Here is a 113,665-nt window from a genome sequence, read left to right on the forward strand (position 1 = left end):
CGTCCGCTCCCGCTGCCAACATTCAAGAGTCGCGGTGTCTAACGTCCTTTTGAGCAGGTTTGCGGCTTGCATGGACACAACCGCTACAACCTGCTCACTTCTTAAACTGCGCTAACTAGACAGTGCCGTTTTAGAAATTATTATATTTGTTTAAGAACGGTATATATTTGTTAAGCTCGGTCTGATGGAAGTTTCTGTGGATGAAACAACGAGAGCAACAGGGGTCGTTTGAGTCAGTTCTAGAGGGACAGCGAACGGTAGTAGTAAAGTCCGAGAAGCTAGCTTCGGGCTTGAGCCTAGGCGTCTCCCGCTCCGCACAGCACCGCGACCGGGGGCCACACCCTCCCCAACCGATTGCGCTTCTCGGCCTACGGCCTGCGATGCTCGTCCCTCGCACGCCGATGGCGCGGCACGGAGGCCGCGCCAGCGCGCGCCGAGTGGAAAGTCGGACCGACCTCTCCCCGACACGACTTTCGAACTCCGGAATCCTTTTCACTCGGCCATCCCCACAAATCTGGTATGTTTACCGGAATCGTTGAGGAGGCGGGGAGAGTCAGCGACGTGACCGTGACCGAGGAGGGCCGTCGCCTCCGCATCGAGGGCGAGGACGCCGCGCAGGACCTCGAACGCGGCCAGAGCGTCAGCGTCAGCGGGGTCTGCCTGACCGTCGAGGAACACGGCCCGGGATGGTTCGAGGTGTTCCTCGCCAGCGAGACCGTCGCAAAGACCTATCTCGGCGAAGTCGAGGCTGGCGACCCAGTCAACCTCGAACGCGCAATGGCCGCCGACGGGCGCTTCGACGGCCACGTCGTGCAGGGCCACGTGGACACGACCGCCGAGGTCACGGACATCCGGCAGGTCGGCGAGGACTGGGAGTACGAGTTCGCCATCCCCGAGGGCTTCGGCAAGTACGTCGTGGACAAGGGGTCGGTCGCCGTGGACGGCATCAGCCTCACGGTCGCCGAGCGCGGCGAGGAGAGCTTCTCCGTGGCGATTATTCCGGAGACCCGCGAGGTGACCAACCTCTCGGAGAAGGAAGTCGGCGACCCGGTCCACTTGGAGGTGGACGTGATTGCGAAGTACGCCGAGAGCCTGCTGGAGGACGCCGGATTCGAGATGGGCGGCGAGGAAGTCGCGGACGAGAAGATTGCGGAGACGCTGGAGCAGTAAGCGGCGCTGTTTTTCATCGTTCACTTTGGAAGATGGACGACCAGAGGAAAGTTAGCTACTACCGAAGCCGAGGAGTTCCCGCACAGCACCGTCAGAGCGTCGCTCTGACGAGCCGTGACTCGCTTCGCTCGTCACGACACCGCCCCGCGACCGCGGGCCTCACACCTCCCCAACCTCTTCCCTCGCTCCTTTCAGTCGCTCAGTCATCCCTCGCGCGCCGATGGCGGACCACAGGGGTCCGCCAGCGCGCGCCGGAAGTCGTCAATACGCGCCGAAGTTCGGAGGTAAAGAAACCGCAACCAGACCGACCCTTGAGATATCATCCCTTGATTCCGACGCGCGTCTGACGTAGCTTTTTCACTATCCGGCGTTCACGAAGGACCGAATGCGAGTCGCCGGACTCCTGCTCGGACTGGTCGTCGCCGGGGCGGTGGCAGTCGGAGCCTCGACGCTCACCCCCGGCGCGGAACCGACGCTGGTGACGGCCGCCGCGGGCCTGCTCGGCGTCGGAATCGCGGGACTAATCGCGCTCGGCATCGACCGCGCGGTCGAGCGCCGCCTCTCCTCGCCCTTCGACTGTGACCCCGGGAACGCCGCCGACCGCGACTGCTTCGCAAACGCCGACCGACTCGCGGTCGGGGCGGGGTCGGCCGCGGTGTTCGTCCGGGTCGGGTTGGTCCATCTGGTCGCCGACCCCCTCCGAATCGACGGCGCAGTCCTAATCGCGCTCGCGGTGGCGACCATCGGCGTCGTGGTAGGCTACCGGACCGCAGACGGACTCCTCGACGGCCTGCGCGACGGGGTGCTGGCCTGCGGCCTCGGCGGCGCGCTCTGCGTCTCGCTGGCGGCCTACGACGCGAGAAAGGTTGTGGATGTCGCCGCCTTCGACGCCGTCGTCGCGGGGAGCGGCGTCGTCCTCCCGGTCTCGTTCGGCGCGTTCGGCGGCGTCTCGGGCGCGGTCGGGTGGTGGCTGGCCGACTGGCTCTCGGGTGCCGACCCCCTCGCGTGAGGACGAGACTCCTCGCTACTCGATTCGGTCCGAATCGCTCGACTCGTCCCCGTCCCCGGGTCGCTCGTCGTTCTCGCTGTGTTCTGGTCGTTCGCCGAGGTCGGCACCGCCGTCGCTCTCTGGTTCGGGTTCCATCTCGACGCCCTCGAAGGTGACGCTCTGGCCCATGTCCACCTGCCGGTAGGCCTTCCGGTAGCGCGAAATCTTCCGGTAGAGGATGTATCCGAAGAAGCTGTCGTAGACCACGACGAAGGCGATGAACGCCACGCCGGGCGCGACTGCGACGCCAGCGAGTTCCAGAATCGGGTTGAGGTAGGTCACCAGCGTGTTGTAGGTCGCGTGGATGAACGCCGCGATGAGGAGGCCCTTGACCACTATCGGCCCGGCGTTCTCCCGGTTGAACTTCGCCAATCCGAGGTAGTAGCCCGCGAACGCCGAGTAGATGACGTGGCCCGGCCCGGCCAGCAGGCGCACCGCGGCGGTCTGGCCCGCGGTGGCGATGGCCTCGGCCCCCAGCGGCGTCGCGGCGCTCAGCCCCTGCGTGATGTAGATGGCGTTCTCGATGGTAGCGAAGCCCAGACCGGCGACCGCGCCGTACACCGCGCCGTCGATGACCGCGTCGAAGCGCGCGTCGCGGAAGGCCCAGAGCCGGACCGCGAGCCACTTCACGACCTCCTCGACCGGCGCGACCACGAGGTAGAAAAACAGCGTCATCCCGACGATAGGGACCAGCGTGACCACGGGTTGCAGGAGCGTGTTGACGATGGCCGCGAAACTCGCCAGCACGACGCTCAGCAGGAAGGTCAGCGCCAGCAACCAGACCGGTTCGGAGGTCGTCACGTCGGCGTACCAGATGTAGACCGCCAGCGCGAACGCTGGCACCACCGACAGCAGGACGAACGCCCCGATGACCGGGTTCCGGAACGAGGTGATGGCGACGCCGAACAGGAGGAGTTCGACCAAGACGATGACCAGCACGAACAGCGCGACGACGTAGGGCGCGAGCGCACTCAGGAAGCCGTAGATTCCGGTCGAGAGTTTGTCGAGTAAGCTCCGAGGCTCCCACGTGGCGATGTCGTAGAGGTCCGCCGAGTCGGTCGCACCGTCGGCGACGGGGTCGCGTTCACCTTCCATCGCCGTGGACTACGGATTCCAAGACCAATTATCTGGCTCACGAACTTCCTTTCATACCTTAATTGTGATTATACACCATTAACACTCTCAGGGGTAACCTTATCAAGGAGAATCGGCCACAGCGTGGATAACGATGACGTACCGAAGCGCGAGTCGCGGTATCATGTACACCGCCCCGCCGAAAGCAGACGAGAATAGCCGAACAGACGATGCAGCGGAAGAAACAGCCGAGGAGATAGCGGCCGAAGTCGAGGAGCGCGCGCCGGAACTGGCCTCCTCGCCCGGCGCGAGCGACGCCAACTGGACCGGCTCGGTCCCGGCCGACGACTGACGTCCGAGCGGTCACCGACCCGTAGATTCCTGCCCGCCGGTCACGCCGACCGCGCGCCGCCCGACCCCCATTTTCCGACCGAATCGCTACACCGAAGGGTCCGCCTCACGAGCCTTCGGACATGAACGTCGAGCGAGTCGCAGACAACTCCCCTTGCTTCGAGCAACCATGAACAGGGTCCGGATTCGCGGCATCTACACGACCGCCCTGACCGAGCGCCTCCGCGAGGAGTTCGAAGTCGTGCAGGCCTCGCCCCCGATTCGGCGGCGCTTCGACGCCGAGTTCCCGGCCGAGGAGTACGACGCCAGCGTCGAGACCACCGACGACAGACAGGGTGCGGGCGTCGTCGGGGACCCCGAGGCGGTCGAAGCGATTGGGAAGAATCTCGCCGACCTCGGTATCGACACGTTCTGTTGGACCGACCCGACACCGCGAGGAGCCGTCTTCGACGGCGTCGTCACCGAGACTCTCGGCGGCGGCGCAGTCGTGGACTTGGGCGACCGGGAGGGATACCTCTCGTTCGGAAAGGTGGACCGGCGAATCCACGAGGGCGACGAGGTCCGCGTGCAGGTCCACGACGCCGCAGCCCCGTGGGCCGACAGGCGGCCCACCCTCGGCACCGAGATTCAGGCCTTCGGCGGGGTGGCGAGCCTCTCGAAGGGCATCGACCGCGTGGTGGCCTCCGGCGACGAGGCGACCAAGACCGAACTCGCCCGGACCACCGAGATGCTCCCGACCGAGGTGCCCGACGACTGGGGCGTCCGGTGGGAGTACGCCGCCGCCGACGCCGGGATGGACGCGATGGACGACGCGCTCTCGCGGGCCGTCGAGCAGGCCGAGGCAATCGACGCGGGCCTCGCAGACGCGCCGGACTCGCCCGAAGAGGGCAACCAGCGCCTGCCCCGGCGACTCGTCGCGCCCGAGGAGACGGCGTGGTGCTGGTTCGGCCGGGAGTCCAGATTCGCCTTGGACGCCGACCGCCGAGGCGTGACCACGACGATGCCGGGCCACCACCGAGTCAAAGCGGCCCACAAGTCCGCGAGCGGCGCGGTCGATTTCGTGGAGGACCTCCGGGCGGGCGAGTCACACTCTGGAACCGACGAGTTTCCCACGGGCGCGACGCTCCGGCAGTTCGGCCCCTCGGAGGGCGACCGCCTCGAAATCCGCCACGGAAAGCCCGACGGCCGGTGCTTCTCGCTCGGCCGAGGAGAGGTCTCGACGTGTCTCCCTGACGAGGGCAAGGTCACGGTCCGCCGCCAGATGTCGGGCCGGGGAACCTACGACGCCCTCGGGACAGACCGCGAGTCGGGCGACGTGGCCGTCACCAAGTTCCGCGAGGGCCGGTGGTGGTACCCGACAGTCTACAAGAGCGAGGACGGTCGGAGCAAGGGCACCTACGTCAACGTCTGCACGCCGGTCGAGTTGTTCCCCGACTCGGCGCGGTACGTGGACCTCCACGTGGACGTGGTGAAGACTCCCGACGGCGAGGTCCGACGCGTGGACGACGACGAACTCGACGCCGCCGTCGAGGCGGGGAACATCTCGGAGCCACTCGCCGAGAAAGCCCGGAGCGTGGCGAGTAGCGTCGAACGCGCGCTGAAGTAAGCGGGAATAGCGGGAAATGCGGGAAAATCGGGGGCGGTTCAGCGCGTCAGTTTCTCGCGGCTAATCTGTACGCCGGTCGGCGTGACCAGAATCTGGTCGTCGCCCTTCTGGACGATGTCGCCGTCCACTTCGCGGGCGACCTGCTGGAGTTCGTTGGTGATGCGCTCGACCGTGGTGTCCTCGGTCCGCAGGCGGGTGATGTCGGCCACCACGAGGTCACCGTCGTAGATGGCGTCTTTGATGGCGATTACGTCCTGTTGGCCCTGAATCTCGGCGATGTGGACCTGCATCGCGGCGTCGCTCGACGCCGTGTCGAAGTCGTCGAGGTTGAGTTCGACGTAGTCCTCGGCGGTGTTCGCGTCCCGGTCGCCGAGGATTTTGCTCATGAAGCCCATAGAGACATGGGCCGAGCGAAACGGTATAGTTCTTACGTCAGACGGGTATTCCCCGCGTTCGGCCAAAAGATTCATAATATTCACAAAAATGTTTAAGTCGTACCAGTATAGTTCATAATTTGTGGTTAATAATAAAAATAAGCTGTCGAGGCGGAATGTATTGAAGATTGCCGGAAGCACCGTGGCCGCGGCCGGTGTGACCGGACTCGCGGGCGCGACTGGACAGGTCGAAGTCAACGTCGGCTTCGCCTCCGAGCGCGGTCGCCAGAAGACCCTCGACGCGGCCGACGAGACGGTTCGGGACTTCGATTCGCTCGACATCGTGACGGCGAAGATGCCTGCGAAAGCGGCTCAGGGACTCCAGAACAACCCGAACATCCGCTACGTCGAACAGAACGGGACGGTTCACGCGCACGCTCAGACCCTGCCGTGGGGCATCGACCGCGTGGACGCCGACGTCGCACACAGCAACGGTGACACCGGCAGCGGTGCCGACATCGCCATCCTCGACACGGGTATCGACTCCGACCACCCCGACCTCGAAGCCAACCTCGGCGAGGGCAAGGACTTCAGCGGGAAGGGCACGTGGGAGGACGGCGACGGTCACGGGACCCACTGCGCTGGGATTGCGAACGCGGTCAACAACTCCGAGGGCGTCGTCGGCGTCTCGACCGAGGCCACCCTCCACGCCGGCAAGGTGCTGGGCGACGACGGTAGCGGTTCGTTCTCGGACGTTGCGGCCGGTATCGAGTGGGCCGCCGACCAAGGCTACGACGTCGCCAGTCTCAGCCTCGGCGCGAGTTCGGGGACGACCACGCTAAAAGACGCCGTGGACTACGCCTACAACAACGGCGTCCTCGTGGTCTCGTCGGCGGGCAACTCCGGTCCGTGTACCGACTGCGTGGGCTATCCGGCGGCCTACAGCAACGCGATGGCCATCTCCTCGACCGACGAGGACGACTCGCTGTCGAGTTTCTCCTCGACCGGGTCCGAAATCGAACTCGCCGCGCCCGGCGGCAGCATCTACTCGACGTACACGGGCGGCGGCTACGACACCCTCTCGGGGACCTCGATGTCGTGTCCCCACGTCTCCGGTGCCGGTGCCCAACTGATGGCGACCGGCATGTCCAACACCGAGGCCCGGAGCGCGCTCAAGAACAACGCCGAGGACATCGGTCTCGGCTCCAACGAGCAGGGTGCGGGCCTCCTCGACGTGGAAGCCGCGCTCGGCGGCGGCGATGGCGGCGACACGAGCGTCACGGTCTCGACCGGAAGCGCCTCGAACGTCGGCACCTCGTCGGCAACGCTGAGCGGCGACCTGACCGACCTCGGCGGCGCGTCCTCGGCGGACGTGTACTTCGAGTACGGCGAGAGCGGCACGACGCTCGACAGCACGACCGGCACGCAGACGCTCTCCTCGACCGGAACGTTCAGCGCGGACGTGTCCAACCTCAGTAGCGGTACGGACTACGACTTCCGCGCGGTCGCCAGCGCCAGCGACGGCGACACCGACACCGGAAGCTCGGTCACGTTCACCACGAGCAGTTCCAGCGGCAGTAGCAGTCCGGCCATCGACACCTTTTCGGTCACGAACAACAGCAACGGCGGCTGGGCGCGCTTCGACGTGAACTGGAGCGTCTCGGACGCCGACGGCGACCTCGCTTCAGTTGACCTCACGCTCTCGAAGTCCTCGACCGTCGACTCGTACAGTACGTCGGTCAGCGGCTCCAGCGCCTCGGGGTCGGCCCGATTGCAGGACAAGAAGGGCAGTGGTTCTTACGACATCACGCTCACCGTTACTGACGCGGCGGGCAACACAACCAGCCAGACCAAGACCGTCTCGGCCTGATTCGGCGGTCCCGCTCCGCGCCCGAATCCCCGAGCCGATTCAGATTTCTTTTCGAAACGACGAGCGTCGTGACGAGTCCACGTGTTCTGTCGGCGACGACCAGAAGGACCTATATACGCCGTTAGCAATTTTTATATTTCTAAAAGATATAGTTTTATTTCTTTAACCACTACGGACGAGTCCGACCGACACGGGCTTGCCGTCGCAACATCTCGGAATTCGTCGGGGCGGAAGCGGTTCTACCCCACACCATCTATACGGCAAAAATAGATTAATTTTATAATTAGAAAACAAAATATTAAGTATCTGCGATTGTATGTAATTTATGGATGTCAAAAGATACCAACGGTGTTTCGAGGCGTAACGTACTGAAAATGGCCGGCGGGTCGGTCGTGGCGACCGGACTGGCCGGTCTGGCGGGCGCGAAGGGAACGGTCGAAATCAACGTCGGATACCGCGGCAACGCCGCGCGACAGGCGGCGCGCAACGCCGCGAGCGACGTGGTTCGGGACTTCGACTCGCTCGACATCGTGACCATCCGGGCGTCCGCGAACGCCGCTCGCGGTCTCGCCAAGCGCAAGAACGTCCGCTACGTCGAGGAGAACGGAACGGTCCACGCCCACGCTCAGACCCTGCCGTGGGGTATCGACCGCGTGGACGCCGACGTGGCCCACAGCGACGGCGAGACCGGCAACGGTGCCGACATCGCCATCCTCGACACGGGAATCGACTCCGACCACCCCGACCTCGAAGCCAACCTCGGAGCAGGCAAGGACTTCAGCGGGAAGGGCACGTGGGAGGACGGGGACGGTCACGGGACCCACTGTGCTGGCATCGCGGACGCCGTCAACAACTCCGAGGGCGTCGTCGGCGTCTCGACCGAAGCCACCCTCCACGCCGGAAAAGTGCTGGGCGACGACGGAAGCGGGTCGTGGTCCGACGTGGCCGCAGGGCTCGAATGGGCCGCCGACCAAGGCTACGACGTCGCCAGCCTCAGCCTCGGCGCGAGTTCGGGCAACTCGACGTTGAAGGACGCGGTGGACTACGCCTACAACAACGGCGTCCTCGTGGTCTCGTCGGCGGGCAACTCCGGTCCGTGTTCGGACTGTGTCGGCTACCCCGCCGCCTACGACAACGCGATGGCCATCTCCTCGACCGACGAGGACGACTCGCTGTCGAGTTTCTCCTCGACCGGGTCCGAAATCGAACTCGCCGCGCCCGGCGGTGACGTGTACTCGACGTACAAGGGCGGCGGCTACGACACCCTCTCGGGCACGTCGATGTCCTGCCCGCACGTCTCCGGCGCGGGTGCCCAACTCATGGCCAACGGTGCGTCCAACACCGAAGCCCGCAGCACGCTCAAAGACACCGCCGAGGACATTGGTCTCGGCAGCAACGAGCAGGGCGCAGGTCTGCTCGACGTGGAAGCCGCAATCAACGGCGACGACGGCGGCGACGGCGGCGACGGCGGCGACTGCCTCGACGCGACCCAGTGGCCCGACGGGACCGGCTCCAGCGGTGCCGAGAACATCGACACGGTCACCTTCACCGGCCAGTTCTCGGAGAGTTCGGCCGACAACGCCTACGAGGACTTCACCTGCTCGGGTCCCGTCACGGTCAGCGCGGGCGGGTCGTTCGACGTCGAACTCGACTTCTCGGACGGTGGCTACGACGGCCACTACGCCAACGTCTACGTGGACTGGGACCAGAACAAAGACTGGTCCACCGCGACCGAGACCCAAATCTTCTCGGACGTGACCGACGACACTTCGACGTACACCGCGACGGTGGACGTGCCCAGCGACGCGCCGACGGGCCAGACGCTCGTCCGCGTCCGCCTCAGCTGGAACAGCTTCGAGGAGCCGGGCGTCACGGGCGACTACGGCGAGGTCAACGACTTCACCGTCGAAGTCCAGTAGCGCCTCGAACCGCGACGAATTTCCGCGAAACCGACTTTTTTGGCCGGGCGGGTCCTCGATTGGGGCATGACCTTCAGCATCTGCGTCCGCGAGAGCTACGAAGACGACGAGGGCACCACCCAGACCCGGTTCGGCGTGGCGGTCACGACCCGCCTGCCCGCGGTCGGGACGCTCTGTCCCTTCGCCAGCGAGAACGGTGCGGTGGCGACTCAGAGTCTGGTCAACGTCGAACTCGGCCGGAAGGGCGTCGAGTATCTGGACGACGGGCTGGCGGTCGAGGACGCCCTGCAGGCCCTGCTCAACGCCGACGAGGGCGCGCCCCAGCGCCAACTCCACGGCGTCGATGAAGACGGGACGTTCGTCTTCTCCGGCGAGGAGTGCAAGGACTGGTACGGCCACATCGAGGGCGATAGCTACACCGTCGCCGGGAACCTGCTGACCGGCGAGTCCGTCGTCGAGGCCGTGGCTGACGAATACGAAGAAAGCCGAGACGAAGACCGACCCCTCGCCGAGCGACTCGTGGACGCCCTCGAAGCGGGCCACGCCGAGGGCGGCGACAAGCGCGAGGAGTTGCACGTCCAGAGCGCGGCCCTCCTCGTGGAATCGACCGAGGACCGCGAGATGGAACCCTACTACGACGACCTCCGGGTGGACGCGACCGAGACGCCCGTCGAGGACCTGCGCGAGACCTACGAACTGGCCACGGAGGGCTTCGAGATGGCGGTCGAACGCTACGAGGAAGCCTACGAGGAGGACGAACTGGAGGGAGTCGAGGGCGAGGACAACGACGAGTCGTCGGCGGACGGCGAAGCGACCGACGAATAGGGCCGTGTCCGAGTTCGGTTCCGAACGAACGCGCCTCGCCCGACTCGCGGGCCTCGCGGGCCTCGCTGGCGGTCTGGCATGGGTGGGACTGGTCGTCGCCTCGTTCGCGGTGGGACAGGGCCAAACCCTGCTCGGCTACGGGACGCTCGACGTTCTCACGCCAGCGATTCTCGCGCTCGCAGTCGTCGGTCTCGCGGGCTACTACGCCCGGACCCAGACCGAGTGGGGCCGGGTCACGACCGCGGGGTTCGTCGCGTTCTTCGCCGGTCTGCTCGGCGCGCTCGCCGGGTCCGCGGCCTACGTCGCTGGCGGCCTCCTGACGGGGTGGACGCTCTCGGTCTGGTCGTACCTCCTCGCGCTGGTCGGCGCAGTCGGCTTCGGCGCGGGCCTGCTCTGGGACGAGGTCCCGCCGCGCTCGGGTGCCCTCCTGCTGGCGATTTCGCTCCCGGCGGGACTGGGCGTCTCGCTGACGCTGGCGGTCGGCGGCGTGGTCCCCGACGAGGCCGTGGTTCCGGTCGGTCCGGGGGTGTTGCTGGGGGCGGGGATTGCTGTTCTGGGGTGGTGGGTGTGGCGCGAGAAGTAGCACCGCGAGCGAACGAACGTGAGCGACCGCTGGAAAGTCCTCGCTAGACGTTGAACTCGTACAGTTCGTCGCCGACGTGGTGGACCGAGGAGACCACTTTCCCCTCGCTCCCGACCATGTCCGACCCCTCGGTCTGGGCGCGGCCGATGGCCAGCACCTTGCCGTGGGACTCCTCGGCGATAGCCACGAGGTCGCCCGCCGAGATGTCCTCGTCGGCCTCGGTGATGCCGGGGCGCATCACGTCCGCGCCGTCGCTGACGAACGAGACCGCGCCAGCGTCCACCGTGACGACCCGCGTCTGTGGCGGGTACTCGTTCGCGCCGCGGACCGTCAGGAACGGCTCGTCCTCGTAGTAGAGGACGGCGGGTTCCCCGTCCACGAGGACGAGGTCGAACTCCGAGTCCTCCAGTTCGACCAGTTCGTAGGTGTCGGCGTCCAGCTCGACGCCGAGTCCGTCGGCCAGTGCCTCCTCGATTTCTCGCACCTCGTCGCTCCGCAGGTGGTGACGAGATTTGACTTCCATACCCACACGTCTGTCGCTTCGGGGCTTAATACTCTCGCCTTCGAGGCGCCCGCGTTCGCCGCGACCCGGATTTCAGATAAAGGTAAAAGCCCGCCGGTCATACTCCCACGTATGAAGGCAAAGCGGGAGTATCGGGACCGCGAGGAGGTCGAGGTCGCGGTACTCGACGCCCTCGTCGACCGGAACGACGACGGGATGACCGTGTTCGAAATCCGCTCACGAGTCGAGGCCGACATCGACGAGTTGGAGACCGCGCTCGCCAACCTCAAGGAGGACGGCCTCATCGACGCCAGCGAGGGCGACCACCGGACGCTCATCACCCCCGACGAGAAGGTGATTCCCGACCCCGACGAGGAGGTCGAGGAGCCCTCGTTCGTGGACAAAATCATCGAGCGCCTGCCGCTTTAGTGAAATTTTTCGGAGAAGACGGGTGTATTCTCGGGAGGTGTGACGTTTGGCGAGTTTCTGGCGACAGGAGAACAGTCGGCGAGGAGTTGCTTCAGGCTTGAGCCAAGGAGTCACCGCGACCGCCCCGCACCGCCCCGCAACAGCCTCACACCTCCCCAGCCTCGTCGGCCGCTCGAGGCGGCCTCCTCCCTCGCGCGAATTGGCGTGCGCAGAACCGCGCACGCCGACAGACAAACCGCGTCTGTCGAGCCTGCGCTCGCTTCGCTCGCGCAGACGCCAGCGCGCGCCGGGAGAGAAATTTCGCCAAGCGCCTGCCGACTGTACAGAACTTGAACGCGCCAGAGGACAGACCCCCTTGCTTCCGATTCCGACCTTTTAATCCCGTCCCGGCCCGAATCCGGGGTAATGACAGTTATCGAGGACCAGCAGGACGACCTCGGGGCGGAATGGACCGACGTCGGCGGACGGGACATTCCCGCGGACTACGGCCGACCGGCGCGCGCTCACGGCGCGGTCCGGCGGGTCGTCGGCGTCACCGAGATGCCCTACGGCGTGGTCGTCCTCCGAGGAGACGACCGAGTCGAGTACGTGGACAACGTGGTCTCGAACGACGTGCCCGCGGAAGACGGCGAGGGGTGCTACGCCCTCCTGCTCGACCCGCAGGGCGGAATCGAGTTGGACCTGTACGTCTACAACGCGGGCGAGCAGTTGCTCCTGTTCGTCCCGCCGGGGAGGGCCGCCGACTTGGCCGACGAGTGGCGCGACAAGGTCTTTCTGCAGGACGTGGACATCTCGGTCGCCTCCGACGACTTCGCGGTGTTCGGCGTCCACGGCCCGAAGGCGACCGAGAAAATCGCCAGCGTCCTCAACGGCGCGAGCGCGCCGGACGGCCACCTCTCGTTCGTCCGCGGGCGGATGGCCGAGGTCGGCGTCACCGTGATTCGGACCGACGCGCCGACCGGCGAGGAGGGCTACGAGGTCGTCTGCACCACCGACACGACCGTCAACGAGACCGGTATCGAGCAGGAGAACGCCGAACTCGTCTTCGACACCCTGTTGAATCAGGGCCTGAACGCCGCGCCATTCGGTCGGCGGACGTGGGAGTCGCTGACCCTCGAAGCGGGGACGCCCCTGTTCGACACCGAGTTAGAGGGCCGGATTCCGAACGTCGTCGGTCTGCGCAACGCGGTGGACTTCGACAAGGGCTGTTTCGTCGGCCAAGAGGTCGTCTCCCGGGTGGAGAACCGCGGGCAACCGAGCCAGCGACTCGTGGGGCTTCGTCCCGAGGAGGTCCCGGACTCGGGCGCGGCGGTCTTCCGCGGCGACGAGTCGGTGGGCGAGGTGACTCGGGCCGTCGAGAGTCCCGACCGGGAGGAACCCATTGCGTTCGCCGCGGTGGACTTCGACGTGGGGCCGGAGAACGCGGGCGAAGGAGGAGAAGGCGAGGACCCCGAGTTGACCGTCCGCGTCGGCGGCGAGGAGGTCCCTGCCGAAATCGGGAGCCTGCCGTTCGTGGAGGGGAGCGACCGCTCGGCCCGGATTCCGGAGTACTAAGTGAAGCAAATTTTATCCGGAGCGAAAGGAAGGGAACGCTATGGACGAACTGTCCCCGTCCCGAAGACGACTCCTCGCCGGTGGAGCGACTGTGGTGACTGCGCTGGCTGGCTGTTCTGCGCTCCCCTCCCGCGACGAATCCGGTTCGGAGTCCGACTCGAAGTCACCTCTCGACCGAATTGTCGTTCGGAGCGACACCGGGAACAGCGAACCACTACGGCTGACGCTGGTTTACGGGCCGCCAGAGGCGAATACCGAGCGCCCGGTCTGGAAGACCGTCGAAGCACCCGCCGATGGCGAGCCAAAGACGATAGGTCGAAACCTAGAGACGGGAGACGGCGTCTACAGTCTAACCGCGGCCTCGAAGCGCCACACCAATCACGAAGTAGTATCGTTCAATTCGACCGCACAGCGTGGAACTGACGCCTACCAGTTCGAGGTCGTCGTGAAACAGCGGGGTGACGTTTGGGTCAATCTCGACGAGGCCGGAGAACCCATCTCGATTCCGGGATACGACAGCTAGCGGTTCGACGCTCGGCTCAGTTCCCCTCGATAGCGTCCACGACCATCGCGGCCGCGACGACCGCTTCCTTCGGGATACCGGTGTCGTCGTCGATGGTCACGTCGTACTTGTCCTTGAGCGAGAACCGGCCGTCGATGGTGCCGACGTGCCCGCCGTCGCCGTCGGTGATTTCGTACTCGTGGGGAATCAGGCTGAAGAGTCCGTGGAGGTGCCGCAGGAGCGAGACGGCCTTGCTCTTCGAGGAGATTTCGGCGATTCGGTTCCCGGTGTCGGGATTCCGGAGCGTCCACTTGTCCACCAGTAGGGTGAACTTGTTGTCCAGCACGACGACCGTCTCGCCGGTCCGGTCGTCTACGAGTGCGTAGTCGCCCGCGAAGTCGAAGACGTTGGCGGCCTCGACGGTGAAGGCGGAGTCGCCGTCGGCGTCCACGAAGGGGAACTCCTCTTTGAGTTTGAACATCTTCTGCTTGCCCCGGAGGACGAGGTCGCCGTCGCCGTCGTAGGCCTTGTACTTGTTGCGAATCGGCGACTGGACGACTGTGTACTCGTCGTCGGTCAAATCGAGGGCGGCGATGTCGGCCATATGCGGAGTGTTGCGCGCTCTGATTGAAATACCTTCGTGGCGAATCGGCGGTCCAAAGACGTTGATTTCCCGAAAGTGGGTAAGATTTATTGCTCTACTAACCGCCATTCGGAATACGTCATGTTGGAGACGAAGAGGGCCGAGTACGAAGTGACTCGTCAGCAGAACAACTATCTGTGGCTCGAAGTTCTGCGGGGAGATGACCAAGGAATCCGAGTCTCGGTGCCAATCGAAGACGAGAGCTACGACGAACAGATTCGGGAGTCGGTCGAGCGTCTTAGCGAAGGAGAACGCATCGAAGCAGTCCTCGTGAGCGAAGACGAAACGACACCAGACTGGAAGTTCGAGGAAGTACACGCTATCGAGGACGAGCAGAATCGGTCGCCCGTTCGAGCGAACGTCTAGTCGAGTCAGTCCGACTCTTCGTCTCCACTCGTTGTTGCGTCGTCGTTCCACTCGTGAGCGACGGTCAGTTTCACGTCGTCCGGTAGCTGTATCTTGGTTCCGTTGCCGGTGATGGCGACGACGTAGTCCGAGAACAGGTACTCGACGTAATCCTCCTCGAACGACTCCGTGAGGACCCAGAACGCCCAGACGATTACGATGGCGACCGAGACGAGGTGCCAAATCGGGGTCCAGTACTCGAAGAAGGCCGGGCGAGCGTAAACGACGCCAGCGTAAAGTGTCTCGCCTTCGGTGAACAGCGAATCCGCGACCCACGAGACAACGAGCGCGACGAGGAGGTACCACGTAGCAATCCACATTCCGCGGTTGAAGTTTCGGAGGGCTTGAAATCGAACCGCCCGGGACGGAGAACCGACGTCGTCGATTTTGCTCGACATGAGGTGGTAGAGAACGTCGATTCGGTCCGTGTTCGGTGGAATGTCGTAGGTTTCGGTCAGGTGGTCCCAGATTTTGTTCGTTAGAACGACGTCGTCCAACATCGTGCCTTGCTCGGACCGGTACGGCGAGATGACCGGGTCAAGGTAAGCGTGTGTAATCCCCCAGAACAGCGACTTGACCCGCGATTGAATATCGCCGTCGCTACTGCCGTCCGAGTCGTCGCCGTCGGACTTCGTCAAATTCCGAAGTCGTTCGGCACCCTGCATCGTCCGTCTGAAACTACTGCGTTCGCCGGTCGCAAACGACGCGTGGTGCTGGACGAATGTCCCGAGAGAGAACGCGATGACAGCGAAGAGCGAGTATCCCCCGAGGTCCGATGGTAGCGGTGGTGACGGAAGGAACCCGACGAACGTGAGCAGTACGACGAGCCCCGGAATCAGATTCCCGAGGAGATCGAACGTCGTGAGGCCCTGAAAGTATCTCCCGACCGGCATGGATAAAATCCACCGTTTCGACTATTTATTGTTGTCGTTCGAGAGCCGAAGATACGACCAACCGAAACCGTGAGTCGGTCACGAGACAGTTGTCGTCCGCTGTGGTGAAATCAATCGGTCGCTTCACGTCACCGCTCCTGAAAGTAACTATGGGATTTCTAAGCAAATGATATTATATATTAAACCAACCTCAAGCATACTCTCTCGACACCACGACCACTACGGCCTTCGTGAATCCCAGCACTATCGGCCCGACGAAGATGCCCGTGAAACCGAACACCACCAACCCGCCGAAGATGCCGACCACCAGCAGGCCCGGGTTCAGGTTGGCGCTCCGCCCGCCGATGACCGGCCGGAGGTAGTTGTCGGTGAGGTTGACCACGCCGAACCCGTAGAGGAGCAGGCCGCCGCCGCCGAGGAGGTCCCCGCCAGCCAGCAGGATGAGCGCGGCGGGAATCCAGATGAACATCGACCCGACGAACGGGAGCAAGCCGAGGACGACCGCCACGACCGTCCAGAAGAGCGCGTTCGAGAAGCCCAGCACCGCGAGCGCGAGGCCGGTCAGCACCGCCTGCACGACCGCGATGAGGCCCTGCGTGACCAGCACCGCGAAGGTGAGCCGGTTCAGTTCCGCCAGTAGTTCCCCCTGCACGTCCGCAGCGAGGGGCGTGACCTCGCGGAACCACCCGACGGCCTCCTCGCCGTCGACCAGCAGGTAGTAGAGCAGGAATCCCAGAATCGTGAACCCGAGCGCGACGTTCGAGACGCCGCCCAGAAAGCCCGTCATCTCCTGGAGCGCCGTGCCAGCGCCGGAGCGAATCGCCGAGAGCAGGTCCGCGCCGAGGTCGGTTTCGAGGAATCGCTGGAACACCGCGAGGTCGATGTCGCCCGACTGGATTCGCTCGGCGACCGAGAGCGCCTGACCGAGGACGGTCTGAAGCAGGAGGACGAGCGGAAGCACGAACAGCACCGTCGCGGATACCATCAGCGCGACCGCGGACTTCCGGGGGCCGACGCGGGGCGCGAACCGGCGCTGGAGAGGGTAGAGCGCGTAGGCCAGTAGCACCGCGAGCGCGACGTAGGTGAAGAAGGGCCATATCACCAGCCACGAGACGTAGACCGACACCGCGAGCAGGAGGAGGGCGAACGCCTTCTCGCCGTTCATCGACAACGAATACGGCGATGACGGTGAAAAAGCCACCCGGGAAGGCGGTCGTTAGCGTCTACTTAACTCGCCCTACTCGGTCAGTTACGCCTCGAACGCCTCGGTGATTTGCTCGGAGACCGACTCGGGGGCGAACACCGTGACCACGTCGCCAGCCTCGATGACGGTGTCGCCCTTCGGGGTGAGGACCGAGTCACCGCGCTCGATGCTGATGACCAGCGAGTCGTCGTCGATGAGACCCGACTCGTTGGCCGATTCGAGCGTCGTGCCGGTGATGGCGGCGTCCTCGGGGACCGTGAACTCGATGACCTCGGCACCGCCGGTCAGGCTCTGAACGTCCGCCAGCGACTGGCGAGCGCCGTCGTCGTCCGGGCCGAAGGGGAGGTAGGGTTGGAACTGCTCGTCTTGCACGATGTCCTCGCGTTCGAGGTCGAGACCGAGGTTCGAGAGTTCCCGCGCGATGCGAGTGATGTCGTCGGTGCCGGTCCCGACCGCGGTGACGACGAGGTTCTCGCGCCCGGCCATGAGTTTCCGGACGTGGACGACGCCCGAGACCTGAAGCGCCTCGCGGGCGAGGCGAGGCCGGTCCTCGACCGGGACCGTGCAGGTGAACTGGTTGATGATTCGGCTGTCAGTCCGCTCGTAGTCGATGTCGGCGTGATAGCCCTGAATGATGCCCGCGTCCTCCATCTGGCGGATGCGGTGGCGAATCGTGGCGGGTGTCACGTCCACCTCCTCGGCGATGGTCGGGGCGGTCGTGTTCCGCGCGTCGGCGGCCAAGTGATAGAGAATACGTTTGTCGATCTCGTCGATGCGATAATCCATGGCCGGGTGTACTTCCGGAATCGCAAAAAGCCCCTTCTTTCCGAGTCGCTTCGAGTAGTTCGGCCAGAAGTGAGCGAAAGTTGCTATGATTTTTGGAAACAAAATTGGAGAAGCTTAAATTTCGTATACAGAAATAAAAGGCGCGGGATTTATTTGGAGGCGGCACGTGCTTCTTGACATGACCGACCACGAGGACATCGGTGCGACCCCGTTCGAGCGGATGGAGTCCCACATGGAACACGAGGACCTCGTCTGCCCGGAGTGTGGTCACGAGGACGACGGCGGGAGCTGGCAGGCGCAGACGACTGGTTCGCAGGTCCTGTACAGCCACGTCTGCCCGAGTTGCGGTGCTATCCGTAAGCGGACGTACAACCTCGGAGACGAATGACCCGGCGAACGGCTGATTTAGAGGAATTTTGTGGGGCGATCCGAGTCCGTCAGAAGTGACAGTCGATTGCATTACAGTCCCGTTAAGTGCCCTGAATCCCTGTTATCTCCTGATGAACGAGACGGCACAGTACGCGAAGAGACGTTTTACTGACACACGAAAACGATGAGCAAGGACTACATCGACGTGAAGGGCGCGGAGGAGCACAACCTCAAGGACCTCGACCTCTCCATTCCGCGCGAAAAGTTCAACGTGGTGACGGGGCTGTCGGGGTCCGGCAAGTCGTCGCTCGCCTTCGAGACGGTCTACGCCGAGGGGCAGCGCCGGTACATCGAGAGCCTGTCGGCCTACGCGCGGAACTTCCTCGGTCAGATGGACAAGCCGCAGGTCGAGAACGTCGAGGGACTGTCGCCCGCCATCTCTATCGACCAGAAGAACGCCGCCAACAACCCCCGTTCGACGGTCGGCACCGTCACGGAACTCCACGACTACTTCCGCCTGCTGTACGCCCGCATCGGCACGCCCCACTGCCCCGAGTGCGGCCGGGAGGTCGGCGAGCAGAGCGCCCAGAACATGGTCCGGCGCGTCCTCGAACTCCCCGAGGGGACCAAGGCCAAAATCGCCGCCCCGGTCGTCCGCGACCAGAAGGGTGCGTTCGAGGACCTCTTCGACGACCTCGTGAGTGAAGGCTACAGCAGGGTCGAGGTGGACGACGAGGAGTTCGACCTCACGATGGACCGACCGGACCTCGACAAGAACTACGACCACGACATCGATGTCATCGTGGACCGCGTGAAGGTCTCTCCGGAGGCCCGGAGCAGAATCACCGACAGCGTCGAGACCGCCTTGGAGGAGGCAGACGGGGTTCTCAAAGTCATCCTCCCCGACCCGCCGGAAGAGGCCGCGGGCGAAATCGGCGGCGCGACCGCTCGTTCCACGGGGGACCTCGCAGGAGAGGCCGACGACCGCCTCGTCGTGGAGTTCTCGGAGGATTTGGCCTGCACCCACTGCGGCATCGACTTCCGCGAGATAGAGACGCGCTCGTTCTCGTTCAACAGTCCCCACGGCGCGTGCCCGGAGTGTGAGGGCATCGGCGAGACCAAGGAAGTGGACGAGGACCTCGTCGTGCAGGACACGTCCAAGCCCCTCAAGCACGTCTTCGAGCCGTGGAGCTACAACCGGACGTACTACCGGCGACAGCTCGACAACGTGGCCGACCACTTCGGCGTGAGCGTCGATACTCCATTCGAGGACCTCCCCGAGGACGTGCAGGAGGCCTTCGTCTGGGGAACCGACGAGCAGGTTCACTTCGAGTGGACGACCAAGAACGGCACCCGCGAGAAGGACGAGCAGTTCGAGGGCGTCATCCCCAACCTCGAACGCCGGTACGTCGAGACCGACTCCGACAGCACCCGCGACCACATCGAGGAGTACATGGCGGTCACGGAGTGCCCCGAGTGTGAGGGCACCCGCCTCAACGAGCAGAGCCGGTCGGTCTACGTCGACGGCACCGCCATCACCGAGGTCAACGAGATGTCCATCGGGGACGCGCTCGACCACTTCGAGGGACTGGAGCAGACCCTCGACGAGCGCGAGACCAAAATCGCCGAGGAGATTCTCAAGGAGATTCGCGCGCGCCTCGGCTTCATGGAGGAGGTCGGCCTCGAATACCTCACCCTCGACCGCGAGGCCGCCACCCTCTCGGGCGGCGAGAGCCAGCGAATCCGACTCGCCACGCAAATCGGGTCGGGACTCGTCGGCGTCCTCTACGTGCTGGACGAGCCGTCTATCGGCCTCCACCAGCGCGACAACGACCGACTCCTGAACACCTTGGAGGAGCTTCGTGACCTCGGGAACACTTTGCTGGTGGTCGAACACGACGAGGCCACGATGCGCCGGGCCGACAACGTCATCGACATGGGGCCGGGGCCGGGCAAGCGCGGCGGCGAGGTCGTCGTGCAGGGCACGGTCGAGGAGGTCGAGAACTGCGAGGAGTCGGTCACGGGCGACTACCTCGCGGGCCGCAAGGAGATTCCGGTCCCCGACGAACGGCGCGAAACTGACGAGAGTCTAACTGTTGTGGGCGCGCGTCAGCACAACCTGAAGGACCTCGACGTGGACATCCCAGTCGGCCAGTTCACCGCGATTACCGGGGTCTCGGGGTCCGGCAAGTCCACCCTGATGCACGACATCCTCTACAAGGGACTGGCCCGCGAGATGAACGACAACACCTCGGTGGACCCCGGCGACCACGACGCCATCGAGGGCATCGAAAACATCGAGAAGGTCCGGCTCATCGACCAGTCGCCCATCGGTCGGACCCCGCGGTCGAATCCCGCGACCTACACCGGAGTCTTCGACTACATCCGCGAGCTGTTCGCCGAGACGAAGCTCTCGAAACAGCGCGGCTACGAGAAGGGCCGGTTCTCGTTCAACGTCAAGGGCGGGCGATGCGAGGAGTGCGGCGGACAGGGCACCGTCAAAATCGAGATGAACTTCCTGTCGGACGTCTACGTCCCCTGCGAGGAGTGCGACGGCGCGCGCTACAACGACGAGACGCTGGACGTGACCTACAAGGGCGCGACCATCGCGGACGTGCTGAACATGTCGGTCGAGGAGGCCTACGACTTCTTCGAACACGACCAGCGAATCGCCCGCAGGCTCGGCCTGCTCAAGGACGTGGGGCTGGACTACATGAACCTCGGCCAGCCCTCCACGACCCTCTCGGGCGGCGAGGCCCAGCGCGTCAAACTCGCCGAGGAGCTCGGCAAGAAGGACACCGGCGACACGCTCTACCTGCTGGACGAACCGACCACGGGCCTCCACAAGGAGGACGAGCGAAAGCTAATCGAGGTCCTCCAGCGATTGACCGACCAAGGAAACAGCGTGGTCGTCATCGAACACGAGTTGGACCTCGTGAAGAACGCCGACAACGTCATCGACCTCGGCCCCGAGGGCGGAGAGAACGGCGGTGAAGTCGTGGCTTCGGGTACCCCGGAAGCGGTCGCCCGAAACGACGATTCGCACACCGGCAAGTACCTTCGGGATATGCTCCCCGAAGTCGAGTTGGAGGGGCCGCGGTCTGACCGAGAGCAGCAGGCCGCGCCAGCGACCGACGACTGACTCTCCGAGCGACCTCCTGTTTTCTGGAATACGGCGCTGTATCGTCACGTTAACGCAGAGAATCCCGGTATTACCGCCGTGCAACGGGTTCGGGTCCGGACCCCGGGACGGCTAAGTACTGGATAACAAAGTGCGGCCCGGGAGAAACTGGCGTACCGTGATGGGACGGGTGGCGGTGGCACCGACGCAACAAGCGATTGAGCGATTTCGGTAGCATGAGCTCGGCTGATAACTCACCGGAACAACAAACACTGTCCGAAGACCTCATCTTCGACGTGTTGAAGAACCGGCGGCGGCGATACACGCTGCATTACCTGAAGCAGCAGGACCGTCCGGTCGAGCTGAGCGAACTCGCCGAGCAGGTGGCGGCCTGGGAGAACGACACGACCGTCGAGGGACTGTCGGCCAACGAGCGCAAGTCGGTCTACACATCCCTGTATCAGACACATCTCCCGAAGCTAGCGGACGCGGGTATCGTGGATTACAACCAGAACCGCGGCGTCGTAGAGCTGTCGGACAACGCAGCGCAGTTGGAGGGGTACCTCCGTCCGCAGGACGAGTTCCCGTGGATTCGGTACTACCTCGCGCTGGCGGTCGTGAGCGCGGTGTTGGTTCTGGGAGACTTCCTGGACGTCCCGCCGCTGTCGGCGATACCCGACGAAATCTGGGGCGTCCTCATCGTCGCGGCGTTCGCGCTGTCGGCGGCGACCCACTACGTGCGGCGGCGACAACTCGCTCAGCAGGAGACACCACCGAACGTCGACGGATAGTTCGGGGATACGTCGAGGAGGGTCCGGGGGAACAGAGCGGTGAATACTTGGGCCAGAGGGTAGTACGCCCGAGCGATGTACGACTTCGTAGTCGTCGGCGCAGGACCTGCCGGGTCACGATTCTCCCGGCGAGCGTCCGAGCGGGGGTACGACGTGCTGACTCTGGAGAAAGGAGAAGTCGGCAAGCCGTTAGCTTGCTCCGGGCACGTCAGCACCGACATCTGGGAGTTCACCCCGGACGGCGCGCGCGAGGAGTTACTCCAGAACGAGGTCTACGGCGCGCGCTTCCACGTCGGCGGACCGGGAAGCGACGACTACCAGTTCTACAAGCGGGAGGTCGTCTCGAACGTCATCGACCGCGTGGGCCTCGATAAGCTTCTCGCCGAAGCCGCGGAGGACGCTGGCGCAGACCTCCGCGAGAACCACAGCGTCACCGCGGTCGAGGAGTACCGCGACCGCGTCGAGGTCACGGCCAGCACGCCCGAGGGGACCGAGACCTTCGAGGCGAAGATGGTCGCGGGGTGCGACGGCCCGGTCTCGCGGGTCCGGTCGGAACTCGACCTGCCGGAACCCGGCGAGAAGCTACAGGGCGTGCTGGCGTTCTCCGAGGAGGACGACCCCGGCGACTACGTGGACGTTCACCTGACCGCGCCCAGATTCTTCGCGTGGCGCATCCCGCGAGGCGACTCGGGCGTCGAGTACGGCCTCGCGGCTCCTCCGGGGTCGGACCCGAGCGCGAACGACCTCTTCGAGGAGTTCACCGACGAGTACGACGTGGAGACCACTCACTTCTGCGCGGGCATGATTCCCATCGGTCCCGCCGACCGCGTGACGAGTCGCCGGGCGTTCTTGATTGGGGACGCGGCGGCCCAGACCAAGCCGTTTACGGGTGGTGGAATCCTCTACGGCATGACCGCCGCCAGCCACGCCGCGAAGGTCGTAGACCCCGAGCGCCCCGCGACCTTGCAGGACTACGAGGAGGCGTGGCGCGAGGACCTGAGCCGCGAGATTCAGTTGGGCCACTGGATTCGGAAGTGTTACTCGCTCCCGGAGGAGGTCCAGAAGGTCGGGTTGTCGGCTTTTTCGGGCGAGATTGGGGTTCACATGGACAAGCCGACCTCCTTCTTCTCGACCGAGCATCTGAAGAAGTTGTTGTCGGGGTCGTGAGTTCCGCGAGTAGGGCCGACACCGAATCTATATATCGAATGAAGCTATTTGCTAGCAATAGTCATGGGGGTGGACAAGAACGTTCTACTAACGGAGTACAGAGCGGCAAAACACACGTTAGAACAGCAACTCGATTCGATTCGAGGAATCGGCGACCACGCCACTCGAATGCTTCGTATCGTTCTTCTATTACTCGTCGGACTCGGGACGGCGGCAGCCTACTCCGATGTACAAGTAGAGAAGAAGATATTCGACAACGCGATTTGTGCAATTGGCCAGCAACCGATCTGTGTCCGCGCCGATTACCTAGCGTATCTCGGGTCAGTTCTACTCTTTCTCGGTATCTTTCTCTTGATTAGTGCTACACTCGGTGTTGGAACAGCCGTTCGACGTCCTTTCCACTCGACCGAACTGGACACGGTTATACAGCACTCGACATCGGAGAGGCAGTATTTGATGAATCGCCTGCTGTCCTACAAAGACAAAATCGAATACAATCAGCAGGTCATATCTGCAAACCGACGAGCGATCTTCTTCGCCGACGTCAGCATCTCACTCGGGTTTGCTGTACTGTCAGTACTGATTGTCGTACTCGGAACAGACCGACACTTACTCTGGTGGACGCCGTTCGTCGTCTGTCTCCTCGCTGGGTTCCTCGTCGCTGGTATCCAACGGAGGTTCCCGGAAGACCATTCACAGCGAGTTCGAGTCCCGAACTCCGTCTCCGATTTAGCTGAATCTTACCGCCGAGGGGATGCCGAGTCCGATTGACATCCGTAACCCCAACAAAATTGTACTCTTCGCGTCACGTTCTGGTATGCTCGTTCGAGACGCCATGACGACCGAGGTCGTGACCGTCCCCGCCGACACCGCCCTCCAAGAAGCAGTCGGGCGGATGCTCCGCGAGGGCGTCGGGAGCGCCCTCGTCACGCGCGACGGGAGCCCGGCGGGTATCGTCACCGAGAGCGACGCGCTGAAGGCTGGCTACCTCTCCGAACGGCCCTTCACCGAGATTCCGGTCGCCAAGGCGGCCAGCGGGTCGCTGGTGACGACCGCGCCCGACGCGACCGTGCGGAAGGCGGTCCGCGAGATGCGCGAGAACGGCGTGAAGAAGTTGCCCGTGGTCGAGGACTTCGAAATCGTCGGGGTGCTGACGATGACCGACGTGGTGCGCGAGCAGGAGGAGCTGATAGACGAGGCGGTTCGGTTGGAGGAAGGGCGTCAAGGCTGGTCGGCCGACGGGAAGGCGTGGGACCCGGACGGAATCTGAGCGCGGGCCAATCCCCACTCACACCGTCTCGGGCAACCACCCGCCGTCCACCTCGATGTTCTCGCCGCTGATGTAGTCGCTGTCCTCTTCCAAGAAGAACAGCACCGCTTGCGCCACGTCCTCGAATCCGGCGGGGCGGCCTCGCGGGAGGCCGTCGGGGAACTCGTCGGAGTTCTCGACCACGTAGGGAGACACCGCGTTGACGGTGATACCCTCGTACTGGGTGTCGTTGGCGAGCATCCGGGTGAACATCAGCACGCCCTGCTTGGCGATGAAATAGGGCGCGTTCTTCGGGGACATCAGTCCCTTCTCGGAGCTCGCGTAGCCGATGTTGACGATGCGGCCCCACGCTTGCTGGCGCATCTCGGGGAGCGCGCGCTTACAGCAGAGGTAGGTGCCGTTGACGTTGGCTTGGAGGACGGTGTTCCACTCCTCGAAGGAGATGTCCTCCCAGTGGCGGGGCGCGAACGGGCCGACGTTGTTCACCAGCACGTCCACGGTGCCCAACTCGTCCTCGACGGCGTCGAACATCGCGTCCACGTCGCCGGGACTGGCCACGTCGCCCTGCACGGTGGTCGCCTCGGGCGCACCACGGTCGCGGGCGTCCTCGGCGGTCTCCTCGGCGGCGTCGAGACTGGAGCGGTAGTGGACCGCCACAGACGCGCCGCGCTCGGCGAGTTCGAGCAGTAGCTCTCGGCCGACGCCCTTCGCGCTCCCGGTCACGAGCGCGACTCGCTCGCTCAGGTCGGGTCGAATCATGCGCGGGGGTTCGGCTTCGACGTATTTCTACGTTGAGGCTTCCAGACGGCAGAATGAGGCGAGGGAGAGATAAAGCAATATTTTCAATTTCTTAAGCATTGTTTTTATTCCCTATAGGGGAACCCCCCATTCCTTTCCGACCGAGTACCAGTCTCGACTGTCGGCCCGCCGACCTGCCGAAACGGCCACACATCCTTAATATCCGGAAGGTAGACGTGTCCGTATGGCACTCGATACCATTTTGCTCGCGGTCGGGCCGGGCGACGCTCAACGCACCGAGGAGTTAGCCAGCGCGGTCAGCGAGGTCGCGGGACCGACCGGTGCGAAGGTCGTGATGGCCCACGTTTTCACCGACGAGGAGTTCGACGGCGTGGTGAGCAACCTCGACTACGACCCGTCGGGCGACATCGACCCCGACGAGGTCGCCCAGCGCCACGCCACGGTCCGCCAACTGACCGACGAGTTCGACGCGGCGGGCGTCGAGTACAGCGTCCGCGGCCGGGTCGGCGACCACGGCGAGACCATCGTGGAGTTGGCGAAGGAGGTCAACGCCGACCGCGTGGTCGTCGGCGGGCGTAAGCGTTCCCCGGCGGGCAAGGCGGTCTTCGGGAGTACGGCCCAAGAGGTGATGCTGAACGCTCCGTGCCCGGTGACGTTCGTTCGGGGGGACTGAGGTCTTCTCACCTGAAGTTGGAATCGGACCGCGACGAATCGGCCTGTGTTTTTGTTTTAGAAAGCCCCCGCCCGGTCGCGGTCGCTCCGACGGATATTCGCGGGCCTCTCAGCACCGCCCGGCCCGCGAATAGGGCCGCCGGAGACGACCAAGCCTTCGGCGCGACCGGGCGGCCCCTTTCATCCACCCAAACTGTGGTCTGTTCGGCCGGGCGCGTCCTCGGTGGTTGGTCAGTCGAGCGCATCCTGACAGCTGGTCAGTCAGGCACATCCCCGACGTTTGCTCAGCCGAGCGTTCGCCGAGTCGCGGCCGGTCGCGCCGCGCGCGGCGCGACCGGCCTACCTCTCCGAGCGACCTTTCCACTCGCGCTCCTGTCGGCGCTCGGCGACGTGGCGCTCGCCGTCGGCGAGGTCCTCGCGGGCCTCCATTTCGAAGGCGATCGCGCTGTCCAGCGGGCCGTCCTGAAACGCCTCCAGCACGCTGTAGGACCACGTATCGCCGACAACTCCCCTCGGGAGGAGGTCGTCGCGCAGGCGGTCGGCGAGGCCGTCGTGGCCGCACTCGCGCAGGCACTCCTCGGCGTCCGCGAGGTGGTCCATCGCGTGCCCCGTCGCGTGGTGGAACTCCACGAGGTGACCGTGCGCGCGGTGAAGCCACTCGATGCCGAGTTCGACCTCGTGGAGTGCTTGGACCTCCTCGTCCGTGAGGTCCGCGCCGGGGGAGTCGGCTGTGTTCGCGCCGGGAGAGTTGTCGGTGTCTGCGCCGGGGGAGTCGCTGGCGTCCGCGTCGAGGGAGTCGTCCGAACCAGCCATGCTAATAGATAGCACGCCACAGATGTTAACCTTCGTGGGAGGAATCGCACCGCGGGACCGGAATCACGCCACCGAACCACATACTCGTCGCCGAGTAAATGCTTGTAGTTAAGTGCCGCCGGACCGTCCTACCCGGGTGAATGGCGTACTACGTGGGCGTTGACCTCGGCGCGACGAACGTCAGGGCGGCAGTCGCCGACGACGAGGGGGACGTGGTGAGCGTACACCGGGCCAACACGCCCAACGGGCCGACGGGCATCGCCGTCACCGAGGCCGTGTTGGAGTGCATCCGCGAGGCCTGCGAGGCCGCCGACCTCGAACCGGCGCGCGTCCGGGCCGCCGGAATCGGCTCCATCGGTCCGCTGGACTTGGCCGACGGCGCGATCGACGGCCCGGCGAACCTCCCCGACACCATCGACCGGATTCCCCTGACCGGCCCCATCGGCAAACTCATCGACAGCGACCGGGTGTACCTCCACAACGACACCAACGCGGGCGTCATCGGCGAGCGATTCTACAGCGACCGCAACCCCGACGACATGGTCTATCTGACCATCTCCTCGGGTATCGGCGCTGGCGTCTGCGTGGACGGCCAAGTCCTCTCCGGGTGGGACGGCAACGCGGGCGAGGTCGGCCACATGGTCGTGGACCCCCGAGGACGCCGGACCTGCGGATGCGGCCGCGAGGGCCACTGGGAGGCCTACTGCTCGGGCAACAACATCCCCGAGTACGCGAAACTGCTGGCCGAGGGCGCCGGGGACCTCGACACCGACCTGCCCCTCGGCGACCCCGACTTCTCCGCTATCGACGTGTTCGAGGCGGCGGGCGACGACGACTTTGCGGACCACGTCGTGGACCAACTCACCCACTGGAACACGCTCGGCGTGGCCAACATCACGCAGGCCTACGCGCCGCTGGTGGTCTACGTCGGCGGCGCAGTCGCGCTCAACAACGAGTCGCTGGTCGTGGACCCCATCCGCGAGCGGGTCGGCGAGATGGTGTTCAACAACGTCCCCGACGTGCAGCTCACCAACCTCGGCGACGACGTGGTGCTAAAGGGTGCCATCGCCAGCGCGCTGACCGGCGGTACGGGCGACCGGACGAGTTCGAGGGTCTAATTCGCCCCTGCCCTCCCTTTTATCCTGTTCCGGGCCGTCAATACGCCCATGCAACGGCGTGCGTTTCTTCGGGGGGTCGCGGGGTCGGTCGCGCTCGGAACAGCAGGAACGGTCGCAGGGGTCGAGACGACGACTGCTCACCCGGGACCCTACAGTCCGCTCGGGAGCATCCCCGTCGAGAACGCCAGAGAGGCGGTTCCCGACCCGAGCGGGAAGTACGCCTACGTCGCCGCGACCGACGGGTTCGCGGTCGTGGACGTCCAGATTCCCAGCGACCCGCGACTCGTCTTCGAGAAGCGCGGCCTGCTCTCGGACCGCGAGACCGGGCCGCTGAGACTGATTCAGGACGTGAAAGTCGAGGGCGACCGACTGGTCGCGGCCGGTCCGGCCAACCCGATTCAGGGCGACGTGCTTCAGGGGTTCGTCCTCTACGACGTGAGCGACCCGGCGAACCCCTCCCAAATCGCCTTCCACGAGACCGACTTCCCGATTCACAACTGCTTCATCCGAGACGGTATCGTCTACCTCACCGGCAACAACGGAGCGACCAATCCGCTCGTGATGGTCGACGTGAGCGACGGGAACCCCGAGGAGGTCGGGCGCTGGTCGCTCGCCTCCCGAAACGAGGCGTGGCGCGAGGTCCCCTCGGGCGTCTGGACGCTCCACGACGTGTGGGTCCGGAACGGGACGGCGTACCTCTCACACTGGGACGCCGGAACCTACCTCGTGGACGTGAGCGACCCCGCGAATCCGCAGTTCCGGGCGCGAATCGGCGGGCGACCGCTCGGAGAACTCCGGAAGATTCCGAGCGAGGAGGCCCGGATTCACGTCATCCGACTCCCCGGCAACGCCCACTACGCGATGACGAACGAGGACGGGAGCCTGCTGGGTATCAACAAGGAAGCGTGGGCGGCCGACGGGAAGGGCGGCCCCGGCGGCATCGACCTCTGGGACGCCTCCGACCCCGGGAATCCCCGGAAGCTCTCGACCATCGACCCTCCGGCCACGTCCAGTCCCTCCATCGGCGGGACGTGGACCACCTCGCACAACTTCGACATCGTGGGGAATCGACTGTTCTCGTCGTGGTATCAGGGCGGCGTGAAGATTCACGACATCTCGGACCCCGCGAACCCCACCGAGTTGGCGTGGTGGCGCATGCCCGACGAAGCGTCGTTCTGGACCGCCAAGCGCGCGAGCGAGCGATTCTTCGTCGCCAGTAGCTACGGGCGGCGCGACAACGGGAAGGGCGGCCTCTACACCTTCCCGATAGAGGACGCGAGGAACAAACCCCAGAAGGACCCCCCGGCGCTGACGACGACCGGTGGAAACCAGTCCGCGAACCGAGCGACCGAGACCGCGACTTCCGGCGAGGCCGCCCTCAGCGGCGACACCACGACCGCCGAATCGGGCGACACGACGGATTCGTCCGCGGGGAGCGCGTCCGGCCTCGGGATTTCGGCGGGCGTCGCGGCGCTCCTCGGGGCGGGCGCGTGGCGGCGGTACCGGGAATAAACCCAAAGTCCTACGACCCGCAGGCCCCTACACTCAGTTCATGACCGAAGACGACGACTCGCTGAAGGCTCGGGTCGAGCGGTGGCTGACCGGGCAGATGCCCATCATCAGCATGCACGGCGGCGAGAGCGCGGTGCAGAAGGCCGACCCCGATAGCGGCGAGGTCGTCGTCGAACTCGGCGGCGCGTGTTCGGGGTGTGCTATCAGCCCGCGGACCGCCCAGAACATCAAACTCGACCTCGCCAAGGACTTCGAGGAGGTCGAGGACGTGACCGTCCGAGTCGCCGACGACGGGACCGGCGGGTGGGACGTCGACCAACCGGAGAGCGTGATGGGCATCGACCGCAACGAGGGCGGACGCGGGGGTCGCGGCGAGGGGTCGCCCAACAGCGACCACTTCTGAGCGACCACTTCTGAGAATACTGGCTTTGCGACGCTTTCCGCTCCGCTCGTCGGCTATCGAGAAGAGAGAATTCGAGGGGAGCGCCGATTTACGAGACGCCGTCGGGTTTCTCGGCGTCGTCCTCGACCTGCCGCTTCATCGAGTCGCGGCGGGCCTTGGCGTCGCGGCCGGTGGCTTCCAGCAGGAAAGTGTTCTTCTTGTCCACGGCGTCGGCGGCGGCGTCGGCGTTGCCCTCGGCGATGACCTCCTCGGCGTCGCGCTCCTCGAAGTGGACCGCGAGTTTGTCCTTCTTGCCGCTGTACTCGGCGGCACCGGCCAGAATTTTGTCGAAGACCGGGTTGTCGGGGTCCTCGACCACGTAGAGTTCGTGGCCGTTGTGCTCCTCGGTGCCGGTGACTTCGCCGAAGAACTCCTCGACTTTCGCTTTCATGTCCGGGACGCGGTCCTCAAGATGTTCGCCGCGTCGCATCTTGTACTCCTTCATGGTAATCTCCCATTGGACAGGGTGGTGTAAACCCTTTTCGCGTCGTTCTCCCTCTTGAATCCGACGTTCTGGTCTCGAACGTCGTCGCTACTCTTGGGCGATGTATCCACGACTGCAATCGGGGCAGATGTCGCCAGCGCGGAGCGATGACCCCGAGACCGCCTCTCGGTAGTCGCACTCGGGGCAGACGAACTCGGCGTCCACGTCGGGGTCTTTAGAAGGCCCCGACAGCGAGGGGGCGTCCGCGCCCGCCGAGATGCCCGACGAGAAGTCGGCCCCGCTCGCGCCGGTGTCCTGACTCCGCAGGGCGTCGCCCTCGGCGTTGACGAACTCGACCTCCTCGGACTCGTCGTCGTCCACCTCCGGGGCGGACTCTGGCGTGAGGCCGCCGCCGAAGTCCACGTCCGCGCTCTCGGAGTTGGCCGGTCCGGCGTCGAACCCCTCGTCGTCCTCGCGGCCGACCGAGGGCCACTCGCGGGGGCTGTCGTCGGTCTCGGCGGGATGGGTAGTGTCCGCGTCGGGCCACTCGCCGGGCGTCCGGTCGCCGTCGCTGGCGCTGGACCCCGAATCCCCGTCGTCGTCCAGAATGACGCCGTCGTCGTCCGCGGCCGACGGGCCTTGCTCGAAGTCGCCCTCGGCCGTCGAGGAGGTGTCGCTCCCGCCGGACGCGCTGGACGTGTTGGACGCGCCGGAGCGAGATGCGCCAGACCCACCGGAGGAGGTGTTCGCCTCCGAGGCTTCGCTCCGGGCCGACTGCTCGGCGGACCCCGACGAGTCGCTCGAACTCGGCGAGTCGTCGATGATTTCGGCGTCGTCGCCAGCCGCGTCGGCGTCCGCGCCCATCTGCACGTCGGGATGGGACGACGGGGACGAGGAGGCGCGACCGGTCCCCGCGGCGGGGCCGCCCGTGGTTCGTCCGTCGCTGGCGTTCGGTCCGCTCGCGTTGGCTCCGCCCGCCGCGCGGCCACCGCTCGCGTCGGAGGCCCCACCCGCGCCGGAGGCGTTACTCGCGGGTGAGTTGGCGGCCGAGCCGGAGGACTGGTCGCCCGCCACGTCGGACTCGGCGGACTCGAGGTCGGGAGCGGGCGACTGGATGGCGGTCACTTCCTTGTTCTCGGTCACGACCTTCCGGTCGCCGCACCGCTCGCACTCCTCGAACTCGCGGACGGTGACGACGACTTCGCTTCCCTGCTCCTCGCGTTCCCGTTCGATTTCTGCCTCCCCGTAGCTGTGGCCGAGGAGCGAACACCTGAGACTCATCGTGCTTTTCCTTACGTTCATGCATGGTAAACCCTGTGTTTCGGTGTATGCCGCGCGTCAGACGGCGGCGAGAAGCCAACTCGATTCGGTGCAACCCCATTCCATCACCGAACCAGCACACTGCTTTTATACCGGTACTCTCGGAATCAACCCGTTTCGGTTTAGTTTCGGGAACTAAACCGGAATCGGTTGATTTTGAAAACTCAGGAGTTATTAACTGTTCTTCTGGGGTCAGGAGACGAGCGTCTCTCGAATCCACCCCGAGCCGGTACCACAGCGACGGTCCGGAAAGTCCAGAACACTACGTTGAGCAACCTACACCGATATTTAAAGTATTCATATGATTCCTAAAGAAACATTTAGATATGCCATTCGCTACTTCGAGCGAGGAGCCTCACTCTGCCCGGAACTCGTCGTCGTAGGCGAACTCGTCACCGGGACACCCGAGCGAGCGATGCTCGCAGTACTCGCAGTGGGGACCGGGCGTGTAGTTGTCGAACGAGGAGTCGTCGGCGGCGCGGAGGTCCTCGCGGAGGTCCGCCCACATCTCGGCCAACTCCTCGGCGGTGAACAACTGGGTGTCCGGCCCGGCCTCGCCGACGTAGACGTAGCCAGCGTGGGTGACCTCGGCGTCGAACCGGTCGCAGGCCCGGACGTAGAGCTGTAACTGGTGGCTCTCCTCGAAGCTCTTCGTGGCGTAGCTGGTCTTGTAGTCGACGACCGCGAGGCCGCCGTCGGGGTGGTCCCGAACCGAGTCGATGTAGCCGGTGACCGCGCCGTCGACCTCGGGCACGTCGTCAATCTCGATGGGGACCTCGACACCGACCGCCGACCACTCGGACGCGCGGGTCTCGAAGTACCGGTCGATGCAGTCCAGCGCCGGGTCGAGCGCGTGGGCGAGGTCCTCGCTCCGGGCCAGCCAGCGACACGCCTCCTTCCACTCGCCGACCTCGTCGTAGTCGCGCCAGTAGGCCAGTTCCGCGACGGCGTGGAACAGCGACCCCACGTCGGTCCGGTGATGGCCGGACGAATCCGGTCCCGACCCCGACCGCGGGTCGGGGAAGGCACCAACCACGTGGTCGAGGACGTGCTTGCGCTCGCAGTCCCGGACCGCTTCGAGCGCGGTGTGACTGTGCTGGCGCGACAGTTCCACGTCGAGTTCCTGCCCGAGCGGCGCGTCGGCGAACCGCGAGGTGTCGGTGTCGTCGTCCGCCAGCGTCCCGGCGACGACCTCGTCGGCGAACTTCAGCGTGTCTTCGAGCGCCTCCTCGGTCGATAGCTCCCGACCGTAGTAGGTAATCGTGCCGGGGTCCTCGTCCACGCCCCGGTTGACGACTTCCGTATAGTCGCGGACGGCCTCGGGGTTGGCCTCGGCAATCTCGTCGTAGCTGTCCGTCAGGGCCTCCCAGACGCGCATTCGGGGACCCTCCGACGACCACGCTATCGGCGCGTCGCTGTCGGCACCCGCCAGCAGGTCGTCTATCATCCGCGCGGTCGGGTCGTCGTCGGACACGTCGTTGCCGAACAGGAAGAGGTTCTCCTTGGCGCGGGTGATGGCGACGTGGAGGACGCGCCACTCTTCGGCGACCTGCGACTCCCGGCAGTCGCCCCGGAGGGGGTCGTCGAGTTCGCCCGCCACGTCCTCGACCAGCACGTCGTAGTTGTAGAGTTTCTCCTGATACCGCGAGAGCGTGATGTGGCCGAAGTCCTCCTCGGTGAGGAAGGGCACCAAGACCGTGTCGAAGTCTAACCCCTTGGCCTGATGAATCGTCATCACGTCCACGGCGTCCTCGGACTCGGGACCGGTGCTGGTGGCGGTGTCGTCACTTCCGGCCAGCAGGTGCGCCCGGCGCTCCAGATGGGTGACGAACTCGTCGGTGAGACGCGACTGGACTGGACTGTCGTTGAACGACGAAATCAACCGCTCGATGTTGTGGAGCGCGTCGCGGTCCACGTCGCGGAGGAACCACTCGATTCGGGTCTCGCGCTTGAGGTGGCGGTAGAGTTCCGAAATCGAGTGGGTCGCCGAGACCTCTTGGAGGGTCTCGTAGTCCGCCATCGCCTCGGCCACCGCGTCGGGGTCCGCCAGTTCGTCCTCGGCGTCACCAGCGCCAGCGAGGGCGTCGTACCCCTCGGGAATCGTCTCACCGGCCCGGAGGAGACCGTCCACGTCGGCCTCCGGAACCCGGTAGAGGTGCAACAGCACGCGCTGCCAACTCACGTCGTCGCCCGGCGAGACCAGTATTCGGAGGTACGACAGGACGGTCCGAAGGCCCTGACTCAGGTCGCTGGCCGTGTCGTCCGACAGCGTGTAAGGAATGCTGTCGGCGTCGAGTTGCTCGGCAACTTCACGGGCCTGTTTGTTTCGGCGGACCAGCACCGCGATGTCCGAGAGGTCCCGGCCGGTCACGTCGTCGAACCGGCCCGTCAGCAGGTTCGAAATCGCCGTGCTGACCTGTTCGGTGGTCTGTTCCTCCTCGCTATCGACCTTGAAGACGTTCGGCGGTGCCGGGTCCCTGTTCGACTCGATGGTCTGCTTCCCGCGGCCGAGATTGTTCGTCAGGTCCAAAATCGGCTGGCGCGACCGGAAGTTGAGTTCGAGGTCGATTGCCTCGAAGGAGTCGGGCAGGTTCGACATGTTCTCGGGGTCTTGGCCCCGCCACTCGTGGATGGCCTGGTCGCTGTCGCCGACGACAACGATGTCGAGGTCGTCGCGCAACTCCTCGACCAGTTCGAGTTGGGACTCGTCGGTGTCCTGAAACTCATCGCAGTAGACGGCGTCCCACTGGCCAAGCACGTCGTCTCGGACCGTCTCGTCCCTGAGGAGCGAGACGGCCTCGTGGATGAGTTCGTCGTAGTCGAAGGCCCCTCGTTCGTCCAAGACCTCGGTGTAGGCCTCGTAAGCGTCCACGAAGGCCCGCGAGCGACGGAGCATGTGGACGAACTCAGTAAGGCGACCCATCGGGGTTTGTTTTACCGATTTTATCTGATTGTCATTGAAGAGGACCTCGGGAAGTAACTCCTCAGCTTTGGCCAGATCATCGGTTGCCCGAAAGTGGTCAGCCGCGTTCTCGGCGGTGTCGCCCATCGCTTCGAGGTGGTCACTAACGACCGAGTGGATATGGTCTGGAGCGTCGAACTGGTCGGCCTTTCGGTAGTAGACGCGGGCTAGCTGGTCGCACCGCTCGGCTATCTCGTCACTCTTACTCCAGAGGTCGTTTTTATCCACACCGACAACCTCTGAGGCCATCTCTCGAAGAGCCTCAACCAATCCAAGGAGGTCCCGAAGGTCGTCGTCCGCCGGGAGGTACGCCCGAACGTCGTCGGGCGCGACCGCCTCTCGGCGCATGCGTTCGACGAACGTCTTCAGCCCGGCGATTCCGGCGGTGCGGTCGTCCACGCCGCCGGGGAGCGGCCTGCCCGGTGCGACGAACGAGAAATCGACCTCGTCGTAGACCGACTCGATGAGGTTCGGCCGGTCCTCCTCGGTGACGAGCTCGAACTCGGGCGAGACGCCGAGGTAGTAGGCGTAGTCCCGAAGCAACTGGTAGGCGAACGAGTGGTAGGTGTAAACGTCCACCTCGAAGGCGTCGTCCGGGCCGAGGTTCTCCCGGAGTTTGTCCTGAATCGCGTGGGCGGCCTCGTTGGCGAACGTGAGGACCAGCAACCTGCTCGGGGGCGTCTCCCGCTCTCGAATCTCCTTTCGGAGTCGCTCGACCATCGTCGTGGTCTTGCCGGACCCGGCGACGGCCTCTACCTTGTGTGCGCTTCCGGTGGCGTTTATGACGGCGGGTTGGTTTCCTTTCGGGTCGAAGGTGCTGTCGTCAGTCATCGGGACTCCTCCGAGGAGAACTCGGGCGATTGCGGTCGGCCGGGCGATTCGTCGGCGGCGCGGTGGCGGTCGGTGAACGAGAGTTCGGATTCGAGGTAGTCGGGGCAGGCGTTCTGGTACGCGCAGTACGAACACGACGAGTCGATAATCTCGTCGAACTGCCACTCTCTGGGGTCGGTCTCACCGCTCAGAAGCGCCGCGGCCCGGTCGGCGACCAGCGCGTTCACGTCGGCCCGTTCCTCGTCGTAGGCACCCCCGAAGTGACGCTGTTCGACGTCGACGTAAATCTCGCCGGGAGCGTCGTAGGCGGGCCGACTGTCTTCGAGGAGCGAGACGTAGGCGAAGTCATAGTTCGGCCCCAGTCCGTGTTCGTTCATCAGCCCCCGGATGACGATGGCCGCCCTGACGAGACTGCCGATTTGCCGGGGATAGAATCCCTCGCCCTCCTCGAAGCGCCGGACGTTGTCGTCGTACCACCCGACGTTCAGCACGCCGTGCAGGTTCGGCCGGTAGTCGAGCGCGAGATAGCCGCCGTCGCGCTCGACCACGGCGTCGATTGTCGTCTCGTATCGGACACCGCCGCGCTCGTAGCCGACCGTCTCGTCGGCCGCGACTAACCGCTCGCCGTGTTCGTGTCCATCGGCGTCGAAGTAGGCCGCGATGGCGGCCGCGACGACCTCGCCGTCGTACCGCGCCTGTTCGTCCACGAGGTACGACGACGGAGACGAGCGACGTAGCTCCTCGAACCGGTCGCAGGCCGCCGCGGTGCGCTCGTCCGGCGATGCATCGTCGAGACGCAGGCCCGCGATAATCGACCCGCGCAACAGCACTCGACGGTGTTCGTCGCGGCGGTCGAGACTCTCCTTCGGCGGAGACACCGGGCGCTCGTGTTCGAACTCGTACTTTCGCGGACACTCGAGGTGGGACGCGATTTGGGCCGCCGTGACGACGTCGTCGGCCATCACTCACCACCCCCCGTCGCGGCGGGACTTCCGTCTCGGTTCGCGTCCCGATTTTCACCACGGTCCTCGTCGGGACGAACCGCCCCGCGGGCGAGGTCGAACTGGGTCCGGACCGCCCGCTCGAACCGGGGGTTCACGTCGTCGCTGTCGTCCAGCACTCGCTGAATCGCCGCGAGGGTCTCCTCGGCGGATTCGAGTTCGACCTCGCCGCCGGTGCTGGCCTCGGCCTGCACTTCTTCGAGTTCGTGCCACGGTTGGGACAAAATCTCGGTCGAGGCCTTCCCGAGGGTGTGGATGTCCCGGTCTTCGCCAGCACCTTCGACCGTTTCGAGCGTCAGGGCGGGATGGTTCTGGACGGCGCGGAGGTAGCGCGAGCGATGTTGTCGTCGGCCGACAGCGCCCTGCGACTGCTCGTAGGTGCAGAAGTAGAGACACTCTTCGGCGGCCCGGGCACCGATGGCGAGTTGGCGTCGAGCGCGTTCGTCGTGATACCGCTCGAACTCGTCGCCGGAGACGTCCGCGACCGTCGCGTAGGTGTCGGTGACCTCGTCGTCGGTCGGGCGAGTGACCGCCGGATACCCCTCCATCTGGGTTATCCACGTCGTCGGAAAGAGCGGCGAGAGCATCTCCTCGCCCGGATACTCGGCGTCTACGACGTTGAGGAGGAAGACGGCCTTTCGAGAGTCGTTCTTGACCAGCGCCGTGTCGCCAACGGTGACCCCGCCCTCCGCGACGTTGACCTCGGCGGTGTGGGCGTAGGGCGCGTCGTAGGTGATGGCGCGTTTGAGCATCTGAGCGAACTGGTACCAGTTGCTTTCGAGGAAGTCCTGTTCGTCCACGAACTCGGCGATAGAGACGAGCCGGGAGATGTTCCGGAACTGCTCGCGGGCGTCGATGTCGGCGGTCTCCTCGGCGATTCGTCGCTTGAGGTCGGTCGTGACTATCCAGTTTTTGAGGCTCTCGGCCACCGAGCGGGGGTCTACGCACTCGTCGATGAGGTCGTCGTCCACGTCCGGAACGCGGGCCGTCAGGAGGTCGAAGGCGTGGTTCTCGTCGTCGATGTGGTACTGGGCGAGGGCGTGGAGTTCGCGGACCGCCAAGTCCTGTTCGAGACCGTTGACCCCGGCCGAGGCGGTCGGCACTCCCGAGCGTCGGAGAATCCGGCGGACGCGGGGCATGGGGTCGCCGATGGTCCGGAGCAGGACCGCGAAGTCGTCGTACTCCCAGCCGTGCTTCCCGCGGAGGTACTCGATTTCGTTGGCGACCTCCTCGACCTGCTGGTCCAGCGTGGCCGCCTCGACGAGGCGGGCGGTCGCCTCGCCGTCGCAGTCGCCGGTCGCCAGAAACGCGCCGAACTGCTGGCCGACCGTCTCGCGTTCGGACTCCGAAACCGAGTCTCGGGCGGCATCGCTGGTCGTGTGGTCCACCACGGTAAGCCCGTCGGCGAGGCGCTCGACGCCGCCGGGTTCCTTCTTCACGCGTTCGATGCTGGCCTGATTCTCGGCGACGCAGTAGAGGTCCGCGTTCCGCGTCAGCGACGCCAGATACGCCCGGTCGATTGCGACGCACTCCTCGAACTCCGCGACCACCACCGCGTCGAACTCGCGTTCGACCTGCTCGCGGACGCCGGGTCGGTCGATGGCCTCGACGGCCCGCGAAATCGTGTCGGCCTGCTCGACGAGACCTCGCTGGTCCAGTTTCTCGTGAAACGAGTCGTTCACGTCCGCGAGTTCCGCGAGGAGGTCGTCGTACTCGCCCACCTGGTCGGGCAGGTCGAACCCGCCCTGCCACGCGGCGTCGAGGAGCAACTGACCCACGTCGCGGCCGAACGAGTCGTGTTCGCTGGCGGTCTCGAAGTACGACGACCAGTTGTAGCCGTCGAGGACCCGGGCGAGGAATTCGATGCGCTCCTCGTAGGAGAGGAGGCGCTTGTCGGGAGCGGCCTCGTGGAGGACGGTGGCGGCGTGGCGGGGGAGCGACTGGACGTTCGGGCGAACCGAGCAGTCGGCCCGCTCGCGGAGGTCGGCCGTGAACTCGGCGACGCCGTTCGGGAGGCGCTTGAGGACCAACACGTCTTGGGGCTTGTCGACCGCATCGAGGGCCTCATCGAAGACGGCCGCGACGCGGTCGGCGAGCGAACCGCCCTCGAACGGGAGAACGTGGAGCGTCCCGTCGAGCGAGGGAGTCTGTCGTGGCGTACTCTGCATTGGCTATAATCCGGGCATTACTGCACCATCGTAAATAGATGTCTGTATTCGTGTAGCTGCGGAATTATAACCGTTCTACAGAACAGGGGAAGCGCGGCTACTCGGTGCTGTCAGGCCATCGACTGTCCCGCGAACGAACCGAGTGAGCGGACCGAGGAGCGACCAACGGGAGCGACGCAGGGGTTTCATCAACGGTTTACAAGGCCGCTCCTCTCGGGGCGCGGCCGAAGTAAAAGGTTGTAGTGGCCTCGCTGGGACTGAGCAAACGCGGTTCGTTTGCGAGGGTCAGCGAGTCCACGACTGTCGGACTGAACAAAGTGAACAAGACAGGAGTGGACTCGCTGGGATTTGAACCCGGAACCAGACGGTCCGGGCATGCGGCGCTTCGCGCCGGTCCGGGCGTGCGACTGGTAGGGGTTCAAATCGGCTCGTCACGACGTTGCGCTCGCAGAAGTGGCGAGTACACGCTACGCGGTACTCGCCGTGTTGCTCGCGCAAAAGGTAGTGGACTCGCTGGGATTTGAACCCAGGGCCTCTTCCTTGCGAAGGAAGCGATCTACCGCTGATCTACGAGCCCGCGAACGCAATAGTTCGTAGCGCGCCCACTTATTAGAACCTTATGTTTCGGGGCGGGCGTGGCGGTCGGTTGCACGGTAGCGTCGAGAAACGAGTGCAGGCCGGTGACACGATAGGGCAATTGTCAAGACAGTATTCTTGCTTCTATAAGCAATCAAAACAATTCCCTCGCCGATTACGCGCGAAGCAGGCGCACTCGACCGGCCAGCAACCCGAGCGCGAACCCGGCGAAGTGCGCGACCAGCGCCACGCCCGGACCGGCCGTGAGCATCGTCACGCCCACGGCCAGCACCAGCAGGAGCGCGATGCGCGCTCGGCCGCTGAGGGGGAGCCACCGGAGAACCGTGTCCGTCACGGGGTTGCCCGCGAGGAGGTACCCCACCAACCCGAACACCGCGCCGCTGGCACCGAGGACCGCCGTCGCGCCGCCGACGAGTCCCGAGACGACCACCTGCGCGAGGCCCGCGGCCATGCCGACTCCGGCGAAGAAGACGTGGTAGCGCCACGCGGTCGTGACGCGCTCGACGGCGAAGCCGACCAGCAGGAGGACCACCGCGTTCGAGACGAGGTGCGGGACGCTGGCGTGAGCGTAGACGCTGGCCAGCAGGGTCCACGGTCGGACGGAAATCGGCGGCGCGAGGACGAACAGGCCGAACGCGAGGCGCTGGGAGACGAACCCCACGGCCTGCTGGACCGCGAAGACGACCAGAAACACCGCGAGCGTCTGGACCGTCGGACTGCCGACCAACCAGCCCGAGGATTCCGACGACTCGCGCTCGGCCGCCTCGGAGTCGTCGTACCGGTAGCTCACGGCTCTCCTCCGCGAGCGAGAGACCAGTCGGTAGCCGGTACGGGAGACCGTCGAACCGCGTGCCTCGGCCGTCGCACGCACGCCGATTCGTCCGGCGCGGTCAAAAAGACCGGGGAGCGTTCGCGTCGCGCGTGCGCGGCTGTTCGAAGCGAAGAAAGTGAGAAGTTTCCGCCGGTCGAATCGGCGGGTGAGGTGCGAACTCCCTCGAACTGACAGGAACGGGGAACCCCGTCCCTCAGTCCTCGAGGACGATTTCGATGCTGACGTCGTTCGGAACCTGAATCCGCATCAGCTGACGGAGGGCGCGTTCGTCGGCGTCGATGTCGATGAGACGCTTGTGGACGCGCATCTCCCAGTGCTCCCACGTCGCGGTCCCTTCACCGTCGGGGGACTTGCGAGTGGGAACCTCCAGCGTCTTGGTCGGGAGCGGGATGGGTCCGGAGAGCGAAACGCCGGTCTTGTTGGCGATTTCGCGGACATCGTCGCAGATGTCGTCTAAGTCTTCCGGACTGGTTCCCGCCAGTCGGACGCGTGCTTGCTGCATGCGTTATGGCTCGTTGACGCTGAGGACCTTGCCAGCCGCGATGGTCTGACCCATGTCACGGATGGCGAAGCTGCCGAGTTCCGGAATCTCGGACGACGGCTCGATGCTGAGGGGCTTCTGCGGTCGGACCGTCACGACGGCAGCGTCACCGGACTGGATGAAGTCGGGGTTCTCCTCGGCGACCTCGCCCGACGAGGGGTCCATCTTCTTGTCGATGGATTCGATGGTACACGCGACCTGCGCCGTGTGGGCGTGGAAGACCGGCGTGTAACCGTCCGTGATGACGCTCGGGTGCTGCATCACGACGATCTGGGCCTGGAAGGTCTCGGCGACCGACGGCGGGTCGTCGGCGGGACCACAGACGTCACCGCGGCGGATGTCGTCCTTACCGATGCCGCGGACGTTGAATCCGACGTTGTCACCGGGTTCGGCCTTGGGCACCTCTTCGTGGTGCATCTCGATGGTCTTGACTTCGCCACCCACGTCGCTGGGCTGGAAGCTGACGTTGTCGCCCGTGTTCAGGGTACCCGTCTCGATACGTCCGACGGGGACGGTACCGATGCCGGAAATCGTGTAGACGTCCTGAATCGGGAGGCGGAGGTCGGCGTTCGTCGGCGGCTCGGGCTCTTCGAGACCGTTGAGGGCCTCGAGGAGAATCTCGCCGTCGTACCAGTCGGTGTTGTCGGACTCCTCGGCGATGTTGTCGCCCTCGAAGGCCGAAATCGGGATGAAGCTGGCGTCCTCGGTGCCGAACTGGACCTGCTTGAGCAGCTCCTCAACCTCGGCGACGACCTCGTTGAACTTGGACTCCTCGTAGTCGACGATGTCCATCTTGTTGACACCGACGATGAGCTCGTCGATGCCGAGGGTGCGGGCCAGGAAGACGTGTTCCTGGGTCTGGGGCGCGACACCGTCGTCGGCGGCGACGACGAGGACGGCGTTGTCGGCCTGGGACGCGCCCGTGATCATGTTCTTCACGAAGTCGCGGTGGCCCGGACAGTCGACGATGGTGAAGTAGTAATCGTCGGTGTCGAACTCCTGGTGGGCGATGTCGATGGTGACACCACGCTCTCGCTCCTCGGCGAGGTTGTCCATGACGTAGGCGAACTCGAAGCCGCCCTTGCCCTTCTCTTCTGCTTCTTCCTTGTGCTGTTCGATGACGTGCTCGGGTACGCTCCCCGTCTCGTAGAGGAGTCGTCCGACCAACGTACTCTTTCCGTGGTCAACGTGGCCGATGATGGCCAAGTTCTGGTGCGGTTTGTCTTCGCTCATTTGTATCTCACGCGCAGACGCGCTCTGTCGGAATCTTTTGGCAGAAGCGGTTAAAACCATTTCGATACGCTATGCTGTCGGCCCCGCCGCCGTCCCGCGGTTATTGCTAGACTATCGCATGATTCCGGCCGCGCCGCGAAAAATCAATCGGAACGACGCCCATGCAACAGACTGGTCCCGTCGGTCTGCGATAGAAATAGGACTTGTCAGGTCACAATTTCGGGGGAGAACGCCCCGTCGGCCCAGCGGTCGATGCTCAGAGTCCGAGTCGGTTCACGTCCGCGAGGACCGCGGTCGCGGTCTCCGGTCCGCCCGCGCCCCGGCCGCTGAGGTTGAGCCGCCCCGCGTGGTCGGTCTCCAGTTGGACGATGTTGCGCGTGCCCGAGACCGCCAGCGTCCCGTTTTCGGGCACGAGGCGCGGCCCGACCCGGACGCCCTCCGGTCCGGCCTCGCCGATGAGTCGGATGGTCCGGCCGTCCTCGCCCGCGAGGTCCAGCGCGTTGCCCGGCAGCTGTTCGATGCCCTCGACCTCGGCGTCGTCCAGCGAGTACTCGCGGTCGCCCTCGCTCAGCACGTTCGCCAGAATCACGCACTTGAGCGCCGCGTCGGTTCCGTTCACGTCGAAGGAGGGGTCGGCCTCCGCGACGCCGAGGTCTTGGGCCTCGGCGAGGACGTGTTCGTAGCCCAGTCCCTCGGCGGCCATCCGCGAGAGGACGAAGTTCGCGGTCCCGTTCAGAACCCCACGCGCGGCCGAGATGGTCTCGGGGCCGTAGTCCTCGATAGTCGAGAGGACCGGAATCGCGCCGCCGACCGTGGCCTCGAACCGGACCGACGCCTCGCTCTCTCGCTCCAGTTCGCGCAGGTCGGCGTACCGCTCGGCGACCGGTCCCTTGTTCGCCAGCACGACGTGGCGGTCGCGTTCGAGCGCCGTCCGGACGTGGCCGAATCCGGGTTGGGCGTCGCCGAGCGTCGTCGGCGTCGCCTCGACCAGCGCGTCGTACTCGGCGTCGAGCGCGTCCTCGGGAGCCGCGTCTCCCACGCGACCCTCCTCGTCCTTCTCCGCGAGCGCGCTCGCCACGTCGATGCCGTCCGAATCCACCGCCGCGCTGGTCGAGTCCGCGAGTGCGGTGACCTCGTGGCCGTACTCGCCAGCGAGGTCCGCGACCGACCGGCCGACCGCGCCCGCGCCGAGGACAGCCAACTTCACGCGATCCACCCCCGGTGGCGAGTGTGAGCTCGAAAGTCGCAGCCCCGCGCAGGGAGCAGAGCGACCGAGCAGGAACGTCTTTCGGCGTTCATGCCGACCCCTCCAGTTCCGTCAGGGGTTCGACCACGCGCAGGTCCTTCCGGTCGGCCACCTCGCGGACCGCGGCGACGACCTCGCCGGTCTTGCCGGTCTCGGCCGCCAACCGGAGGCGGGCGCTGGCGACCTCACTCGTGCCGCCGGGCGCGGACAGCGACACGTCGGCGACCGACGCCTCGGCGTTCTCCTCGATGAACGAGAGCGTCTCCGAGAAGTCGGTCTCGATGACGTTGCCCACGAGGAGAACCGTGACCTCCTCGCCGTATCGCTCCGCGCCCGCCCGAATCACGTTGACGCCCGCGTCCCGCAGGTCCGCGACCAGCGCGTCGAACCGGTCCTGCGGGCATTCGAGGTCTACCTCGACCGGGATGTGTCCTCGGGGCGTCAGCGACCCGCGCTCGTGGAACACCGACAGCAGGTTGCCGCCGTTCTCGGCGATGGGTCCGAGCGCGGCCAGCAGTTCGCCGGGTTCGTCTACCAGTTCGAGTCGAACCGTGTAGGCCCGCACTTCTGAAGAACTCGCGTCGTCACTCATTGCCTATCCTCTCACTCGCGGGTAGGGATAAGGCTTCAGACGGTTGCAATACTGACCAGCGTTTCTCATTGTTGGATGGCGCGAGTGCGAGACCCGGACGAATGTAATTTCGAAAACCTTTCGACTACGTATTCACTTTCGATACGTGAAATGAGCTACAAATCTGCAACAGAACGACAGGACGCGACTCAGCCACCGTATCGGAAACTCGTTGCATGGGGTCTCGGCCTCGCCGTAATGAACGGACCGGGACTGTTCTGGTTGTACATCGTCGTGGACGCTCTCCGACAGGCCCCTTCGATGGACTACTGGTTCGGACCGACGCCGAGCGGGGACATGGCAGTCTTCACCGAGTACATCGGTGCGGTCGTTCTATTCGTCGTTTGGACCGCTCTCGTTCTGGCGCTGTTCGCACGACCCCTCCGTGAGACGATGAGCGAGGTTCGGGCGTAATCGAGGACCCATTTTCTACCACCGGTATCTCGCCCCTTCACTTTCGACACTCGGAGCCACCGACTGAGATGGTAACTGTTAACAACCATCTAGCCAGCATATAACCAAATCGGGAGCCAGCGTGGAGACTCACGAGGCGATGACCCGAACTCGCACTTCGAGCGAAACCGAGCGTGACGAAGCGACCGAACACCCCTGTGCGTTCTGCGATACGATATTCGACGCGAGTGAACAATCAACTTGTCCGACGTGCGAGGCTGAAGTCGTCCTCCGCGGAAAACGGTAGTCGAGAGCAGTCTCCGGACGGGCAGTCTATACAATCTGTCCGGACGGCCAGTTCAAACTCGGACAAAACAGTCGCTCGCGCCGATGCCAGCAACCACGTCCCCTATCGCAACTACTCCTTGGCGGGAACCTTCGAAACCTCGGAAGGATACTCGCCGCTGGCGGACACGAGCGCCCAGACGGCCGCGACGACGCCGACCCACAGGAGGATGACGATACCGACCCAGAGGAGGACGACCATGGGAAGCATGACTCTCGTGCGTTCGTATGTTACCGAATGGCTTGGTTATACATCGCCTACGCCGGTCTTAGGCGGTCCGTACGCGGCACGGTCGAACCACGGCCGAAGCTCGGGGGTCGGTCCGAGCGCAGCGAAAACGAAAGACGGCGAGAGAGATTAGAAGTAGTCGATGGCTTCGGGCAGTTCGAGCTTCATGCCCTTGCGCTCGCGGATCTCCATGATGGTCTCCTCCTGGAGGTTGTCGGCCATCACGCGGAATCCGGCGTTCTCGGTGTTCCACGACGCGCGACCCTCGGTGGCGCTACGGATGTCCGAGGAGAACCCGATCATCTCGTCGACCGGCGCGACGCCTTCGACGACCATCAGGTCGCCCTCTTGGTACATGTCGTCGACGCGGCCACGACGGCCCTGAATCTCGCCGGAGGCCGCACCCATGTGTTCGTTGGGCACGTCGATGCGGACGTTCTGGATCGGCTCGAGGAGCTTGACGTGACCGTGGACGAGGGCGTTGTGGACCGCGTTACGGACCGCAGGGATGACCTGGGCCGGACCGCGGTGGATAGTGTCCTCGTGGAGCTTGGCGTCCTGCAGGCGCAGGAGCGTGCCCTGAACGGGTTCGGCGGCCAGCGGACCGTCGTTGAGCGCCTCTTCGAGGCCCTCGATGACGAGTTCCATCGTCTCGTTGAGGTGCTGGATACCCTTCGTGTCGTCGATGAGGATGTTGGTCCCGTGGATGTGTTCGACGTTCTGGCTGGTGTCCTTGTCCATGCCCGCCTCTTGGAGGACCTCACGGCGCTCCTGCTCGGGCATGTCCATCGAGACGTCGCCCAGCTTCACCTTCTCGACCAACTCCTCGTCGAGGGGTTCGGCCTTGATGTAGAAGCGGTTGTGGCGGTTCGGCGAGATACCCTCGATGGTCTCGGTGCCCTGCTGGATGGCCTCGCGGAAGACGACGATGGGTTCACCGGTGTTGACCGGGATGCCCTGGTTGCGCTCGATGCGCTGAGTGATGACTTCGAGGTGAAGCTCACCCTGCCCGGAGATGAGGTGTTCGCCGGTGTCCTCGTTGATCTCGATCTGGATAGTCGGGTCCTCTTTGGAGACCTGTCGGAGCGTCTCGATGAGCTTCGGCAGGTCGTCCATGTTCTTCGCCTCGACGGACTTCGTGATGACCGGCTCCGAGATGTGCTCGATGGACTCGAAGGGCGTCATCTCGACGCTGGAGACGGTCGAACCCGCGATGGCGTCCTTGAGACCGGTGACGGCCGCGATGTTACCGGCGGGTACGCGGTCTACCTCCTCGCGCTCGCCACCCATGTAGATGCCGACGCTCTGGACGCGGTTCTTGCCCGCGGTCCCGGAGACGTAGAGTTCCTGACCCTTCTCCAGCGTGCCCGAGAAGACACGACCCGCGGCGATTTCGCCCGCGTGGGGGTCGATACCGATGTCGGTGACCATCAGGACGACTTCGCCCTCTTCGTCGACGAGGCGCATGCCCTCCGCGAGTTCGGACTCGTCGTCGCCGCGCCAGATGCGCGGGATACGGCGGGGCTGGGCCTCGATGGGGTCGGGGAAGTGCTCACAGACCATGTCGAGGACGACGTCCGAGAGCGGCGTGCGCTCGTGAAGCTCTTTGCGCTTGTCGGCGCGCTCGAGTTCCATGATGTCGCCGAAGTCCATGCCGGTGCGCTGCATCGAGGGCATCGAAACGCCCCACTTGTAGAGGGCCGACCCGAAGCCGACGGTGCCCTCCTCGACGGAGACCGTCCAGTCCTCGACGTCGTCCATCTCCTCGGTCATGCCGCGAATCAGCTCGTTCACGTCGTCGATGACGTTGAGGAGACGGCGCTGCATCTCTTCGGGGCCTTCCTGAAGCTCGGAGATGAGGCGGTCGACCTTGTTGATGAACAGGGTCGGCTTGACGCCTTCGCGGAGCGCCTGTCGCAGGACCGTCTCGGTCTGGGGCATCGCGCCCTCGACGGCGTCAACGACCACGAGCGCACCGTCGACGGCGCGCATCGCTCGGGTCACGTCGCCACCGAAGTCGACGTGGCCCGGCGTGTCGATGAGGTTGATGAGGTGTTCTTGGTCCTCGTACTCGTGAGTCATGGACACGTTCGCGGCGTCGATGGTGATACCGCGTTCCTGCTCGTCCTCCTCGGTGTCCATCATCAGCTGCGTCGCTTCACCCTGGTCGGCAATCATGCCAGCACCGGCCAGCAGATTGTCGGTCAGCGTGGTCTTACCGTGGTCGACGTGTGCGGCGATAGCGATGTTCCGGATGTGCTCCGGTTTGTCCATCAGTCGCTCACACTGTTCGACGATCTTCTTTCGTCTTCCCATTATGGGTCTTCTACCCGAAGGAAGTTGAAAAGCGTAGTGTTTCGCCGCGAGAGACCGTGTGAGGGAGTACCGTGGACGATTCGGGTGAAATAAACCGAGCGTTTGGACGGCCTGAAATCGTCGGGGTCTCGGTCAGGCACCGGCAACGCCGCGCAACCAACGCAAGAGTCATACCGGACGAAGCCTTGGTAAGGTTACGCATGGAGGTTCACGTCCACGGTCCCGGTCCGGCCGCGCCCTTCCTCCGCGCCCGCGACCTCTTCGAGACCGAGTACGACCTCGACTCGCCAGTCCACGTCCGCATCCGGGAGAACCCCGACGAGCGAACGTGGACCGCCCACCCCGACGACCACGTGCTGAACATCTCTCGACAGGCCGCGACCAGCGCGATGGCCCGCGAACTCGCCTTACACGAGTTCGCCCACATGGCCCGCCACGAGGAGGCCCACCCCTCTCACACCCAATCGACCGAGGAGGTCCTCTTCCTCGCGCTGGCCGGTAACTCGGTCGAGCGCAGGCGAGTGACCCACTGCTATCAGATCGCCAATCACATGAAGGACATCTACGCCGACGACATCACCCTCCGAGTCGGCCCGACGCACAAACTCGTCTCCTTCCTCGAATCCGAACTCGCGTCCGCCGTGGCCGACCAGCCGACCCGCGAACGCGAGGGGGCTGGCAGGGAGCGCGACGGCCTCCGCCTGACCAGCACGTCGGACCCGGAGATGACCGCGGTCAACGCCGCCTTCGCCCTCGCGCTGGTCGAGCGCCACGACCTCGTGGACTCGGACCACCGGCTCTACGACCTCGCCCACGCCGCCGCCAACGACGCGCCGGAGGTCAGTCTGGCCGAGTTCAAACACCGCTTCAAGTCGCTCGGGCCGGACCCCGACGAGAGCGAGTACCGGCGCTCGCTGGTCGAGGCCACCCGAGAGTTCGCGGTGGGAGGGAAAGAACAAGCCGCGGACTGAGCCTCACTCGGCGTCCGAGACGTATCGGTCGGCGACCCAGACGCTCAGGACCGCGAGGGCGGTGCCAGCCACAACGTCCGTCCCCCAGTGGATGCCGAGATACATCGTGGCGGCGACGACGCTACCCGCCACCAGCGTCGAGACGTAGAACCAGCCGCGGTAGGTGTCCCTCGTCTGGGCGGCGAGTAGTGCGACCGTGACCGACAGCGAGGTGTGAAGCGACGGGAAGACGTTGGTGTTGCTGTTGACCTCGCTGGTCAGTAGCTGATACTTCGGATACGTCGTGAACAACAGCGAATCCACCAGTTCGGGCATGAGGTTCCGGGGACCGTACGCGATGAACAGCAGGTAACTGACGACCCCGAGACCGTAGTTGACGCCGTAGGCGACGATGGTCCGGCGGAGCGGCCCGCCGTCGTCGAGCGCGAAGTACGCCAACAGCGGGAAGACGAGCAGGAACACGTAGCCGTAGACGTAGACCATCGAGAAGTACGCGGTCAGCGCGGGGCCGACGAGCGCGGACTGGAACTGGGCGACGAACGACCCCTCTATCGCGTGGATGGTCCCGGTGACGTTCCAGCCGACGACCCACGAGAACTGCGGGCCGAAATCTCGAATCACGCTGTTGAGGACGAGGAGCGCGCCGAGCCCCCCGAGATGAGGAGTGACGCCGCGAACTCGCTCCGGGGCCGCCTGCGGGAGGCGGGCCAACCGCTCGCGGCCGACAAGCACGGGGAGCGCGACGCCGAGCAGGCCGAAGACGACGGCGACCACCTGCGCGAGGACGCGAACTGGAATCACGTTGAAATCACCTGTTCACCAAATCGCCGTCGTCGTACTGATACCCGGCGTCTCGGAAGGCTTCGCGGGCCTGTTCGGCGTCCAGTTCTCCGTCGTCCCCGAAGAAGGGAACCACTGGGTCTTCGTCGCCCCACGCGAGGTCCGGCGACGACCACTCGGTGACGGCGAGTGGATTCACGGCCGGGACGGCGTACCCGTCGAACACGTCGGCGACGATGGCCTCCTTGTCGAGGAGGCGGGCGACGTTCCGGCGGAACCGGGGGTTGCCGAGCGGCGGGCGTTGAACGTTGAATCCCAGATGATAGAACGACCGCGACGTCTCGGCGACGAGGTCGAGGCCGTCGCGTCTGGCGACGGTCGGGACCAGTCGCGGTTCGATGGCCGAGGACGCGGCGTCCGCGCGTCCCGCTTCGAGGAAGTTGAGGGCGGCGTCGGCCGACGGAACCACCCGAACGTCGAGTTCCGCGAAGTCGGCACCGAGTCCGGCGGCGTCGGCGTCGCCGTCGTGGAGGAAGTGGTCCTCGAACCGGGAGAAGACGACGCGTTCGCCCACCGTCTTCTCCTGAAACCGAAGGGGGCCGCTTCCCGTCGGCGTCGGATTGTCCCAGACGAGCGCCTCCGTGGTCCGGTCGCCGACCTCGATTCCGGCCACGCCGGTCGAGGAGGACTTGTCGCGCCACTCGCGCTCCGGGAGGACGGGAACGGTGAACGCTCGCACCGCGACGGCGGGGTCGCTGGCCACGAAGTCGAACTCGACCGTCTGTTCGTCCACCCGCCGGACGCGTTCGACCAGCGAGATGCGCCCGCGGAACCGGGGCGCGGGAACGGACGAATCCTCTCGTCCCAGCGACGTGTCGGCGAGGAACTCGTACGTAAACGCCACGTCTGCGGCGGTGACTCGTCGGCCGTCGTGCCAGCGGGCGTCGTCGCGGAGGCGGACGGTCGCGGTCGGTCCGCCGTCGCTCTCGTCGCGCCACGTCCAGTCGGCCGCGAGCCACGGTTCGACGCCGTCGCCGCGGTTCCGTCCGAGGGGGTCGTACAGCAGACCGGTGAACGTCCCGCGGTTCCGAAACGCGCTGGCTATCGGGTTCAGGTTCGCGGTCACTCGGCCGTCGGTGACGACGGTCTCTAGCCGCTCCGGGCTGTCACCGTCGGCCTCGAGCGCGAGATAGCCGAGCGGTCGGCCGAGTCCGAACCGCTCCCACCCCGAGTATCGGTCGGTGCGAACCGCCCAGAGGTCGTCCGGAAACGCGACGACCGCGAACGGTTGCTGTCGCGCGACGGTTCGCTGGAGTTCGGCCAGTCGCTCGAACCGCTCGGACCCGCTGGTCCGGCGCTGGGCCTCCAGACTCTCGTCCACGTCGAGGTCGGTGAAGCCGAAGGGGTTCTGCCACCCGGACTCCGCGACGAACTGCGAGTGAAGCAACGACCGCAGGAAGTCGGGGTCGTCGTACGCGGGGTGGCGCGCCACGTACACGTCGAAATCGTTGTTGATGAGGACGTCGCGGAGCAGTTCCTGTTCGTCCATCAGCGTGACCTGCGCGTCCACGCCGACCGCCGACAGACGGTTCGTGACGACGCGGGCGATTTTGACTGCCCGCGGGTCGGTGTCGGCGGGGACCGTTTTCACTTCGAGCGACACCTGCTCGGAGGACTCACGGTTGGCGATGCTCCGCACCTGTTGGACACAGCCAGCGGACGCCACCGACGCGGTTCCGGCGAGACCGGCGAGTATCGCCCGCCTGCGCCGGTCGAGCCGTCCACTCTCGTCAGCAGAGCGGCTATTCGGAAGACCCATCGGTTACTCACACTGGTTGCGATGATGGCTATATAGATGTGACGGTACGAGGAGACCGCGACCCGTCTCACGCCAGTTCTGCCAGCGCGAGCAGGACGCTCGGCGCGACCAGCAGGACGAGGCCGACGACTATCAGCAGGGCCGGAATCACGAGCAGGCCCATGTCGGTGAACAGCCACAGACCGACGCCTGCGAGGACGACGACCAACCCGAGGAGTCGGAACAGCCACGTCACGACGCCTTCGAGTCCCGAATCCGCCAGCAAATCGACGACTTCGAGTGCTTCGTCCATGGCAAATCGGTGTCTGCAAACGCCAGCCACTTGAAAGATGTGGCGACTTCGGCGGTTCTCGACCGGTCTGATTGCGCTCGTCTGAATTTTCATTCCGGCGCGCGCTGGCGCGGTCTCTCGTGACGCGCCATCGGCGTGCGAGGGACGAGTAGCGCAACGAAGTGAGCAACGCAGGAGGTTGGGGAGGCCCGAGGCGCACGCTCGGTGCCTCTTGCCACCGGCAAACGCCCGACCGAGCAACCGACAGGGTGGGATGAAGGGGCCGCCCGGTCGCGTCCACTTTAGTCGCTGAGTGATCCCTATCGGCGCGGGCGGTGCGGAGAGCGCCGATATGTCACTCAGCGACCGCGAGCGGGCGAGGGCTTCAGAAGACACTTTCGCGGTGATTCTGCTGTTCGCGGTCACAGTTCAGACAAATAGATTCCCTAGACCGACGCCACACTAAACACCCACCGCGTCGTACACCCCACGATGGCCTACACCAAGGTAGACTCCCGAAGCGTCGAACCGATAGCCGACGGACTGCGCTTCCTGCGGGACCCGCTCGACTGCGAGAAACTCGGCGTCTCCATCCTCGACGCCGACCCCGGATGGACCGGCAAGGAACACGACCACGCCGAGGACGGCCAAGAGGAGGTCTACGTTCTCCTCGAAGGCGAGGCCACCGTCACTGTCGAGGGCGAGGAGGTACACCTCGACGCGGGCGAGGCCCTCCGCATCCCCGCCGAGGCGACCCGGCAAATCAAGAACGGCGACACCGAGAGCAAGTTCGTGCTGGTCGGAGCATCGGACGAGGAGTGAGCACCGCCCGGAAAGACAATCGTGAAGTAGTCTAATAGCAATTAGAATATTTCTTTAGGAAATCAATACGTTTCTATACTGCCAGCCCGGCGACTCGCTTCGGGAGGCGACCAACCCCCAGACTGACTCGGAGAGAACTCAGAACATCGACAGTCCGCCGCCTTCCCACCGCGCGGCCCCGGTCTGGAGTTCGCCGTCGGTGTCGTCTCCCTTCGTCAGCGCGTACTCGTCGAAGTTCACTATCTGGTCCTTCGGCGACGGTGCCTCGCCGCCGAAGTAAAATATCAGCCAGCCGTGGATGCCCTGCTCGTCCGGGCGCGTCGAGAACCGCAGCGACCGCTTCTCTAACTCCAACTCGTCGCCCACCCACACTTGGAGGACGCCGTCGGGATTCGCCGACCCGTCCGACGCGACGGTGTTCAGCTTTACGCGCTGTTCGACCTTCACCCACTCGCCGAACGGGAAGTCCGAGACGACCTCGAACTGGTGGCCGTACTCGCCCTCCTCTACGTCCATGTCCCACGTGTACTGGGCGAGTCCGCCGTCGGGCGTCACGTTCGGCTTGGACGACCAGCCGTTGGTCCCGTCCGGGGGGTTGTCCGTCCCGTACTCGCCCGGATATTTGAACCCCGGCTGTTTCGGCCCGCCCCACTTTCCGTCGAGTCCCGACGGCTCGAACCCCTCTTCGTACCGAATCCAGTACCGCGTGTACAGCTCCGTCTGCGGACTCCCCGGCTCGTAGACCCGGCCCAGTCCGCGATGCTCGCCGCGCGGATACCGAACTTGGAGCGACGGACCGTGACCGACGGACCGCTCGTGGTCGAGACTCGACATCGCCGTCGTCTCGAAGTTCACCGTGGCCGACTCGGGGTCCTCCGGGGTCGGGTCGGCCTCGTCCCGCAGCGTCGTTGCACCGTAGCCTGCGAGCGTGAGACCGGCGGCCCGTAACAGCCCTCGGCGGGTGTCTCGAAATCGGTTTTTCTCGGACATTGCTCGAAGGAGTCCTCGGTCAGACTCTCCCCCTATAGGGTAGCAGAGGAGTTTGACGGGCTAAAGCAGAGGGGCGTAACAGGTTAAAGAGTAGCGCTCGCGTCGATACGGGCGGAACAGACGGAATAGGCGATTTTCGACCGAGTTCCTGAAGTAGCCACTCGGTCGAAACGCGAAAGAGAAGATTCGTGTCCGAAAGCGCGGAGCTTAGCGGGCCGCGGCCGCGACGCGCTCTTTCTCTTCCTTCTGGTTGATAGCGTAGGTCTGGACGTCGTAGTCGGCCGCGCCGATGAGCTGGCTAGCCAGCGCTTCGGAGGCGTCGGTCGAGGTCTTGAACGAGTCGCTCTGGACGCCCTCGGCGATGAACTTCAGGGCCTGGTCGACGCGGCGCTGGGGCGCGACGTCGACCGCCTTCGGGACCGAGATGCCACCGTACTTCAGGCGGACAGTCTCCTCTCGGGGGGCCGCGTTCTCGACGGCCGTCACGAGAACCTGCACCGGGTTCTCGTCGGTGCGGTCGTGAATCTTCTCGAAGGCCTCACGGGTGATGCGCATCGTCTGCTGCTTCTTGCCCGTGTTCTCCTCGGTCTGCATCAGGCGGTTGATGAGACGCTCGACGATGGAGACCTCGCTCTTGCGGAACTGCTTGGAGGCGTGGCGACCCATCGTGTGCGCGACCGGCGTGACCGTGATGTAGCGCTCGGTCGAGGGGTCGGCGTACTCGATGTTCGTGATGTCCCACTCGCCGAACAGGTCGGCGGCGGCCGTTCCTTCCTCGTCCGTGCCCGCTGGTCGGTCGGGTTCGGGTTGGTCTTCTGCTGCCATGATTATCGCACCGGCTTCTCAGCGTTTCCGCGAACCAGTTCTTCGAGGCTCACGCCGTTGACCTTCTCTACCTTGTAGTTGACGCCCGAAAGGTCGCCCATCGCGCGACCCTTCGCGCCGCCGATGCCCGCGATGGTGACCTCGTCGTGTTCGTCGATGAACGAGATTGCACCGTCGCCGGGGCAGAACGCGGTCACTTGCTTGCCGTTCTTGATGAGCTGGACTCGGACGCACTTCCGAATCGCCGAGTTGGGCTGCTTGGCCTCGATGCCCACCTTTTCGAGAACGATGCCACGGCCCTGGGGCGCGCCTTCGAGGGGGTCGGACTTCTCCCCGAGACCGCGCTCGCGTCGGGCGTAATCGGAGTCGGACCACCGATGATTCTGGCGGTCCTTCCTGAGCTTACGAGCTGCGTACTTGCCGTTCGCCATATGCTGTGGGCTATCCGTCCGAGCTACTTAAGCCTCCCTCTTTTGACCCGGCGTAACGGGCGCACATCGCTGGAACGGGGTCGATTAGCCAATCTGAGCGCGTCTCAGCGAAACGCTGTGCGCGCCGCTTAGGTTCGGTTCGGTCAGCAGATTCGCTCGTGGCGAAAAATCGGCCCGGCGAGCGGGCCGAAAAGCGGCGGGGCGCTACTCCTCCAGCGAGAACACGCCGATGGTGGTCCCGGCCTGCGCCGACCGGAGGCCGCCGCCGCCAGCCTGCACCGCGACGTACTGCTTGCCGACGACCGAGTCGTACCAGCTCATCGGCGAGGAGTTCACCGAGGCGTCGAACTGGTGCTGCCAGCGTCGGTCGCCGGTCTCCGAGTCGTAGGCGATGAACTCGCCCGCGCCGTTGCCGGTGAAGGTGAGGCCGGTCGTCGTACTCAGCGACCCGCCCATGGCGAACTCGCCCCACGTGTCTTGCCAGACGACCTCGCCGGTCATCGGGTCCACCGCCGAGAAGTACGCGAGTTGCTGGTCCCACTCGTCGGGTGCCGGGCCGGGGTCGTCCATGGCCGGATAGACGGTGAAGCTCCCGCCGAGGTACGTCGAGGGGTACTCCCACTCGCCGACCTCGTCCCACTGGAACTTGCTCGGGTAGTTCATCGCCTTGACGTGGAGGTTGCCGGTCTCGCGGCTGTAGGAGGCCGGGTTCCACTCCGAGCCGCCGTCCGCCGAGGGCATAATCCACGGCGTCTCTTCGAGGGTCTCTTGGGGGAGATACCACATGTTGAGGTGCTGGCTTATCTCCCGGCTTCGCTCGTAGAGCTTGCCGTTCCCGGCGTCGAGCGTGTAGTTCCACGCGGTCTTGCCGGGGTGGCTGACCATCTTTTTGCGCTCGCCCTCGACGTCCGTCTCGAAGACGACCGGCGGCGTCGAGGCGTCCCAGTCCCACCAGTCGTGGGGGACCTCTTGGAAGTACCACTCGACAGCGCCGTCGTCGGTGTTCAGCGCGACCACCGAGTCCGAGTAGACGTTCGGACCGGGCCGGACCGCGCCGTTCACGTCCGGGCCGGGGTTGCCGACGTTGGCGTAGAGCGTGTCGGTCTCGGGGTCCACCGTGATGGTCATCCAGTTGGTCGCCGCGCCGTTGCGCCACGAGTCGCCTATCCACTGCTCTCTGGGCGTCATCCACGTCCGCCACTCGCGCTCGCCGGACTCGGCGTCGATGGCCTCGATGAACCCGCGGACGCCGTACTCGCCGCCCGCGCTCCCGTTGAGGATGCTCCCCTCGTAGACGACGGGTGCCCACGTCGCGGAGTAGCCCTGCCCGGTCGGGGCCGAACTGTAGAGCCACTGCTGTTCGCCGGTGTAGCGGTCGATGGCGACGACGTTGGCGTCGAGCGTCGTCATGTAGAGGGTGTCGCCGAGGAGGGCGACTCCTCGGTTGTTCGAGCCACAGCAGAAGATGGCGGGTCGCTGTTCGCCGCCCTGTTCGGAGGGCGCGTACCGGTAGGTCCAGATGACCTCGCCCGACCGGGCGTTGACCGCCCGGAGGACGCCGGGACCGTTGGTCTGGTACATAATCGGCGGGTCCGAAGGCACGACGACGGGCGTCCCCTCCAGTTTGCCCCGCTCTACGTCGGTATCGACTTCGATGGTGTACTCCAGCGAGAGGTCCCCGACGTTCTCGGGCGTGATGGCGTCGGCGGTGGTGAACCGCTGTTGGTGGTAGCCCCCGCCGTACATCAGCCAGCTTTCGGGGTCGTCACCGGCCTCCAGCAGCATGTCCTGCGTGACGTTGAGCCGCGGAATCTGCTGGTCGTCCTGTCGAATCGTCGTCGGCCCGTCGGCGACGAACTCGACTCTGGTTCCCTCTGCGGTGCGCTCTACGTTCGCGTGCGGTCTGTCGGTACTCATGAGTTACCTCCCATCGGGGCGCGCTCGGCGTCCGAAATCCGGAACACGTCGTCCGCGATGGCCTCCTGTCCGCGGACGGCCAGCGCCGACCCGCCAGCGAGCGCGGCGGCCAGTTGACTGTTCTCCAAGTCCTCCGGCCCGGCCAAGTCGCGGGCCGCCGTGACGAACAGGTGCGTCCCGGCGAGGATGCGCTTGGCGTCCCAGACGCCCGCGTCGAGGTGGTCCTCGGTCAGGACGACCTCGCGCTGCCAGAGGTGCTGGTCCAACTCGTCTATCCAGAGCAGGCCCCCGCCGAGCGCGCGCTGGTGGAGCGGAGCCACGTCCGCCGGGTCGTACTCGTCTGGATTGGCCGGGAGTCGCGCGGTCGAGACCCACTGAGCGAGGCGCTGGTTCTCGGTGGTCGCGTCCACCACGACGGCGGTGCGCTCGCGCTCGCCGAGTCCGGCGTCGGCCAGCGCCCCCGCGAGCGGTTCGGCCCGAATCAGTTCGGCGACGGTCGCGCGGACGTGGTCCGGCGTGAACTCCGGCAGGTGTTGCTCGGCCGAGGCGAAGAAGCCGACCTCGGCGAGGTGGTCGTAGGCGTCCCACGCCGGTTCGGTCAGCGCCGCGTAGCCCGCTGTGTCCGGCGCGTCCGGAAACCCGGCCGCCCGGAGTTCCGGAAGTGCGGCGACGGACTCCTCGATTCCGGTGACAGCCCCCGCGAGGAGACCCCCGTCGAGGCCGCCCGCGAGGTCGGCCCGGATGCGCTCGCCGACGGTGGCGAGTTCCTCGGCGGACTCCTCGCCGACTGCCCCGCGAAGGTCCGACAGCGAGAGTTCCGAGGCCGCGCCGACGCTCCCGGCGAGACCGAGCGCCTTCAGGAAGTCGCGCCGGTCGCGCTCGTCCACGTCCGGTATTCGGTTCGTTCGTGTGCTATTGTCTGTCATTCCCCATCCCACGGGAACATCGACGGTGACGACAAATTAGCTTGTCCTCGGGAACAGAGCCGGTGGGGCTAAAATTTCGCCGGGAAGTCGTCAGAGCGAGCGAACAGCAAGGACTAAGAAATAATTACAATTCTATAAGTAATGGTATTCTATATTTAGCAACGGATTTTGTTTCCTGCCGACGCTACCGCTATCGCTGCGGAACATTCGGAAACCGACTGAGTCGCGCTGCTCTCGGAGCGCGGGCCAGCAAAACGGATTCTCGGCCGCTACGTCAACTGGATGTCGTCGATGTCGTAGTGTCGCTTGGCCAGTTTCTCGGCGGCCGTGATGTTGCGCCCGCCCTCGCCGATGGCGATGCCGGTATCCTCGGAATCCACCTCGGCGTAGGCGATGGTCTCGTCGTCCTCGCTGACGGTGACGTTGTACACCGCCGCGGGAGCCAAGGCGTTGGCGACGAACGCCTCGGGCGTGTCGGCGTCCTCGACCAGCATGACTTCGCGGCCCAACTGCTCCTCGACCTTCCGGACGGTCTCGCCGCCCGAGCCGATAGCTTGGGCCATGTCGCCGGGCTTGACGAGGAAGACCACGCGCTCGTCGCCGTCCTCGCCGTCCTCGAAGACCACGCAGTCGCGGGCGGTCGCGCCGGTCTCGTCCTCGAAGAGGGCGATGAACTGGCGAGCCGTGTCCGAGAGCGTGACCACCATGCTCAGTCGGAGGCCTCGGGTTCGGCCTCACCGGCCATCGAACCCATCCGGAGGTCCACGTCGCCGGTGCCGAGCTTGATGGGCTTGCCGACGATGACGTTCTCGGTCACGCCGTTGAGGTCGTCGACTTCGCCGTGGATGGCGGCGTCGAGCAGGTGGTTGACCGTGACCTCGAACGCCGCACGCGCGAGGACCGACTCCTTGCTCCCGGAGATGCCGTGGCGACCGATGGACTCGATTTCGCCGTTGTTGGTCATGATGTCGGCGACCAGCATCAGGTGCCGAACGTTCACGTCACCGAGACCCTGCTCTTCGAGGGTGTCCATCGTCTCCTCGATGATGGCCTCGCGCGCGGCCTCGATGCCCAGATTCTTGCGAATCTCGTGGATGTTGTTCGAGGTCGTCCGACTTGCGTCCACGCCCTCGATTTCGATGACGTCGCCGAACGCCGACCCCTCGGTGTAGAGGACGAACTCCTCGCCCTCTTCGAGTTGCTCCTTGCGGATGACGACGCGCGTGATGTCCTCGATGCCCTTGAAGACGATTTCGCGCAGTTGCTCGACCAACTGGAGGAGTTCGCGGTAACTCGGCTGTTCGGGGCCGAACTCGATGACCGTCCCCTGCTGGTTGGTCTGGACGCCGAGTTCGTCCTCGATGATGCCCGCCACCTCGTCGGGAGCAATCATCCGCTCTTCGAGGGTGTCCTCGTTGAGGTCGATGGAGACCACCATGTCGGCGACGTTGGTCGAGATGTCACCGAGCGCGAGAATCTTGGTCGCCTCGATTTGCCAGACGACCTCGTGGGCCTTCTCGCGGTCGGTGGCGTACTCGTCTTCGAGGTGAATCGTCATCATCGGCGTGTCGGGGGTCTTGCGCGCGTCCACCAACTCGATGAGTCGGGGCAGACCCTGCGTCACGTCGATTTCCGCGACGCCCGCGTAGTGGAAGGTGTTCATCGTCATCTGGGTCCCCGGCTCCCCGATACTCTGGGCGGAGACGGTTCCCACCGGGTCCAGCGGGTCCACGCGAGTGTCGAGATACCGCGTCTCGACCGCGCGGGCGATTTGGTCTGCCTGCTCGGCGGTGACGCCGTCGCGGGCTTCCACCGTGCTGTACACTTCGTCTTTCAGCCGTCGCGGAAGGTCGGTGTCCTCGACGACGGCCTCGATGTCCTCGGATACGTCGTAGTCTGTCATGATTGGCGTGGATGTCCTGTAGCGGTTGGTTGGGAAGCGGTGGCGTCAGTCGTCGCTCTGGGCCTGTCTGGCGTCGACGTGTTCCGAGAGGTTCGTCGGCGGAAGCTTCTCGCCGAGGAACTCCTGTCTGCGCTCGTCGCTGCCGAACTCCTCGTCGAGGATGCGGTCGGCGATCTGGTCCACGTCGATGTCGCCCTCGTCGTTCGAGGAGACCTTCACGGGACTGGTGCCGTCCTCGCCGAACTCGAACTGGACGATGGTGTCGGAGGTGTCCCGAACCGTGCCGTCGTACTGGGTTTCGAGTTCCGAGAGCGCGTTGATGAGACGCCGCTGGAGGTAGCCGGACTTGGAGGTACGGACTGCCGTGTCCACCAGCCCCTCGCGGCCACCCATCGCGTGGAAGAAGAACTCACGGGGGTTCAGACCGCCCGTGTAGGAGTGTTCCACGAAGCCGTGGGCCTCCGCGGAGAGGTCGTTGGGCTTGTAGTGGCTCAGCGTGCGGTCCTCGTATCCGCGGTTGATTCGCTCGCCGCGAACTGCCTGCTGACCGACCGCGCCAGCCATCTGGGTCAGGTTGAGCATCGACCCACGCGCACCGGCTTCGGCCATGACCACGGCGGGGTTGTCGTCGGCGAAGTGTTCCTCTGCGATGTCACCGGCAGAGTCACGCGCCTTGCCGAGCGTCTGCATGATCTTCATCTCCAGCGTCTCGTCCACCGTCCGGCCCGGTAGGGATTCGAGGTCGCCGTTCTGGTAGGTGTCGATGAGTTCCTCGACGCGGTCGTAGGCGTTGTCGATGGCCTCGTCGATGCGGTCTTGGGCCTCCTCCGGAACCGACTCGTCGTCGATACCGATGGAGAACCCGAAGTGCATGATGGAGCGCATCGCCAGCGCCGCGACCTCGTTGATGAAGATGCGCGAGCGGGTGTTGCCGTAGACCTTCGTGATGGTGTCGACAATCTTGCCACCGAACTCGCCCACCTCGTCCTCGGCGATGGTGCCCTCGATGAGCTGGCCGTCCTCGATAATCACGTCGTCGCCGACCGTGCCGGTGAACTCCAGATTCAGGTCGCTCGGGAGGAGTTCCGAGAAGATGTCCCGACCGGTCCAGTAGGGTTCGCCGTCCTCCTCGGTGCCCGAGGGGTCCGGAAGCTCGTCGATGCGAGTCGCCCGCAGGAGGTCCAGCGCCTGCGTCTCGTTGAAGTGGGGGTTCTCGTTGGTGAGCAGGTACATCCCGGAGATGTGGTCCTGAATCGCGCCGATGATGTTCTCACCGAAGCGCGGCGACAGGATTTGTTCCTGCACGCGCATGAGGACCCGAGCCTCCGCGCGGGCCTCCTCGTTCTGGAGGGCGTGCATGTTCATCTCGTCGCCGTCGAAGTCGGCGTTGTACGGCGGACAGACCACGGTGTTGAGCCGGAAGGTCTTGTACGGCATCACGACCACTTCGTGAGCCATGATGGACATCCGGTGGAGCGACGGCTGGCGGTTGAAGATGACGATGTCGCCGTCCACGAGGTGTCGGTTGACCTCCCAGCCAGCCTCGACCTTGGTCGCCAGTTCCTCGCAGTTCTTCTCGGTCACCTTGAGGCGGCGACCGTCGGGGCGCTTGACGTAGTTCGCGCCCGGATGGCCCTCGGGACCGTTGGCGACGTACCGCTGGGCCTCCTCGACGTTGCGGTCGGTGACGTTCATCGTCTGGGTCATCTCGCGGGCCACGCGCTCGGGGACGCCGACCTCGTTGAGGCTAAGGGTCGGGTCGGGCGAGATGACGGTACGCGCCGAGAAGTTGACGCGCTTCCCGGACAGCGAACCGCGGAAGCGACCTTCCTTACCCTTGAGACGCTGACTCAGCGTCTTGAGAGGTCGCCCGGAGCGGTGTCGGGCGGGCGGCGTGCCCGAAATCTCGTTGTCCATGAACGTCGTGACGTGGTACTGGAGCAGTTCCCAGAGGTCCTCGATGATGAGTTGGGGCGCGCCCGCCTCGCGGTTCTCCATGAACCGCTGGTTGATGCGGATGATGTCCACGAGTTTGTGGGTCAGGTCGTCCTCGGAACGCTGACCGTTGTCGAGCGTAATCGAGGGACGGGCCGTCACCGGCGGGACCGGCAGGACCGTCAGAATCATCCACTCGGGCCGGGAGCGCTCGGAGTTGATGCCGAGGGTCTCGACGTCCGCGTCCGGGATGTCCTCGAACCAGTCGCGGATGTCGCTGGGCATCAGCTTGTTCATGTCCTCCTCGGTCAGGTCGATGTCCAGCGCCTTCTCGATTGCCTTCCGGTCGTCCTCGCGGGGCCGGAACTCGCCCGACATGATGTCGTTGATGCGCGAGATGTCGATGTCGGTCTTCTCGGCGAGTTCCTGCGGAGCGACCGGCTCGCGGTCCTCCTCCTCGCTACCCTGCATCGCGGCGGCGATCTGCTCGGAGTACTCGCTGGTGAGGACCTGCTGGACCTCGTAGTAGGTGGTCGGCTTCTCGTGGTTGATGTCGTACTGGACCTCGCCGCAGTAGGGACAGCGGTCCTTCTTGCGGGCCTCTCGGATGGCGGACTTGGTCACGTCGGTCAGGTCGTTGCCGAGTTCCTTGGTCCGGGTCAGCTTCGACTCGTATTTTTCCTTCTCGTCGTCGGTGAGCAGGAGGCGCGAGCAGTTCCGACAGGTGCCTCGCAGGAGTCGTCGGATGAGCTTCGTGAACCCGACGTGGATGACGGGCGCGGCCAGTTCGATGTGACCGAAGTGGCCGTTACACGACCCCGAGTGCTTGCCGCAGGTCTTGCACTCCAGCCCGGGGTCGATGACGCCCAGTCGGGGGTCCATCAGCCCCATGTCGATGGGGAAGCCGTCGTCGTCGTAGGTGTCGGCCGTGATGATTTTGGTCGCCGACATCTCGCGGTACTCCTCGGGGTCCATCAGCCCGAAGCTGATTTCGCCGATTTCCTTGGGTGTTTGTCCTGTAGACATGGTTTATACTGCGTCCTCCAGTTCGAGTCGCGGTGCGATGCCCAGCGCCTTCATCTCGTCGAGGAGAAGCTTGAACGCGTAAGACATCTCGATTTCGTGGATGTCGGTCTCCTCCTCGCAGTTCGGACAGTAGACGCGGTTCTGCTCGACGTTCTCGACCGCGCTCATGCCACAGTTGGCACAGACGTAGATCCACTCGCGGTCGGACTCGTCCAGCAGTCGCTCCTTGAGGGTGAGGGCGGCACCGTGCCCGATAAGCACGTCCCGCTCCATCTCCCCGACACGAAGCCCACCCTCGCGGGCGCGACCCTCGGTCGGCTGGCGCGTCAGCACCTGAACCGGACCGCGCGAGCGAGCGTGGAGCTTGTTCGACACCATGTGGTAGAGCTTCTGGTAGAAAATGGTGCCAATGAAAATCTCGGCTTCAATCTTCTCCCCGGTGATGCCGGAGTACATGATCTCCTTGCCGGAGGACTTGAAGCCCTGCTCTTCGAGGCCGCCACGAAGCTCTTCCTCGTCCTCGCCGGTGAACGGCGTCCCGTCCACACGTCGTCCTTCGAGGGCACCGACCTTCCCGCCGATCATCTCCAGCACGTGGCCGACCGTCATCCGGGACGGCAGGGCGTGAGGGTTGATGATGAGGTCCGGCACGACGCCCTGTTGGGTGAAGGGCATGTCCTCTTGGGGCGCGATGTGGCCGACGACGCCCTTCTGACCGTGCCGCGACGCGAACTTGTCGCCGAGTTCCGGAATCCGCTCGTCGCGCACCGAGACCTTCGAGAGCTTCGAGCCGTCCTCGCCCTCCATCAGGGTCACGGTGTCCACGACGCCGGACTCGCCCGAGCGCATGGTGACGGAGGTCTCCCGGCGCTTCTGCGGGGAGAGACCGCCCATGTCGTCGGGTTCTTCGAGGAACCGGGGCGGACTGGTCTTACCCAGCAGGACCGAGTTCTCGTCTACCTGCGTCTCGGGGTTGACCAGACCGTCCTCGTCGAGGTGCGTGTAGGCGTCTTCGCCGCGCGCGCCGCGAACGTCGTCGCTCGGAATCTCGAAGCGGTCTTCCTGACCGCCGGGATAGCGTCGCTCCTCGCCCTCGTAGGTCCGGAAGAAGTGCGAGCGAGCCAGCGCGCGGTCCACCGAACCGCCGTTGAGGACCAGCGCGTCCTCGATGTTGAAGCCCTCGTAGGACATGACCGCGACCGTGAAGTTCTGTGCGGCCGGGCGGTCGTCGTACCCGATTTGCTCGGTGGTCTGGGTCTTGACCATCGAAAGCTGGGGGTAGTGAAGCAGGTGCTGGCGGGTGTCGGGCCGGATGCGGTAGTTCGCCGCCGGAAGCCCGAGCGACTGCTTTATCATCCCCGACCCCATCGTAATCCGGGGCGAGGCGTTGTGTTCGGGGTACGGGACCATGCCCGCACCGATGCCGAAGATGAGCTGCGGGTCGACTTCGAGGTGGGTGTGGTCCTCGGTGAGGTCGTCTTCGTCCACCGCGACGTAGATGTCCTCTTCCTCCTCGGCGTCGATGAACTCGACCTTGCCGCGCTCGACGAGGTCGTCGAAGTCGAGGTCGCCGTTCTTGACCGCCGCGACTTCCTCCTCGGTCACGAGGGGTTCGCCGTCCTCGATGACCAGCAGGGGTCGGCGGGCGCGACCGGCGTCGGCGTTGATGATGACCTCGCGGGTCCGCTCCTTGACCGAGACGTTGACCATCTCGCTCACGTCGCCGCGGCGGCGAGCGTGTCGGACCTGTTCGGCGAGCTGTTCGGGGTCGGGGTGGGTACCGACCAGACTACCGTTCACGTATACTTTCGCTTCTCGTCCCTGACTCATGTTAGTCGTCCGCGCTTGCTGTTGGTTCGACGCCTTCGATACCGGGGATGCCTTCGACACCCATCGACGCCAGTTCTCGTTTCAGACCCTGTTCGTCCTCGATGTTCTGGGAGAGCTCCATCGCCTGCGCGAAGTTCTTCACCAGCCCACAGTTCGGTCCCTCCGGGGTCTCGGAGGGACAGATGCGACCCCACTGGGTCGCGTGCAGGTCCCGCGCCTCGAAGTGGGGCTGACTCCGCGAGAGCGGCGAGCGAAGTCGTCGGAGGTGGCTCAGCACACCCATGAAGTCGGTGCGGTCCACCAACTGGGAGACGCCGGAGCGGCCGCCGACCCAGTTCCCGGTCGCAATCGGGTGTTCGAGGCGCTCGGTCAGCACGTCCGAGCGAACCACGGTGTTGACCGAGAGCTGTCGGTTACGCATGTTGGCGCGCTCGAGCTGGTACTTCACGTCCCGCGCCAGCTTGTTCAGCGCGGTCCGGAACAGGTCCTTCATCAGGTCGCCGGACACCTTCAGGCGCTTGTTGGCGTAGTGGTCCTTGTCGTCGGGTTCGCGGCGCTGAAGCGCGAGTTCGAAGCAGGCCTCGGCCATCCGGCAGAGGTAGTAGGCCTTGTTGATGCGCACGTCCTCCTCCTCGACGCCCTCCTCGTGGAGGTGCGGCAGGAGGTACCGGTCGATGACGTAGTTCGCGCGCTTGAGCTGGTAGTTCTTGCCCTGCCCGGAGGCGACGCGCTTGCCGAGGGACTCGATTGCCTCCTCCTCGGTCTGGACGTCGGCGGCCTCCAGGTTTTCGAGCATGAACTTCACGATTTCCGGGTCGTCGGAGACGCGATGGACGATCTCCTCGTCGGACTCCAGCCCGAGCGCTCGCACGAGGGTCACGAAGTTGACGCTCCCCGAAACCGAGGGGAACGACACTTCGAGCAGGCCGTCGCGGGTCCGCTCGACCAGCACGAGGGCACGGTAGCCACGGCGCTGGGAGAAGGTCTTTGCGACCTGAATCTCGTCGCCGTACTTGGTGTCGTACTCCGCCAGAATCTTGTTCGGCGCGAGGTCCTCGCTGGTCATCAGGACTCGCTCGGAACCGTTGACGATGAAGTAGCCACCGGGGTCGGCGGGGTCCTCGCCGATTTCGATGAGTTCCTCGTCGGAGAACCCGGCGATGTTACACTTCTCGGAGCCGACCATGATGGGCATCCGACCCACCTTGGTCTCGGTCGAGTCCACGACGCGCTCGTCCTCGCCCTCGCCCTTCACGATGGACATCTCCATGAAGACGGGCGCGGCGTAGGTGATGTTGCGGAGACGGGCCTCTTGCGGATAGAGGAGTTCCTCGCTCCCGTCTGCCTCCCGCACGCGCGGGGTCACGATACGAACGTCGCCCAACTCGACGTGGACCGGCTCCTCGTCTTCCTTGTCGCCGATGTCGGTGTCGATGGTACCCTTTTCGTCGACGACCTCCTGCATGCCGCGGGTCAGGAAGCTGTTGAACGAACGGTAGTGGTGTTCTGCGAGCCGTTCCTTCGAGAAGTACTCTCGGGAAATCTCGCGTCGGTCTTCTCTGTTCATTATTATTCTACCACGAGTCGGTAAATCGTCGCCTCGTCTGTCGTTCGTGAGTCTCGCACGATCTTGATGACGTCACCGACTTCCGCCTCGTCGGGGAGCGCGGCGTCGGTGCGCTGAATCTTCGGCAAGTCGGTCGTTTTGATGTCGTACTCCTCCAGCACGCCGTCTAACTCCTCGTCGTCGACGACGCTGTGGTCCGGAACCATGTCGTGTTGGCTTACGTCTACCATGTGTGGCGGTGGGTTGTCTGCGCAGATGGAGAAATGGCTATCACGAGATACTACAGGGCAATACACAGGGTATTCATTTAAGACTTGCTAAGTAGCCCGCGCACGGCTATCTATCCGACCCCACTACGTCGGAACCCCGACCGTAGGGAATGCCCACGATTGTCATTCCTCGATGGAGCTATAAATCGTTTGGGGCGAGGGCGCGTAGTGCAACTATCGTGTGCGTCGGTACGCCGTGTCGTGGCGGCTTCGTTTGAGAAGCCTTAAGTCTAACCGGGGACAACGAAGAAATGCACTCGGAAGCCCGGGTGGTGTAGTGGCCCATCATACAACCCTGTCACGGTTGTGACGCGGGTTCAAATCCCGCCTCGGGCGCTTTCTCCGAAAACCAAACGTTGAGTAGTTCGTCTGTTCTCTTCAGCTGATTTTGCGGTCGGACAGATTCAGTATTTCGCTCTCTGCGTCAAATATATGCACCACTATAGTCAATTTAACCTTCCAGGAGTTCATCCACTTGAATGTGTCTAGCTCAACGACTAACACGAAAGACAAAGGGGACGAAACTGAAGTAAAAGTCATCTCCGAGCTAATTTCACACGGGTACAGCGTCTCCCTCCCCTTTGGAGACAATGACAAGTACGACCTCATTGTGGACGACAGCGACAGTCTACACCGAGTTCAGTGTAAGACCGCTTGGAACAACAAACCCGACACGATGCGTTTCAACACTCACTCCCAAACGACTCAAGAAGGCGAGTACCACGAAAATTCGTACCACGGAGAAATAGACGCGTTCGCCGTTCGGTATCCAGTAAACGAGAAACTCTACTGGATAGACATCGACGAAGCGACCGAACAGAAGATGGAACTCCGTTTCGAGGCAGAGATAGAACATCCATCGATTAATTGGGCAGCAGATTACGAATTCGATGGCGGAATCCCGTAACTTACCATGAATTGTCTCTTCATTCCGGGAGTCCGTTTCGGTCAGTCTCGATGATGGTTGATATTCGGCAACGGGAAACAACACCAGATTAAATCGACATATGTTAATACGGGCGGCAAAAACAGGAGAATGCGTTCGGAAGCCCGGGTGGTGTAGTGGCCCATCATACAACCCTGTCACGGTTGTGACGCGGGTTCAAATCCCGCCTCGGGCGTATTTTACCGCGAACAACTCGGCGAGTGGCCACTTTTCCGTGTCCGAAAACATAACTCGTAGCCTGTCGTCTATCGCCACGTGACCAGCGACACACCCCTCGAGAGCGACGATTTTCTCCACGAGGAGCTAATTCCGGCGCTGCTGCTCGTCGGCGTCATCCTGTTTATCGTCCCCGAACCAGTCACCTCGACGCTCGGTATCGTCCTCGTCTCGCTCGGGGTCGCGCTCTGGGTGTGGGACCTCCTCGTCCGGGCCTAACGCGGCCTCAGGCGGCGATTCAGCCTCACGCGAGCCCCGTCGCCAGCCACCCGCCGAGGCCGACCGCGGCGAGCGCGCCGACGAGGTTCAGCGCGGCGTTGACGACCGCCTCCCGTCTGGCACCGCTCTCGTAGAGGGCCACGGTCTCGACCGCGAAACTGGAGAACGTCGTGAACGCGCCGCAGAAGCCGGTGCCGAAGACGGTGAGGAGCGTGGCGTCCTCGGCGAGACCGGCGGTCAGCGCGCCGAGCGCGAGGCTTCCGAGGACGTTGACCACGAGCGTGTCGCGCTGGCGGTCGGGGACCCACGACCCGACCGCGAACCGGGCGAGCGCGCCGAGGACCCCGCCCGCGCCGACCAGCAGGACGGTGTTCATCGAGCCACCTCCGGATTTGCGAGCGAGCGGACTACGGCGCGACCGGCCAGCACCGCCGCGAAGCCCAGCGCGTAGTTCGCGGCGACGTTGGCGACCGCGAGCGTGGGCGACAGCGCGGCGGTCTGGACCGCGAAGGTGCTGTAGGTCGTGAACGACGAGAGGAATCCGGTGCCGAGGACGAGTCGGGTCTCGGCGCTGAGTCGGTCCGCCAGCTTCGCCTCGAACAGGAGGACGCCGAGCGCGAAGCTCCCCGCGACGTTGACCGCGAGCGTGCCCCAGGGAAACCCGCCGGGGAGCGCCACGGAGACCGCGTGGCGGCAGACCGCGCCCGTGAAGCCGCCGACCGCGACCAGTAGAATCGGCTCCAGTCGTTCGAGCGCGTGAGAGCGTCGAGTCGGCGCTTCGTCTGCTTCGCCCGCTCGTCGCGCCCCGGCTTCCTTCGCTTCGCCTTCGTCGCCGGAAGCCGACGAGCGACCCTCCGTCTCCGACATTATCGTCCGAGACGAGCACGCCGACGGGGAAACTGTTTTCGGAGCGCCGCTCCGGAAAGACGGCGCTCAGAGGGCTTATCGGTCGGTCGCGCTCGGTGACGCTCCGCCGTGGGGCGTCTCGCGCTCGCGGACTCGGACCGCGTGGACGCTCTCGGTCGCGTCGTCCACGAGGAGAACCTCGCCGGGTTCGTCGGGCAGGCGCTCCTCGAACGACCCGCCGAGGTAGGTCGGCCGGGCCGCGGCGAGCGCGTCCAAGTCGGCGCGGGCGGTGAGGCGGTGGGCCAGCAGGAGGTCGGCCTGCGAGACTGCGACCGCGGGGAGCGCGCTCGGGCGCTGGGTCGCCGCGACGAGGCTCAGGCCGGGTTGGCGACCGCGGGTGAGCGCCGTCCGGAGCGCGGGTGCTGCAACCCCGGAAAAGAACCCGTGGGCCTCGTCCACCAGCAACCACGGGAGCCGCGGCGGGCGAGTTCGGACACAGCGGTCGTAGAGTCCGGCCGCGATTGCTCGGAGGACCGCGTTTGCGGGACCGGCGTCGAGTCCAGCGAGGTCCAGCACGGTGCCGACAGAGGAGTCCAGAAGTTGGCTCGCGGTCAGTCCGTCGGGCGCGAAAACGCCCCACGACTCGGCGAGTGCGAGGTGGTTGTCGGCGGCCCGGCGGGTCGCGCGGACGGCCTTGGTGTCGGCGTCGGCGACGAACTCGCGCATCCCGGCGAGGGTCGAGCGGGCGCTCGCGGCCTGCCAGACCAGCGCGCCCGCCGCGCCGCCGGGGTCGAGACCGAGGAGGTCGCACCACGCTCGGGGGTCGAGCGCGTCGGCGTCGACTCGGGGGTCGGCGACGACGCGAGTCCCGAGGTCCGCGAGCGACGAGAAGATGCCCATCGGGTCCGCGACGACCGGGGCGACACCTTCGGCGCGGGCGAGTGCTTCCGCGAGAACGCCGAGCGTGTAGGACTTGCCGTAGCCGCGCTTGCCGACGACGAGTCCGGCGTGGGGGCCGTCGAGGTCTACGTGGACCGCCGCGCCGGGGCTTCCGTCGCGGGCGCGATAGGCTCCGAGATGGCCGGTAGCGAGGCGACCGGCGGGGGCGTTTTCGCTTGGCGGGTCGGACGTGTTGGATTCGCGGCGACCGAGGACGTGAGGCATGGGGCAGGTTGGTCGCGCTCTCGTATTTGAACGTTTGGACAGGTATAGAGTTGTTTTAGAGCAATATTTTTGTTTTCTAAGCGGTGTTTCTGTTATCTCCTGCTTCGGGGTGGAAATCCGGCTCCCGAACGCCCGAGGGTTTAAATCCCAGAACGGGACGAACCCGGGCCATGCCAACCCTGCTCGGCTACTACGGCTACTTCGAGACGACGCAGTTCGACTGCCTCGACCGATTCGAGAGCGACGAGCGAGCAATCGAGGGCCTTCCCATCCGCCTCGTCATCGCGCTCGTGGTCGGGGTCGCCAGCCTCGGCGTGATGATGAACATGCTCTCGGGCATCGGCGGCCTGACCGTCACGGAACTCGACGCCAAGCCCGAACCCGACGTAATCCACCCCGAGGAGCAGGAAATCGACGTGACGGTCGTGGACGCCGACGGAAAGCCCGTCGAGGGCGCGACGGTGGTCATCACGGGCGAGACCGCCACGCTCGGCAACGTCGAGACCGCGACAACCGACTCGGAGGGCGAAATCTCCGTGGACGTAGACCCCGAACTCGGTCCGAACCAGCAGGAGGGCACGCTGGAAGTGAGCGTCAAACCGCCCGCCGGGAGCGACTACGCCGACGAGCGCGAGAACACCGCGATACTGGTCGTCAGGGAGTGAGAGAACGGAGAGAGTGAAGTGAGCAGCTCGCCGGAGAGTTCACCGCGGCGGACTCCCGTCGCCGTCCCAGTCTATCCAGTCCTGCTCCCACCCGGTCCGGCGCTCTCTGGCGCGCTCGGCCCGCTCGCGGTCCTCGCGGACGGTCCGGTTGCGCTCGATGGACCCGGCCTGCTCGCCCTCCACGAGGAGCGGCGCGAACGCGACGGTCCCGAGCGGTTGGGTGTCGGGGTCGGCGGGATTCTCCCCCTCGACGATCGTCAGCGACTGCTCGCCGATGCCGATGGGGATGACGAGTTTCCCGTCCGGCGCGAGTTGCGAGACCAGCGGTCGGGGCGGGTCGGCCGCGGCGGCCTCCACGAGGACGCGGTCGAAGGGCGCGTACTCCGCCAGACCGTCCGCGCCGTTCCGGCAGTCCACGAAGACGCCCTCGTAGCCCGCCGCGGCCAGATTGCTCCGGGCTTCCCAGACCACGCTCCGGGTGATGTCCACCGCGTGGACGTTCTCCTCGCCGACGATTTCCGCGAGGACCGCGGCGGTGTAGCCCACGCCAGCGCCGACGACGAGGACCGAATCACCCTCCGAAGCGCCGAGGGCTTCCAGCAGGCGGGCCGCGGTACTCGGCGCGAGGACGCGGGTGCCCGACTGCTCGAACGACCGGTCGGCGTAGGCGAGTCGGTCGTCGTCGACGAACTCGTGGCGGGGGACTGCTCGCATCGCGGCGCTGACGCTCTCGCTGGAGACGACTCCTTTCGAGGAGTGTTCGAGGCTGTCGACCATGTCGTCGCGCAGCACCGCGAGTTCCATACGCCCACTCAGAGATGAGAGAACTTCAATCGCCCGGCCGCCGTCCAGCGATGACCTGCTGGTCGAAGCCCGGCACGTCACGAATCTCGACCGCCTCGAACCCGGCGTCTCGGAGCCAGCCCTCGAACTGCGCTCCGGTGTAGGTGTCGCCGTTCTCGGTCTGAGCCAGCATGTGCGCACCGAAGAGGGCGGCGTCCTCGGCCCGGCCCCGGACTTTGTCGGTCAGCACGAGCGCGCCGCCCGGTTCGAGGGCGTCGTGGGCGTGAGAGGCGAATCGCCGGTTCTCGTCGGGACCGAGCGCGTGGGCGACCCGAGAGCAGAAGACGATGCCGAATCCGTCGTCGCCGCCACCCGGAAGCCCCTCGGTGATGTCGCCCTCGACCAGTTCGATGGGTTCGTGTTCGAGAAACCGGCGGTCGATGTCGATTACGTCCGGTTGGTCCACGAGCGTCACGTCGAACCCGCGCCGGACGAACTCCTTGGCGAAGACGCCGGGGCCTCCTCCGGCGTCCAGCACGCGCTCGGCGTCGGGGTTCCGGTGGACCGCGGCGGTGACGCTCGCCCGGACCGCGGCGTCGTCCGCGCTCGCCATCGACCCCATGAAGTTGGTCGTCCACTCGTCGGAGGCCGACTTCTCACCGGCCGAGTTCTCGGCGGTCGATTCCGGGGCGGGCGGTTCGCCGGTCCGCATCGTCTCGGGCAACTGAATCCAGCGGTCCACGCAGTCGAGGGTGTGAGGCACCGACCCGATGGAGCGCACGTCGGCCTTGGCGACGAAGCCGAGCGCGCGGTTCGTGATTTCGTACTGCTTGGCCGCTGGCCGCTCGTCGTCCTCGGCGTGCGCTCCGGCGACGACCTCCAGATAGCCCAACTCGGCCATCGCGTCGAGGGTGATTCTGGCGGCGCGCTCGGTCACGCCAGCCGACTCTGCGACTTCCGCGGGCGTCTCGGCGTCGGTCGTGACCGCTTCGAGGACACCCGTCTCGCGGGCGGCCCAGAGAAGGAGTGCTTCGCGGTAGTCCATACCGGAAATCGGCGGGCCGGGCGCTTAATCTTCCTGCATCGGAACGAACCGCACCCGACCGCGGGTTTCGCGGTCGAGGCCGCCGTCGGCGCGTCGGCGGGCGAAGACGAGACGCTGTGTCGTGGTTCCGATGGGTGCCAGCAGTCTCCCGCCCGGCCTGACCTGCTCGACTACCGCGCTCGGGAGGTCGCGCGCGGCGCAGGTCAGATAGGCGGCGTCGTAGGGCGCGTGTTCGGGCCACCCTTCGTGGCCGTCGCCGACGCGAATCGAGATGTCGCCGTAGCCGACGTTCGCCAGTCGCTCGCGGGCCTCGCGGGCCAGCGACCCGTGATACTCGACGCTGTAGACGTTCTCCGGGCCGACGACCTCTGCCGTGACCGCGGCGTGGTAGCCGCATCCGGTGCCGATTTCGAGGACGCGCTCGCCGGAATCGAGGTCGAGCAAATCGACCATCGCGGCGACCATGTGGGGCGCGCTGATGGTCTGGTCGCTCCCGATGGGAAGCGGTCGGTCCTCGTAGGCCCGGTCGCGGCGCTCTGGCGGTACGAACTCGTGGCGCGGGACCGCTCGCATCGCGGCGAGCGTCGAGTCGGCGAGGTCCTCGCGGCGAGCGAGATTCTCGACCATCCGCTCGCGGGCCTGTTCGTAGTCGTCGCCCGGGTCGCTATTCGCCGGTTTCCGGTCGTCTCCCCCATCCCCGAACATGCTATCACCGAATTGAACGTTGTTAGCCCCTCACCACGCCGACCACGCCGAGGAGGTCTGGTCGTCGGCGTAGACTCGCTTGACGTCCTTTGCGACCGCGGTGTCGCCCTCCTCGCCGAGGGGGTTGAAGTCGTAGCCGACCGCGTCGTCGCGGACCGCGATGGACTTGACCTCGAACTCCTCGTCGCCGAACTCCTCGATTCGTCCGACCTCGAACTCCTTGTCGCCGGGCACGTCGATTTTGACGCTCCGGGAGTCGTCGCGGTTGCCCACGCTCGGGTTGATGGTCACGTTGACCCGGACGTTGTCCACCGCGCGGGTCCAGAACGTCTCGACGTCCTCGACTTCGGCCTCGTCCTCGCGCTTCTCGTCGCCGAGTTGGAGGTCCGTGATTCGCACGACCATGATGGCCTCGGGCGTGTCGAGGACGAACTCCTCGCCGACCGCGACGGTCTCCTCGGGCGGGGCCTCGACCGTGGCGGTGAACGACTCGCCGTCTTGGGAGACGATGACGTCGCGCTCGACTTCCTCTTGCTCCTCGATTTTGGTCTTGTGGACGTGACTGCACTCCGTACAGCGCACGGTGGACTGCCCGCTCCCCGCCTTCAACACCTCGTGGACCGTCTCCACGTCGGGCGAGCAGGAGGGGCAGGTCACCGCGACGCGCTCCGCAGTTTCGCTCATACTGTGGTCGTCTACGTAGTCCGAGCGTAAAAGGGCGTGGAGTCGTGCGGAGCTACTCGCCAAGGAACCCCGACTGCTCGACAAAAGGGAAGCGACGAAAACCAGACCTCTACTTCCGGCGCTTCTGCACCGCGGCGAGGAGGCCGACGAGACCGACCGCGAGGCCCAGCAGGCCCGCGACCTTACGCTTCGCGCCGCCGCTCTCGTCCTCGGACTCGAACTCGTAACTGTCCTCTTCGTAGCCCTCCTCGTCGTAGTCCGGCTCCTCGAACTCCTCGAAGTCGGTCTGCTCGGTGCTACCGCGGTTCTTGAGCTTCCAGACCAGCAGGCCGACCCCGGCCAGCACGCCCAGCAGACCGAGGAGTTTGGCCTTGCCGCCGCCCGAGGAGTTGGAGGTGGATTCGGCGGGGGACTCCTCGGCGGGACCTTCGGTCTCCTCGCCGGGGTACTGGTACTCTTCGACGAGTGCGGGTTTTTCGAGATTGATCTCCAGAATTGCCATGCGAAATACTTCGCCGTTCGGCTACGAATAGGTTGCGGCTACTCGGGATTCGTTTCGTGTGGGTCGTCGTTTTGTCACGCTCCGCTTGTTCCGTGAGTGGGTGTCCTGTGCTGTGAGTGGTTGCTTGCTGAAACGGCTTCTGTGCGGGGCGGAAGAGGGACAAGCTAGCTACCCCCGAAGCCGAGGCGTCACCGCACAGCACCGCAACCGCGGGCCACACCCTCCCCAACCGATTGTGCTTCTCGGCCTCCGTTTCACTTCGGCCTGCGATGCTCATCCCTCGCACGCCGATGGCGCGGCATGAAGCCGTGCCAGCGCGCGCCGGGCAGGGGAGACAGAGACATCTATAAACGTGTATAAGACGACTATACAAGTTCTAAATAAATAAATAGTTGTCTTTAGTGCGCCAAACCGGTCCGGCCCCAATCCTTTCCGCGCTGGCCGTCGCAGGTCCGACGATGCCCCAGTGCGCTGTCTGCGGTGCCGACGTGGAGGCCGCGAGTCCCGAGGAGACCGACTACCGCGACGAGGAGTTCGCTATCGCGCAAGTCGAGTACGAGGGCGAGACCTACGCCTTTTGCTCGGAGGAACACCGCCGCGAGTTCGAGGAGAACCCAGACGAGTACGCTTAGTCGAGTTCCGCGCTCGCTTCTCGAATCAGTCCGTCCAGTATCTCGGGCGTCGTGGGGTGGTACGCTCGGTCCGGAATCTCGCGCACGTCCAACCCCATCTCGACGGCGACCTGCATCGTCTTCGCCATCACGTCGGCGTGGAGGTGCAGGCCCTGATACCCCAGCACGGTCCCGTCGTCGGCGTCCACGACCAGTTTCGCCAGTCCGCGAGGAGTCGCCTTGGTCTTGAACACGCCGTCGGTGCTGGCCTCGCGGGTGACGGCCACGTAGTCGCGGCCCTCGTGGCGGTCCTCGCGGACCAGTTCGCTCTCGGAGACCCCGACCCGAGCGAAGGGGTAGACCCCGAGGCCCGAGAAGACGACGTGATGGTGGGTGTTCCGGTAGGGTTCCAACGCCTCGCCCTCGCGGTGCCGGAGGACGTTCTCGGCCGTCAGGAAGCCCTGTTCCTTGGCGACGTGGAGAATCGGCTCGTGGCCGTTCACGTCGCCGGGGACGAAGATTCGCTCTGCGTCGCGGGCCTGCATCGTGTCGCCGACCCACCCGGCCCCGGGTTCCAGCGGGGTGTTCTCCAGCCCGAGGCGGTCCACCGCGGGGCGGCGACCCGTGAACAGGAATAGCTCGTCGGCCTCGACGGTCTCGCGCTGGTCTCGACGCTTGACTCGCAGGCGCACCCCTCCGTCGGCAGTCTCCTCGACCGACTGCTCGTCGGTGTCGGTCAGCACGTCCACGTCGAACTCCTCGCGGTAGATGTCGAGCATCGCCTTCCGGAACTCCTCGTCGGCCTCGTCCAGCGGGTAGTCGTCGTGTTCGACGACGGTGAGGTCCATCTCGGCGGCCTCCGCGAGGTAGGGCACCATCTCCAGTCCGACGTAGCCGAAGCCCATCACGAGGCCCGAATCCGGAAACTCGGTCGCGTCCAGCACGTCCGCGCTGGTCGAGAAATCGACCTCGTCCATCCCGTTCAGGTCCGGCACGGTGACGGTCGAACCGGTCGCCACGACCACGTAGTCGGCCTCGATTTCCCGGTCGCCGATTGCGACGGTGCGGTCGTCCACGAACCGGGCGGTCCGGTGGATGAACTCGACGTTCTCGCGGTCCGCGAGGTCGTGGACCGCGGCCCGGCGGTGGTCCGCGAAGTTCTGTACGTGTTCGTCTTTGGTCGCCACGACCGATTCGAGGTCCACGTCGGGGACCCCCTCGACGCGGTGGTCGTGGCGGACCTGAAACCGGTGTTTCCCGGCCGAGAGGACCTCTTTCGAGGGCATACACCCCTTGAGGATGCAGAGGCCCCCGCCGGGTTCGCCGTCGTCCGCGAGGGTGAGTTTCACGTCCTCCTCGTCGGCCAACTCCTGCGCGACTGCGACTCCGGCGCTCCCGTAGGCACCGATGATAACGACGTGCGTGGGCATGCTCCGAGCCACGACGCCCGGCGAGTTAGGCGTTCGGCCCACGGCACGCCCGGCCGGGGGAAAATCGGAGGTAAATCGAAAACAGCGAGAAAACAGCGAGCCGACTACCGAAGTCGCGCCAGCAGGGCCGCCCCGAGGAGCGCCGCGACTGCCGCCGTGGCGGTGAATCCGGGGACGTCCGCGCCGCCGTCGCCAGTCGTGGTTTCGTCGCTCTCGCTCGTCGTCTCGTCGCTCGCGCCGTCCCGCGTGGTCTGGTCCGACTCGTCGCTGGTCTGGTCGTCAGTCTGGCCGCCGATTTCGGTCGTCCCATCAGCGGTCGTCGCGCCGGGTTCGGTCGTCGCGCCGGGTTCGGTCGTCGCGCCGGGTTCGGTCGTCGCCTCGCTCGCCGAGGACTGCATCGAAATCGTGCGCTCGGAGAAGTGGTTGACCGCGACCAGTACGTCGGCGCTCGTGTCGGCAGACGCGCTTCCGGCGCTCTCGACGACGTACCGGGACTTGTCGCTCCCGACCGCGCTCTCGAGTTGGCTGTAGGTCCGGGCCTCGACCGCGGCCTCGCCGTCCACCGCGACTTCGAGGTCATCGGTGGTGTTCAGGGCCTTCTCGGAGACGCTCGTGACGACGATGGTGCCCTCGTGGGTCGTCCGGTTGACCGCGAGGGAAATCTTCCCCTCGGCGGACTCGGCGGTCTCGACGGTGGTATTCTCGCCGTAGCTCACCGTATCGACGACGGTCTCTCCACCGTCCGCCATCACGTAGGCCTCGGCTCTGGCCTCGCCCTGCGCGATGAGGTCCTCCTGCTTCTCGTCTCGGTCGTCCTTGCCCTCGGGGTACGACCGGAAGACGAGGCGGGCGTCCTCGCCGAGGCGGGCGGTCACGTCGCCGTCGTCGTTGACGGTCGCGTTGCCCTCGCCGACGACGAGGAGGGTGCCCTCGGTGCCGTTCTCGGCGGTCACTTCGACCTGCGCGTCGGACTCGGCGGAGGCGGTCGCGCCCGACGAGAGGTTGGCGACGACGTAGTCGGATTCGTTGCCCGACGCGACCACGAGGACGCCGCGGCCGTTGTCGTGGGCCTCGATGGTCGCGCTACTCCCGGCGGCGAGTCGGGCCTCGGTCGCGGTCGTCGCGCCGAGTTCGAGGCCAGCGCCCTCGATATGGGTCACCGCCGACAGCGAGGCCCCGAGGTCAACGAGGCCGTCCGAGAGTTCGCTCTCGGACTGGACCTTCAGCGAGTCGAGCATCGTCTCGCCGCGGACCGCGTAATCGGTCACGGCGCGGTTCTCGGTGTCGAACGAGACGTGCGTTCCGACGTAGGCCTGCCCGGAGGTCTGGTTCGTCGTATCCGACGCCACGGTACCTGCGACTGTGGAGGGGGCGATACTCGCCGTCACGACGAGTACCATCAGGGCGGTCGCTACTCGTTTCATTGCGTTCGACCGTGAACCAGCAGTCCGTAATACGTCTTCTGGCTTCCTGAAAACCGCGTGACGGGAATCGAACCGGTCACCGGGAAATCTCGCTCCCGGCCTCCGACAGCACGGATTCGACTTCCTCGCGGGTCACGATTGCCACGTCGCCGGGAATCGTGCGCTTCAGCGCGGCGGTCGCAGAGCCGTATTCGAGCGCGGTCGCTACGTCGTCGCCGGAGAGTCGGCGCGCGAGGAAGGCCCCGACGAAGGCGTCGCCGGTCCCGATGGGGTCCAAGGTGTCGGTCTCGATTGCGAGTTGCTCGAAGGTCTGGCCGTCGTGGCGGGCCAGCGCGCCCTCCTCGCCGCGGGTCACGATGACCGTCCGGAAGTCGAACTCGTCGGCGAGGTCCGCGGCGATGGTTCCGGCATCGCCCTCGCGTCCGAGGACTCGCTGGGCGTCGCGCCGAGCGACCATCAGCGAGTCCACGTCGGGAAAGAGGTCTTCGAGCGTCTCGCGGGCCTCCTCGGGACTCCAGAGCTTCGACCGGTAGTTCACGTCGAAGGAGGTCGTGGTTCCGGCCGCTTGGGCCTCGCCGAGGAGGTCCGCGGTGGTCTCCTCGAGGGTCTCCGAGAGGGCGGGCGTGATGCCGCTGGTGTGGAAGACCTCGGCCTCGCGGATTCGCTCGACCGGGAGTTCGTCGGTCTCGGCGGTGGTGACGGCCGCACCCTCGCGGTCGTAGATGACGTTCGACCCGCGGGGCTTGCCGCCGTGTTCGAGGTAGTAGGTGCCCTGTCTCCCCTCGTCGCTCCAGACCACGTCGGTCTCGACGCCGTACTGGCGGAGTTCGGTCACGACTCGCCGCCCGAGCGGCGAGTCGGGGAGTTTCGAGGTCCACGTCGCGTCCGCGCCGAGTCGAGAGGCGGCGACAGCGACGTTGCTCTCCGCGCCCGCCGACCGGAATTCGAGGTCGTCGGCGGTCTCCAGTCGCTCGCCGTCGGGCGGCGAGAGGCGCAACATCGTCTCGCCGAAGGTCACGAGGTCAGTCATACGTCGGTTGTCGGCGGCGCGCGGCATAATTTACTCGGTTGGGTGCGAATTCTTACTCGGTTTCGGAGACGTTTTTCGCGCCGAGGCGCGCGGCGCGCTCCACGTCCGCAAGCACCACTAGGGAAGCAGGATTGTTCCTTTAAGAAATAGAGAGATAGCTTAAGGAATGGTAGAAACGCCTGAGACAGGGTTGCTGTCTCGCGGCTCAGTCGGCGACGACTCCCGTGTTGTATTCGTACTCCGCCGTCTCGTCGAGAAACCTGCCGACGAGGTCCGTGCCCTCGAACTCGACCGCGCCGGTCTCGGGTTCGTAGGTGACGAGGCCCGCGTCGTCGAGTTTCGGCAGGTGCGTGTGGAACAGCGACGTTTGGACCGGCTTGACGGATTCGTCGCTTACCTCCGAGACGGTCGTCCCGGTCTCCCACGCGGCGACGTGCCTGCCGAGCGCGTCGAGGTCAGTCGAGCGAGATTCGTTTCGTAAGTGATAGAGAACGTAGCGACGGCGCGGATTTTTCAACAGCCCGAACGCTTCGTTCAGCCGTGACGTGTCAGGCGACCCCATTACCAGAGACACACTCTCGACCGACTTAGTGTCTTCTTCTAGTGCAAATTGACCGCTCGGCGGAGCGCCACTCGGATATTTGTGCCTTCCAACCGTGGTTTGGGAGCGTGTCCAGCGAAACGTCCGCCGACGCCTCTGCCCACGCCGCCAGCGCGCTCGGCGACTACCTCAACCACGACGACCCGGTTGTCCGGTTCGCCTCGTTCTGGGCCGTCTGCGCCGCCCTGTTCGCCGCGGCGTGGTACGTCGGCTACTACCTCCTGCCGGAGGGCCTGCTCCGGTCGTCCACCGCGGCGAGCGCGCTCCCCGCGTACGCCGGGTCGGTCTGGGCCGAGTTCCTGACCATCTTCGCGTGGAACCTCGGCGTCTGCCTCCTCGTCGTCGCCGCCAACACCTTTCGGTCGGTCCGGACGCCGCTTGGCTACCTCGTCGTGGTCGTCAACTGGGTGCAGGGCGCGGTGGTCTGGGGCACCGGGTCGCTCGCCGTCGAGACCGCCCGGTTCGCCCCCTCGCTGTCGGTCGCGCTCGGCCGGAGCGGCGTCTACGAACTCACCGCCTACGTGGCCGTCGCGGTCGCCACCCGCGGCGTGATGATTTGGCACCAGCGGTCCGGCCCGCGCTGGCGCGAGGAGTTCGAGCGCACCCAATCGCCCCGCGACTGGACAATCTCGCGCCGAGAGGCGGGCGTCCTGCTCGCGGGCCTCGCGCTCCTCGCCGTCTCCAACTACCGCGAAGCCGTGATGATTGCGGAGGCAGTCGGATAGCTTTTGCCTGCCGGACCCCGATTTCCGGACATGGACCTCTCGAACACGGATTCCTCGGATTCGTCCGGCTCCGATTTCCCGGACTCGGACCGAATCGAGGCCGCCGCCCGCGAACTCCGGGCCGCCGACGCCGCCGCGGCGCTGACCGGCGCTGGCGTGAGTGTGCCCTCCGGCGTCCCGCCCTTCCGCGGCGAGGACGGGATTTGGAACGAGTACGACCCCGACGCCTTCGACGTGCATCGCTTCCGGGCGAGCCCCGGCGAGTTCTGGGCCGACTGGGTCGAACTCCGCTCGGACCTGCTCGACGCCGACCTCGAACCCAACGCCGCCCACCGCGCGCTCGCCGACCTCTCGTCCGCGGGCCTCCTCGACGCCGTCGTCACCCAGAACATCGACGGCCTGCACGGTGCGGCTGGCTCCGAAAATGTCGTGGAACTCCACGGCAACGCCCGCCGCGCGGTCTGTCAGGACTGCGGGCAGTCAGTTTCCGCCGAGGAGGCCCGCGAGAAGGCCGAGGCGGGCGACCCCCCGCCGCGCTGTCCGAGTCCGGACTGCGAGGGCGTGCTGAAACCCGACGCCGTCCTCTTCGGCGAGCGCCTGCCGATGGACGCGATGGCCGACGCCGAGGAGTACGCCGCCGAGAGCGACGTGCTGGTGGTCGCCGGGTCGTCGCTGACCGTCCAACCCGCCGCGTCGCTCCCCCGGCAGGCCGCCCGGAACGGCGCGACCGTTATTCTGGTGAATCTGGACGAGACGCCGCTGGACTCGCTGGCCGACTACGTGTTTCGGGAGGACGTGACCGAGGTCCTGCCCGCGCTTCGGGATGCGATTCCGGAGTAGACCCCTGAGTAGAAGTTGCCGGAATCCCGTCCCCGGAGCAGAAGTTGCGAGGACCCTCTGACATAAGCCGCTGGCATTCGTCGGTGCGAACGACCATGACTGACCGAGACGGCGCCGACCGCGGCATCCACACCGACAGCGTCCACGCGGGCCAAGACCCCGACCCGGCGACCGGGTCGCGCGCACCGCCCATCTACCAGACGAGTTCCTACGTCTTCGACGACGCCGACCACGCCGCCTCGCTGTTCGCGCTCGAAGAGCCGGGCAACATCTACAGTCGCCTGACGAACCCGACCAACGCCACGCTCGAAGAGCGACTCGCCACCCTCGAAGGCGGCGTCGCGGCGCTCGCCACCGCCAGCGGGATGGCCGCGCTCGACCTCGCCACCTTCCTGCTGGCTTCAGTCGGCGACAACGTCGTCACGGCCTCGTCGCTCTACGGCGGCACCTACACCTACTTCACCCACACCGCGCCGCGCCGGGGCGTCGAGGCCAAATTCGTGGACACGCTCGACTACGACGCCTACGAGGAAGCCATCGACGACGACACCGCGTTCGTCCACCTCGAAACCGTCGGCAACCCCGCGCTCGTCACGCCGGACATCGAACGCATCGCCGCGATTGCTCACGACCACGACGTGCCCCTGTTCGTGGACAACACCTTCGCCACGCCGTACCTCTGTAACCCCATCGAACACGGCGCGGACCTGGTCTGGCACTCCACGACGAAGTGGCTCCACGGGAGCGGTTCGACCGTCGGCGGCGTGCTCATCGACGGCGGGACCTTCCCGTGGGAGGAGGGCGACTATCCCGAAATCGCCGACGAGAACCCGGCCTACCACGGCATCAACTTCCGCGAGCGGTTCGGCGACGCCGCCTTCGCCTACGCCGCCCGGGCTCGGGGCCTCCGGGACTTGGGCAACCAGCAGTCGCCCTTCGACGCGTGGGTCACGCTCCAGAAGTTGGAGTCGATGCCCCTCCGGGTCGAGCGCCACTCCGAGAACGCCCTCGCGGTCGCCGAGTTCCTCGACTCGCACGACGACGTGGCGTGGGTCAACTACCCCGGACTGGAGAGCCACGAGACCCACGAGAACGCCAAGAAGTACCTCGACGGCGGCTTCGGCGGGATGATTACCTTCGGACTGGAGGGCGGCTACGAAGCGGGGCAGGCGGTCACCGAGGAGACCGACCTCGCCAGCCTGCTGGCCAACGTCGGGGACGCCAAGACGCTGGTCATCCACCCGGCAAGCACGACCCACCAGCAGCTCACCGAGGAGGAGCAGTTGGCCAGCGGGACGACGCCGGACTTGGTTCGCCTCTCGGTCGGCATCGAGGACGTAGCGGACATTATCGCCGACTTGGAGCAGGCTATCGGGGCGGCGCAGAACCGGGTCTGAACCCTACTGTTCGCCCCTCCGCCCAGCGTGACCCGGATAGTCACGCTCGAATCGGTCCTCGATTTCGCTCTCGCTGAACTCGATGACGACGGGCCGACCGTGGGGGCAGGCGTAGGGGTTCTCGCAGTCGTCGAGCGCCGAGAGGAGATCCACGACCGACCCCTCGCGGAGCGACGTGTTGCCCGTGATGGAGGGGTAGCACGCCAAATCGGCGAGCAGGTCGTCGGCGACCGCTTCGACGGTGTCGCCTCGGTCGTCAGGGTCGGTCGAGACGAACTCCGCCAGCGCGTCCCGCAACAGCGCCGGGTCTAATGTCTCGTCCAGTACGGTCGGCGCGGTCCGGACGCGGACTTCTTTATTCCCCGCGCGCTCGGCCCGGAAGCCCAGTCGCTCCAGCGCCTCGCGGTACTCCTCGAAGACGGCGGCCTCGCCCGCGGTCAACTCCAACTCGACGGGTTGGGCCAGCATCTGAGTGGTCGAGTCGTCGGCGAACTCCGCCCGCAATCGCTCGTAGTTGACGCGCTCGTCGGCGGCGTGTTGGTCCACCAGCACCAGTCCGTCGGGGGTCTCGGCGACGACGTAGGTGTCGTGGAGTTGACCCAGAATCCGCATCCGGGGCAGGGTCTCGAACTCGGGGTCGTCGGTCGAATCGCCCGCGAGCGTCTCGGACTCGGTCGGTGCCGAGAACTTCCGGTCGGCGGACGAATCGGGTGTCTTCCCGGTGGAAGCGTCGTCCGTCCGGTCGGCGGGCGAGTCGGTCGCCGAAGCAACCGACTCGCGGGTGTCGTCTCGGCTCTTTGTCTCGCCTGCGCTCGTGTCCTCGCTGGCGCGCTCGGGAGCGCTCGCCTGCGGTTCTGCGCTCGCGCTCTCGCCCCCGCCGCGAGCGCGCTCGCTCGCAGGCGAACTCGTTCGTCTGCGAACGGCCGACCCGCCGGATTCGGCGGCGGTCGCGTCCTCCATAGAAGTATCTACCCCTGCCTCGTGGGTATTTTTTGATGGCTTAGAAATATCTACAGTTGTCTCTAAGGTGTCTTCGGTAGTCTGAGAAGCGTCGAGCGTGGACTGCTCGCGCTCGGCCGTCTCGCTCCCGGCGGTCAGTTCGGTCTGCTCGCTGGCGTCGGCGTCGTCGCGCTCCGGTTTGTCGGTGCGCTCGGGTTCGACGCTGGCCTCGTCGGGCGCGCTCCGGCCTCGCGGGGCCGAGGAGCGGACGAGACCGTGGTCCAGCAGGGCCTCCTCGACGGCAGTCTCGACTGCCCGCTTGACCGCGGACTCGTCGCTCCACCGACACTCCATTTTTCGGGGGTGAACATTCACGTCGACCTCCTCCGGAGGGACCTCCACGAACAGAACCGCGAAGGGGTATCGCTCCGCCGAGAGTTGCCCGCCGTAGGCCGAGAGGACCGCGTCGCGGACCGGCGCGGAACTCACGTACCGGCCGTTGACGTAGGTAGACATGTACTCGCGGGTGCTTCGGGTGGTCTCGGGATTGCTGACGTAGCCCGAGACAGAGACGCCTCCCGATTCGCTCTCGCCCTCGACCCGAATCATCGACGTGGCGACTTCCCGGCCGTAGACCGACAGGAGGGCCGACTGGAGGTCCCCGCGCCCGGTCGTGGCGAACACCTCGCGGCCGTCGTGGGTCAGCGAGACCGCCACGTCGGGGTTGGCCAGCGCGTAGCGGGTGACGACGGTGTTGACGTGCGAGAACTCCGTGGTCGTGGTCTTGAGGTACTTCCGGCGCGCAGGGGTGTTGTAGAACAGGTCCGCGACCTCGACGGTGGTCCCCTCGGGGCACCCGGCGGGGCCGACCGACTCGACCTCGCCGTCCTCCATCCGGAGTTCGGTGCCGGTTGGGCCGTCTCGTGGTTTGGACCGAATCGTCGTCCGAGAGACCGCGCCGATGGTGTGGAGCGCCTCGCCCCGGAAGCCGAGGGTGGTCACGCCCGAATCGAGGTCCCCGGCGTCCTCGATTTTGCTCGTGGTGTGTTCGCGGACCGCGGCCCGGAGGTCGGCCTCGCTCATGCCGACGCCGTCGTCGCTGACGACGATTCGGTCGGTGCCGCCCTCCTCGACGGTCACGTCGATTCGGTCGGCGTCGGCGTCGAGGCTGTTCTCGACCAGTTCCTTGACGACCGAGGCGGGACGCTCCACGACCTCGCCCGCCGCAATTTTGCGAATCGTGGCGTCGTCGAGTTGGGTGATTCGCTGGCTCATGTCTTCGGTCTCCTGTATCGTCGCGCGTCGGTCATCGACTGGACTGACGAAACAGACGCCTTTCAATCCGTTGTTGGTACCCGCGTCGGTACGGGCGACGCGCCATGTCTCCTCGGTGTGGTGGTACTAGAGAAGCTGGTATAAAATTTGCACTAACCCGAGCATATTTTAGTCTCTTGTATTTTCTATATAAACATAAAATTAGTTTCCTATTTTAATCTAAACTAATAATTTGATTATGGAAATTATTTATTGTGTATTATGGTATAGAAAACAAATTAAACGGAATTGATGAATCGAACTTCGACCGGCGGACGTTCATAAAAGCTTCCTCCGGGCCCTCGTCGGCCTGAGTTCGGCAAGTCTCGCAAGCGCTGGCGACAGCGACCAGCGGGTCGAGGGCGAGGTCTCGTATCCGGACCACAGCAAACTCCTCGTCGACGACTCGCTCCGGTCGCTTTCCCCGCAGTTCTACCTGCTGACGTTGGACGAGAACCGGCTACTGGAACTCGTCGGCAAGTCGGGCATGCGCACACAGCAGGAACGCGACGCCAAGGCGGCCCTCAAAAACCTCTGGAAGAAGTACCCCGTCCGGAAAGAGCGAGACGGCAACGACTTCGTCTTCACGCTTGCGAACGAGCGTGCGAAGGGAGGCGTCACCGACACGGAGCGAGACGAGTTCTCGACCGCCGGCAAGGCCGTGGCTCACGGCTTCGCCAAGGAGAACGGCAATCGCAAGCAAATCTCCGCCGAGTGGTACGGCTCGACCCACAAGGACATGACGCGGTGGACGTTGGAGAAGAACTTCGACCTCTACGATTACGAGGTAGACGACATCGTCGAGTACTCGCCGAAACCGGACACGGACCCGTGTCCCTGCGATTACTCCGTCTTCGACTCGAAGGACATGCCCGACTGGATCGCGGACGCTATCAAGACCGGTCTGAACGAGTTCGCCCACCACTACGGGCATTACTACGACCCCGACGCCTACACCGTCGACTTGTGTTGTGGCATCACCATCTCCTTCGGCGGCATGGGTGGCGCACCGGAGTTCTGTGAGTACGAGATGGCGGAGGCCGAGAACCACTCCTACTCGAGCCAGCGAGAACATCTCGGTCGTGCGCTCCACTACGTGCAGGACGTGAGCGTTCCGCTCCACGCCGGCATGGCTCTCGAACAGATGAACTTCGAGATCGACTGTGACTGGGACGGCTGTGAGGTCATCGACCCCTACTACGACCTTCACTACGAGTACGAGAAGTGGGTCCGAGAGAACTTCCACTCCGGGGAGAACTTGGTCGACGATTACGACAGCCTGTGGGCGTGGAACAGCGACCCCTCGGACTGCGTGTATCAGGTCGCCGCCGAGGCGACCGACCAGGCCTACGAGGTGTTCCACCTGATGAAAGAGAACGGTACCGACATCGGTAGCTGGAACTCGACGGACTACAACGACCTCGTCGAGGCCACCGCGAATCCCGTTTTCCACGCGGGTGCCTACACGCACGCGCTGGTCGACCAGATTTACGGCTAATCCAGCGATATCGTCGCGTTCACTCCAATTTTTAAGCGTCTCGACTCGAACGGCTCTCTCGTCGGTCAGTCAGTCGTTTCTGATTCGGAGCGTCGTCGCGTAGTAGTCGCCCTCGTACTCGTAGTGGCGACGCCACGCGCGGGAGGCCCCGGATTCGTCCGGCGGGGTCGGGTCGTCGATGCCGAGTTGCGCGATGAGGCTCTCGAACGACTCGGAGATGGGTTCGCGCTCGGCGTACACGCCGCCGATAGTCTCGTCGAGAATCTCGCGGATATCCTCGGGGTCCTCGCCGAACGTGGCGTCGATGTGACCCGAGAGAACGTCTTCCAACTCCGACTTGGAGTCGGCCACTCGTTCGGTCTCGTGGACGTACCGTTTCGTTTTCACGTTCCCGTCGGTGGCGTGCGCACGAAGCGTCTGCTTCTCGTCCAAGAACTCGTTGTCCGGTTCGGCCCGGACGTATTCGAAGGGCGGATTCGGAACGAGTTCGCTCTCGGCGGGGTCCATCGGGTCGAAGAAGACGACGCCGCGCTCGCCGTGTGCGACCGTCGAGAGGTTGACGCCGTCAACGACGGCCCCCATCGCCTCCGCGACCGCCCGGTCGGCGATTTCGGCGTCGAAGTCCGACAGCCCCTCGGATAGATTCTCGACTGGGTCGACGTCTGCCGGTGCTTGCTCGACAGGCTCGAACCAGAACTCCCAGCGGTCGAGCGACACCTCCTCGACCGCGGTCACGCGAACGCTGTAGTACGACCCCTCGTATTCGGTATAGGCTAGCGGTGGTGACCCGTTCGGGTCGTACGGCCCGAGCGGTTGGGCCTCGGTCGTCATCTCGCCCGAGTCGAGGAGTTCCGCGACGAGCGCGTCGGCGTGACGACGGACGTGCAACGCCTGCTGTCTCGGTTCCCACTCGAATAGGTCAAGCAGCGTCGTGCCGCCTCGAGGACTGCTCTGGAGGGAGTACCGCGCACTCGACGAGGAGGCGAGGAGCGAGCAACCGGAGAGTGCTGACGAGACGCCGACGCCTGCGAGACCGAGGAGCCTGCGTCGGGAGTGAGAGATGTTCATGGAGTATATATTTAATTCACCCCTGATATAAATTTACGCCGTTTCCCGACCCGGCTCCGGTGGGGCAACGAAGCCGTGGTCGGCCACGACGCCGCCCGACCGGCGACAGGCGTAGGCCCTGCGGTCCGCACAGAAGGCCGAACAGCACCGGGAACCGCGGCCCGTCACCGGCCCGCCCGGACCAGCCAGAGACAGAGCGCGAGGAGCGAAAGAATCGTCACTCCGGGCGTGAATCCCGGCGTCCCGCTTTCCGACCCCGGAATCGAATCGTATTTCGTCTCCGAGTCGGTCTGCTCGTCCTCGAAGGCCGACGGGTCGCCGATGCCGATTTCTTTCGTGGCGTTCTCCACGACCCGATAGCTGTCTCGACTCCCCTCGGGGTAGTAGATGACCTGATACGGAATCTCGATGCGCTGGCCCCGCAGCGACTCGTCGCTGACTTCGATTCCCACCGAGAGACTGGTCTGGCCGCCCGCCGAGACGGTCTCCTCGTTGACGTACTCGGCCCTGTTGCCCTCCGCGACGTTCTGGCCGCCGGTGACGACGATACCGTTGGGTAGCGAGAGCGCCAACTCCACGTGGGCCGTCCGGGTGTTGACCGAGGGGTTCCGGAGCGTGAGGGTGATGAACTCCTGGGACCCGTTGGTCGAGAGCGTCTCGATGGTGGCCGACGAGTCGATCTCCGGCGTCTTCCGGAAGTTCCGGGCGCTGACCGACCAGCTATCGCGGTCTCGACCGCCCGCACCGTCGTCGGCGACGACGGTGACGTTGTGGGTCCCCGGTTCGGCGAACGAGTGGTTCAGTCGCTCGCCGGTCGCCACCTCGGTCCCGTCAACGGACCACTGCAGACTCACCGAATCGCCTTCGGGGTCGGACGCTTCGGCCTCGAAGGTTTGCGACTCGCCTGTGAGAAGCGAGAACGACGACGACTCTGGCGCAACGCCGCTGACCTCCGGCGGGCGATTGTCCACCTTCACGTCCCACGTCGCCGTGGCGCTCCCGCCGTGGCCGTCCTCGATCGTCGCCTTGACGGTGTGTTCGCCGGGGGTCGAGAACTCGTGAGTGAACGTCACGTTCTGACTGGCCGAGGAGAGGTCGGTCTCCTCCGCGGGCGACCCGTCAACCGACCAGATGATTGTCGCGGGGGTCGCGTCGGCGTCGGTCGCTTGCACGACGAACCGCTGGCGAGTCCCCGTCTCGGGCGCGGGGACCTCCTCGGGCGAGACGCGGACGAGTTCCGGTTCGTCGTTGGAGACGACGACGGTTCGGTTCCGAACTGCAGACGCGCCGTACTGGTTCGTCACGCTGACCTCGACGTTCCGCTTCCCGACGGTTCGGAGCGCCGTCGAGACCGACTGGCCTTCGTAGGTTTCGTCGCCTATCGTCCACTCGTAGGAGAGGTCCACGTCCCTGTCGGCCGGGTCGGTCGCGCTCGCCGAGAGGTTGACCGTCCCGCCGGCTGTCACCGACGACGGCGAAATCGAGAGGTCCTGAATCGACGGCGGGGTGCCTTCGACAGTAACGGTGAACGACCGTTCGGCGGTGACGCCTCGGTCGTTCTCGGCGACGACCTGCACCTGCTTCTCGCCGGTCGCGTCGAAGGTAGTCTCGACGGTCTGGCCCGAGACAGTCTCGCCGTCTATCGTCCACTCGTAGGAGAGACCCGACGAATCTCCCTCGGCCGAAAACTCGACCGTCTTTCCGGGGGCCGTCTCGGTGCTTCCGGGCGTCACCGAGACGATCTCGGGCGCTTGTGCCACGTCCACGTTCCACTCGGTCGTCGCGTCGGCGGTCGAGGAGGTCCCGTCGCTGACCACCGCCTCGACTGTATGGTCGCCTGCGCCGAACTGTCCGGCGTCGAACTCGTACCGGTCGCCGGAGGTCATCTGGTCACCGTCCACGTACCACGTCACCGAGGGCGTGCTGTCAGGGTCGGTGGCGCTGACGGAGAAGGATTCGGTCTTCGAGGGACCGAGCGAGACGCTCCCGGTTGCCGGGGTTCGACTCTCGATTTCGGGCGGTTCGAACGAGTCGACCGTAATCGTCCCGAGGTCCACGTAGTCGGTCGTGAACTCGGACCCGCCGTCGAACTCGGTCACGAACTCGGCGTCCACCCTGTAGGTCCCCTCGTCGTCCGGAATCGGAACCGACCCGGTTATCGACTCGTGTCGCTCGGCCGTGACGCTCTCGGCGGGCAGGCGCTTGGTCGGCGTCTCGGGTCTGGACGACCCCTCCGGGTAGACGTACACTTCGGTCGTCACGCCCTGCACGCCGAGCGGTTCGCTCACTCCCTCGTTCCACCCCGAGTGTCCGGGGTTGTACACTCGCGCGTCGAACCGGGCGTCCTCGCCGGGTTGGAACCGGCGCGAGTCGCGCGGCGACGACACGTCGGCTTCGGTGTGATACACGCCGTTGCGTTCTAACACGAGCGTGATTTCGTCCGTGTCCTCGACCGTCACCTCGAAGATGCCCCACCGCTCGTTCACCTCGCCGTCGTTTCTGACGTGGGCGTAGTACTCGCCCGGCGGCGCGTCGAAGATGTAGTAGTGAAAGAGGTCCTCGCTCATGCAGCCGTCGGGGTTGCTGTCGTCGTCGGTTTCGGCGATGTCCGCGAAGTCGCCATCTATCTGTTCGAGGAGCAGGGTGGTCTCGTGTTTCTCGCCGTTGGCGTCGTAGGTGGCGACCGAGACGCAGGTGTTCTCGGCCCGTGCGGTGGTCCCACCGGCCGCGGGGACTGCTCCCGCGACGACGAGACCGACCAGCACGAAGCCGACCAGCAGGACGTGACTGGCGGTCACCTGCGAGGCCCGCCGGTACAACCGCCGCCATCGCGGTAATCGTTCCGTATCAGACGGCATATACATCATTTAGGAACTAGATTGGAAGTCGCAAGTAAGTAGATTACGCTCTTTGAAACAACAGTTCGTTGACGTTATCACGTCCGCCTTCGGAACTTCGGTGTGGACTTCGTCATCTCAGACACGCACTTCGACCACGGGAACATCATCGACTACTGCGACCGGCCCTACGACTCGGTCGAGGAGATGAACGAGGACCTCGTGGCCAACTGGAACGCCGTCGTCGGCGAGGACGACGAAGTGGTCTTCCTCGGCGACCTGACGATGGCCGACGACTTCGGCGAGTTCTCGACGTGGGTGGAGCGACTGAACGGGACGATTCAGTTCGTCCTCGGGGACCACGACGAGTGGGTGATGCCGACCCTCGACGGCGTGGAGATACGCGAGACCTACCAGTTCGACTACGAGGGCGTGCCGTTCTACTGCGTCCACGACCCCGAGGACGCGCCCGGCAACTGGCGCGGGTGGGTCCTCCACGGCCACCACCACAACAACTGGCCCGACCAGTTCCCGTTCGTCAACCCCGACGAGCGCCGGGTCAACGTCTCGGTCGAACTGATAGAGTACACGCCGCTGGCGCTTCCGGCGTTGCTTGACTGCATCACCCGATTCACGTGGCTCGATTCCCCCCGACGACGTAGGCCGGTAACGCGGCGTCTCACCTCTGCTCGGCTTTTCTACCGTCCTCGTGGCCGGTTCGACTGGTAGTCTCCGGTCGAGTGGGCCTCGGTCCTCGGCAGACGCGCTTATAACCACCACGATTTATATAATTTCTATGGCGTCTAAATTCGGAGGCGAGTATATTATTTAATATCCTAGCAATAATTTTATTAATGACTATCGATTAATTTTTGTTGTGACCGACAGTAGAGAAGCAAACGACCGCACAGAATCGAACCTCAATCGCCGGACCTTCCTGAAAGCCTCCTCCGGTGCCGTCGTCGGCCTGAGCGCGGCGGGCCTCGCAAGTGCTGGCGACAGTGACCAACGAATCGAGGGGGAAGTCCCGTATCCGGACCACAGCAAACTCCTCGTCGATGACTCGCTCACATCGCTCACCCCGCAGTACGACCTCCTGACGCTGGACAAGAAGCGTCTCCAGACGCTCGTCGAGAAGGCCGGTCTCCGCGAAACCCAAGAAAACGAAGCCAAAGACGCCCTCAAGGACCTCTGGCAGAAGTACCCCGTTCGGAAGGTCCGAGACGGCAACGACTTCGTGTTCACGCTGGCGAAAGAGCGATCGAAGGGCGGCGTCACCAAAGACGAAGCGGACCGATTCACCACCGCGGCGTCGGCCGTCAACCGCGGATTCGGCAAGGAGAACGGCAACCGAAACGGCATCGACGCCCAGTGGTACGGGTCGATGCACAAGGACATGACCCGCCACACGCTGGAAAACGAGTTCGACCTCTACAGCTACGAGGAGGACGACATCGTCGAGGCCTCTCCGACTCCCGACTCGGACCCCTGCAACGGGTGCGGTCAGCTCGTCGAATCGGCCGACTGGCCGGACTGGGTCAAAGACGGCGTCAAGAAGGGACTCAACGAGTTCGCCCACCACTACGGCCACTACTACGACCCCAACCAGTACACCGTAGACCTCGGATACGGAATCACCATCACGTTCAACGGTCTCGGCGGCGCACCGTGGTTCTGCGACTACGAGATGGGCGAGGCCAAGAACACCTCCTACTCGACCAAGCGCGAACACCTCGGTCGCGCGCTCCACTACGTGCAGGACGTGTCGGTCCCGCTTCACAGCGGCATGGGTCTCGAACAGATGAACTTCGAGATTGACTGCGACTTCGACGGCTGTGAGGTCCTCGACCCCTACTACGACCTTCACTACAGCTACGAGGAGTGGGTGAAGAACAACTTCAACTCGGGCGAGAACTTCGTCGACGACTACGACAATATGCTGGCGTGGAACGGCGACCCGTGGGACTGCGTGTACGAAGTCGCCGACTCCGGCAACAGCTACTCCTACGAGGTCTTCCATCTCGTCAAGGAGAACGGCACCGACTTCGACAATTGGAACTCGACGGACTACAACGATTTGGTCGAGGCCACCGCGAATCCCGTCTCTCACGCTGGCGGCTACACGCACGCTCTCATCGACCAGATTTACGGCTAACGCCGCGATTCCGTCCTCCTCTTTTTGCGGGCCTCGGTCCCATCACGACCGGCGGACGACTCGTCACGGCCCCAAACGCCCGGCACGACCGCTCAGTCGTTCCTGATGCGTAGCGTCGTCCGGTAGTAGGCCCCGTCGTATTCGTAGTGGCGACTCCACCGTCGAACTCCTCGGTTCGGGTCCGGCGGAGTCGGATTTTCGATGTCGAGTCGTTCGAGGAGGTGGCTCAGTCCGTCGGAAATCGGCTCGCGCTCGGTGTAGATGCCGTTTCCGACGCTGATTTCGGTCACGATGTCGCGGACGTCGCCCGCCGCGTCGTCGAGCGTCGCGTCGATATGCGTCCGGAGAATATCGAGCAGCTCCGAGCGCGAACCGGCGACTCGCTCGGTCTCGTGGACGTAGCGCTTCGTCGTTACCGACCCCTTGGCGGCGCGGGCACGTAGCGTGCGTTTCTCGTCCAGAAACTCGGTGTCGGGTTCGACGCGGACGTACTCGAACGGCGGGTCCGGAACGAGTCCGCTCTCGTCGGGACCCATCGGCTCGAAGTAGACGACGCCGCGCTCACCGTGGTCTGCCGACGAGAGGTCTCGGTCGTTCACGACCGCCCCGATGGCGTCCTGTGTGGCTCGCTCGACGATTTCGGCGTCGAGTTCCGACAGTCCTTCGGCGGGGGCGTCCACGACGGTGGCATCCGCTGGCGCTCGCTCGACCGGTTCGAACCAGAACTCCCATCGGTCGAGCGACACGCTCTCGACACCAGTGACGCGAACGCGGTAGTAAGCGTCCTCGTGTTCGACGTAGGCGGGCGGCGGCGTCCCGCTCGGGTCGTAGGGGCCGAGCGGTTGAGCCACGGTCGCCAGTTCACCCGAGTCGAGCAACGTTGCGACGAGTTCGTCGGCGTAATGGCGGACGTGCAACGCTTGGCGTCTCGGCGACCACTGGAACAGTTCGAGGAGAGACGTGCCGCCGCGAGGACCACTCTGGAGGGAGTATCGCGCACCGTTCGAGGAGACGAACCTCGAACACCCGGCAACAATCGCGGTCGCACCGACGCCAGCAAGCCCGAGCAGTTCGCGCCGAGAGGGACAAGGACTCATCGGCCGTAAATTTTGTCGTTTATCGCATAAAATTACGTCGAGCCAGTGTCGATTCGCGGGTCGTCAATCCGGTGGCTCCTCGGGACTGCCGACTCGTGAGACGGGTAGCCGACGACGCTGACGAACGAACTCCGCGAGCGGAAGTGCACGCGCGCCGCCGTGAAAACGATTCTCGATTCCTACGTAAATATAAACAATTCTAAGAGCCTTCTATAGGATTTCCTAACCCGGTTACACCTCGTCGCGTGCCACCTCCAGCGAGGCGAAGAAGCCGTAGTAGGCCACCACGCCGCCCGCCAGCGACAGGTGGTAGGCCCACCGCGGAGCGGGCAGTACGTCGAACAGCATCGAGACGACGGCGACCCAGACGACGGCGAACACGAAGTCCGCGACCATCCCGTCTCGATGCTCCCGGACGTGGTTCCGAACCCGGTCGGAAATCGCCGCGAGGGTCACGACTCGGCCTCCTCGGCCTCGCGCTCGTCCACGACCAGCACCGAGCGGTGGGTCGAGCGCAGGACGCGCTCGGTGACGCTCCCGAGGAGGACCCGCGAGATGCCAGACCGGCCGTGGCTCCCCATGACGACGAGGTCGACGTCGTTGTTCTCGGCGAAGTCGGCGATGGCCTTGTGGGGTCGGCCGCCGCGGAAGTGCTCCTCGACCACGACGCCGCGGTCTCGGGCGCGCTCGGCGACCTGCTCGGTCGCTTCTCGGGCGCGGGTTTCGAGTTCGTCCATCTCGCCGAACCGGCCCTGTCGGATGCGGTCGACCTGCTCGGTGCCGAGGCTCATCTCGACCGCGTCGGTGTCCACCACGTAGAGGGTATCGACCGTCGCGTCGAACTTCTCGGCGATGTCGAGGGCCTCCTCGACCGCCAGTTCCGCCGTCTTGCTGCCGTCCGTGGGGATGAGGATGCGTTCGTACATCTCAGTCGTCCCCCTGCGTGCGTCCATCATCAGTCTGGACTCGTCCGCCGTCGGTCTGAACCTGTCCACCGTCGGACGCGACAACGTCCTCGGCGCTCTGCTGTTGGCCCATCGGTTCCGGGCTGTGACACTGCCGGACGATGCGCTTGATGCGCTCCGGCGGTTCGTCGGTCACCAGCGAGACGCCGATAGTGACGACGAAGACGATGGGCGTGCCCAGAAGCGCGGCCCCGACTGCGGGGAACAGGTCGGCGAAGGCGGGCACGACCGGTCCGGCGTCGGTGGCGAAGATGAGTTCGTTGAACACCGCGGCCAGCCAGATGAGCAGTCCAGTGGTCATCCCGGCGAGCGCGCCCTGCCGGTTGGCGTTCTCCCACCAGAGACCGAGGAAGAACATCGGGAACAGCACGAGACCAGCCAGCGAGAACGCGAGCGCGACCAGTTCGCCGACCAGCGCGGGTGGGTCCAGCGCGGTCACGGTCACGATTGCGCCGAGCGCGACGATGGTCGCGCGACCGATGAGGAGTTGCTGGCGCTGGGTCGCGTCCTCGTTGATGATGCTGGTGTAGATGTCGTGGGCGGCGGCAGACGACGCGGCGATGAACAGGCCCGCGGTCGTCGCAATCGCCGCGGCGATGCCGCCCGCCGCGACGAGGCCGACGAACCACGTCGGCAGGTTAGCGAGCTGCGAGGCCAGCACGACAATCACGTCGCCTTCGGCACCGCTCATGCCGTTCGCGCCGTAGACCGCGCCGACCTTGTCCGCGTAGAGGTCGGTCCCGAACGCGGCGAACGCCGGGGCGCTCAGGTAGAGCAGGCAGATGAAGAACAGACCCCACACGGTGGACCAGCGAGCGGTCCGCTCGCTCTCGACCGTGTAGAACCGGACGAGCACGTGGGGAAGCCCGCAGGTGCCGACGATGAGCGAGAACGCGGTGGCGACCCAGAGGTAGAATCCGCCGGTCGAGAACGGCTCGGTGAACTCGCTGTTGAGTTCCGAGAGGAGCGCGCCGTACTCGATTTGGGGCAGAACCGTCGAGTAGCCCTGCGTGAAGCCGACCGCGTAGAGTCCCGCGAGGAAGGCCACGATGAGGATGACGTACTGGACGGCCATGTTCTTGGTCGCGCCGAGCATCCCCGACAGCGCCAGATAGCCGACCGTAATGGCCATCATCAGGACGACCATCGTGGTGTAGTCGCCGCCGAAGACGTAGATGCCGACCAGTCCCATCCCGCGGGCCTGTCCGACCGAGTAGACGAACCCGATGAGGATGGTCGTCAGCGCGGCGATAGCTCTGGCCGTATCGGAGTCGAATCGGTCGCCCACGAAGTCGGGCGCGGTGTACTTCCCGAACCGGCGCATCTGGGCCGCGAGGAAGATGAGCAGGATGAAGTAGCCCGTGGACCAGCCGATGACGAAGGCCAGTCCGTAGTAGCCCGACAGCGCGATGAGCGCGGCCATGCCGAGGTACGACGCCGCGGACATCCAGTTCGCGCCGATCGCCATCCCGTTCTCGATGTTCCCGATGGAGCGGCCAGCGACCCACAGGTCCTCGGTGTCGGCCACGCGGAAGGCGTAGCCGATGCCGAGGAACAGCAGCAGCATCGCCGAGACCATGATGGCCGGAATCACCTTGAACGAGGCGTTGAGCGCGTCCGGCAGGAGGTCGAGCGGAACGGGGTCGAACGTCATTGGTCGGTCCCTCCGTCGGTCGCGGCGGCCTCGGCGTCAGTACTCGTCGCCGGGGTCGAGTGGTCGATGCCGTACTTCTCGTCCAACTGGTCGCGCTTCCGGGCGTAGACGAACGAGAGGACGAGCGCGCCAGTCGGCGCGCCGACCGCGGTGAAGAAGTAGTGCAGGGGGAAGCCCAGTATCGTCGTACTCGTCATGAAGTCGGTGGCGAGGTAGGTCGCGGTCACCGGCCCGAAGACGAACAGCGCCCACGCGCCGAACATCGTCCAGACGATGCGGAGGTGGTCGCGCATGAACGGCGTCGAGGGCTTGAAGATGTTGACCTGCGAGTCGAGGTAGTCGGTGTCGGCGGCTCGTCCGCCGGTCGCCACGCCGCCGTCGGTCCGCTTCGCTCCCCGACGAGGTTCGCCCGGTTCGGGCTCACCGCCGTCGGTCTCGACGGTGGGGTCGGTTCCGACCGCGGAGTCGGTTTCGGCCGCGGGAGTCGATTCTCGCGCTCCGCTTCGAGAGCTATCGTCTCGCTCTCGTGAGGGAATATCTGACTGTCGTGAGTTATTATCTGACATGGGTTTTCGCGTGTGATTTTGTCTGCCACATTTTTCGAGTGCGTTCGTCGTTCCGTCGCGTTCGCTTCGAGCGTCGAAAGGAGGAGAATCCTCAGTCGTCGCTTACTTTCGCTTCGATTTCGCTGACGATGTCCGGGTTCCGGAGCGTCGAGGTGTTGCCCAGCTCGTCACCGTTTGCGATGTCTTCCAGCAGTCGGCGCATGATTTTGCCCGAGCGAGTCTTGGGGAGTTCGGGCGTGAACACGACCGCCTCGGGGCGTGCGATGGGACCGATGGCGTCCTCGACGCCCTCGACGATGCGGTCGCGCATCTCGTCGTCGCCCTCGTAGCCGTCCTCGGTGATGACGTAGGTGTAGACCGCCTCGCCTTTGACCTCGTGGTTCCCGCCGACGACTGCGGCCTCGGCGACGCCTTCGACGCCGACGATGGCTGATTCGATTTCCATCGTGCCGAGGCGGTGGCCCGAGACGTTCAGCACGTCGTCCACGCGGCCCAGCACGGTGATGTAGCCGTCCTCGTCGATCTTCGCGCCGTCTTCCGGGAAGTAGACCCAATCCTCGGGGTCGTCGCTATCGGTGTCGGAGTACTCCGCCCAGTACTCCTCGATGTAGCGCTCGTCGTTGTTGTAGAGGGTGCGGAGCATCCCCGGCCACGGCTTCTGGACCGTGAGGTGTCCGGCCTGTCCGGCCTCGACCTCCTCGCCGCTGGGGTTGATGACTTGCACGTCGAGGCCCGGCAGAGGAGGCCCGGCGCTTCCGGGCTTCATGTCCTTGACGCCGGGCAGGGTCGTGACCATCATCCCGCCGGTCTCGGTCTGCCACCACGTGTCGATGATGGGACAGGACTCGTCGCCGATGTGCTTGTAGTACCACTTCCACGCTCGGGGATTGATGGGTTCGCCGACGGTTCCGAGCAGGCGGAGCGAGGAGAGGTCGTGCTTGTCGGGGAACTCGGTGCCCCACTTCATGAACGCCCGGATGGCGGTCGGCGCGGTGTAGAGTTGGGTCGCCTCGTACTCCTCGATGATTTCCCAGAGGCGGTCTCGCTCGGGGTGGTCCGGAGTCCCCTCGTACATCATCGTCGTGGTACCCAACGCGAGGGGGCCGTAGACGATGTAGGAGTGGCCGGTAATCCAGCCGATGTCCGCCGAGCAGAAGTACGTGTCCTCGGGCTTGATGTCGAGGACTGCTTGGGAGGTCCACGCGGTCCACGCCAGATACCCGCCCGTGGTGTGCTTGACGCCCTTGGGTTGCCCCGTGGTCCCCGAGGTGTACATCAGGAACAGCATGTCCTCGGCGTCTCGGGCGACCGGTTCGACTTCCGCGCCCTCGTGGTCCGCGACGAGGTCGCCGTAGTCGTGGTGGGTCTCGGCCATCGGGTGGTCGTAGGTGTCGCCGAGGCGGTCCACGACGACCACATCCGAGACCTCGTGTTCGACGCCCTCCAGCCCCTCGTCGGCCTTGGCCTTGTGTTCGAGGGGGTCGCCCCGGCGGTAGTAACCGTCGCAGGTCACGAGGTACTCGGAGTCGGCCGCGTTCATTCGCGTGGCGAGCGCGTCGGCGGAGAAGCCCGCGAAGACGACGCTGTGTGGCGCGCCGATTCGGGCGCAGGCCAGCATGGCGATGGGGAGTTCGGGTACCATCGGCATGTACATCGTCACGACGTCGTCCTCGCCGACGCCCATGTCGCGGAGCGCGGCAGCGAACTCGTTGACCTCGCGGTGGAGTTGTTCGTAAGTGTAGGTTCGATTCTCCTCGTCGGTCGGCTCGCCGACCCACTCGATTGCGGCCTCGTCGCCTCGGTCTTCGAGGTGTCGGTCGAGACAGTTGGCGGAGGCGTTCAGCTCACCGCCGGTGAACCACTCGTAGAACGGCGGGTTCGAGTCGTCCAGCACCGTCTCGTACTCCTCGTCCCAGTCGAGCAGGTCCGCGGCCTGCTCCCAGCACTCGGGCCACTCCTCGTCGAACGCCTCGTAGATGGATTCGTCGGAGACGTTCGCTTGCTCCACGAACGATTCGGGCGGTTCGAACCGCTCGCGGTCTTCGAGTCGGGCTTCGAGTTCGACGTCTTGTTCTTCCTGCATGAGCCACGTTCACAGTCCCGCCACCGGTATATAAGTGGGGGAACTAACTATCACAAACGCCGAAATTTAGTCGATACAGAGCTTGAAACGCGCCTTGGTAAATTTTTCCGACAGTAGGTGCGCGCTCGCTCGACTCGGAGTCGTCCGTGACGCTAGACAGTTAGTGTTGCTCGCCGTCCACGACGCGGCGGTCCGGACCGTCCAACACGGCGTCCAACACCTTCTGCTGAGCCTTCCGGAGGTGGTTGTGAAGCGTCGGCGAGGAGACCCCCATCGAGGCCGCCAACTCCTCGGCGGTGCTGCCGCGGGGCCACTCGAAGTAGCCCGCGAGGTAGGCCGCCCGGAGGACGGACTGCTGGCGCTCGGTGATGCGGTCGTGGACGGTCTGGCGGACGTTGGCGGCGCTCTGGACGGGTTCCTCGACCTCGCGTTTCGAGCGCAGGTTCGTCTTCGGGAAGGCCTCCTCGAGTGCTTCCACGACGCGGCGAACGTCCACGTGCCGGGAGAAGACCCCCGACACGTCGGCGACGCCGCCTTCGACCGAGAGGTCGCGGACGGTCCCGCCGCGCTCGACCAGCATCGGGGCGATAGACTCCCCCGAGACGGCGAACTCGAGGAGCGCGCCCTCGCCGTAGTCGCGGATGAGCCGGGCCTCGTCCACGGCGTCCGACGCTCCGACGCGTTCGAGAACGTCGCCGACCGCGGCCCCGCTCGCGGTGACGAAGTACAGCAGGGAGTGGTCCTCGACCGGGACGACGCCTTCGAGTTCGAACTCGCAGCCGAGGTCTGCCGAGGCGGCCACGAGGAACACCCCGCGGTCGGTGGTCCGGAAGGAGAGTTCGACCCCGGTGTCGGCCAGAAGCAGTTGCTTTCGCGCGATGGCGGTCAGGGTCCTCCCGACTCGCCGCCCGGCGTCCGACAGCAGGGTCCGGTCGGCCGACGAAAACGTTTCGTGGGCGACCACCAGCAGGCCGTGGACGGTCTCGCTCGACCGGAGCGGCGTGACCGCCAGCGAGCAGTCGGAGAGTTCTCCGGCGGTCGATGGCCCCGACGACGCCGACGGCGCGCTATCGGGCGACGCCGCCACGATTCTCACGTCGGGCGCTCGGTCGTCGGACTCGTCGGCGATGCCGTCGCCGTCCAGCACGCCCGCCGCGTCGAGGGCCTTCTCGGGGACGGCTTCGTCCCCTTCGAGGAGCGTTTCAGAGTCGCCGGACGCGGCGCTGGTCCGGGTTTCGCCGCGCTGGTCGCAGATCCAGACCGCCCGGTAGGTGTCCGCGAGTCGGTCGCAGGCGGCTTGTTCGGCGTCCTCGCTCGTGGAGGCGTCGGCGAGGGCTTGGCCGAGTTCGCTCGCGGCGGCGAGGAGACCCCGGTTCCCTCCCTCGCGGTGCGAATCGGCGCGGGTTCGCTGGCGGGCGGTCCCCGGATACTCCGCCGGTGGGCGAGCGCGGTCCGCCGGTGGGCGAGCGCGGTCCGCCGGTGGGCGAGCGTTGCCCGCTACCGGTCGAGTGTGGCCCGCCGGGGGACGCCCTCGACCGGCCGGAGGAGGCCCGCGGCCCGCCGAGTCGGCGAAGGCGTCCACGACCTCCGCCGTGGTGGGTTCGGTGAGGTACGGCGCGAGGCTCTGGAGGCTCCGCCACCCGCCGACGCGCTGGACGATTCGGGGCGGGACGCCCTCCTCGGCGAGGAGTCGCCACGCGAAGTGCTGGCGCAGGTCCCGGCAGGTCACCCCCTGCAAGTCGTCGGTCCGGTCGGCCACCTCCGAGACGAGCATCTGGACGCGCCGAGCGGACACGTCCACGAGGAGTTCGCGGCGGCCCACGTCGTTGACGTTGGCGAACTTCCGGAGGTCGTGGGCGACCGTCGAGGGGACGTAGGCCTCGCGGGAATCGGCGTCGTCGCCGACGCCCTCGACCGCGTCGTCGCCACCGTCGCTCTCGCGCACCGCGAGGAGGTAGTGAGTCTCGCCGCCGCGCTGGCGCTCGCGGAGGTCTCCGGGGCGAATCCGGGTTATTTCCGACGCTCGGAGGCCGACGCGCCCGGCCAGCGCCACCACGAGGTCCTCGCGGTAGGTTTCGGTCCGCCGCCGGAGGCGCTCGAACTCGGCGGTCGTGAGATACTCGTCTCGCTGGCGTGCCTCGCCACCCATTTCGTTTCGCGTTCTTTCGAGAAGCCGAATAAAACTTCCGTAACGATGGTTGACGTTTTGAGTGTGGAGGTGGTTGTCGTGGCGGATTGCTATGCGCTGGAGTCTGGTCGAGGGCGACAGTCGCAGGGATGAACGTTTCTTGAAGCCCCCACCCGCGACCGGGCGGCCCCTTCATCCCACCCACGGTGGATTGGTCGGCCGGTCGTCGCTCGGTGGACTGTTCCACCTCGGCGCGTGCGGGCGTGACGGCCACGCCGTCACGCCTCGCGCGCGAGGGACGAGGACCGCAGGGAGCAGCGCGACCGAGGACCGCAGGAGGTTGGGGAGGACGAGGTTGCGGTGCGGTTGCGGGAGACCCCTAGGCTCGAGCCTGAAGCTAGCTCTGCTCGACTTCTCTCGTTTCTCTGCCCACCGAACAAATACCGACCCACAAACGTATTTATTAAAGAATTGTATATAGATGCTAAAGCAATGGAAATATTTCCTGTCGATACAAAGTCGGTCTCCCGCTCACTCGATTTCACATCCTCACAAAGTCACGAAGCTTCTCGTAAAATCTACCGGTCCAGAAGCGATTCGAGTTCGCCGACGACTTCGGGATTCCGGAGCGCGCTGGTGTCGCCGAGGTCCTCGCCGTTGGCGATAGCGGCGAGGTAGCGCCGGACGACCTTGCCCGAGCGGGTCTTGGGGAGCGAGGGCGCGAACGTCACCACGTCCGGGGAGGCGACTCGGCCGATGGCCTCCTCGACTGCCGCCCCGACGCGCTCGCGGAGCGCGTCGTCGCCCGCGACGTTCGACTCGGGGCTGACGAAGGCGTGAATCTCCGGGTCGGCCAGCGCCTCCTCGTCGTCGCCGACGACGACCGCGGCCTCGGCAACCCCATCGACGCCGACGATTGCGCTCTCGATTTCCGTGGTGCTGAGCCGCCGGTCCGAGACCTTCAGCACGTCGTCGGCCCGCCCGAGGAGGTGGAGGTAGCCCTCCTCGTCGCGGACCGCGTTGTCGCCCGTGGCGTACTGCCACTCGCCGTCTATCCTGCGAGTCCGGCGCGCGCCCCAGTCGGTGCCCTCGCAGAGCGACCGGGCCATCCCCGGCCACGGGCGCGTCACGACGAGTTGGCCCGACTCGCCCTCCTCGACGCGGTGGCCCGTCTCGTCCACGACCGCGGTCTCGATGCCGGGGAGGCTCTTGCCCACCGCGCCGGGGCGCATCCGGTCCGCGCCGGGGAGCGTCGAGAGGACCATCCCGCCGGTCTCGGTCTGCCACCACGTGTCCACGATGGGGCACTCGCCGTCGCCGACGTGGTCGCGGTACCAGTGCCACGCCGTCGCGTCGATGGGTTCGCCGACAGTGCCCAACAAGCGCAGGGAAGACAAGTCGTGGCTCTCGGGATGCTGTTCGCCCCACTTCATGAACGCCCGGATGGAGGTCGGCGCGGTGTAGAACACGTCCACCCCGTTGCGCTCGATGATTTCCCAGACGCGGTCGGTCTCGGGGCTGTCGGAGGTGCCCTCGTAGAGGACCGTGTTCGCGCCGAGGGCGAGGGGGCCATAGACCGCGTAGGAGTGGCCGGTAATCCACCCCACGTCGGCCGAACACCAGTGGGTGTCGTCCGGCCCCAAGTCGAGGACCGCGTGGCTGGTCCACGCGACATGGGTCAGATACCCGCCGGTCGTGTGGCGGACCAGCGTGGGTTCGCCGGTCGTGCCGGAGGTGTAGATGAAAAACAGCAGGTCGTCGGTCTCCCGCGAGACGGGTTCGACTTCCGCGCCCTCGTTGGCCGCCACCAAATCGGCGTAGGCGTAGTGGTCGCCCACCGACCGGTCGTCGTCCAGTCGGTTCACGACGACTTGCTCGACTTCGTGGTCGGCCGAGACGCAGGCGTTGTCGGCCCGGCGCTTCAGGTCGAGGGCGGCCCCGCGCCGGTAGTAGCCGTCGCAGGTCACCAGATACTGCGAGTCCGCACCCTCCAGACGAGTCGCCAGCGCGTCCGCCGAGAATCCGGCGAAGACGACCGAGTGGGGCGCGCCGATGCGAGCGCAGGCCAGCATGGCGACCGGCAGCTCGGGAATCATCGGCAGGTAGAGGGTGACCACGTCGTCCTCCTCGACGCCCAACTCCCGCAGGGCCGCGGCGAAGGCGTTGACCTCCTCGGCGAGTTCCCGATAGCTGTAGGTCCGCGTCTCGCCGAGTTTCCCCTCCCACGTCACGGCCGTCTCCTCGCCCCGGCCCTCCTCGACGTGGCGGTCCACGCAGTTGTACGAGGCGTTGAGTCGCCCGCCGGGGAACCAGCGCGTCGTTCTTTCGTCGTCCGCGTCGTTCGCATCGTCCGCGTCGTTCTCGTCGCCCTCGTCCAGCACCGCGTCGAACCGGCGGTCCCAGTCCAGCAGGTCCGCGGGCCGCTTCCAGCACTCGGGCCACCCCGCCTCGCGGAGGGCATCGCGGTCCGCCGCCGTGACGTTCGCTCGCTCGACGAACGACTCGGGCGGGGACACCCACTCGCGCTCGTCCGGACTCCTGTCGGCCATTCGTTTCAGGTTTCGCGTAAATAGGGAAAAATCGTTCGCCTTTTGGCGGTTGGCCCGGCGAGGAAATATCTCGCTCGGCGGAGAAAATTACTCGTCGCTCGCCAACTGCGCCCGGACGACCGCCGTGACCTCGTCCTCCGAGAGGTCGCCCAGACGCGAGTCTTCGCCGAGCGTCGCCATGATGGTCGCGGGTTGCTCGTTGAAGGTGAACTCGATGAACATCCCCGAGGAGGGGCCGTGGCTCTTGCGCTCGGACTCCACGATGGAGTACGTCGTCAGCTCCTTCATCTTGTTGACGTAGGTCTCCTGGTGGTACTGGTCGGTGTCGAGCGCGTCGGTCAGGAACCGGTAGACCTGATAGCCAGTCGTACTCCGGGCCGAACTGCTTCCGCTCTGGCTCGCCACCGCGGCGGTCGCGTACAGACAGAGCTTCTTCTGGGTGCTGATGCCCCGAGTGACCTCCAGCACGCGATTGCGCTCGACTTTGTCCTGTGCCTTCCGGACGTGGTCCTCGCTGACTCGGTCGGCACCCTCGCGCTCGGCGAGGTCGCCCGCGACTCGCATCAGGTCGATGGCCTTCCGGGCGTCGCCGTGGGTCTGGGCCGCGAACGCCGCGGCGAGGGGAATCACGTCGTCCTCCAGCACGTCGTCGTAGAAGGCGTCTTCACGATGGCGGAGGATGGCGCGCAACTGGTTGGCGTCGTAGTCGTCGAAGTGAACGTCCTCGGGCGTGAACGAACTCAGCGCCCGGCTCCCCACCGATTCGAGCATCTTCGTGTCGTTCGTGATGGCCGCGATGGAGACCCGCGCCGTGATGTCGTTGCTCGACCCGGCCCGCGAGAGCTGATAGAGCAGGCGCGAGAAGGCGGGTTGGTCCTTGTCGCGGCGACCCACCAGCATGTCCAACTCGTCCAGCACGAACACGACCGTCTCGTAGTTCTCGTTGACCAGTCGGTAGAGTTCGCGCCACTTCTCCTTGGTCGAGACGCCGTGCTGGGGCACTTCCACCGGGACACCGGCTTGGTCGGCGACTTTTCTGGCGAGTTCGTAGACCGCCGACCCGAGGGTCCCGATGTCCTGACAGTTCATCTCGATGACGCCGAACCGAATCCCCCGGTTGTCGCAGAGCCGACCGATGTTCTCGCAGACCGCGTTGATGATGAGCGACTTGCCCGTCCCCGACGGGCCGTAGAGAAAGAGGTTCGGCGGCCGGTTGTCGCCGATGGCGACCCGGAGCATCTTTGTGACTTGGGTCAACTGCTCGTCCCGACCGACGATTCGCTCCTCCTCGACCACCTCGTTGGGGTTCAGCAGCGACCGATTTCGGATGAGCGACTTCTGCTCGTCGAACTCCAACAGCATCTCCTCTATCGACTTCGACTCGGGTGCGGACTCGTCGGCGGAATCGGACTCGTCCCCGGTTCGAGACCGGCCTTCGACCTCGGTTTCGAGGACGTTCGATTCGGTCCTGCGAACGTCCGGGTCGAGGTCGGGAGAGTCGAGGTCGGGTCCGTCAGATTCAGTCCCGCGAGCGTCAGATAGCGGTTCAATCTCCGCCTCGGTTCCGCGAGCGCTTGGGTCCGGGTCTGAGTCCGTGTCCGGATTTGTGTCCGAGTCCGAGTTCGTGTCCGTGCCCGAATTCGTACTTGAGTCCGAGTTCGTGCCCGAGTCCGGCGCGTCCGTCGAGAGAGAGTCCACCTCCGATTTCCGCAGTACAGCGTCCCCGTCGTCGTCGTTTCCAACTGGGGCGTCGGAATCCATGCTTCGGGGGTCTCGTTCCTTCCATTAAACGTTGCCGTTATCGATGTGTGTTCGCTGGGTACACCTCGGGACGGGATTGGATTCCGGAAACTCGAAATCGAGAGCGGGGTTTCTCTCGGAGGTCCGACGAAGTGTCCGGGCAGTCGTCGTTTCGAGTAAAGGTTCGGTCAGAGACACCTCTATCGAAGTGTTCGGGGGGATTTGGTGGGTGGGGGTGGCCCCACCCATCCCGGCGAGAGTGCTGGCGAGTGTCAACAGAGAGGACGGATAATCCGCAGTAGAGGACCTATCGTGGCTATTCTTTGGAATTTCGCTCGACTAGTCGGAATCCTCGACTTCTCCCGAAAAGGACTCCCACTCACCTCTATCGAAGTGTTCGATGTGTTCGCTCCGTATCTTTCTACACGAGGAGAAATCAACAAAAGACGGACAGAACGAGTCAAAACCAGTCGATTCCGCGTCGAGGACTCTCTCCCCACCCACCCTTACCAACGAAACACATCGATAGAGGTGTCTCCGTGTGTGTCTCCCCAGTAACTAACACTTCGATAGAGGTGTCTCGTCTGAAGGACAATTCTTCCACCCTTCCCAACCTCCCGGCGAAACACTTCGATAGAGGTGTGGGAAGACGTTTCAGACCCCGTCGTTTTTCGAGACAGACCCCATCGTCTTTCAACTGTCGCCGTCTTTCAACTATCGCCGTCCTTCAACCGCTCTTTCCACGCCTGCACCTCGTTCAGCAGTTCCACGGGCGCGGTCTCACCGACCGAGAGGTCCGCAATCTCTTCCAGCACCTCCTCGGCACCGTCGCCGAACTCCTCGCGGAGGTCGCCCGAAGGTTCCGACTCGTCGTCGGTCGAGTCTGAGTCACCCTCGCCGGTCGCCTCCTGCACCCCCGTTTCCGTCTTCATCTGGCCGCTTCCCACGTCGAAGACCACCTGCTTCGTCCCGCCGGAACCGCCTCCGCCGCCCTTCGCCTCGATGGCTTCCTCCTCGCGGAGTTTTTCGAGTACGTCGCGCGACCGGTCTACGACCGGGTTCGGCACGCCCGCGAGGTCCGCGACGTGAATCCCGTAGGAGCGGTCGGTCGGCCCCTCCTCGACGGTCCGGAGGAAGGTCACGTCGCCGTCCGATTCGTCCGCCGCGACGTGGACGTTGTGGACCCTGTCGAGGTGGTCCGCGAGCGTGGTGAGTTCGTGGTAGTGAGTGGCGAAGAGCGTCTTTGCACGGACCTCGTTGTGGAGATACTCCGTCGCACTCCACGCAATCGAAATCCCGTCGTAGGTCGCAGTACCCCGGCCCACCTCGTCCAGAATCACGAGCGACTCGTCGGTCGCGGAGTGGAGGATGTTGCTCAACTCCTGCATCTCGACCATGAAGGTAGAGCGTCCCTGCGCGAGTTCGTCCAGCGCGCCGACCCGAGTGTAGATTCCGTCCACGAGGCCGATTTCCGCGGAATCGGCCGGAACGAAACTCCCGATTTGCGCCAGCAGGGTAATCAGCGCGACCTGCCGCATGTAGGTCGATTTGCCCGACATGTTCGGCCCCGTGACGACCAGAAACTGCCTGTCGTCGCTCATCCGCAAGTCGTTGGGCACGAACTCGGTCGTCCGCTCCACGACGGGATGGCGGCCCGCCTCGATGTCGAGGTCGCCCGACTCGCGCAGTGTCGGCCTGACCCAGTCGTTCTCGACCGCGTGGACCGCCAGACTCGCCAGCGCGTCGATTTCCGCGAGAGCGCGGCCGACCGACTGGAGGAGGTCTGCTCTCTCCGCAATCTTCTCCCGCAGTCTCGAAAACAGCTCGTACTCCAAGTCCCCCCTCCGCTCCTCCAGACGGAGAATCTGGCGCTCGCGCTCGTCCAACTCGTCGGTGGTGTATCGCTCGGAGTTTTTGAGACTCTTGAGGCGGTCGTAGTGGTCGGGGACTTTGCCGGTCTCGGAGTTGCCGACCTGAATGTAGTAGCCGTCGGTCTTGTTCCGGTCCACCTGCAAATGCGTGATGCCGGTCCGCTCCTTCTCACGGTCGTCAAGCGTGGCTATCCACTCCCGGGCCTCCTCGTGCTGGTCGATGAGTTCGTCCAACTCGTCGTCGTAGCCCCGCCGGAAGAGGCCGCCCTCGGTGACGGTGCCCGGCGGGTCCTCGGCGATTGCGCCCAACTCCTCGCGGAGGTCCGCGGCGGCCTCGCGGTCGGGGCGAGTGGCAATCTCCGCGAGCGGCGAGTCGGCCAGTCGCGGGTCCGAGGAGATAGCGTCGGCGACTTCGGGCAGGAGCGCCAGCGTCTCTCGAATCCGCAGGAGGTCCCGAGCGTCGGCGCTCCCGTGAGCGCACTTGCTCGCCAGTCGTTCGAGGTCGTAGGCTCCGTCCAAGGTCTCTCTGACCGTCTCGCGAGCAAGCGCCGAGTCGGCGAATGCGGCCACCGAATCCGCCCGCTCCCGAAGCGTCGCCAAATCACGCCGAGGACGCTGGAGCCACTCTTTCAGGAGGCGCTTGCCCGGACTCGTCACGGTGTGGTCGATGGTCGCAAAGAGCGACCCCTCGCGGTCGCCCTGCATCGTCTCGGTGAGTTCGAGGTTGCGCTGTGTCGTCGCGTCGAGCGAGACGTGGTCGTCGCCCTCGTAGCTCTGGAGGCGGGTCATCGAGGCCAAGACCGCGGTGCCGGTCTCCTCGACGTAGGAGAGGAGCGCGCCCGCCGCCTGTACCGCTGGCTGTTCGTTTTTGGTCGTTCCGCCGTCGTCCAAGCCGACGCTGGCGAGCGTCTCCTCCCCGAACTGCGCTTTGGTCTCGTGGGTCGCGCGACCCGGCGCGAAGGCGTCGGCGCGGTGGAGGGTCAGCGTCGCGTCGGTGTGTTCGCGGAGTCGTGAGAGGAGCGCGTCGTCGTTGCGGACCTCGGGGCCGGGCAGGACCTCGGCGGGGTCGAAGCGGTAGAGTTCGGTGAACACCCGGTCCGCCGCGCTGTCGGCGTCGGCCTCCTCGATTTCGGTCACGAGGAAGCGTCCGGTCGTCACGTCGGCGAAGGCCAGTCCGTACCGCTCCGGAGCGACCCGGACGACCGCCGCGAGGTACTGGGCGTCGGCGTCGGTCGTCTCCAGCAGAGTTCCGGGGGTCACGACGCGGGTAATCTCGCGGGCGTGACCGTCGGGCGTCTCGTGCTGGTCGGCGATTGCCACCCGATACCCGCGCTCGACCAACTGCTTGAGGTGTGGCGTGAGTTTGTCCACCGGGACGCCCGCCATCGGGTAGCTCGACCCGTGAGACGACTTCTGAGAGACTTTCAAGTCGAGGAGGTCCGCGACCTCCTCGGCGTCCTCGCCGAAGAACTCGTAGAAGTCCCCGACCTGCATCACGAGGTAGTCGGCGTCGGTCTCGGCCTTGAGCGAGAAGAACTCGCCGACGATGCCCCCGACCTCGCTGGCCTCAGACACGACGACCACCGCCGGAGCGGGGCGAACCTGCAAGTAGAGCCACGAGCGAATGCGCGAGTAGAGTCATAGTCGAGAGACAGGGGCGACGCCGACTAAAACGGCACGGGTTCGGAGTGAAAGTGGTCGGGGTTCGTGAGGGAACCGACCGACGAAGAAAACTGGCGTGGAAGATAGACAATAAAGACTATCCGAAGCGCCTCACTCGTTTTTCGTAGCACGCGGCGCTGGGCATCGTCGCGTGCGGAGAAATCGCTGCCCAGAGCAAAGATGACACGACGTAGCAAGGAGATTCCGGCCGCCTTCATTGTTGGCGGCTGTACCCTCATCGGCAGTGGGATGCCCTTGGGTTGGCCGCTTTTCATGGCCGGAATCGTGCTGACGATAGTCGAATAGACTTCAACCAAACACCTTTTTCGTAGCATTCGCGTGAACGACTACTACTTTCGGTCGCGGTCGAAGCCTAGTCGTCGTCTACCGACAGTCGAAGATAGTCCGGGGACGAGTGATAAAGTTTGGGAAAATAGCTATTTTGGTCTGGATAGACGGCAAAAGACAATACAAGGCCAACTCTAGTAGACAAAAATATTGCTTAAAAGAATGAATACAATTCTCTCGCTCAGACCTTCGCCGTGTACCCGGCGTCCTCGACCGCGGCCACGAGGTCCTCGTCGGAGGCGTCGCCCTCCACGGTCACGCTGTCGGTCTCGTTGTCGGCCTCGGCGTCGGTCACGCCCGGCAGGTCGCGCAGCGCGTTCTCGACGTTCTCCTCACAGCCGCCACAGCTCATGCCTTCGACGGTGATTTGTTTCGCCATGTCTCCCAGTAGGGGAGTCTCCTTTTTCGCACTTTCCCCTTCGATTCCAAACCCATCTCCGCCGTCCGGTTTCGAAGACGAACCGTTTCCGGGCGAGCCGCCTTCGACACGGGTTCGACCGTCGCGGCGAACGCGTAGACTAGCCACAATCCCGTAAAATCTGAAGTCCGTACATCACGATATGGGAATCCAGCAGGCGTTACAGAACGTTCTGACGAATCCCGCCTTTCTGGTGGGCTGGGGAACACTGGTCGCCATTTCGCTCGCTGTTCTCGTCTGGGACCTCTGGAAGAACAACTCCGAAATCGAGAGCCTGATGAAGTTCGTCTGGGGCTTCACCGTGCTGTACTCCGGCCCGCTCGGCCTCGCGGGGTACTGGTGGTCCGGCCGAACCCAAATCGACCACGACTCGCTGTGGCGCAAGGCGTTCCGGTCGGTCAGCCACTGCTACTCGGGGTGTGGCACCGGCGAGGTCCTCGGGTTCTCCATCGCTATCGGCCTGTTCGCGTTCAAGACCACGGGTACTCTCGTCCTCACCTTCGCGCTGGCGTACTTCTTCGGCTACCTGATGACGGTCGGTCCGCTGATGCAGGAGGGCGTCGGCCTGAAAGAGGCGCTCTGGGACGCCTTCTACTCGGAGACGGCGAGCATCACCGTGATGGAAATCGTCGCCATCAGCACCGACATCTGGCTCGCGGGCGAGGCCGGAATCGGTGACGTACTGTTCTGGACTGCACTGGCGTTCTCGCTCTCGATGGGCCTGCTCGCGGCCTACCCGGTCAACCTCCTGCTCATCTACTTCGGCGTCAAGGAGGGGATGATGAACCCCGCCGAGATGGGGACGGAGATGGGCGTCTGAACCGAGTTCGGAGACGGCGAGGGGCCTCCGAACCGAGTCCGGAGTGGGAGCGTGCGTCCGTGTCCAGACTTTCCGGAACTGGCCACAATCGATTTTCCGGTCTTCGCCGTGTCTCTGCATTGCGATGGCACTTTCAGAACTCGACCTGAGCGACCTGGAGAACGACTGCATGGACAACTGCCTCGAAGCGGTGCAGGCCTGCGAGTGGTGCGCCGACGAGTGTCTCGACGAGGAGATGGACATGTCGCGGTGCATCCGACTCTGCCGGGACGTCGCCGACCTCGCCAGCGATAACGCCCGGTTCATGGCGCGCAACTCGAACTACAGCGACGAACTCGCCGAGGCCACCGCCGGGGCCGCCGAGGAGTGCGCCGAGGAGTGCCGTCGTCACGACCACGACCACTGTCAGGTCTGCGCCGAAGTGGTGGCGGCGTGCGCCGAGTCCTGCCGCGAGATGATGCAGGCCTAGAGCCTCGATTCGATTTCCTCGACCAGCTCGCGCGCCGCCGCGACTCGCCGGTCGGCCGCCTCGCTCCCGGTCTCCTCGACGTTCGAGAGGAGCATCCGGACCTGTCCGACGCGCTTTTCGATGACCGCCTCGGGGACCTCCTCGCCGACTGCATCCCCGGCGACCGCTTCGGCCTCGCCGAGCCATTGACTCGCTCGGGCCTCGACGGGCAACTCCGCGGTCGCTTCGAGTTCGGCGTGGAGGTCGGCCAAGAGGTCCGAGCGGTCCTTAGAGTAAGTCAAATACGGTCACACAGAAGTCTGTCGGCAAAAGGGTTTCTACTCGTCCTTGTCGCCGCCGCTCTTACTTAGCTGTTCTCTCGTAGGACGAACTTCGCCATCTTCAATATAGCATGCGTCCCCGAGAAGGTCCCGAACTCGTTCCTCGGAAGACGTGAGTTCCGTATCGTCCGTTTTCTGTAGTCGACGGCTCATGGTACTAACCCGTATCCTCGTTTTCTTCGTCTGTCGTTAAATATGCTTCGTCGCGTATATAAAGACAAAGCGATCCGACGAAGATAGCTCCGAAGAACAGCGTTGACAGCTCAACGGCATCCGGAAGCGAAACTAGATAGTAACCTACAGCAAACATCAATGAAAAGAGTGCCCCGACGAGTGCGGCGAGAGCGTATCGAAACCGTCTCGCGTTTTGGTCGATAATGGGCCTATTTTCTCGGATCGAGTCCGCGTACGCTCGTAGGATAGCAGTCCGATATGTTTCCCGTTGAACGTCCTTTTTTCGAGCCAGATTATCTGCGATATTGGCGCTTAACCCGTAATCAAATTTTGTACTCAAGTATGTTATCGTGGCATATACCAGCGAAATAAGCAGGCCAAATACCCCGATAACGAGTGCGAAAGCGCCAGCAATCGACCCGGTATCAATAAAATCACTCGTACTCGTCATCGTTGGGAGGATGCGCGCCACGGTCGCAATTACACCCAAAAGTACGCCAACGAAACTAATCAGGCGAGCAGACTTGTTATCAATTCCGTCTAACGTCGAAACCTGAATGTCCAGCATTCGTTCGAAGCGGTCGATAGCGTCTTGTCGTGGTTCGGTCCTCTCGGACGATGAGCTAAACGTTCCCGTCGAATCTCGGCGGTCACTCCCGTATCGAGGCGGTCTTCGTCTCCGACGACCCATAGTACCAAAATTTAGATAGGTACGGGGCGTTTATCTTTCGATACTCCTCTCGCTTAGAGATCCAAGTGTTCGATTTAGAGGTCAAAATACTAAAGCTGTTGAAGTATGCCGACTGACTCATGAACGAAGGTAACGACGTGACGGACGAGCAGAAGGAGACCGAGGACGAGACTGGAGGAGAGACGAAGAATGACGACCACGAACTCCCGTCCGAAGACCTCCAATACCCCGAGTTCGTCTTCGAGGAGGGCGAAATTGCCGACGACGGGAGCTTCGAACTCGACGCCGACCTCGACCGCGAGGAGTTACGCGAGTGGGTCGAGGACCTCGCCGGAGGACTGGCCAGCCACGACATCGCGGTCGAGTCCCCCGAGGGCTACGTCACGCTCGGGGTCGCCCCCGAAGGGGCCGAGCTGTCCTTCGACCCCGGCGAGGACGGCGTCGGCGACTTCGAGGTCACCGTCCAGATGCGCGCGAAGGCGATGTTCGTCGCCGACGACCCCGAGGGCGAGAAGGTCGGCGCGCGCGGCGGGAAGGGGTTCGTCCCCATCGAGGCGCTGACCGGAGCGGGCGAGAGCGAGGAGTTCCGGTGCTACAACTGGATAGACGCCCCGACGGACCCTTAGAGCGCGTCCAGCAACGCCAGCACGCGCTCGGTCACCTCGTGTCCATCCTCCGCAACCATCTTCACTATCGCCTCCTTGCCCACCTCGCCACGGTCCAGAACCGCAACCGGCGTCTCCTCGACCGACTCGAAGGCCCGTCGCGCACCCCACTGCATCGTGGACCCCTCGCGCTCTTTCACCTCGTCAGGCTCCGCCCCCCGGTCGTATTCGGCGACCTCCCAATCCAGCGAATCCAGCGCGGCCTCCACGTCCGAATCGAACCGGCAGTTCACGGCGAATCGCAGGTCCGGGTCGAACTCCCGGCAGGCCAGCAGGAAGCGCGCGACGTGGCTCGACGCGCCGAAGCGCACGCCCCGGTTGGGTTTGACGCCCGAGAACGTGCGGGTGATTCGTCCCTCGACGGCCGCCGTCTCGCCGGTCTCCTCGGCGTAGGGGGTCGCACCGACGACGTTCATCCCGACCTCGGGGACGAGGTCGGACACGTCCGCTTCGACAAAATTCTGGACTACGGCCCGTACCTCCTCGGCGGTAGATTCGCGCGCTGCCCGATTCCGAACTCCGACGGCGTGGTGGACCGCGCCCGGCCCCTCGCCGACGTCGAGATGGTACCTGACCGCGCGCTCCATGAAGTCTGCGCTCGCTTCGACCGTATTATTAAGGTTGTTCCCACGCGCGAGGAGGGCGGCGATTGCGGCCGAGAGCGTGCATCCCGACCCGTGGGTCGCGTCGGTCTCGACGCGAGGGTGGCGGAAGATTTCGACGCCCTCGTCGGTCACCAGCACGTCTCGAACTGTCTCGCCGGGGACGTGCCCGCCCTTCACGAGGGCGGCGTCCGCGCCCATCGACCGTAACTCCTCGCCCGCCTCGATGGCGGACTCCGTCCCCGCTATCGCCACGCCTGTCAGGACTTCCGCCTCGTCGGCGTTGGGCGTCACCAGCGCGGCCTCGGCGATTAGGTTCTCGTACGCCGCCTCGGCTTCCGGGTTGAGGAGTCGGTCGCCCGAGGCGGCGACCATCACGGGGTCCACGACGACGGGGAACTCCGCCCGGGCCGCGCGCTCGGCCACGGTGCGGACGATTTCCGCGGTGGCGAGCATCCCGGTTTTGGCGGCTCGCACGTCGAAGTCGCCGGTCACGGCGTCGATTTGGGCCGCGACCTCCTCGGCGGGGAGGACGTGCGTGGACTCGACTCCTCGGGTGTTTTGGGCGGTGACGGCCGTCACGGCGCTCGTCCCGAAGGCGTCGTGGGCCTCGAAGGTCTTGCAGTCGGCTTGCACGCCCGCGCCGCCGCCGGAGTCGCTCCCCGCGATGGTGAGTACGACTGGCTTTTCGGCCGGTGCCGGGATTCGCGTTTGAGACGTGGTCTGTCGGCTCTCGTCGCTCATTCACCCAGTGGTAAAATGGAGTGGTACTTAGAGGTAGCGTGTTTCCGAGAGTCGAGACGAATCGCTGGCAGTCGAAGTTCGGTCAGCGGCCCGTGAAAGTCTATTTCGGGCGAAATTTTATACCTCGGAGCGAAGAATCGGTAGTCACGATGAGCGAATCGGACCTGCCTCGGCACGAGTTAGAAGCTGACGACGGTGACGAGGGCAAGGAACACCCACTGAAGAAGGGTATCGAGGCGGCGAAAAACGGTGACACGGCGTCGCTCGAAGAGATTCTATCGAAGCTAGACTAACCCGAGCCTTTTTGTCCGGAAACGGGACGAAGGTGGCCTGCCGAGGTGGCCACTCTATTCCCCGAATCCACTCGCTCACGTCCGACGAGACCGTCGCAGTCTTCACTACTCCTGCCGAAAAGTCGCTCTTCGGGAAACTTAACCACAAACCGAATCTCCAGCGACGGTTCCTCTCTCGTTTGCACGACGCGCTGACTCATCCCGCTCCACAGACTTTCGTGGAGAAACCGTTCGAGGGCGTCCAGAATCTCGACCGGCTCAGAGCGGGCGACGTGATGCGGGCCTACTGCGTCTACGCCGACGAACCTCCGGAGTACAACGTCTTCTACCTGTTCCAAATCACGGACCACCGGTACGACCGGGAACCAGTACAGAAGTACGACCGAGACGCCGGAGAGGTCTTGGCGGAACTCCGGGGACTGGAGAGCGTCGCCGAAGCGAAAGCGTACCTCGACCGACGGGACGCCCACGACGCCACCGACGTGCGACGGATTCTCGACCATCTATGAGGCGCGTATGGACGCCCTTTTAAGCCCGCGAGACCCTATCTACGCCCATGATTTTCGAGAACCTGCCGACGACACCAACGTCGGAGGAACTCATCGACAAGGCCTTCTCGCGGGCCGCGCGGGCCGGACGCGCCAAGAGCGGCGCGGACGCCCAGCAGTCGATGCTCCAGACGGCATCCAACATCTTGAGCGACAACCTCCAGAACGTCGCCGCGGAGTGGCCGGACTTCGACGTGATAGACCCCTTCTACTACGAACTCGCCGACGCCATCGTGGACGTGGACGAACTGCGACAGAGCCTGTCGGAAATCCAGTGGGCCAGCCGCAAGACCCACAGCATCGGTCGGGAGTATCAGGGCAAGTTGACGGGAGACGCCGACGCGGACCGCAAGATTCGCAAGCAGGCGTTCGCCCGCCTCGCGGACATCGTCGAGGAGGTATCGGACGACCTGAATCGCGTGGGGCAAGCCCACCAGGACCTCCGGCGACTCCCCGAAATCGACCCCGACGAGCCGACCATCGTGGTCGCG

Annotated in this window: 106 protein-coding genes and 3 tRNA genes (1 of these 109 cut by a window edge); 44 read left to right on the plus strand and 65 right to left on the minus strand. The window is 65.0% G+C overall.

What is annotated here, in order from left to right; genetic code table 11:
• Positions 1–519 precede the first annotated feature (519 nt).
• Both EPL01_RS18565 and EPL01_RS18570 read left to right on the plus strand, forming a co-directional pair.
• Positions 520–1,170, plus strand: a complete 651-nt coding sequence (locus EPL01_RS18565) for a riboflavin synthase (protein ID WP_135826782.1) — start codon at positions 520–522, stop codon at positions 1,168–1,170.
• A gap of 385 nt (positions 1,171–1,555) precedes the next feature.
• Positions 1,556–2,179, plus strand: a complete 624-nt coding sequence (locus tag EPL01_RS18570) for a hypothetical protein (RefSeq protein WP_135826783.1) — start codon at positions 1,556–1,558, stop codon at positions 2,177–2,179.
• 15 nt (positions 2,180–2,194) lie between these two features.
• Here the strand turns inward: EPL01_RS18570 and EPL01_RS18575 are convergent, their stop codons facing one another.
• On the minus strand, positions 2,195–3,313 hold the full coding sequence (locus tag EPL01_RS18575; protein ID WP_135826784.1) for a PrsW family intramembrane metalloprotease: 1,119 nt from the start codon (positions 3,311–3,313) through the stop codon (positions 2,195–2,197).
• Positions 3,314–3,446: 133 nt separating this feature from the next.
• Between EPL01_RS18575 and EPL01_RS18580 the strand changes: the two genes are divergently transcribed.
• Complete coding sequence (locus EPL01_RS18580) at positions 3,447–3,644, plus strand: hypothetical protein (RefSeq protein WP_135826785.1); 198 nt, start codon at positions 3,447–3,449, stop codon at positions 3,642–3,644.
• Positions 3,645–3,812: 168 nt separating this feature from the next.
• On the plus strand, positions 3,813–5,249 hold the full coding sequence (locus EPL01_RS18585; RefSeq protein ID WP_135826786.1) for a ribonuclease FAU-1 family protein: 1,437 nt from the start codon (positions 3,813–3,815) through the stop codon (positions 5,247–5,249).
• A 38-nt stretch (positions 5,250–5,287) separates the two neighbouring features.
• Here EPL01_RS18585 and EPL01_RS18590 read toward each other — a convergent pair whose 3' ends face one another.
• Positions 5,288–5,644: a cell division protein SepF gene (locus EPL01_RS18590; RefSeq protein WP_135826787.1), complete on the minus strand. Its 357-nt coding sequence runs from the start codon at positions 5,642–5,644 to the stop codon at positions 5,288–5,290.
• 160 nt (positions 5,645–5,804) lie between these two features.
• Between EPL01_RS18590 and EPL01_RS18595 the strand changes: the two genes are divergently transcribed.
• From EPL01_RS18595 to EPL01_RS18610, 4 genes are all read left to right on the plus strand, one after another.
• Complete coding sequence (locus EPL01_RS18595; RefSeq protein ID WP_246045755.1) at positions 5,805–7,493, plus strand: S8 family peptidase; 1,689 nt, start codon at positions 5,805–5,807, stop codon at positions 7,491–7,493.
• A 374-nt stretch (positions 7,494–7,867) separates the two neighbouring features.
• Positions 7,868–9,412 carry a S8 family peptidase gene (locus EPL01_RS18600; RefSeq protein ID WP_246045756.1) on the plus strand — a complete coding sequence of 515 codons (1,545 nt, stop codon included), beginning with the start codon at positions 7,868–7,870 and terminating at the stop codon, positions 9,410–9,412.
• A 66-nt stretch (positions 9,413–9,478) separates the two neighbouring features.
• Positions 9,479–10,237 (plus strand): DUF1028 domain-containing protein, encoded by a 759-nt coding sequence (locus tag EPL01_RS18605; RefSeq protein WP_135826790.1) that lies wholly within the window; start codon positions 9,479–9,481, stop codon positions 10,235–10,237.
• A 4-nt stretch (positions 10,238–10,241) separates the two neighbouring features.
• On the plus strand, positions 10,242–10,820 hold the full coding sequence (locus tag EPL01_RS18610) for a Re/Si-specific NAD(P)(+) transhydrogenase subunit beta (protein WP_135826791.1): 579 nt from the start codon (positions 10,242–10,244) through the stop codon (positions 10,818–10,820).
• A gap of 43 nt (positions 10,821–10,863) precedes the next feature.
• Here the strand turns inward: EPL01_RS18610 and EPL01_RS18615 are convergent, their stop codons facing one another.
• Positions 10,864–11,343, minus strand: coding sequence for an RNA-binding protein (locus tag EPL01_RS18615; RefSeq protein WP_135826792.1), 480 nt, complete (start codon positions 11,341–11,343; stop codon positions 10,864–10,866).
• A gap of 111 nt (positions 11,344–11,454) precedes the next feature.
• Here EPL01_RS18615 and EPL01_RS18620 point away from each other — a divergent pair, with 111 nt between their 5' ends.
• From EPL01_RS18620 to EPL01_RS18630, 3 genes are all read left to right on the plus strand, one after another.
• Positions 11,455–11,751 carry a DUF6432 family protein gene (locus tag EPL01_RS18620; protein ID WP_135826793.1) on the plus strand — a complete coding sequence of 99 codons (297 nt, stop codon included), beginning with the start codon at positions 11,455–11,457 and terminating at the stop codon, positions 11,749–11,751.
• A gap of 405 nt (positions 11,752–12,156) precedes the next feature.
• A complete protein-coding gene (gene ygfZ, locus EPL01_RS18625) occupies positions 12,157–13,305 on the plus strand; it encodes a CAF17-like 4Fe-4S cluster assembly/insertion protein YgfZ (protein WP_135826794.1) in 1,149 nt (382 codons plus the stop codon).
• Between the two features lie 40 nt (positions 13,306–13,345).
• The gene (locus tag EPL01_RS18630) at positions 13,346–13,828 is read left to right on the plus strand and encodes a hypothetical protein (protein WP_135826795.1); all 483 of its coding nucleotides are present in this window, start codon (positions 13,346–13,348) and stop codon (positions 13,826–13,828) included.
• 16 nt (positions 13,829–13,844) lie between these two features.
• On the opposite strand, the gene EPL01_RS18635 is transcribed toward EPL01_RS18630, so the two are convergent.
• Entirely contained in the window at positions 13,845–14,411 is a 567-nt protein-coding gene (locus EPL01_RS18635) for an LURP-one-related family protein (protein WP_135826796.1), read from the minus strand.
• 120 nt (positions 14,412–14,531) lie between these two features.
• Here EPL01_RS18635 and EPL01_RS18640 point away from each other — a divergent pair, with 120 nt between their 5' ends.
• Positions 14,532–14,816, plus strand: coding sequence for a hypothetical protein (locus EPL01_RS18640; RefSeq protein WP_135826797.1), 285 nt, complete (start codon positions 14,532–14,534; stop codon positions 14,814–14,816).
• Between the two features lie 5 nt (positions 14,817–14,821).
• Here the strand turns inward: EPL01_RS18640 and EPL01_RS18645 are convergent, their stop codons facing one another.
• The 3 genes from EPL01_RS18645 to EPL01_RS18655 form a co-directional block, all read right to left on the minus strand.
• Positions 14,822–15,748: a hypothetical protein gene (locus tag EPL01_RS18645; protein ID WP_135826798.1), complete on the minus strand. Its 927-nt coding sequence runs from the start codon at positions 15,746–15,748 to the stop codon at positions 14,822–14,824.
• A gap of 190 nt (positions 15,749–15,938) precedes the next feature.
• A complete protein-coding gene (locus tag EPL01_RS18650) occupies positions 15,939–16,913 on the minus strand; it encodes an AI-2E family transporter (RefSeq protein ID WP_135826799.1) in 975 nt (324 codons plus the stop codon).
• A gap of 84 nt (positions 16,914–16,997) precedes the next feature.
• Positions 16,998–17,738, minus strand: a complete 741-nt coding sequence (locus EPL01_RS18655) for an Lrp/AsnC family transcriptional regulator (RefSeq protein WP_135826800.1) — start codon at positions 17,736–17,738, stop codon at positions 16,998–17,000.
• 178 nt (positions 17,739–17,916) lie between these two features.
• On the opposite strand from EPL01_RS18655, the gene EPL01_RS18660 reads away from it, so the two are divergent.
• From EPL01_RS18660 to EPL01_RS18685, 6 genes are all read left to right on the plus strand, one after another.
• Positions 17,917–18,126: an HVO_0649 family zinc finger protein gene (locus tag EPL01_RS18660; protein ID WP_135826801.1), complete on the plus strand. Its 210-nt coding sequence runs from the start codon at positions 17,917–17,919 to the stop codon at positions 18,124–18,126.
• A 165-nt stretch (positions 18,127–18,291) separates the two neighbouring features.
• Positions 18,292–21,249 carry an excinuclease ABC subunit UvrA gene (gene uvrA / locus EPL01_RS18665; protein ID WP_135826802.1) on the plus strand — a complete coding sequence of 986 codons (2,958 nt, stop codon included), beginning with the start codon at positions 18,292–18,294 and terminating at the stop codon, positions 21,247–21,249.
• A 215-nt stretch (positions 21,250–21,464) separates the two neighbouring features.
• On the plus strand, positions 21,465–22,019 hold the full coding sequence (locus EPL01_RS18670) for a DUF7344 domain-containing protein (protein WP_135826803.1): 555 nt from the start codon (positions 21,465–21,467) through the stop codon (positions 22,017–22,019).
• Between the two features lie 75 nt (positions 22,020–22,094).
• Entirely contained in the window at positions 22,095–23,186 is a 1,092-nt protein-coding gene (locus EPL01_RS18675) for a geranylgeranyl reductase family protein (RefSeq protein ID WP_135826804.1), read from the plus strand.
• A 63-nt stretch (positions 23,187–23,249) separates the two neighbouring features.
• The gene (locus EPL01_RS18680; protein ID WP_135826805.1) at positions 23,250–23,957 is read left to right on the plus strand and encodes a hypothetical protein; all 708 of its coding nucleotides are present in this window, start codon (positions 23,250–23,252) and stop codon (positions 23,955–23,957) included.
• A 46-nt stretch (positions 23,958–24,003) separates the two neighbouring features.
• A complete protein-coding gene (locus EPL01_RS18685; protein WP_135826806.1) occupies positions 24,004–24,456 on the plus strand; it encodes a CBS domain-containing protein in 453 nt (150 codons plus the stop codon).
• A gap of 18 nt (positions 24,457–24,474) precedes the next feature.
• Here the strand turns inward: EPL01_RS18685 and EPL01_RS18690 are convergent, their stop codons facing one another.
• Positions 24,475–25,215 (minus strand): SDR family oxidoreductase, encoded by a 741-nt coding sequence (locus tag EPL01_RS18690; RefSeq protein ID WP_135826807.1) that lies wholly within the window; start codon positions 25,213–25,215, stop codon positions 24,475–24,477.
• 223 nt (positions 25,216–25,438) lie between these two features.
• Between EPL01_RS18690 and EPL01_RS18695 the strand changes: the two genes are divergently transcribed.
• Entirely contained in the window at positions 25,439–25,888 is a 450-nt protein-coding gene (locus tag EPL01_RS18695; RefSeq protein WP_135826808.1) for a universal stress protein, read from the plus strand.
• A 338-nt stretch (positions 25,889–26,226) separates the two neighbouring features.
• On the opposite strand, the gene EPL01_RS18700 is transcribed toward EPL01_RS18695, so the two are convergent.
• Positions 26,227–26,700: a hypothetical protein gene (locus EPL01_RS18700; protein WP_135826809.1), complete on the minus strand. Its 474-nt coding sequence runs from the start codon at positions 26,698–26,700 to the stop codon at positions 26,227–26,229.
• A 140-nt stretch (positions 26,701–26,840) separates the two neighbouring features.
• On the opposite strand from EPL01_RS18700, the gene EPL01_RS18705 reads away from it, so the two are divergent.
• The 3 genes from EPL01_RS18705 to EPL01_RS18715 are packed head-to-tail and all read left to right on the plus strand — an operon-like array spanning position 26,841 to position 29,733.
• A complete protein-coding gene (locus EPL01_RS18705) occupies positions 26,841–27,818 on the plus strand; it encodes an ROK family protein (protein WP_135826810.1) in 978 nt (325 codons plus the stop codon).
• 48 nt (positions 27,819–27,866) lie between these two features.
• On the plus strand, positions 27,867–29,330 hold the full coding sequence (locus tag EPL01_RS18710; RefSeq protein ID WP_135826811.1) for an LVIVD repeat-containing protein: 1,464 nt from the start codon (positions 27,867–27,869) through the stop codon (positions 29,328–29,330).
• Positions 29,331–29,370: 40 nt separating this feature from the next.
• Entirely contained in the window at positions 29,371–29,733 is a 363-nt protein-coding gene (locus EPL01_RS18715; RefSeq protein WP_135826812.1) for a NifU family protein, read from the plus strand.
• Between the two features lie 88 nt (positions 29,734–29,821).
• Here the strand turns inward: EPL01_RS18715 and EPL01_RS18720 are convergent, their stop codons facing one another.
• The 11 genes from EPL01_RS18720 to EPL01_RS18770 all read right to left on the minus strand — a co-directional run bounded on the left by EPL01_RS18720 (position 29,822) and on the right by EPL01_RS18770 (position 43,519).
• A complete protein-coding gene (locus tag EPL01_RS18720) occupies positions 29,822–30,217 on the minus strand; it encodes a DUF5611 family protein (RefSeq protein WP_135826813.1) in 396 nt (131 codons plus the stop codon).
• An 87-nt stretch (positions 30,218–30,304) separates the two neighbouring features.
• Positions 30,305–31,477 carry a DUF7093 family protein gene (locus EPL01_RS18725; protein WP_135826814.1) on the minus strand — a complete coding sequence of 391 codons (1,173 nt, stop codon included), beginning with the start codon at positions 31,475–31,477 and terminating at the stop codon, positions 30,305–30,307.
• 394 nt (positions 31,478–31,871) lie between these two features.
• Positions 31,872–35,309 carry an ATP-dependent helicase gene (locus EPL01_RS18730; RefSeq protein WP_135826815.1) on the minus strand — a complete coding sequence of 1,146 codons (3,438 nt, stop codon included), beginning with the start codon at positions 35,307–35,309 and terminating at the stop codon, positions 31,872–31,874.
• Positions 35,306–36,271 carry a hypothetical protein gene (locus EPL01_RS18735; protein ID WP_210424194.1) on the minus strand — a complete coding sequence of 322 codons (966 nt, stop codon included), beginning with the start codon at positions 36,269–36,271 and terminating at the stop codon, positions 35,306–35,308. The genes EPL01_RS18730 and EPL01_RS18735 overlap by 4 nt, the downstream gene beginning before the upstream one ends.
• Entirely contained in the window at positions 36,271–38,478 is a 2,208-nt protein-coding gene (locus EPL01_RS18740) for a PD-(D/E)XK nuclease family protein (protein ID WP_135826816.1), read from the minus strand. Before EPL01_RS18740 ends, EPL01_RS18735 begins: the two co-directional genes overlap by 1 nt.
• A gap of 505 nt (positions 38,479–38,983) precedes the next feature.
• A tRNA-Ala gene (locus EPL01_RS18745) sits at positions 38,984–39,055 on the minus strand.
• A 174-nt stretch (positions 39,056–39,229) separates the two neighbouring features.
• Positions 39,230–39,802, minus strand: a complete 573-nt coding sequence (locus tag EPL01_RS18750) for a rhomboid family intramembrane serine protease (protein ID WP_135826918.1) — start codon at positions 39,800–39,802, stop codon at positions 39,230–39,232.
• A gap of 298 nt (positions 39,803–40,100) precedes the next feature.
• Entirely contained in the window at positions 40,101–40,409 is a 309-nt protein-coding gene (gene rpsJ / locus EPL01_RS18755) for a 30S ribosomal protein S10 (RefSeq protein WP_115864703.1), read from the minus strand.
• 3 nt (positions 40,410–40,412) lie between these two features.
• The gene (gene tuf, locus EPL01_RS18760) at positions 40,413–41,681 is read right to left on the minus strand and encodes a translation elongation factor EF-1 subunit alpha (protein ID WP_135826817.1); all 1,269 of its coding nucleotides are present in this window, start codon (positions 41,679–41,681) and stop codon (positions 40,413–40,415) included.
• A 256-nt stretch (positions 41,682–41,937) separates the two neighbouring features.
• Positions 41,938–42,888, minus strand: a complete 951-nt coding sequence (locus tag EPL01_RS18765) for a homoserine dehydrogenase (RefSeq protein ID WP_135826818.1) — start codon at positions 42,886–42,888, stop codon at positions 41,938–41,940.
• A gap of 88 nt (positions 42,889–42,976) precedes the next feature.
• Positions 42,977–43,519 (minus strand): amino acid-binding protein, encoded by a 543-nt coding sequence (locus tag EPL01_RS18770; protein WP_135826819.1) that lies wholly within the window; start codon positions 43,517–43,519, stop codon positions 42,977–42,979.
• 150 nt (positions 43,520–43,669) lie between these two features.
• Here EPL01_RS18770 and EPL01_RS18775 point away from each other — a divergent pair, with 150 nt between their 5' ends.
• Positions 43,670–43,972, plus strand: coding sequence for a hypothetical protein (locus EPL01_RS18775; RefSeq protein ID WP_135826820.1), 303 nt, complete (start codon positions 43,670–43,672; stop codon positions 43,970–43,972).
• A gap of 397 nt (positions 43,973–44,369) precedes the next feature.
• On the opposite strand, the gene EPL01_RS21855 is transcribed toward EPL01_RS18775, so the two are convergent.
• Both EPL01_RS21855 and EPL01_RS18780 read right to left on the minus strand, forming a co-directional pair.
• Positions 44,370–44,507, minus strand: coding sequence for a hypothetical protein (locus tag EPL01_RS21855; RefSeq protein WP_168215954.1), 138 nt, complete (start codon positions 44,505–44,507; stop codon positions 44,370–44,372).
• Between the two features lie 147 nt (positions 44,508–44,654).
• Complete coding sequence (locus tag EPL01_RS18780; protein ID WP_135826821.1) at positions 44,655–46,841, minus strand: elongation factor EF-2; 2,187 nt, start codon at positions 46,839–46,841, stop codon at positions 44,655–44,657.
• 200 nt (positions 46,842–47,041) lie between these two features.
• Between EPL01_RS18780 and EPL01_RS18785 the strand changes: the two genes are divergently transcribed.
• A complete protein-coding gene (locus tag EPL01_RS18785; protein WP_135826822.1) occupies positions 47,042–47,812 on the plus strand; it encodes a DUF5781 family protein in 771 nt (256 codons plus the stop codon).
• Positions 47,813–47,815: 3 nt separating this feature from the next.
• Here EPL01_RS18785 and EPL01_RS18790 read toward each other — a convergent pair whose 3' ends face one another.
• From EPL01_RS18790 to EPL01_RS18800, 3 genes are all read right to left on the minus strand, one after another.
• A complete protein-coding gene (locus tag EPL01_RS18790) occupies positions 47,816–48,613 on the minus strand; it encodes a phosphatase PAP2 family protein (protein WP_246045757.1) in 798 nt (265 codons plus the stop codon).
• 7 nt (positions 48,614–48,620) lie between these two features.
• Positions 48,621–50,411: an ABC transporter substrate-binding protein gene (locus EPL01_RS18795; protein ID WP_135826823.1), complete on the minus strand. Its 1,791-nt coding sequence runs from the start codon at positions 50,409–50,411 to the stop codon at positions 48,621–48,623.
• Positions 50,412–50,478: 67 nt separating this feature from the next.
• The gene (locus tag EPL01_RS18800; RefSeq protein ID WP_135826824.1) at positions 50,479–50,703 is read right to left on the minus strand and encodes a hypothetical protein; all 225 of its coding nucleotides are present in this window, start codon (positions 50,701–50,703) and stop codon (positions 50,479–50,481) included.
• Between the two features lie 471 nt (positions 50,704–51,174).
• On the opposite strand from EPL01_RS18800, the gene EPL01_RS18805 reads away from it, so the two are divergent.
• Entirely contained in the window at positions 51,175–51,504 is a 330-nt protein-coding gene (locus EPL01_RS18805) for a cupin domain-containing protein (protein ID WP_135826825.1), read from the plus strand.
• 138 nt (positions 51,505–51,642) lie between these two features.
• Here the strand turns inward: EPL01_RS18805 and EPL01_RS18810 are convergent, their stop codons facing one another.
• The 11 genes from EPL01_RS18810 to EPL01_RS18860 form a co-directional block, all read right to left on the minus strand.
• Entirely contained in the window at positions 51,643–52,494 is an 852-nt protein-coding gene (locus tag EPL01_RS18810) for a hypothetical protein (RefSeq protein ID WP_135826826.1), read from the minus strand.
• 207 nt (positions 52,495–52,701) lie between these two features.
• Positions 52,702–53,319 carry a 30S ribosomal protein S7 gene (locus EPL01_RS18815; RefSeq protein WP_135826827.1) on the minus strand — a complete coding sequence of 206 codons (618 nt, stop codon included), beginning with the start codon at positions 53,317–53,319 and terminating at the stop codon, positions 52,702–52,704.
• Positions 53,320–53,321: 2 nt separating this feature from the next.
• Complete coding sequence (locus tag EPL01_RS18820; RefSeq protein ID WP_115794757.1) at positions 53,322–53,750, minus strand: 30S ribosomal protein S12; 429 nt, start codon at positions 53,748–53,750, stop codon at positions 53,322–53,324.
• Positions 53,751–53,954: 204 nt separating this feature from the next.
• Positions 53,955–55,667, minus strand: a complete 1,713-nt coding sequence (locus EPL01_RS18825; RefSeq protein WP_135826828.1) for a pyrroloquinoline quinone-dependent dehydrogenase — start codon at positions 55,665–55,667, stop codon at positions 53,955–53,957.
• Positions 55,664–56,593 (minus strand): twin-arginine translocation signal domain-containing protein, encoded by a 930-nt coding sequence (locus EPL01_RS18830; protein ID WP_135826829.1) that lies wholly within the window; start codon positions 56,591–56,593, stop codon positions 55,664–55,666. Before EPL01_RS18830 ends, EPL01_RS18825 begins: the two co-directional genes overlap by 4 nt.
• Positions 56,594–56,862: 269 nt before the next feature.
• The gene (locus EPL01_RS18835) at positions 56,863–57,300 is read right to left on the minus strand and encodes a NusA-like transcription termination signal-binding factor (RefSeq protein ID WP_135826830.1); all 438 of its coding nucleotides are present in this window, start codon (positions 57,298–57,300) and stop codon (positions 56,863–56,865) included.
• Between the two features lie 2 nt (positions 57,301–57,302).
• Complete coding sequence (gene rpoA2 / locus EPL01_RS18840; protein ID WP_135826831.1) at positions 57,303–58,496, minus strand: DNA-directed RNA polymerase subunit A''; 1,194 nt, start codon at positions 58,494–58,496, stop codon at positions 57,303–57,305.
• Between the two features lie 45 nt (positions 58,497–58,541).
• Positions 58,542–61,457: a DNA-directed RNA polymerase subunit A' gene (locus EPL01_RS18845; protein WP_135826832.1), complete on the minus strand. Its 2,916-nt coding sequence runs from the start codon at positions 61,455–61,457 to the stop codon at positions 58,542–58,544.
• A 3-nt stretch (positions 61,458–61,460) separates the two neighbouring features.
• Complete coding sequence (gene rpoB, locus EPL01_RS18850) at positions 61,461–63,287, minus strand: DNA-directed RNA polymerase subunit B (RefSeq protein ID WP_135826833.1); 1,827 nt, start codon at positions 63,285–63,287, stop codon at positions 61,461–61,463.
• Position 63,288: 1 nt separating this feature from the next.
• A complete protein-coding gene (locus EPL01_RS18855) occupies positions 63,289–64,854 on the minus strand; it encodes a DNA-directed RNA polymerase subunit B'' (protein WP_135826834.1) in 1,566 nt (521 codons plus the stop codon).
• A gap of 2 nt (positions 64,855–64,856) precedes the next feature.
• A complete protein-coding gene (locus EPL01_RS18860) occupies positions 64,857–65,084 on the minus strand; it encodes a DNA-directed RNA polymerase subunit H (protein ID WP_135826835.1) in 228 nt (75 codons plus the stop codon).
• A gap of 302 nt (positions 65,085–65,386) precedes the next feature.
• On the opposite strand from EPL01_RS18860, the gene EPL01_RS18865 reads away from it, so the two are divergent.
• From EPL01_RS18865 to EPL01_RS18880, 4 genes are all read left to right on the plus strand, one after another.
• Positions 65,387–65,459, plus strand: a tRNA-Asp gene (locus EPL01_RS18865).
• Between the two features lie 145 nt (positions 65,460–65,604).
• On the plus strand, positions 65,605–66,030 hold the full coding sequence (locus EPL01_RS18870; RefSeq protein WP_135826836.1) for a group I intron-associated PD-(D/E)XK endonuclease: 426 nt from the start codon (positions 65,605–65,607) through the stop codon (positions 66,028–66,030).
• A 141-nt stretch (positions 66,031–66,171) separates the two neighbouring features.
• A tRNA-Asp gene (locus EPL01_RS18875) sits at positions 66,172–66,244 on the plus strand.
• A gap of 80 nt (positions 66,245–66,324) precedes the next feature.
• A complete protein-coding gene (locus EPL01_RS18880; protein WP_135826837.1) occupies positions 66,325–66,504 on the plus strand; it encodes a hypothetical protein in 180 nt (59 codons plus the stop codon).
• 25 nt (positions 66,505–66,529) lie between these two features.
• Here the strand turns inward: EPL01_RS18880 and EPL01_RS18885 are convergent, their stop codons facing one another.
• From EPL01_RS18885 to EPL01_RS18895, 3 genes are all read right to left on the minus strand, one after another.
• Positions 66,530–66,880 carry a fluoride efflux transporter FluC gene (locus tag EPL01_RS18885; protein ID WP_135826838.1) on the minus strand — a complete coding sequence of 117 codons (351 nt, stop codon included), beginning with the start codon at positions 66,878–66,880 and terminating at the stop codon, positions 66,530–66,532.
• On the minus strand, positions 66,877–67,248 hold the full coding sequence (gene crcB, locus EPL01_RS18890; RefSeq protein WP_246045761.1) for a fluoride efflux transporter CrcB: 372 nt from the start codon (positions 67,246–67,248) through the stop codon (positions 66,877–66,879). The genes EPL01_RS18885 and crcB overlap by 4 nt, the downstream gene beginning before the upstream one ends.
• Positions 67,249–67,446: 198 nt before the next feature.
• Positions 67,447–68,514, minus strand: coding sequence for an ATP-binding protein (locus EPL01_RS18895; protein WP_135826840.1), 1,068 nt, complete (start codon positions 68,512–68,514; stop codon positions 67,447–67,449).
• A 170-nt stretch (positions 68,515–68,684) separates the two neighbouring features.
• Here EPL01_RS18895 and EPL01_RS18900 point away from each other — a divergent pair, with 170 nt between their 5' ends.
• Positions 68,685–69,179: an Ig-like domain-containing protein gene (locus tag EPL01_RS18900; RefSeq protein ID WP_246045758.1), complete on the plus strand. Its 495-nt coding sequence runs from the start codon at positions 68,685–68,687 to the stop codon at positions 69,177–69,179.
• A gap of 39 nt (positions 69,180–69,218) precedes the next feature.
• Here the strand turns inward: EPL01_RS18900 and EPL01_RS18905 are convergent, their stop codons facing one another.
• From EPL01_RS18905 to EPL01_RS18925, 5 genes are all read right to left on the minus strand, one after another.
• Entirely contained in the window at positions 69,219–69,983 is a 765-nt protein-coding gene (locus EPL01_RS18905; RefSeq protein WP_135826841.1) for a protein-L-isoaspartate O-methyltransferase family protein, read from the minus strand.
• Between the two features lie 25 nt (positions 69,984–70,008).
• Positions 70,009–71,007 carry a class I SAM-dependent methyltransferase gene (locus tag EPL01_RS18910; protein ID WP_135826842.1) on the minus strand — a complete coding sequence of 333 codons (999 nt, stop codon included), beginning with the start codon at positions 71,005–71,007 and terminating at the stop codon, positions 70,009–70,011.
• Positions 71,008–71,031: 24 nt separating this feature from the next.
• Positions 71,032–71,712: a protein-L-isoaspartate(D-aspartate) O-methyltransferase gene (locus EPL01_RS18915; protein WP_135826843.1), complete on the minus strand. Its 681-nt coding sequence runs from the start codon at positions 71,710–71,712 to the stop codon at positions 71,032–71,034.
• A gap of 30 nt (positions 71,713–71,742) precedes the next feature.
• A complete protein-coding gene (locus EPL01_RS18920) occupies positions 71,743–72,396 on the minus strand; it encodes an HVO_0476 family zinc finger protein (protein ID WP_135826844.1) in 654 nt (217 codons plus the stop codon).
• 109 nt (positions 72,397–72,505) lie between these two features.
• Positions 72,506–72,898 carry a hypothetical protein gene (locus tag EPL01_RS18925; RefSeq protein ID WP_135826845.1) on the minus strand — a complete coding sequence of 131 codons (393 nt, stop codon included), beginning with the start codon at positions 72,896–72,898 and terminating at the stop codon, positions 72,506–72,508.
• Positions 72,899–73,356: 458 nt separating this feature from the next.
• On the opposite strand from EPL01_RS18925, the gene EPL01_RS18930 reads away from it, so the two are divergent.
• Positions 73,357–73,530: a YHS domain-containing protein gene (locus EPL01_RS18930; RefSeq protein WP_135826846.1), complete on the plus strand. Its 174-nt coding sequence runs from the start codon at positions 73,357–73,359 to the stop codon at positions 73,528–73,530.
• Here the strand turns inward: EPL01_RS18930 and EPL01_RS18935 are convergent.
• The 4 genes from EPL01_RS18935 to EPL01_RS18950 form a co-directional block, all read right to left on the minus strand.
• Positions 73,527–74,939: a dihydrolipoyl dehydrogenase family protein gene (locus EPL01_RS18935; protein WP_135826847.1), complete on the minus strand. Its 1,413-nt coding sequence runs from the start codon at positions 74,937–74,939 to the stop codon at positions 73,527–73,529. The two genes, EPL01_RS18930 and EPL01_RS18935, sit on opposite strands and share 4 nt — an antisense overlap.
• 104 nt (positions 74,940–75,043) lie before the next feature.
• Positions 75,044–76,363, minus strand: coding sequence for a PGF-CTERM sorting domain-containing protein (locus EPL01_RS18940; protein ID WP_135826848.1), 1,320 nt, complete (start codon positions 76,361–76,363; stop codon positions 75,044–75,046).
• Positions 76,364–76,439: 76 nt separating this feature from the next.
• Positions 76,440–77,393, minus strand: a complete 954-nt coding sequence (gene kdgK1, locus EPL01_RS18945; protein ID WP_135826849.1) for a bifunctional 2-dehydro-3-deoxygluconokinase/2-dehydro-3-deoxygalactonokinase — start codon at positions 77,391–77,393, stop codon at positions 76,440–76,442.
• Positions 77,394–77,598: 205 nt separating this feature from the next.
• A complete protein-coding gene (locus EPL01_RS18950) occupies positions 77,599–77,955 on the minus strand; it encodes a DUF7344 domain-containing protein (RefSeq protein ID WP_135826850.1) in 357 nt (118 codons plus the stop codon).
• A gap of 107 nt (positions 77,956–78,062) precedes the next feature.
• Here EPL01_RS18950 and EPL01_RS18955 point away from each other — a divergent pair, with 107 nt between their 5' ends.
• From EPL01_RS18955 to EPL01_RS18965, 3 genes are all read left to right on the plus strand, one after another.
• Positions 78,063–78,719 (plus strand): stage II sporulation protein M, encoded by a 657-nt coding sequence (locus tag EPL01_RS18955; RefSeq protein WP_135826851.1) that lies wholly within the window; start codon positions 78,063–78,065, stop codon positions 78,717–78,719.
• Positions 78,720–78,749: 30 nt separating this feature from the next.
• On the plus strand, positions 78,750–79,559 hold the full coding sequence (locus EPL01_RS18960; protein ID WP_135826852.1) for an SIR2 family NAD-dependent protein deacylase: 810 nt from the start codon (positions 78,750–78,752) through the stop codon (positions 79,557–79,559).
• 95 nt (positions 79,560–79,654) lie between these two features.
• Complete coding sequence (locus EPL01_RS18965; protein WP_135826853.1) at positions 79,655–80,956, plus strand: O-acetylhomoserine aminocarboxypropyltransferase/cysteine synthase family protein; 1,302 nt, start codon at positions 79,655–79,657, stop codon at positions 80,954–80,956.
• Between the two features lie 3 nt (positions 80,957–80,959).
• Here the strand turns inward: EPL01_RS18965 and mutL are convergent, their stop codons facing one another.
• Positions 80,960–83,170: a DNA mismatch repair endonuclease MutL gene (mutL, locus tag EPL01_RS18970; protein ID WP_135826854.1), complete on the minus strand. Its 2,211-nt coding sequence runs from the start codon at positions 83,168–83,170 to the stop codon at positions 80,960–80,962.
• Between the two features lie 484 nt (positions 83,171–83,654).
• Here mutL and EPL01_RS18975 point away from each other — a divergent pair, with 484 nt between their 5' ends.
• Positions 83,655–84,707: a phospholipase C/P1 nuclease family protein gene (locus EPL01_RS18975; RefSeq protein WP_135826855.1), complete on the plus strand. Its 1,053-nt coding sequence runs from the start codon at positions 83,655–83,657 to the stop codon at positions 84,705–84,707.
• Between the two features lie 69 nt (positions 84,708–84,776).
• On the opposite strand, the gene EPL01_RS18980 is transcribed toward EPL01_RS18975, so the two are convergent.
• On the minus strand, positions 84,777–85,775 hold the full coding sequence (locus EPL01_RS18980) for a hypothetical protein (protein WP_135826856.1): 999 nt from the start codon (positions 85,773–85,775) through the stop codon (positions 84,777–84,779).
• A 164-nt stretch (positions 85,776–85,939) separates the two neighbouring features.
• A complete protein-coding gene (locus EPL01_RS18985) occupies positions 85,940–88,573 on the minus strand; it encodes a PKD domain-containing protein (protein WP_168215955.1) in 2,634 nt (877 codons plus the stop codon).
• A 162-nt stretch (positions 88,574–88,735) separates the two neighbouring features.
• Between EPL01_RS18985 and EPL01_RS18990 the strand changes: the two genes are divergently transcribed.
• Both EPL01_RS18990 and EPL01_RS18995 read left to right on the plus strand, forming a co-directional pair.
• On the plus strand, positions 88,736–89,341 hold the full coding sequence (locus EPL01_RS18990; protein ID WP_135826858.1) for a hypothetical protein: 606 nt from the start codon (positions 88,736–88,738) through the stop codon (positions 89,339–89,341).
• Between the two features lie 148 nt (positions 89,342–89,489).
• Positions 89,490–90,767: a hypothetical protein gene (locus EPL01_RS18995; protein ID WP_135826859.1), complete on the plus strand. Its 1,278-nt coding sequence runs from the start codon at positions 89,490–89,492 to the stop codon at positions 90,765–90,767.
• A 92-nt stretch (positions 90,768–90,859) separates the two neighbouring features.
• On the opposite strand, the gene EPL01_RS19000 is transcribed toward EPL01_RS18995, so the two are convergent.
• From EPL01_RS19000 to mutS, 10 genes are all read right to left on the minus strand, one after another.
• Positions 90,860–91,864 (minus strand): hypothetical protein, encoded by a 1,005-nt coding sequence (locus EPL01_RS19000; RefSeq protein WP_135826860.1) that lies wholly within the window; start codon positions 91,862–91,864, stop codon positions 90,860–90,862.
• 231 nt (positions 91,865–92,095) lie between these two features.
• Positions 92,096–92,320, minus strand: coding sequence for a DUF8119 family protein (locus EPL01_RS19005; RefSeq protein ID WP_135826861.1), 225 nt, complete (start codon positions 92,318–92,320; stop codon positions 92,096–92,098).
• Positions 92,317–92,790: a universal stress protein gene (locus tag EPL01_RS19010; RefSeq protein WP_135826921.1), complete on the minus strand. Its 474-nt coding sequence runs from the start codon at positions 92,788–92,790 to the stop codon at positions 92,317–92,319. Before EPL01_RS19010 ends, EPL01_RS19005 begins: the two co-directional genes overlap by 4 nt.
• Before the next feature lies 1 nt (position 92,791).
• Positions 92,792–94,483, minus strand: coding sequence for a VC_2705 family sodium/solute symporter (locus EPL01_RS19015; protein WP_135826862.1), 1,692 nt, complete (start codon positions 94,481–94,483; stop codon positions 92,792–92,794).
• Positions 94,480–95,049 carry a DUF4212 domain-containing protein gene (locus EPL01_RS19020; protein WP_135826863.1) on the minus strand — a complete coding sequence of 190 codons (570 nt, stop codon included), beginning with the start codon at positions 95,047–95,049 and terminating at the stop codon, positions 94,480–94,482. The genes EPL01_RS19015 and EPL01_RS19020 overlap by 4 nt, the downstream gene beginning before the upstream one ends.
• A gap of 91 nt (positions 95,050–95,140) precedes the next feature.
• The gene (acs, locus tag EPL01_RS19025) at positions 95,141–97,132 is read right to left on the minus strand and encodes an acetate--CoA ligase (RefSeq protein WP_135826864.1); all 1,992 of its coding nucleotides are present in this window, start codon (positions 97,130–97,132) and stop codon (positions 95,141–95,143) included.
• Between the two features lie 160 nt (positions 97,133–97,292).
• Positions 97,293–99,281 carry a bacterio-opsin activator domain-containing protein gene (locus EPL01_RS19030; RefSeq protein ID WP_135826865.1) on the minus strand — a complete coding sequence of 663 codons (1,989 nt, stop codon included), beginning with the start codon at positions 99,279–99,281 and terminating at the stop codon, positions 97,293–97,295.
• A 557-nt stretch (positions 99,282–99,838) separates the two neighbouring features.
• The gene (locus tag EPL01_RS19035) at positions 99,839–101,809 is read right to left on the minus strand and encodes an acetate--CoA ligase (RefSeq protein WP_135826866.1); all 1,971 of its coding nucleotides are present in this window, start codon (positions 101,807–101,809) and stop codon (positions 99,839–99,841) included.
• An 87-nt stretch (positions 101,810–101,896) separates the two neighbouring features.
• Positions 101,897–103,171: an orc1/cdc6 family replication initiation protein gene (locus EPL01_RS19040; protein ID WP_368279635.1), complete on the minus strand. Its 1,275-nt coding sequence runs from the start codon at positions 103,169–103,171 to the stop codon at positions 101,897–101,899.
• Between the two features lie 1,088 nt (positions 103,172–104,259).
• Positions 104,260–106,995 (minus strand): DNA mismatch repair protein MutS, encoded by a 2,736-nt coding sequence (mutS, locus tag EPL01_RS19045; RefSeq protein WP_135826868.1) that lies wholly within the window; start codon positions 106,993–106,995, stop codon positions 104,260–104,262.
• Between the two features lie 267 nt (positions 106,996–107,262).
• Between mutS and EPL01_RS22525 the strand changes: the two genes are divergently transcribed.
• Entirely contained in the window at positions 107,263–107,388 is a 126-nt protein-coding gene (locus tag EPL01_RS22525; RefSeq protein ID WP_281275389.1) for a hypothetical protein, read from the plus strand.
• 223 nt (positions 107,389–107,611) lie between these two features.
• On the opposite strand, the gene EPL01_RS19050 is transcribed toward EPL01_RS22525, so the two are convergent.
• Positions 107,612–107,809 carry a heavy-metal-associated domain-containing protein gene (locus tag EPL01_RS19050; RefSeq protein ID WP_135826869.1) on the minus strand — a complete coding sequence of 66 codons (198 nt, stop codon included), beginning with the start codon at positions 107,807–107,809 and terminating at the stop codon, positions 107,612–107,614.
• Between the two features lie 181 nt (positions 107,810–107,990).
• Between EPL01_RS19050 and EPL01_RS19055 the strand changes: the two genes are divergently transcribed.
• Both EPL01_RS19055 and EPL01_RS19060 read left to right on the plus strand, forming a co-directional pair.
• Positions 107,991–108,668: a DUF4396 domain-containing protein gene (locus tag EPL01_RS19055; RefSeq protein ID WP_135826870.1), complete on the plus strand. Its 678-nt coding sequence runs from the start codon at positions 107,991–107,993 to the stop codon at positions 108,666–108,668.
• 124 nt (positions 108,669–108,792) lie between these two features.
• Entirely contained in the window at positions 108,793–109,137 is a 345-nt protein-coding gene (locus EPL01_RS19060) for a four-helix bundle copper-binding protein (protein WP_135826871.1), read from the plus strand.
• Here the strand turns inward: EPL01_RS19060 and EPL01_RS19065 are convergent.
• Both EPL01_RS19065 and EPL01_RS19070 read right to left on the minus strand, forming a co-directional pair.
• Positions 109,134–109,418 (minus strand): DUF8152 family protein, encoded by a 285-nt coding sequence (locus EPL01_RS19065; protein WP_246045759.1) that lies wholly within the window; start codon positions 109,416–109,418, stop codon positions 109,134–109,136. The genes EPL01_RS19060 and EPL01_RS19065 overlap by 4 nt on opposite strands.
• A 196-nt stretch (positions 109,419–109,614) precedes the next feature.
• The gene (locus EPL01_RS19070) at positions 109,615–110,199 is read right to left on the minus strand and encodes a Pycsar system effector family protein (protein ID WP_135826872.1); all 585 of its coding nucleotides are present in this window, start codon (positions 110,197–110,199) and stop codon (positions 109,615–109,617) included.
• 242 nt (positions 110,200–110,441) lie between these two features.
• On the opposite strand from EPL01_RS19070, the gene EPL01_RS19075 reads away from it, so the two are divergent.
• Positions 110,442–110,948, plus strand: a complete 507-nt coding sequence (locus tag EPL01_RS19075) for a hypothetical protein (protein WP_135826873.1) — start codon at positions 110,442–110,444, stop codon at positions 110,946–110,948.
• On the opposite strand, the gene thiD is transcribed toward EPL01_RS19075, so the two are convergent.
• A complete protein-coding gene (thiD, locus tag EPL01_RS19080; RefSeq protein ID WP_135826874.1) occupies positions 110,945–112,333 on the minus strand; it encodes a bifunctional hydroxymethylpyrimidine kinase/phosphomethylpyrimidine kinase in 1,389 nt (462 codons plus the stop codon). The two genes, EPL01_RS19075 and thiD, sit on opposite strands and share 4 nt — an antisense overlap.
• A gap of 149 nt (positions 112,334–112,482) precedes the next feature.
• Here thiD and EPL01_RS21860 point away from each other — a divergent pair, with 149 nt between their 5' ends.
• The 3 genes from EPL01_RS21860 to EPL01_RS19090 all read left to right on the plus strand — a co-directional run.
• Entirely contained in the window at positions 112,483–112,626 is a 144-nt protein-coding gene (locus EPL01_RS21860; protein ID WP_168215956.1) for a hypothetical protein, read from the plus strand.
• A 218-nt stretch (positions 112,627–112,844) separates the two neighbouring features.
• Positions 112,845–113,135 (plus strand): hypothetical protein, encoded by a 291-nt coding sequence (locus tag EPL01_RS19085; RefSeq protein ID WP_135826875.1) that lies wholly within the window; start codon positions 112,845–112,847, stop codon positions 113,133–113,135.
• Positions 113,136–113,182: 47 nt separating this feature from the next.
• On the plus strand, positions 113,183–113,665 hold the 5' portion of the coding sequence (locus tag EPL01_RS19090) for an NOG1 family protein (protein ID WP_135826876.1). 480 nt of this gene lie beyond the right edge of the window; 483 of the gene's 963 nt are visible here — the first part of the coding sequence; its start codon is at positions 113,183–113,185; its stop codon lies off the right edge, out of view.

The organism is Halorussus ruber, assembly GCF_004765785.1.
Taxonomy (GTDB): Archaea; Halobacteriota; Halobacteria; order Halobacteriales; family Haladaptataceae; genus Halorussus; species Halorussus ruber.

Bases quoted from the DNA above. Each gene is read 5' to 3' on its own strand.
- EPL01_RS18565 (WP_135826782.1), top strand. From the start codon at position 520: ATGTTTACCGGAATCGTTGAGGAGGCGGGGAGAGTCAGCGACGTGACC.
- EPL01_RS18570 (WP_135826783.1), top strand. From the start codon at position 1,556: ATGCGAGTCGCCGGACTCCTGCTCGGACTGGTCGTCGCCGGGGCGGTG.
- EPL01_RS18575 (WP_135826784.1), bottom strand. From the start codon at position 3,313: ATGGAAGGTGAACGCGACCCCGTCGCCGACGGTGCGACCGACTCGGCG.
- EPL01_RS18580 (WP_135826785.1), top strand. From the start codon at position 3,447: ATGACGTACCGAAGCGCGAGTCGCGGTATCATGTACACCGCCCCGCCG.
- EPL01_RS18585 (WP_135826786.1), top strand. From the start codon at position 3,813: ATGAACAGGGTCCGGATTCGCGGCATCTACACGACCGCCCTGACCGAG.
- EPL01_RS18590 (WP_135826787.1), bottom strand. From the start codon at position 5,644: ATGGGCTTCATGAGCAAAATCCTCGGCGACCGGGACGCGAACACCGCC.
- EPL01_RS18600 (WP_246045756.1), top strand. From the start codon at position 7,868: ATGGCCGGCGGGTCGGTCGTGGCGACCGGACTGGCCGGTCTGGCGGGC.
- EPL01_RS18605 (WP_135826790.1), top strand. From the start codon at position 9,479: ATGACCTTCAGCATCTGCGTCCGCGAGAGCTACGAAGACGACGAGGGC.
- EPL01_RS18615 (WP_135826792.1), bottom strand. From the start codon at position 11,343: ATGGAAGTCAAATCTCGTCACCACCTGCGGAGCGACGAGGTGCGAGAA.
- EPL01_RS18620 (WP_135826793.1), top strand. From the start codon at position 11,455: ATGAAGGCAAAGCGGGAGTATCGGGACCGCGAGGAGGTCGAGGTCGCG.
- ygfZ (WP_135826794.1), top strand. From the start codon at position 12,157: ATGACAGTTATCGAGGACCAGCAGGACGACCTCGGGGCGGAATGGACC.
- EPL01_RS18630 (WP_135826795.1), top strand. From the start codon at position 13,346: ATGGACGAACTGTCCCCGTCCCGAAGACGACTCCTCGCCGGTGGAGCG.
- EPL01_RS18635 (WP_135826796.1), bottom strand. From the start codon at position 14,411: ATGGCCGACATCGCCGCCCTCGATTTGACCGACGACGAGTACACAGTC.
- EPL01_RS18640 (WP_135826797.1), top strand. From the start codon at position 14,532: ATGTTGGAGACGAAGAGGGCCGAGTACGAAGTGACTCGTCAGCAGAAC.
- EPL01_RS18645 (WP_135826798.1), bottom strand. From the start codon at position 15,748: ATGCCGGTCGGGAGATACTTTCAGGGCCTCACGACGTTCGATCTCCTC.
- EPL01_RS18650 (WP_135826799.1), bottom strand. From the start codon at position 16,913: ATGAACGGCGAGAAGGCGTTCGCCCTCCTCCTGCTCGCGGTGTCGGTC.
- EPL01_RS18655 (WP_135826800.1), bottom strand. From the start codon at position 17,738: ATGGATTATCGCATCGACGAGATCGACAAACGTATTCTCTATCACTTG.
- EPL01_RS18660 (WP_135826801.1), top strand. From the start codon at position 17,917: ATGACCGACCACGAGGACATCGGTGCGACCCCGTTCGAGCGGATGGAG.
- uvrA (WP_135826802.1), top strand. From the start codon at position 18,292: ATGAGCAAGGACTACATCGACGTGAAGGGCGCGGAGGAGCACAACCTC.
- EPL01_RS18670 (WP_135826803.1), top strand. From the start codon at position 21,465: ATGAGCTCGGCTGATAACTCACCGGAACAACAAACACTGTCCGAAGAC.
- EPL01_RS18675 (WP_135826804.1), top strand. From the start codon at position 22,095: ATGTACGACTTCGTAGTCGTCGGCGCAGGACCTGCCGGGTCACGATTC.
- EPL01_RS18680 (WP_135826805.1), top strand. From the start codon at position 23,250: ATGGGGGTGGACAAGAACGTTCTACTAACGGAGTACAGAGCGGCAAAA.
- EPL01_RS18685 (WP_135826806.1), top strand. From the start codon at position 24,004: ATGCTCGTTCGAGACGCCATGACGACCGAGGTCGTGACCGTCCCCGCC.
- EPL01_RS18690 (WP_135826807.1), bottom strand. From the start codon at position 25,215: ATGATTCGACCCGACCTGAGCGAGCGAGTCGCGCTCGTGACCGGGAGC.
- EPL01_RS18695 (WP_135826808.1), top strand. From the start codon at position 25,439: ATGGCACTCGATACCATTTTGCTCGCGGTCGGGCCGGGCGACGCTCAA.
- EPL01_RS18700 (WP_135826809.1), bottom strand. From the start codon at position 26,700: ATGGCTGGTTCGGACGACTCCCTCGACGCGGACGCCAGCGACTCCCCC.
- EPL01_RS18705 (WP_135826810.1), top strand. From the start codon at position 26,841: ATGGCGTACTACGTGGGCGTTGACCTCGGCGCGACGAACGTCAGGGCG.
- EPL01_RS18710 (WP_135826811.1), top strand. From the start codon at position 27,867: ATGCAACGGCGTGCGTTTCTTCGGGGGGTCGCGGGGTCGGTCGCGCTC.
- EPL01_RS18715 (WP_135826812.1), top strand. From the start codon at position 29,371: ATGACCGAAGACGACGACTCGCTGAAGGCTCGGGTCGAGCGGTGGCTG.
- EPL01_RS18720 (WP_135826813.1), bottom strand. From the start codon at position 30,217: ATGAAGGAGTACAAGATGCGACGCGGCGAACATCTTGAGGACCGCGTC.
- EPL01_RS18725 (WP_135826814.1), bottom strand. From the start codon at position 31,477: ATGAGTCTCAGGTGTTCGCTCCTCGGCCACAGCTACGGGGAGGCAGAA.
- EPL01_RS18730 (WP_135826815.1), bottom strand. From the start codon at position 35,309: ATGACTGACGACAGCACCTTCGACCCGAAAGGAAACCAACCCGCCGTC.
- EPL01_RS18735 (WP_210424194.1), bottom strand. From the start codon at position 36,271: ATGGCCGACGACGTCGTCACGGCGGCCCAAATCGCGTCCCACCTCGAG.
- EPL01_RS18740 (WP_135826816.1), bottom strand. From the start codon at position 38,478: ATGCAGAGTACGCCACGACAGACTCCCTCGCTCGACGGGACGCTCCAC.
- rpsJ (WP_115864703.1), bottom strand. From the start codon at position 40,409: ATGCAGCAAGCACGCGTCCGACTGGCGGGAACCAGTCCGGAAGACTTA.
- tuf (WP_135826817.1), bottom strand. From the start codon at position 41,681: ATGAGCGAAGACAAACCGCACCAGAACTTGGCCATCATCGGCCACGTT.
- EPL01_RS18770 (WP_135826819.1), bottom strand. From the start codon at position 43,519: ATGAGTGACGACGCGAGTTCTTCAGAAGTGCGGGCCTACACGGTTCGA.
- EPL01_RS18775 (WP_135826820.1), top strand. From the start codon at position 43,670: ATGAGCTACAAATCTGCAACAGAACGACAGGACGCGACTCAGCCACCG.
- EPL01_RS21855 (WP_168215954.1), bottom strand. From the start codon at position 44,507: ATGCTTCCCATGGTCGTCCTCCTCTGGGTCGGTATCGTCATCCTCCTG.
- EPL01_RS18780 (WP_135826821.1), bottom strand. From the start codon at position 46,841: ATGGGAAGACGAAAGAAGATCGTCGAACAGTGTGAGCGACTGATGGAC.
- EPL01_RS18785 (WP_135826822.1), top strand. From the start codon at position 47,042: ATGGAGGTTCACGTCCACGGTCCCGGTCCGGCCGCGCCCTTCCTCCGC.
- EPL01_RS18795 (WP_135826823.1), bottom strand. From the start codon at position 50,411: ATGGGTCTTCCGAATAGCCGCTCTGCTGACGAGAGTGGACGGCTCGAC.
- EPL01_RS18800 (WP_135826824.1), bottom strand. From the start codon at position 50,703: ATGGACGAAGCACTCGAAGTCGTCGATTTGCTGGCGGATTCGGGACTC.
- EPL01_RS18805 (WP_135826825.1), top strand. From the start codon at position 51,175: ATGGCCTACACCAAGGTAGACTCCCGAAGCGTCGAACCGATAGCCGAC.
- EPL01_RS18810 (WP_135826826.1), bottom strand. From the start codon at position 52,494: ATGTCCGAGAAAAACCGATTTCGAGACACCCGCCGAGGGCTGTTACGG.
- EPL01_RS18815 (WP_135826827.1), bottom strand. From the start codon at position 53,319: ATGGCAGCAGAAGACCAACCCGAACCCGACCGACCAGCGGGCACGGAC.
- EPL01_RS18820 (WP_115794757.1), bottom strand. From the start codon at position 53,750: ATGGCGAACGGCAAGTACGCAGCTCGTAAGCTCAGGAAGGACCGCCAG.
- EPL01_RS18825 (WP_135826828.1), bottom strand. From the start codon at position 55,667: ATGAGTACCGACAGACCGCACGCGAACGTAGAGCGCACCGCAGAGGGA.
- EPL01_RS18830 (WP_135826829.1), bottom strand. From the start codon at position 56,593: ATGACAGACAATAGCACACGAACGAACCGAATACCGGACGTGGACGAG.
- EPL01_RS18835 (WP_135826830.1), bottom strand. From the start codon at position 57,300: ATGGTGGTCACGCTCTCGGACACGGCTCGCCAGTTCATCGCCCTCTTC.
- rpoA2 (WP_135826831.1), bottom strand. From the start codon at position 58,496: ATGACAGACTACGACGTATCCGAGGACATCGAGGCCGTCGTCGAGGAC.
- EPL01_RS18845 (WP_135826832.1), bottom strand. From the start codon at position 61,457: ATGTCTACAGGACAAACACCCAAGGAAATCGGCGAAATCAGCTTCGGG.
- rpoB (WP_135826833.1), bottom strand. From the start codon at position 63,287: ATGAGTCAGGGACGAGAAGCGAAAGTATACGTGAACGGTAGTCTGGTC.
- EPL01_RS18855 (WP_135826834.1), bottom strand. From the start codon at position 64,854: ATGAACAGAGAAGACCGACGCGAGATTTCCCGAGAGTACTTCTCGAAG.
- EPL01_RS18860 (WP_135826835.1), bottom strand. From the start codon at position 65,084: ATGGTAGACGTAAGCCAACACGACATGGTTCCGGACCACAGCGTCGTC.
- EPL01_RS18885 (WP_135826838.1), bottom strand. From the start codon at position 66,880: ATGAACACCGTCCTGCTGGTCGGCGCGGGCGGGGTCCTCGGCGCGCTC.
- EPL01_RS18895 (WP_135826840.1), bottom strand. From the start codon at position 68,514: ATGCCTCACGTCCTCGGTCGCCGCGAATCCAACACGTCCGACCCGCCA.
- EPL01_RS18900 (WP_246045758.1), top strand. From the start codon at position 68,685: ATGCCAACCCTGCTCGGCTACTACGGCTACTTCGAGACGACGCAGTTC.
- EPL01_RS18905 (WP_135826841.1), bottom strand. From the start codon at position 69,983: ATGGAACTCGCGGTGCTGCGCGACGACATGGTCGACAGCCTCGAACAC.
- EPL01_RS18910 (WP_135826842.1), bottom strand. From the start codon at position 71,007: ATGGACTACCGCGAAGCACTCCTTCTCTGGGCCGCCCGCGAGACGGGT.
- EPL01_RS18915 (WP_135826843.1), bottom strand. From the start codon at position 71,712: ATGTTCGGGGATGGGGGAGACGACCGGAAACCGGCGAATAGCGACCCG.
- EPL01_RS18920 (WP_135826844.1), bottom strand. From the start codon at position 72,396: ATGAGCGAAACTGCGGAGCGCGTCGCGGTGACCTGCCCCTCCTGCTCG.
- EPL01_RS18925 (WP_135826845.1), bottom strand. From the start codon at position 72,898: ATGGCAATTCTGGAGATCAATCTCGAAAAACCCGCACTCGTCGAAGAG.
- EPL01_RS18930 (WP_135826846.1), top strand. From the start codon at position 73,357: ATGCCCCAGTGCGCTGTCTGCGGTGCCGACGTGGAGGCCGCGAGTCCC.
- EPL01_RS18935 (WP_135826847.1), bottom strand. From the start codon at position 74,939: ATGCCCACGCACGTCGTTATCATCGGTGCCTACGGGAGCGCCGGAGTC.
- EPL01_RS18940 (WP_135826848.1), bottom strand. From the start codon at position 76,363: ATGAAACGAGTAGCGACCGCCCTGATGGTACTCGTCGTGACGGCGAGT.
- kdgK1 (WP_135826849.1), bottom strand. From the start codon at position 77,393: ATGACTGACCTCGTGACCTTCGGCGAGACGATGTTGCGCCTCTCGCCG.
- EPL01_RS18950 (WP_135826850.1), bottom strand. From the start codon at position 77,955: ATGGGGTCGCCTGACACGTCACGGCTGAACGAAGCGTTCGGGCTGTTG.
- EPL01_RS18960 (WP_135826852.1), top strand. From the start codon at position 78,750: ATGGACCTCTCGAACACGGATTCCTCGGATTCGTCCGGCTCCGATTTC.
- EPL01_RS18965 (WP_135826853.1), top strand. From the start codon at position 79,655: ATGACTGACCGAGACGGCGCCGACCGCGGCATCCACACCGACAGCGTC.
- mutL (WP_135826854.1), bottom strand. From the start codon at position 83,170: ATGAGCCAGCGAATCACCCAACTCGACGACGCCACGATTCGCAAAATT.
- EPL01_RS18980 (WP_135826856.1), bottom strand. From the start codon at position 85,775: ATGAACATCTCTCACTCCCGACGCAGGCTCCTCGGTCTCGCAGGCGTC.
- EPL01_RS19000 (WP_135826860.1), bottom strand. From the start codon at position 91,864: ATGAGTCCTTGTCCCTCTCGGCGCGAACTGCTCGGGCTTGCTGGCGTC.
- EPL01_RS19010 (WP_135826921.1), bottom strand. From the start codon at position 92,790: ATGTACGAACGCATCCTCATCCCCACGGACGGCAGCAAGACGGCGGAA.
- EPL01_RS19015 (WP_135826862.1), bottom strand. From the start codon at position 94,483: ATGACGTTCGACCCCGTTCCGCTCGACCTCCTGCCGGACGCGCTCAAC.
- EPL01_RS19020 (WP_135826863.1), bottom strand. From the start codon at position 95,049: ATGTCAGATAATAACTCACGACAGTCAGATATTCCCTCACGAGAGCGA.
- acs (WP_135826864.1), bottom strand. From the start codon at position 97,132: ATGCAGGAAGAACAAGACGTCGAACTCGAAGCCCGACTCGAAGACCGC.
- EPL01_RS19030 (WP_135826865.1), bottom strand. From the start codon at position 99,281: ATGGGTGGCGAGGCACGCCAGCGAGACGAGTATCTCACGACCGCCGAG.
- EPL01_RS19035 (WP_135826866.1), bottom strand. From the start codon at position 101,809: ATGGCCGACAGGAGTCCGGACGAGCGCGAGTGGGTGTCCCCGCCCGAG.
- EPL01_RS19040 (WP_368279635.1), bottom strand. From the start codon at position 103,171: ATGCTGTTGGAGTTCGACGAGCAGAAGTCGCTCATCCGAAATCGGTCG.
- EPL01_RS22525 (WP_281275389.1), top strand. From the start codon at position 107,263: ATGACACGACGTAGCAAGGAGATTCCGGCCGCCTTCATTGTTGGCGGC.
- EPL01_RS19050 (WP_135826869.1), bottom strand. From the start codon at position 107,809: ATGGCGAAACAAATCACCGTCGAAGGCATGAGCTGTGGCGGCTGTGAG.
- EPL01_RS19055 (WP_135826870.1), top strand. From the start codon at position 107,991: ATGGGAATCCAGCAGGCGTTACAGAACGTTCTGACGAATCCCGCCTTT.
- EPL01_RS19060 (WP_135826871.1), top strand. From the start codon at position 108,793: ATGGCACTTTCAGAACTCGACCTGAGCGACCTGGAGAACGACTGCATG.
- EPL01_RS19070 (WP_135826872.1), bottom strand. From the start codon at position 110,199: ATGCTGGACATTCAGGTTTCGACGTTAGACGGAATTGATAACAAGTCT.
- EPL01_RS19075 (WP_135826873.1), top strand. From the start codon at position 110,442: ATGAACGAAGGTAACGACGTGACGGACGAGCAGAAGGAGACCGAGGAC.
- thiD (WP_135826874.1), bottom strand. From the start codon at position 112,333: ATGAGCGACGAGAGCCGACAGACCACGTCTCAAACGCGAATCCCGGCA.
- EPL01_RS21860 (WP_168215956.1), top strand. From the start codon at position 112,483: ATGAGCGAATCGGACCTGCCTCGGCACGAGTTAGAAGCTGACGACGGT.